Origin of the sequence: Rhizobium sp. RU35A (genome assembly GCF_900156005.1) — a bacterium.
Lineage (GTDB): Bacteria > Pseudomonadota > Alphaproteobacteria > Rhizobiales > Rhizobiaceae > Neorhizobium > Neorhizobium straminoryzae.
On record NZ_FTMR01000007.1, the window covers coordinates 221,944 to 336,012 of the forward strand.

Genomic DNA, 114,069 nt, shown 5'->3' on the forward strand with positions numbered 1-114,069 from the left:
ATGGATGGGCGCACCATCCTCGACCTCACTGAGGGGCTTCAGCTTCGTCGCGTCCGTGTCATGGGCGCCAACCGCATCGAACTGTCAGGTTTCACCGACACGATGCGCGAGCGGCTCACCACCTGTGGTCTGTTCCACGAGATCATCTCCTGGAAGCTCAGAATGTTCGTGCCGACCGATGCCGCCGGTTCGGCTGTACTGGAGCGCGTGCTGGGCCGCTATCCGATCCAACGCATCGGCGAACGTGAGGCAGCATGATGACGCGGCTCGACGCTTCCGATCTGGCGACCCGTCTCGGCCGGGAGGCCGAGGCGGTGTGCCGCCACTATCTCGACGCCGGCCGTCGTCAGGGCAACTACTGGCAGGTCGGTGATGCACGCAACACGCCGGGCCGCTCGATGTTCGTGCGGCTCAAGGAGACGATGAAGGGACCGGCCGGCAAATGGACCGATGCCGCCACCGGTGAACATGGCGACCTGCTCGACGTGATCCGGGAGAGTTGCGGCCTCATTGACTTCGCCGATGTCGTCGCCGAGGCGCGTTCCTTTCTCAGCATGCCGCGTCCCGAATCCGCACCTGAGAAAAAGCAACCAAGCACGCCAGCCCCGTCAGGCACGGCCGAGGCGGCAAGGCGATTGTTCGCCATATCGAAACCGATCAGCAGCACACCCGTGGAAACGTATTTCCGCACACGCGGCATTACGGCTTTGCACGGAACCGGAAACCTGCGCTTCCATCCACGCTGCTATTATCGGCCCGACGACGATGGGCCGACCGAGATCTGGCCCGCCATGATCGCAACCGTCACGGATCTGTCCGGTCGGATCACCGGAGTACATCGGACTTGGCTCACGCCAGATGGCTCCGGCAAAGCCCCGATAGACACACCGCGCAAGGCAATGGGAGACCTGCTCGGTCACGCGGTACGCTTCGGCATTGCTGGCGATGTCATGGCTGCGGGCGAAGGCATCGAGACCGTCCTGTCGGCACGGCAGGCGATACCGACCATGGCGATGGCAGCGGCGCTCTCATCGGCACATCTCGCAGCCATCCTGTTCCCAGACACGCTGCGACGGCTCTATATCCTTCGCGACAACGATCCGGCAGGCGACGGGGCGCGGGACAGCCTGATCGAACGGGCCAATGCGGCCGGGATCGAGGCGATCACCCTGTCTCCGAGGCTCAAGGACTTCAACGACGATCTCCGGCAGTTCGGCGTGGAGGCGCTTCGGGCACAGATCCGGGTGCAACTCGCCCCGCAGGACGTGGCCCGCTTCTTGGGCGCGGCGGCATAGCCGGCAGGGAAACGTGTGGCGGGGTTCATCGCCATGCTCTCGGATGCCCCAACCATCGGAAGAGGACCGCGCCTCGGCCTTCGAGAGGGCGATCGGCCCATAGACGAGCCGGGCAGGCAATGGCGACGACCGGCTATTTTCCACCGCCCCGCGGGGGCTTTGCATCGCGAAGCAAAATAGCCGGTCTCTGCCATCCTCCGCTTTGCTCCGGCCCGGTCGCGTTGCCCGCGTCCGGGTGCAGGCCCGTCCCGCCCATGGGCTTCGTCGCCATGAAGGCCGCGACGGTCGCGGTCCACACCGATGGAGCATCCCATGTCCGAGCACGACGACTTTGAGCCCCACCACGAGTCCTCGCCCACCGACCATCTCCTCCAGGAACTTCAGCTCTACGGCCATCGCCCATTCACGGACGAACCGGACCCCAGGCCGCTACCCGAAGGCAGCCGCGTCGCCGGTGCCATCGCCGACATTTTCGACGCACTGATCTCGACCCTGGAAGACACCCGCCTCGAACCCGACCTCGACGATCTCCTCTGGTCGACCGTCAATCTCTTCCACCGTGCTACAGACAGGATCGAACGCGAACTGGACGATAACGAGCAGTCGCAGCGCCGCCTTCAGCGCGAACAGGACGGCAGCGAGGTGAAGTCGGTTGAGCTGGAACGCCTCACCGCCGAGGGCCAGACGCTGCTCGAACGCCGTGACGCCTTCGAACTGATGCGCGACCAGGCCGCCGACCATTTCGAGCGCCAGACCGGATCAAGCTGGAGGCCTCGCACCGGATCGATGGTCAACCATCGCAATCTGACCGCCGCGATGATCGACAGCCGTGATTTCTTGGCCGCCAAGCGCCGCGCCGAGACCGAAGTGCTCATGCCTGCGGGGCCGAAGATCGCCTTCACCGGCGGCGACACCGCCGACCACAAGCTGATCTGGGCCAAGCTCGACCAAGTTCACGCCAAACACCCAGACATGGTGCTGATGCACGGCGGCTCACCTAAAGGTGCCGAGAAGATCGCCGCCCGCTGGGCAGACCATCGAAACGTCCCGCAGGTCGCCTTCAAGCCCGATTGGGTGAAGCACGCTAGGGCCGCCCCGTTCAAGCGCAATGACCAGATGCTCTCCGTCATGCCGATCGGCGTTATCGTCTTCCCGGGCACCGGTATTCAGGACAATTTCGCCAACAAGGCCCGCAAGCTGGGCATCCCGGTTTATCGATTTGGCGGGAGCGGCGCGTGAGCGCCGCTGGAACGTCTACACCCGCTTTGGCTTGGGCTGATGCAGCCTGCGGCGAACATTTGGTTTCAGTGCGTTGCCGACATCCTTGTTTACGAGGTCGAGATCAAACCACTCGGGATCGAAGTGCCCACCACACCAACGCTTGATGTCGGCGTGTTCGGGGTCTTCAATATCGCCCATCACCTCGAGAAAGTGCTCATATCCCGAGGTTCCGCCGACGTCTTCAGGCGGTCTAGCAAAGGCACCGTCCTCGCAGATGGCCTTTTTGGGAAATACATCAAGCCAGAGCCGTTCCTCCAGTTCAACCGTATGTCGCCAGTTGTCGCCGAAGTCATATGTGTAGGTAAAAGTGCTTCCAGATCGCGAAAAATCCTTAAGTTGAACATCCCGTTCATTGAAAACGCGCGGATCATCTGGACCCGCCCCATCTTCCAGAAGGACAACATCACCAAAGCGCAATCCGCCGATATGAAATTCGTGAAGATGGTAGTTCCACCAATTGAACGCGGCCTGAATTCCAAGGTGGAGGTGTTCGAGATTCCAGTGTGCAGGTATGACCAGACGCCGCCAGATGGCTGGCTGGATACCATCAATCGATACACGAAGGCGAACGGCGTTAGGCGCTGAGAACATAGCCAGGACGATGCCGAAGCCAAGGCCACGCGTCAAGGCACAGTAAACGAACGCAGCAAGTCAATCCATCACCGAACGCAATTGATCCCGACGAGTATTCGAATGGGAACCACCCCGCTTTATTTGCGCTTATCCTTGATCCACCCAATGGCCTGACGCCATCAACCCGTAAAGGGTCGGACTACGCATGCGCGTGCCGCCGCTTGCGGCTTCGCCTTCATCGGTGATTGCGGCCCTTGGCCGGTCACTTCGGGCGCCTGTCAGCGGGGGATGGTCCTCCGCTTCAAACAGGAGCCGGATCAATGTCCTCCACCGACGCTTACGCCTTCGCTCTCAGCCTCGCCTCAACCCTGATGGTGGCCATCATCATCTTCCGCGCCGGCGACGGCACGCTCTCGGTTACGCCGGCCGCCGAATTCGACGGCGACGAGGCCTCGATCCTGCGCGAAATCGATCCCTTCGCCCCTTAGTGGGGCGAACACCTCGCCTCAAATGGCGGAAACCGGCGGTTTCCACTCCTCTTTTCATCGTCGATTTGCTATACTTTGGCTGCGCCGTGGTGGTGGTGGAGGCGCAACCGTCAGAGTTCATCTCCCGGAGACACCACCATGATCTTTCTCGGCATTCTCGCATCCATCGCTGCCATTGGCTTCCTGTGCTGGTTGCTGTTCACGCTCGCGGTCTTCGCGTTACCGATATTCGCTGGGGTTTCGATCGGAACCTGGGCCTATGGCACTGGCGCCGGATGGCCAGGCGCAATCCTCATCGGCCTTGTCGGCGCGGCACTGACCCTTGGTATCGGCCAATTTCTGCTGATCGTTGTGCGCCCTCTCTGGATCAGGCTCCTGGTCGCGGCTGCCTTTGTGCTTCCGGCGGCAATCGCGGGCTTTCACGCTACGCACGGTATCGTCAAGCATACGATGCCGTCGGAAACCTGGCAGATCATCTTTTCTGTCATCGGCGCGGTCGCCGTGGGGATCACCGCGTTTCTAAGGGTAGCGGGTATGGCGGCAACCCTGCCATCGAGCGGGAGCATGGCGCGGGCGTAGTCTTTGTGATCAACGCAGTTCGACAGCCAAGCGAGGCCTTCCGTTTTCTTGTGCCTCAAAGGTAGCGTGGATCGGCGTTGGCAACGGTCGTCGAGCAAGCCAGTTGAACACAGCCACCCCTGCCGCTCGAGAGAAATGCCTCTGACTGAGCCCGCCGACCATACGGCAATGCGGCTGGTTATCGGTCGAAATCTGTCAGGATCATGCAAGACGAAGGTCAGGTCTCAGGCAATTGATCTCGATGTTACTGCCTATGCCGGCTCATGAGGAACCAAGGCAGCCATTTATCTCCGTTCGGACGCGTTGAGAACCGCCACCTGCACGGCCTCTCCAATGGGCTGATCTGGCCGAAGGACGGCTTCGCCTCGACCGCCTAAGCCGCAATGGCGCGACGCAATTTTCTTCCCCTGGGTTTCACCCATTCCTCGCGAGCCAAGAAAACCGCTCTGTCGCCATCCTCCGCTTTGCTCCGGTCGCCATCATCGAATGATTTGGCGATGCGGCGTCGATCGCCTCCGGCCTCCCGATCACCATCGAGGCCGCTACGGTGGCGGGCTCGAATACGAAAAACGGAGATTTCAAAATGGCTACCATCGGCACCTTCAAGAAAACCGGCTCGAACGAGTTCACCGGCGAGATCGTCACTCTGAGCGTTCAGGCCAAGGGCGTCCGCATCGTCCCCGACCTGCGCGCCAACGGCGAAAACGCCCCCAGCCACCGCGTCATGGTCGGCCGGGCAGAAATCGGAGCCGCCTGGTCGAAGCGCTCCAACGACGACCGGCCCTATCTCGGCCTCAAGCTCGACGATCCGAGCTTCAACGCCCCCATCTACGCCAACCTCTTCGACGACGAAGACGGCGAGACCTACTCGCTGATCTGGTCCCGCCCCAATGGACGCCGCGGCGACTGACCCCGGCGCAAAGGCCCCGGCCCTCCGGCCGGGGTCTTACCTCTGACAACCGAATCAGTTGCTGGCCAATTCCGGTTAGCGCCGCGATCTTCAACGGTTTTTACTCGCACCGCGCGCCAAGAGCGACTAATATAGTCGTAGTTCTGGCATATGCGTTGCTGCCGGTGGGAGGTGATCATGCATGATCACCGCCCGACAATCACGGGCCGCACGCGCGTTGCTGGGATGGACGCAGGAGACGCTCGCTGACAAGGCCCGAGTATCATTGACCGCGCTCAAGCGCCTCGAATCCGAAAGTGGCCTCGAGGTGTATGAAACCACGCGCGATCAGGTTCGCAGGGCACTGGAGGCGGCCGGCATTGTGCTCCTGCTGACCGACAAGGGCGAAGGCGTGCTTCTGCATCATGAACAGTCCCGGCAAAGATAACCGTCTTCTGATCGCCGAGAACAACATGCCTGCCTTCCCCGTTCTTCATAATGCCCGGGTCATGGACTCGGTGCATAGAGTTAACGGCGTGGAAATCATCTGCTACGGTGTCAGGTAATGGCGCAATCAACCTTACATTTTCAGGACGAGCCACCGGCGGGGGCGTCGCTCACGGCCTATGACCAGGAGCATATGACGCTCTACCTGCGCCTCCTGGATGCCGAGCGCGACGGCGCTGACTGGCGCGATGTCATGAAAGTTCTGTTTGACCTTGATCCAGAGGCCGATCCGGAACGATGTCGCCGCATTCATGCCGCTCATCTCGCCCGTGCCCAATGGATGAGCGAACATGGCTATCGCGAACTGATCGGCAGAAACCCGCCCGCTTAACGCGGTGATGCTTCTACGGCATCAGGCGATGCCGACTCTTTGTCTTCCGCCCGACAACTCATCCGGGAATCTTAAGCCTCCCTCAATTCGGCACCATTGATGGAGGGTTCTGATGCTGCCAGATGCGTCTCGCTGGCGATCCGCCGCGAACTATGAACACGTCGACACCCTGAGCGCCTCCGACCTTGCCTGGGAATGGCTGCGCCGCAACGAAAGCTACGACAGAGACTATGAAGCCCTGAACGACCCCGGCGGGGACCGCGAACAGCTGACGGAGAAAATCCGCCAGCACTGGGGGTTGCGATTTCGCCGTCGATCCCGCCCTCGACCTGCCTGACGCCCCCGTCTTCTGGCTTCCGCAAGCCGATACCAGCGTGGTTCTGTTGTCATCACCGCCGCCGGTGCTGCAAGACATGCCCACGCAAGACAGTCCTTTGCCGATCGCCTTGTCGGCCGACCAGCAAGGCATTGACGGCTTTCACGCGCTATTGCCTCTGCTGGACGATCAAAGGCTGCAAGTGTTCAGCCTGGACGCCGCACCCCTTGCCGCGATCATTCCCCTGACGCTGGAAGGCTTCGACCGGCTCGCAGCCGTCTATCGCCTCCTCGCTCACCTTCATGGCCGGTCCGTGCCGCCCGACGCACGCCTGACGCGACAACAACGCGCCCGGGCGCGGCGCATGCTACAGGCCATCGATGGATTGCGCTCCGGCGCCACCCAGAAGGAGATCGCCCAGAGCCTCTTCCGCATCAAACGATTGGGCCGCAGCGAATGGCAAGTGTCCCCGATCCGCCATTCGGTGATGTCGCTCCTCCGCGACGCCCGCACCATGATCTCCGGCGGCTATCGCAAACTCCTTCGCCACCGTCGCAAACCCTGAAACTCTTCTACTGACGCGGTGTGGGAAATTCGTCCCCCACAAATTCCTCCTCCATCCAACCTGCTTCCCTTCGCCATCGTGGCCTGCATTCGCCGTCTGTTCCCGACGGTTCCAACGCACACCACGAAAGGCCGATCCATGCGACCCGATCTCGCCGTTTTGCCGCCGCGCTTTCTGCGCACCAAGGAAGCCGCCGAATTCCTCAGCCTATCTGCCCGGACCCTTGAAAAGCACCGCACCTATGGCACCGGCCCGGCCTACAAGAAGCTCGGAGGCCGCGTCGTCTACGCCGTGGACGACCTGCAAGCCTGGGCCGAGCGTGGCGCGGTGACGTCGACAACCGATCCGCGGGGTCAGGTTCTTCCCGCCAAGCGCCATGGCTTTCCGTCGGGCGGCCAGCCAAGCCACCTCGCGCGCTGACCCGGCGTCCCTATCCCATGTCGGCGCGGCATCGAACCCTTTCGGAACGTGGGCAGCTCGATCTCTTTCGGGCACTCCCTGGAGATTTCGCGCCCAGAGATGCGCAGGATCTCATGGCCTATCCCTTCTTTTCCCTGTCCAAATCGCATCGTGTGACGCCCATCGACTTTGTCGCGGGCGCCGTCTCGATCCGCGTCGAGGCCGTGCCGGACCATGGCATGGCGACCATCTGGGATGCCGACATCCTGATCTGGGCAGCAAGCCAGATCGTCGAGGCCCGTGATTCCGGCTTGCGCACCTCACGCCTCATGGCAGCCACACCCTACGAAATTCTCACCTTCATCGGCCGCGGCACGTCGCTTCGCGACTATCAGCGCCTCAAGGCAGCGCTGGACCGGCTGCAATCGACGACGGTGAGTACCTCCATCCGTCAGGCGGCGGAAGGCCGCCGCCATCGCTTCTCCTGGATCAACGAATGGAAGGAGCGTACGGATCGGACCGGTCGCCCGGACGGCATCGAGATGATCGTCCCCGACTGGTTCTATCAGGCCGTCCTCGACAACGCCCTCATCCTGACCATTGACCGGGCCTATTTCGATTTGACCGGCGGGCTTGACCGCTGGCTCTACCGCCTTGTTCGCAAACATGGCGGACGGCAGCGTAACGGATGGCGGTTCGACTTCCGTCACCTGCATCAGAAATCGGGTGCGCTATCGCCGTTCAAGCGCTTTGCCTTCGAACTGCGCGACATCGTGCGCCGGCAGCCCTTGCCGGGCTACACGCTGTTTCTTGAGGTCGAGGTCGGCGGGCGTATGCTGCTCGCATTCGAGCGTGATCCCGCCTGTGGACAAGCTGTGGATAGCCTCGTGCCATCGGGAACCCTCGGACACGTGCCATCAGGAACCGGCCCCTCGTGCTATCAGGAACCCAAACAGGGTCTAAACTACGGACATAAAAGCGGAAATCGCCCCCTTAACTTAGAATCTAACTCAGGTTCTAACTTCTTGATGCGCGCGCGCGATGGGGAAAACCCATCTGACGGTGCCTTTGACGCCCAGGAAAGCGCCGGAAAACCGATAACCAAGAGCCGCTCTCCGGATTGTTCGGGAGGCGTGTCATGATCGTGGCCCTCCTTAATCAAAAAGGTGGCGTCGGCAAGACGACGCTGGCGCTGCATCTGGCAGGCGAATGGGCGCTGCAGGGGCAGCGTGTCACCCTCATCGACGCTGATCCGCAGGGCTCAGCGCTGGACTGGTCGCAGCAACGCGAGCACGAGCGCCGGCCTCGGCTCTTCGGCGTGATCGGACTAGCCCGCGATACGCTCTACCGTGAAGCGCCGGAACTCGCCCACAGCGCCGACCATGTCGTTATCGACGGTCCGCCCCGTGTCGCGGGCTTGATGCGCTCGGCCCTTCTGGCTGCGGACCTGATTTTGATCCCCGTGCAGCCGTCACCACTCGACGGCTGGGCCTCCGCCGAAATGCTCGCCCTTCTCAAAGAAGCCCGCATCTATCGTCCGGACCTTGCCGCCCGTTTCGTCCTCAATCGCTGTGCGGCGCGCACCATACTCGCCCGTGAAACGGCTGACGGTCTTGCCGATCATGACCCGCCTGTGCTCGGCGCAACCATCGGCCAGCGCATCGTCTTCGCCGCCGCCGCCCAATCCGGGCAACTGGTGCAGGAACTCGATCCCGATGGGCCAGCCGCGCGCGAAATTGCCCGGCTCGCCGACGACATCACGAGCCTTGCTGCCGGGAGGGATCGTCATGGCTGAGCGCCCATCCCGTCGCGGCTTTGCCGCCAGGCCCGCCGATCCGGAGAGTTGGATCAAGGCCCCTGATGCGCCAGCGCGTGGCACTGACACCGCCTTCAACACCGCACGTCTGACCATCGACGTTACACCGGACATGCGCGGGCGCATCAAGATCGCTGCTTTCCGCCGCGGCATGACCGTTGCCGACATGTTGCGCGATCTGCTCGCGCGGGAGTTTCCAGCCGATGTCGGAGAGCCGTCATGAGCGTGATGACCCGTAGGCAACAGCTTCGTCAGGATTCGCCTGCGGCAGCACAGGCTGGCGAACTCACCGAGGTCGAACTGGTGTGGATCGAGAAGCAGACCGAACACTGGATACGCTTCGGCCATGAAACATCCGAACGCCTGATCGATCGCCGCCGACGCTGCGTCATCTTCGCGCCGGAGAGAGTCTTCGCGCTCGTCCGCTGGGCAGCAAACCGCTTCGGAACGGTCAGTTCGCATCTCTACGTCGTGCGCACGGTGCGACCAGGACAAGGCTTCCAGACCGTTCCCTCCGTGACACCCGGCGGCGACATCCTGCTGCACGTGGCGAGCTGGCCGAAGGTCGAACGGGTTCTGGGCCACATCGACGCCATTGAGGCCTTGCGGATCGACCCGTGCGCTGTTGCGCCCGATCACTGGCGTCATCTCCACAATCGCCTTGCCACTGGCGAACCGCCACGCCCCTACACGCTGGCGCGTCACCGGGCATGGCTCAAGCGGCAGGAGGTCAGCCAATGAAGCGCGTCCTTTATCTTCTCGCTGCGGCTGCGGCCCTTGCAGCGATCGGTGTCACCACCTTCTACGCTATGCCGATGAGACTGCTCTGGAACGCCACCGCCAGTACGCCGATCGGCTTCTATTCCGTTGGCCCGGCGGGCAAGCTCCAGGCCGGTAATCTGGTGGTCGTCAGACCGGACGAGGCGCTCGAAGATTTCATGGTCGCGCGCGGCTATATCGGTCGTGGCGTTCCCCTCCTGAAGCACATCGCGGCCCTGTCCGGGCAACAGGTCTGCCGGATCGGCCACGACATCATGATTGATGGACGTTTCGCCGCCGCCGCGCTCGACCGTGACAGTCGCGGCCGTGAATTGCCGGTTTGGCAGGGCTGCCAGCACATCGCTCCGAACGTGATTTTTCTGCTCAATCCCGCTGCCCGCGACAGCCTCGACAGCCGTTATTTCGGCCCGCTGCCGGTCAAGGATGTGATCGGCAAGGCGTACCCGCTCTACACCGACCCTACCGGAACGGGCCGCTTCATCTGGCGCGCAACAGCGCCTTGAGCGTCCGCGTTGCCGTCTTCTTCCAACATTCACAGGAGGTTTCCATGACACATATCGGACAGTTTACGCGCAACCCTTCTGGCTTTTCCGGCCACATCCGCACGCTCATGCTGAGCGCCGAACTGGTGCTTGTCGCCATTCCCCAGTCCGACACGGAAGGCGCGCCGGACTACCGTGTCCACCTCGACACCGAGGACGGCCCGGAGGCTGGAGCCGGGTGGAGGCGTACCGGCGAACGCGCGGGCGAATTCATCGCCTTGGCTCTCGATGACCCGCTGCTGCCGCAACCGATCCGCGCCAATCTCTTCCGCGACGATGACGCCGGTCACGCCTGGTCGCTGCATTGGAACCGCCCGCAAAAGCGCGAAGGTCGGGACTAACGCTATGCGTATGCTCCCTCTTCTCCTTTCCGGCCTCGTTCTTCTGAGCCCGCTGTCAGGTGTTGCGTTTGCCGAACCGCCAACGCGGATCACGCCGTCCCCCGGCGGTTCATATGCCGATCACATTGCCGAGGCCGCTACCCGGTTTGAGCTTCCCGCGCGCTGGATACGCGCCGTGATGACGGCGGAAAGCGCGGGCGATCCACACGCGATCTCGCCAAAGGGCGCAATCGGCCTGATGCAGATCATGCCCGCGACTTGGAAAGACTTGCGCGCGCGGCACCGATTGGGCGCCGATCCTTACGATCCGCATGACAACATTATCGCAGGCACAGCCTATATCCGGGAACTGTTCGACCGTTACGGCTCGCCCGGCTGGATCGCCGCCTATAATGCTGGCCCCGGACGCTATGAAGCCTCTCTCAAGGGCCGAACGCTGCCCAGCGAAACCCGCGCCTATGTCGCTCTCGTGGCGCAGTCGCTTGATGCCGATGGACCATCGGACAGCATGTTGGTGGCTCCGTCGAATGCCGTCACCTGGACACAGGCACCGCTGTTTATCGCGCAGAACGCCCCCCACCAGACCGCCATTCCCGTACCGGAAAAGCGCCCGTCTTGGCAGGCTCAGGCGACAGCGGATGTGCGCGATGTCTCCGCCATCGAGCCGCAGTCTGATGGCCTGTTTGTCGCCCGCGCCAGTTCAGGAAGCACACCATGAGCGCGCGGGTTCCTGAGCGCACGATAGCGGACGCCGGCGTAGAGAAGCGTGCGCAGAGGTCGAGACCTGGCAACACGACCGAAGGATGGCGAGATAAAAGGCCGCGAGGTGCGGGCTTGGTCGGTCGTTTGTTTTCAATGGGTTACGCATCACGTTTGCGAGGTGCGATGAAGTATAGCACCTCGCAGAACTGCCATTCCTTGCGCAAATTCAATGCCTTGCCGCGATGTGCTGGAGTTTCGCGATGAGTGGCGACGAGGACTTTCGTATCCGTCCTGGCCGCGTGCGCAGTTCCGGCACACAAGCCACACGGCCCTTCATCGCTCAGGCCCTGGCAGCGGCCCAGAAGGCTGGCGGCCATGTGTCCCGCTCTGGCCGCATCAGCGCCGGCACCCGCTCCACTTTTGGCCGGGGCCGAACGGCGAGCGTGCGCGCCAATCACCTTCTGACCGGCCGTTCCCGCGTCGTTGTCATCAAGACCCGCGTAGTCCGCCACAGCGCCCGCGCAACACCGCTCACCACCCACCTTAATTATCTGCGCCGCGATGGTGTGACCCTTGCCGCGACTGAAGGGAGCAAAAGCGAAAGTTACGATAAGGCGTATCTCTTCGGTCCGGGCGAGACGGAGGTGGATGGACAAGCCTTTGCCGAGCGGGCGGACGGCGACCGTCATCATTTCCGTTTCATCGTCTCGCCGGAGGATGCGGCGGACATGGCTGACCTGCGATCCTTCACCCGCGACCTGATGGGCCAGATGGAAAAGGATCTCGGCACCAAGCTCGACTGGGCGGCCGTCGATCACTGGAACACCGACAATCCGCATGTGCATGTCATCCTGCGCGGTCGCGCCGACGATGGCCAGGACCTTGTTATCGCCCGAGACTACATCAAAGACGGCATGCGCGCCCGCGCCGCCGACCTCGTCACCCAGGAGCTGGGGCCGCGCACAGATCTCGACATCCGCCGCAGCCTGACCGCGCAGATCGACGCTGAGCATTGGACCCAACTCGATCGACAGCTGGCCCGCGATCGCAACGCCCATGGCATCATCGATATGGCACCCGTCACCGCTGAGCGGCCCGACGAGTTTCACGCCCAGAAAGTCGGCCGGCTGCGCAAGCTCGAAACCCTCGGCCTCGCCCATGCGGTTGGCGCGGGACAATGGATCATTGACGACAAGGCAGAAGCCACCTTGCGAGCGCTTGGCGAGCGCGGCGACATCATCAAGCGCATGCACCGGGCGCTAACCGATCGCGGCATCGAACGCGGATCAGCGAGCTTCGTCCTCGCCGGTGAAAGTCTCGATGACGCGATTGTCGGGCGACTTGTCGCCCGCGGCCTCGATGACGAGCTGAAGGGCACTGCCTATGCCGTGGTCGATGGTGTGGACGGACGCACACACCACATCAGGCTTTCCAACCTCGACGCTGCTGGCGACAGCACGCCCGGTTCAATCGTCGAGCTGCGCAAATTCGACGACGCCAACGGCCTGCGTCGTGCGGCACTCGCGGTGCGATCGGATTACGACATTGACCGGCAGATCACCGCGTCCGGCGCGACCTGGCTCGATCGTCAGAACATCGCCCGTGATCCGCATGCGCTCTCCGACGGCGGCTTCGGCGCGGAGGTGCGTCAGGCCCTACAGGCCCGCGCCGATCATCTTGTCGCACAAAGCCTTGCCGAGCGTCGCGGCAGCCAGGTGATGTTTTCGCGAGGTCTAATCGAAACCCTGCGAAGCCAAGAACTGAAACAGGTGGGGCACGCGATCGCAGCAGAGACCGGTCGGCCGTTCAAAACTTCGGGAACCGGCGACTATGTGACCGGCGATTATCGCCGCCGGCTCACGCTCGCCTCCGGCCGCTTCGCCATGATCGATGACGGTCTCGGCTTCCAGCTCGTGCCCTGGACGCCCTCACTCGAAAAACATCTCGACCGCCATGTCTCCGGTATCACCCGCGCCGATGGCGGTATCGACTGGAGCTTTGCCCGCAAGCGCGGGGTTGGCCTTTGACCTTCTGACGAAAGACGAAACCCATGTCCGCGACCAAAATTCTCTGGGGCCAGATCCTCACCGTTCTTTCGATTGTCTTCCTTTGCGTTTGGGGCGCAACCGAATGGGTAGCTTGGCGGCTGGCCTTCCAACCGGAACTGGGCGAGCCCTGGTTCCGCCTATTCGGCTTTCCCTTTTACCTGCCGCCTGCCTTCTTCTGGTGGTGGTACGCCTATGACGCCTATGCACCGCCGATCTTTGTCGAAGGCGCTTACATCGCGGCGTCCGGCGGCCTGATCGCGGCAGCCGTGGCCATCGGCATGTCGGTGTGGCGGGCGCGTGAGGCCAAGAAGGTCGAGACCTATGGTTCCGCCCGATGGGCCGAAGCCGATGAGGTGAAGGCCGCAGGTCTTCTGGGGCAAGATGGCGTCGTGCTCGGCCGCTATGACGCGCATTATCTGCGCCACGACGGCCCCGAACACATCCTATGTTTTGCCCCAACCCGATCCGGCAAGGGTGTCGGTCTTGTCATCCCCTCGCTGCTGACCTGGCCCGGCTCGGCCATCGTCCATGACATCAAGGGGGAAAACTGGCAGCTCACGGCTGGCTTCCGCGCCCGCCATGGTCGGGTCCTGCTCTTCGATCCGACCAACGCCAAATCGTCCGCCTACAATCCGTTGCTCGAGGTGCGCCGTGGGGAATGGGAGGTGCGCGACGTCCAGAACATCGCCGACATCCTCGTCGACCCCGAAGGCTCCCTTGAAAAGCGCAACCATTGGGAAAAGACCAGCCACGCCTTGCTGGTCGGGGCCATCCTGCATGTCCTTTATGCCGAGCCTGACAAGACGCTGGCGGGTGTCGCCGCATTTCTGTCCGATCCCCGCCGCCCGATCGAGTCGACGCTCGCCTCCATGATGAAAACCGCACATTTGGGCGAAGCAGGTCCGCACCCCGTCATTGCCAGCGCCGCGCGGGAACTCCTCAACAAGTCCGACAATGAACGCTCCGGCGTGCTCTCGACCGCCATGTCGTTTCTCGGGCTCTACCGTGACCCGGTCGTTGCTGAAGTCACCCGGCGATGCGACTGGAGGATCATGGATCTGGTCGCCACAAAACATCCGGCAACTCTCTATCTCGTCGTCCCTCCGTCCGACATCGCCCGCACCAAGCCGCTGATCCGTCTGATCCTCAACCAGGTCGGGCGCCGTTTGACCGAGGACTTGCAGGCCAAGGCCGGACGGCACCGCCTTCTCCTAATGCTCGACGAGTTTCCGGCGCTTGGGCGCCTGGATTTTTTCGAGAGCGCACTGGCCTTCATGGCAGGCTACGGCCTCAAGAGCTTCCTGATTGCCCAGTCGTTGAACCAAATCGAAAAAGCCTATGGCGCAAACAATTCGATCCTCGACAACTGCCATGTCCGCGTCAGTTTCGCCACCAATGACGAGCGGACCGCCAAGCGCGTTTCGGATGCACTCGGCACCGCCACCGAAATGAAGGCGATGAAGAACTATGCCGGGCATCGGCTCTCGCCCTGGCTTGGACATTTAATGGTCTCGCGCTCCGAGACGGCGCGCCCCCTTCTGACCCCCGGCGAAATCATGCAACTGCCGCCGACCGACGAAATCGTCATGGCGGCGGGCCTCGCGCCGATCCGCGCGAAAAAGGCCCGCTATTACGAAGATGCACGATTCAAGGAACGTCTTCTGCCCCCGCCGAAGCTTGCGGCTTCAGACGTAGGACAGCCCGACGACTGGACCGGCTTACCGGTGCCTGCGAAGCGGGACGCTTCCGCGTCTCTCCCCGCTGGTGGCGATCAGGATGACGAAGATCCGACCGAATCCGAGCGGCGGCATCAGCCGGAACTCAACCGTGTCGCACCGATCGAGAAGAAAACCCCAATCGACAATGAATTCGAGATCGACCTGCCGGACGAAACGGACGAAGACGCCGTCCGCAATAGCCGCCTGTCCCGTGTCATGCAGGGTGTGGCACGTCAGGTCTCGCTCGATCCCGACGACGGCATGGACCTGTGAGGCACAAATGACGAAGTCACCCCGCAAACAACGCCTTTCCGTCTATCTCGAACCCGCGGTCATGAAACGTCTCGTCGAGCATGCCGCACGCCGCGATCAGTCGAGGTCACTCATTGCCGAAGCCGCGATCGAATCCTTTCTGTCGCCAGATGCGGCCGAGCGGCAGGAAGCAGCCTTCACTAAGCGAATCGATCAGATCGACCGTCGCATGGCGCGCCTCGAACGCGATGTCGGGATCTCGGTCGAAACCCTGGCGGTTTTCGTTCGCTTTTGGCTGTCGACAACCCCGGCCCTTCCGGAACCCGCCGCGCAGGCCGCCCGAGCGAAGACCGGCGAGCGCTACGAGGCGTTTGTTACGGCGCTTGGACGGCGGCTGGCCAAGGGGCCACAGCTCCGGCAGGAGATCGCTGAGGATGTGGATGGGTGAGGTTGCTCGGCCAAACATAATCGACTTAACGGCCCATTGTGATTGCGGTCACAGCCACTTTGCAACCAGTCACAAAACATGGCTGTTTGCGCCGTCAAAACGACCATTGCGGGAGGCCTCGTCTCAAACCGAAAGTGCACGTTGATAGCGCTTGGGGCACGGTCCGTGTTTAGTGCGAACGGTCGCGGCTCGCTTTCTGATGGAATGCACGACTACGAAATTGTAAAAAGTAGACTCTTTGAAACTTTGCTAACGGTGGCACCATGGTTCAAGGCCGGATTGAGAAACTACGATTCATCGCCGAAGAGATGCAGATCGCCTTTTATCTAGCGACGAACCTCACCGATCCGTTTTTTGCGCGTACCATCGCGCGGCATATCCTGGTCAGGGCCGAGAATTTAATCGCGCATGCGCGGGGTCTTCGTCGTCCACTTCGCGACGCAGGCTTTGACACAAACGCGTTCCACACGGCCAAGGAGGCCTATGCCACCGAATTTGAAGAATATTTCAAAGTCGCGCGGCACAAGATTGGTGCCCATGTACAAGACTTCGATTTCGGCAAACGCATCGAGCTCTGGAACGATATCGAGATCGTTAAGCTCAGCTATTTTGTCGACGGCGCGCGGGAAATCTATGAGGGTCTCGGGGCGCTGACGGTGCCCGGTTACGTTCCGTATGCCGTACCGGCTGAGCTTTCTGATCCGAAGATCGTAGAGATCCTTCACCAAGTCCAGCGCTCGCTGGATGCCCGCACCTGGGTCGAAATGGGGACGGACTCGCTTGCGATGGCGCGCGGCAACACTTCCGCCGTCCTTAACACGACACCTGTTCATGCTCGTGCCGGTCAATTGGCCCTGATCCGCCGCTGGATCGCGCTACAGCTGGAACTTCACGGCAAACTCGCCGCGTATCCCGCGATCGCGCGCCTTTTCAAAGAACGCATCGTTACGGACATCGTCAGCTTCTGCGACTGCCTCGTCACGCGCCCGGTCGCAGCCGACGCCTTGCAGGCGATGGACGGGCTGAACAAACTTGTGCAGGCAGAAAACCAGTCATCAGCAGCGATTGATGATTTTGTCGCCGCATCGCATTTTGAAACCGATCTCGCAGCCACCCGCAGGGTTCGCGACAAGATCGGAGCTCATCTTGAAATCGATGAGGCGGAAACGCTTCCCATGCTTCTCGCCGACCTCAACGCCTTCGACCTCGACAAGGCGCTCGCGTTTTACGCTCGGGTCGCCGCTGCCTTCAACAAACAGTGCTTTGCCGTTCTTTTCCTGCGTATGTATGCTGCCGACGGCGCCCGGCTCTACGGCGTGACCATGGGTCATTCGGCAGTGAAACCCTTTGCGGGAGCCGCCGAGCCACCCCCCGCTGCTCCGCCCGAGCTACCACTCATCAACGACGAGCAGGAATACGCCAAGAATCTGAGGCGCTGGCTCGACGGCGATGAAAACCAGAAGGGAACTGCACGCGATTTTTTCTGGAAAGCGTTCATGGGCTCCGACGGCATCGAAGACATCAAGGAGACGGAGCACTTCGGCAGCGGCGCACGCTATCACACACACCAGTTCCGTAAGGCGCATCAATTCCTTCTCGACACCTTGAATGATGGCCTGTCCGATTTCGACTTTAAGGGTGTTCTCGATCTTGTTATGTCATGCCGAGGCGGCGCGCCCTATCCATTGTCAGAGGTGCTCGTCCGCTACGCGCCACACGCAACCGTCTTTCAGCAATACCTGATCTGCCACGTCCTCGGCGAAATCGGCAGCGAACCGCACGAGAGCGTCTTCGCCTTCTTCGACGCGCAAGCCCACTCGCCAACTTGGGCGGTTCGCTTGGAAGCGGTGATGGCTCGCTATAAATCCTTCATTAAGAACGAAGGGGTCTTTCGTACCAACCACAAAGGCCAGACAAAGGTCGAGCACGATGCGCTTGTCGCATCCATGACCCAAGCCATGTCAACGGACGAGCGGCTTATTTGCCTTCTCGGCTTTGCCAGCGTTCACACCGGGCCTCTCGCGGGTGTGTTCACTATCCCGTTTAGCAGTAACTATACGGCCCTCCAGGCCGAGCTTGAGATGCTCCTCCTGCCGCTTTTGAACGACGACGACGGCAACTCCAAGGCGGCCATGCTCAAACAACTCATTCAGACTCACGACTACGTGGGGGTTAGCGTTCATATCGCGATCAATCTCAATGGCGGCGAAAGCCACCCGCTCTACGCAGCTTTGGTCGATGCTTGCTGCCGAGGAACCATTATTGCGGCCTCCAACAATCAAGCGAGCCGTCATCTCGCCATGAGCTATGTTATGAATAAGGATCATCGCTTCGCTTTCGAGATCGCGGGGCCGCTTGCCGACCGCAACCCCGATTGGATCGATGCGCAAATCCTTGTCGCCCAAATTCTCGGTGAAATAGTTGGAGCGGAAGCTGAGGCGCGCAAGCGTGTGAGCAGCATCCGAAGCGCTTACAAGCTGTCAACGATGCAGGAGGCTGCGCTTGCGGCGGTGGAGACAGAAGTTCAGAACCGTGGGACACGTCAAGAGGAATAGTTTCGATCGCGTAGGACGACCAGCCTTGAAATACTGGCGGCCCCGACAGTTGCTGGGAAACTGACATCGCCGATGTCAGCAATAGGTCAGGGCGAGCCATGCTCGAATGCCCGCCTTTTTTGCAATGTTGTCGGTTGGCGGACAGACCGCAGTCGGCCCCATTTCAGCCATTCGCTCTTTCGCCGTCAAAACTTCAAAACGCAGCTATTCGTCAAACGAACGGTTTTTGATCTCTATCCGTCAAAGGCATACTTGTTCAGGAACTGTCGTTCCCAAAGAAACGCCCGATCAACAGCGCTGAGTTCGGCCTCATCGCAAATCTCGTTCCACGTTGCCCGGGTACCGTCAACTTGGGCGCCTATGATAGCGCGTGCGTCGTCGTCATGGAGCAAGAAGGCGGACGCCGCAGCGCGGCAGGTTTCCAAGCGGCTACGCCGATCGTCCTCCCCGATCAGCATAGCCTGATTTGCTTCGCGGCCGGTGCGCTGCTGGGGGCAGATGTCGTAGGCGGGAGTCAGCGAGAGTGACGCGCCATCCCAGAAGGCCGCGTGGTTGCGGGCATGGTCGTCGGTGTTGCCCGAAAGCACGTTGAATACCATGCGCCCGAACAGTTCCCGCAACGTTTCCTTCGGATCGGTAAAACGGGCGCGGATGATGTCGGCAAGATCGCGATAGCTGGCATAGCGCGCCTGCATTTCGGACAGGCCGAACATGGTCAGCGCCGAGACCATCGCACGCCGCGTCCATCCCTTTTCCGTGCGCGTGCGATCGAAGCGCTTGACCAGAAGCACGTCCTTGCCGTTGGCCTTGACCAGCCTAACGGGGGCGACGTTGAGCCCAGCGGCCACATCAGCCAAGCGCATCGCCACATATTCCGCCTTGACGATGGCATAGGTGTCATTCGTCGCCGAGAATTTGGCGATGAACTTGTCCTCGCCATCGGTGATCAACGCCTTTGGCCGGGCACCGCCGATGGAACTGCCATGAAACAAAGCCTTGTCGAGCGCTCGCGGAATAGGCTCACCCCGATCGACGCGCTCGGCCGCTTCCAGCAACTCCTCAAGCGTTGCATTTTCAGCTTCGCGTGGCTCATAGCGATCCGGCGACGCCTGAAAATCCAGAGCGCCGATGCGGTCGGAGCCAGAATTCAGCATGTAGGTCAGTTCATCGAATTCGACCGCTTGTGCGTCAACACCCTTCAGACCCGTCAGCCGATTTATGATGACCCTTCGCCCCCAGGCATCGGGCGATCCGTCGCGCAAGGCGCTGGCCATGTCGAGCGGTGCCTGCGGGACAAGCGCGCCGCGCTGCAACGGCAATTCCGGCAGATAGATCGGGATGGCGTCGGGACGTTCCAGATAGGACCGGCCGTAGTTGAAGACGTGAAGGTCGCCGTCGCGGGCAAGACGGCCGGCGACGACAGGCTCCGTGCTTGTGGGCAACCAGATCCACACATAGGCCTCACGCGGCAACGCTCTTGAACTCTGCCGATCGCCTGTCTTGCGCTCAGAAGTCATCCTTCACCTCCGTGCGCGGGCGGCGGATTGACTGAGGTAGTAGCGCCAGCTTGTCCTCGACGCGGGCAATCTGGGTGGCAAGGGCCGATGGCTCACTGACAAACAACGGCACGCCAACCAGATGAGCTGCCTCGAACACCAGTCCGATTTCCGCCTTGGCGCTTCCCTTCTCGATCATCTGTAACGTGCTGCGGGCAATCCCGATGCGTTCCGCAAGATCGGCTTCCGACATCTTGCGCTGTTTACGGGCAAGCTTGATCTGCCCGCCCATGAGGACGAGCGCCTCCTGCGTTGCACGCGAATAGGTTCTAATGGTCGAAGCCATCAATTTTGCCTCTTATGCCGGTCATGAATTAGTTTCATGCCTGATATAAAAGGCACATAACACATAATCTTCGAATTTTCAATGAATGACCGCTATGGACGTCACAAAATGCCTTTATGAAGTTTATATCGGGCACATTTATCTACGTACGGCCTTCGCAAGGCTCTCGATAGCGATGACAATATAGATGAAGGCGACCATAGCCCACCCTTGACGAGGCGCCTTCCGAAGACAAGGGGTAAGCAGGCCCGCCGTTCTCCTGTATTTGCACGCCACATCCCTACGACGACGAAAATCTGTTGAGCCCGCCCAAAATCTGGCTCTCTTAATCATCCCCGTGCCGAAAGCGTTTGTTCGCTCCCGGCAGAAATGGGGATCGGATGGCTGCTTCACATCACAATTCGGAAGGCCTCGCACGCAGCGCGCGGATGCTGCGCACGGCGCTTGGCTCGGCCATTGCCCGGTTTCTGGAAGACGCTTCCGTTGTTGAGGTCATGCTGAACCCCGATGGGCGTATCTGGATCGATCGGCTCTCTAACGGACTATCTGATACGGGGGAACACCTGTCGCCCGCCGATGGAGAGCGCATTGTGCGCCTGGTCGCGCACCATGTCGGCGCCGAGGTTCATTCCGGTGCCCCGCGCGTTTCGGCCGAACTGCCCGAGACAGGCGAACGGTTCGAGGGATTGTTGCCGCCCGTTGTCGCAGCCCCTGCCTTCGCCATCCGCAAGCCCGCCGTCGCTGTGTTCACGCTCGAAGACTACGTCGCGGCCGGGATTATGTCGGCGGCACAGGCAGAGACGCTACGCGAAGGCGTGACCTCTCGCGCCAACATCCTCGTCGCCGGTGGCACCTCGACCGGCAAGACGACACTGACCAACGCTCTGCTGGCGGAAGTCGCCAAGACCTCCGATCGCGTGGTCATCATCGAAGATACGCGCGAGCTGCAATGCGCCGCGCCGAACCTCGTCGCCATGCGAACCAAGGATGGCGTCGCCTCGCTCTCCGATCTCGTCCGCTCGTCGCTTCGCCTGCGTCCCGACCGTATCCCGGTCGGTGAAGTGCGCGGCGCGGAGGCGCTGGACCTGTTGAAGGCTTGGGGCACTGGCCATCCCGGCGGCGTCGGCACGATTCACGCCGGATCAGCTATCGGCGCACTGCGACGGATGGAACAACTCATTCAGGAAGCGGTCGTCACTGTCCCCCGCGCGCTGATCGCCGAGACGATTGATCTCGTCGCCGTGCTGTCCGGCCGCGGTTCAGCGCGCCGCCTCACCGAACTCGCGCGTGTCGAAGGCCTCGGCCCTGACGGTGATTACTGCATCGCGCCCGCCACAATTCACCCCCGGCCAGAAGAAGGAGCCTCCCAATGAAGCCTGCTGTTCAGCCCTCCCATCCCTTGGGCCAGCGCCTTACGCGCAACCGCCTCACCATGGCCGTGTCGGTCGCTGCACTCTCTGTGGTGATGGCCGCGCCCGCTTATGCCTCTGGCTCATCCATGCCGTGGGAGCAACCGCTGCAACAAATCCTGCAATCGATCGAAGGCCCGGTCGCCAAGATCATCGCCGTCATCATCATTATCACCACGGGCCTGACGCTGGCCTTCGGCGACACGTCAGGCGGCTTCCGTCGTCTCATTCAGATCGTGTTCGGCCTGTCGATCGCTTTCGCGGCATCGAGTTTCTTCCTGTCATTCTTCTCGTTTGGCGGTGGAGCGCTGGTCTGATGATGCCAGCAGGTGACGAGGTTCCGGGCTTCACAGTGCCGGTCCACCGTGCGCTCAGCGAGCCGATCCTGCTCGGCGGCGCGCCACGCGCCATCGCGATTCTGAACGGCACACTGGCCGGTGCAGTGGGCCTCGGACTGCGCCTCTGGCTGATCGGCATCCTCATCTGGGCGATCGGTCATTTCGCAGCGGTCTGGGCGGCCAAGCGCGACCCGCTTTTCGTCGAGGTCGGACGCCGTCATCTGCGCATCCCGGCACATCTCACTGTTTGAGGGCGCACGCCGATGATGAACCTCGCCGAATACCGCAACAAAAACACCCGGCTCGCTGACTTCCTGCCCTGGGTGGCGCTGGTCGGTTCCGGCATCGTGCTCAACAAGGACGGCAGCTTCCAGCGCACCGCCCGGTTTCGCGGTCCCGATCTGGATTCGGCCGTACCCGCTGAACTCGTCGCCATCGCTGGCCGCCTCAACAACGCCTTCCGCCGTCTCGGCTCGGGTTGGGCGATCTTCGTCGAGGCGCAGCGCCATCCATCGAACAGCTATCCCGACAGCCGCTTTCCTGACCCTGCATCGGCGTTGGTCGATGCAGAGCGCAAGGCTGGGTTCGAGGAAGCCGGTGCGCATTTCGAGTCCAGCTACTTCCTAACCTTCACCTATCTGGCTCCAGCCGAAGACGCTGCGCGTGCCGAGACCTGGCTCTACGAGGGCCGCGAGAAGACCGGCATCGATCCGCACGAGATAATGACCGGGTTCGCCGATCGTACCGACCGGTTGCTGCGCCTGATCGAAGCCTTCATGCCGGAATGCTGCTGGCTCGATGACAGCGAGACGCTGACCTATCTGCACGGCTGCGTTTCCACGAACCGGCACCGCGTCCGCGTCCCCGAGACGCCGATCTATCTCGACGCGCTACTCGCCGATCAGCCGCTCACCGGCGGGCTGGAGCCGCGCCTGGGATCAGCGCATTTGCGTGTCCTCACCATCACTGGCTTTCCAACTGCGACGACACCGGGCCTGCTGGACGAGTTGAACCGGCTTGCCTTTCCCTATCGCTGGTCCACACGCGCCATCCTGCTCGACAAGACCGATGCGGTGAAACTGCTGACCAAAATCCGTCGCCAATGGTTCGCCAAGCGCAAGTCGATTGCCGCCATCCTCAAGGAGGTGATGACCAACGAACAATCCGTGCTAGTCGATACCGATGCCTCGAACAAGGCGGCGGATGCTGATCTCGCGCTTCAAGAACTCGGCGCTGATTACGCCGGTATCGCCTATGTCACCGCGACCGTGACGGTTTGGGACAATGATCCCCGTATTGCCGATGAGAAGTTGCGGCTGGTCGAAAAGGTCATCCAAAGCCGCGACTTCACTGCGATGGCGGAGACCATCAACGCGGTGGATGCCTGGCTGGGGAGCCTGCCGGGGCATGTCTACGCCAATGTGCGGCAGCCGCCTATCTCCACACTCAATCTCGCCCACATGATCCCGCTCTCGGCGGTGTGGGCGGGGCCGGAACGGGACGAGCATTTTGCAGCGCCCCCATTGCTGTTCGGCAAGACCGAAGGCTCAACCCCGTTCCGGTTTTCCCTTCACGTCGGCGATGTCGGCCATACGCTGATCGTCGGCCCGACCGGCGCCGGCAAGTCCGTCCTGCTGGCGCTGATGGCCTTGCAGTTCCGGCGTTACCAGCGGTCACAAGTCTTCGCCTTCGATTTCGGCGGCTCGATCCGCGCGGCGGCGCTCGCCATGCGCGGTGACTGGCATGATCTCGGCGGCGGCCTGACCGATGGATCGGATACCTCTGTCAGCCTTCAGCCGCTCGCCCGAGTGGATGATGCCGCCGAACGCGCCTGGGCTGCTGACTGGATCGCCGCGATCCTCGCCCGAGAGAGCGTCGCCATCACCCCGGAAGTGAAGGAGCATCTCTGGACGGCACTGACATCGCTCAGCACCGCGCCGGTTGAAGAACGCACCATCACCGGCCTGTGCGTCCTCCTCCAGTCCAACGACCTCAAGCAGGCGCTCCGCCCCTACTGCATCGGCGGTGCCTGGGGCCGGCTGCTCGACGCCGAACAAGAACATCTGGGTACCGCAACGGTTCAGGTCTTCGAGACCGAGGGGCTGATCGGCACGGACGCCGCACCCGCCGTTCTGGCCTATCTGTTTCACCGCATCGAGGACCGGCTCGACGGATCGCCGACGCTGATCATCGTCGATGAAGGATGGCTCGCGCTCGACGACGACGGTTTCGCCGGCCAGCTTCGCGAATGGCTGAAGACTCTCAGGAAGAAGAACGCCAGCGTGATCTTCGCCACACAGTCTCTGTCCGACATCGACCGTTCGGCGATTGCGCCCGCTATCATCGAGAGCTGCCAGACCCGGCTTCTGCTGCCGAACGAGCGCGCGATCGAGCCACAGATCACCGCCATCTATCGCCGCTTCGGCCTCAACGACCGCCAGATCGAGATCCTCGCCCGCGCCATGCCAAAGCGTGATTATTACTGCCAGTCCCGCCGAGGCAACCGCCTGTTCGAGCTGGGTCTGTCGGAGGTGGCGCTGGCGCTCTGCGCCGCATCGTCGAAAACCGATCAAACCGCCATCACCGCGATTGTCGCCGAGCATGGCGCGGACGGTTTCCTCGACGCCTGGCTGCGCCATCGCGGCGTCGATTGGGCCGCCGACCTCATCCCCAACCTCACCAACCTGGAGACACTGCCATGACGCTTCGTCATTTCTCTGGCCACACCCGCGCGGTGATGATCGCCGCCACTCTTGCCATCCCGATCTCGGTGTCGCCATTGCTGACGACAACGGCGTCCGCGCAATGGATCGTCTACGATCCGACCAATTATGCGCAGAACCTGCTTTCCGCCACGCGCGCCCTCCAGCAGATCAACAATCAGATCACCTCGCTCCAGAACGAGGCACAGATGCTGATCAATCAGGCACGCAATCTGGCAAGCCTGCCATACTCGTCTCTGCAACAACTCCAGCAGTCGGTGAGCCGCACCCAGCAGCTTCTTAGCCAGGCCCAGAACATTGCTTACAATGTGCAAGCGATCGATCAGGCCTTCCAGACCCAATACGCCAATGTCTCCATGTCGGCCTCCGATGCGCAACTCGTTTCAGATGCCAAGACCCGTTGGCAGAACACGGTTGGCGGCCTTCAGGACGCCATGCGCGTACAGGCCACTGTCGTCGGCAATATCGACACCAACCGCACCGAGATGTCATCTCTCGTCGGCGCCAGTCAGTCCGCCACTGGCGCTTTGCAAGCGACCCAGGCCGGAAACCAGCTCCTCGCCCTTCAAGCCCAGCAACTAAGCGATCTCACGGCGGTCGTTGCCGCCAATGGGCGGGCTCAGGCTTTGCAATCGGCCGAACAGGCAGCCGCTGCCGAACAGGGCCGCGAACAACGCCGCCGCTTCCTGACGCCGGGTTCGGGCTATCAGGCTGGCAGCGCCCAGATGTTCTACGGCAATTGAGGGTGACACCATGGACGGCAAGACCCTCGCGCGTCTCGCGGCCGTGATTTTCGTGGCCGTCGCCATTGTCGCGACAGCGATCGAGATGAACCGTCGTGACGTATCTCAAGATGCCTCCGCGACCTTTCCACTCTCCACCCCAAGGCCGGATCCGCTCGATGCGGAACTTGCCCGGTGCAGCGGGAGTGGCGAAGCCGGAAGCCGCGATCCTGCTTGCCTGAAGGCATGGGCGGAGAACCGACGCCGCTTCCTCGGCCAGCCCGCCTCGGCAGCCTCAAGCCCGCAGCCATCATCTCCTGAGAATGGAGCGCGCTGAACATGGGCAATACCGGCGTCATCGATCATTTTCTCGAAGTCTTCACCCGCTATATCGACGGCGGTTTCGGACTGCTCCGGCCCGAGGTGGCCTTCATCGCCACTACCTTGATCGTGATCGACGTCACGCTAGCAGCCCTGTTCTGGTCGTGGGGCGCCGACGAGGACATCATTGCCCGCCTCGTCAAGAAGACGCTCTTCGTCGGCGTCTTCGCCTATATTATCGGCAATTGGAACAACCTTGCCCGTATCGTCTTCGAAAGCTTCGCCGGTCTCGGCCTGAAGGCCTCCGGCACCGGCTTTACCGTGAGCGATCTTCTGCGCCCCGGCAAGGTGGCGCAGACCGGCCTCGATGCGGGCCGCCCCCTCCTCGATTCCATCTCGAACCTGATGGGCTATTGGGCCTTCTTCGAGAATTTCATCCAGATCGCCTGCATGTTGTTCGCCTGGGCGCTGGTGCTGCTCGCCTTCTTCGTCCTCGCCATCCAGCTCTTCGTCACCCTGATCGAGTTCAAACTGACGACGCTTGCCGGGTTCGTGTTGATCCCCTTCGGCCTCTTCGGAAAATCAGCCTTCATGGCCGAGCGCGTCCTCGGCAATGTCATTTCTTCCGGCATCAAGGTGTTGGTGCTGGCCGTCATCATCGGCATCGGCTCGACGCTGTTTTCCGAGTTCACGGCCGGTTTCGGCGGCGCGACGCCGACCATCGACGAAGCCATGGCCATCGTTCTTGCGGCGCTGTCGCTGCTCGGTCTTGGTATTTTCGGTCCCGGTATCGCCAGCGGCCTCGTGTCGGGCGGGCCGCAGCTTGGCGCAGGCGCCGCGATCGGTACCGGTCTCGCCGCCGGCGGCATGGTTGCAGCAGGTGCGGCAACGGTCGGCGCCGTCGCTTCTGGCGGTGCATCTCTCCTTGGCGGGGCTGCGGCTGCCGCCCGTGGCGGCGCAGCTCTGGCCGGTGGCGCGTCAACCGCCTACAGCCTCGGTGCCGCCGGAGAGACCGGCGCTTCCGCTGTTGCCTCCGGTCTTGGCAATGTCGCCTCGACGGGAGCCAAGGCTGCCGCTTCGCCCCTGAAGAAAGCCACTGGCCGCGCGTCCGATAGCCTGAAATCCAGCTACCAGTCAGGCGCTCGCGCCGCCTTCGAGGCCAGCAGCGGGTCATCGACGGCGGGCACCGTGGGCGGCAATGCCCCGGAAGCCGCGTCAGGCTCCTCCTCTCCATCCGAAAGCCCACCCGCCTGGGCGAAGCGCATGAAACGCTCCCAGACCATGACGCACGGCGTTCAGGCGGCCGCGCACGCCGTCAAATCCGGCGATGCCCACGGCGGCGGCTCGTCCGTCAATCTCTCCGAAGGCAACTGACCATGTTCAAGCGACCCTCCACCCATTACGGCAAATCCCCCGAGCCAGAAACGCCCTATCAGCGTGCGGCCCAGGTCTGGGACGATCGCATCGGCTCTGCCCGCGTTCAGGCAAAGAACTGGCGGCTGATGGCCTTCGGTTCGCTTGCCTTGTCAGCGGGATTGTCAGGCGCGCTGGTTTGGCAGTCGATGAATGGTTCGGTCGTGCCCTGGGTGGTGCAGGTCGACAAACTCGGGCAGGCGCAAGCCATTGCACCTGCGACCGCCGACTATCAGCCCAACGACGCTCAGATTGCCTTCTACCTTGCCCGTTTCATCGAACAGGTCAGGAGCATTCCTGCCGATCCGATCATCGTGCGGCAGAATTGGCTGCGCGCCTATGATTTCACGACGCAGGGCGGCGCGCTGGCGCTCAACGACTATGCGCGCGCCAATGATCCCTTCGCCAAGGTCGGCAGGCAACAAATCGCGATTGAAGTATCATCGGTCATCCGCGCCTCGCCGTCGAGCTTCCGCGTCGCCTGGATAGAGCGCCGCTATCAGGATGGGTCATTGGCCGCGACCGAGCGCTGGTCCGCCATCCTTACCGTCGCCGTTCAGCCGCCGCGCGATGCCGACACGCTCAGGAAAAACCCTCTCGGGATCTACATCAACGCCATCAACTGGTCGAAGGAGCTTGGATCATGATCCGGCCGTCTCATCTGACCGCCGGACATCTGGCGGCGCGTAGCAACGCACTTCCGCCTTTCCGTAAATCCGGCTTACCGCTTCTGCTGCTTTACGCGTCCGCGCTTGCCGGATGCGCAACACCGCAAAAGCCCCCGGAAATTTCCTATGACGATGCCGCGCCCGCCGTCCTGGCGGCCGATCCGCCAAAGCCGGTTCAGGTGGTCGAGCTGCCGAAGGTCCTGCCACTGCCGGGCCAGTTGAAGCCGGTCGGCAAGGATGGCAAGCCCGCACCTGAACTGGCGGACCCGGCCGCCCGGGTGAGCGAAGCCAACGCCGCTGCCCGGATGCAGCCGGTCAGGAACGGCTTCATCAACTCGATGCAGGTCTATCCATTCGTCGACGGTGCGCTCTATCAGGTCTATACCTCGCCGGGACAAATTACCGATATCAGCCTGCAACCCGGCGAACAGCTTGTCGGCTCCGGCCCGGTCGCCGCCGGTGACACGGTGCGCTGGATCATCGGCGATACAGAAAGCGGCTCAGGCGCCACCAAACAGATCCATATCCTTGTCAAGCCGACGCGACCGGAACTCACGACGAACCTGGTCATCAATACTGACCGGCGCACCTATCACATGGAACTGCGTTCGACCGAGAAGACCTATATGGCCTCGGTCTCCTGGCAGTATCCACAAGATCAGCTCATCGCATTGCGCCGACAGAACCAACAGGCCGAGGCGGCCCAGCCGGTTGCCAGTGGCGTCGATCTGACCCGCGTCAATTTCCGCTACGACGTGACCGGAGACCGCGCGCCCTGGCGGCCCCTGCGTGCCTTTGATGACGGGCGGCAGGTGTTCATCGAATTTCCGCGTGGCATCGGTCAGGGGGAAATGCCGCCGCTGTTCGTGGTCGGCCCCGAAGGCGACACCTCCGAACTGGTGAACTACCGCGTGCGCGGCAATTACATGATCGTCGACCGGCTGTTTGCCGCCGCCGAATTGCGCTTTGGCGCAGGCAAGGACCAGAAACGTGTCCGCATCTCCCGGACCGACGGGAGGCCTGCATCGTGAGCACCGACATCGATCCCGAAAAGGAGGAAAGCCGGAAGCCCGATGCGGCCGAGGACGAGACCCGGTCGCTGACAGGCGAGCCGGTGCCGTCCATGCGTCTTCGCCCTGATCCGCCACGTGTCACGCGGCTTTCACGCAAGGTCCTGGCCGGTCTGGGGCTCGCCGCTGGGCTCGGCGTTGGCGGTGCCCTGATCTATGCCCTTCAGACCAGGAATGGCGGCAATCAGGGGCAGGAACTCTATTCGACCGACACTCGCACCACGCCGGATGGCCTGGCAGGACTGCCCAAGGACTATAGCGGTGTACCAAAGCTCGGTCCCCCGCTTCCCGGTGATCTTGGGCGACCGATCCTGAACGCTCAGAACGGGGGGCAGACGTTCGCGACACCCGGTGTTGTCGCCAATCCGCCATCCGGCCCAAATCCGGAAGAGCAGCGTCGCGCACAGGAATTGGAAGCGGCTCGCACCGCCCGGCTCTTTGCCCCGTCCGAGACGCGGTCCTCAAACACGAATACGGCAAATCCGGCACAGACAGCGGCAGCGACGATGCCACAAACGCCCGATCTGGCCAGTTTAGGCCTGGCTCCGCAGCCCTCAACGCCGTCGGCACAGGATCGCCAGCTTGCCTTCCTCAACCAGACGCCAGACAAACGCACGGTTTCGACTGATCGCATCGCCGCCCCGGCATCGCCGAACATCCTTCAGGCCGGGGCGGTGATTGCCGCCGCGCTCATCACCGGCATCCGCTCCGATCTTCCCGGTCAGATCACCGCCCAGGTGACGGAGAATGTCTATGACAGCCCGACCGGCAAGATCCTGCTCATCCCGCAGGGCACCCGCGTGATTGGCCAATACGACAATGGCGTTGGCTTCGGCCAGCGCCGCGTGCTGCTCGTCTGGAACCGGCTGATCTTCCCCAATGGTCGCTCGATTGTTCTGGAGCGCCAGCCGGGCGCCGATGCCGAAGGCTATGCAGGCCTAGAGGATGGTGTCGATTACCATTGGGCTGAGTTGTTCAAGGCTGCGGCTCTTTCGACTTTGCTCAGCGTTGGTGCGCAGGCCGGTTCGTCCGGCAACGATAGCGACATCATCCAGGCTCTGCGCCAAGGCGCGTCACAGAGCATCAACCAGACCGGCCAACAGGTCGTAAGCCGCCAGCTCAACATCGCGCCGACGCTGACCATTCGGCCGGGCTTCCCGGTCCGTGTAATCGTAACCCGAGATCTTGTTCTCGAACCCTATGGAGGTTGACATGGCGAAATTGAAACTCTCGGTGATCGTCGATGACAAGCCCGTCAAGGTCACGCTGGAACTGCCGGCCGACCTGCACCGCGATCTCGTTGCCTATGCCGACATCCTCGCCCGCGAGGCAGGTCAGTCGCCCGCCGATCCCGTCCGCCTGATCGTACCTATGCTGGAGCGGTTCATCGCCACGGACCGAGGCTTTGCCAAGGCAAAGAAATCCCTGTCCCACACTACGCTGTCGATGTGACAGACGAAACGTTTTGGGTCTCCAAAGCGGCCGCGATGTCCAGAAACCGCTGTAAGGCCGGATTGTCGTTCTGTTCCGACCAGACCATGCTGTAGGGCAAGGTCTCGTTACCTATGGGGCGGAAGACGACGCCCGGAACCTGCGTTGCCGTGATGCCCTCGCTTGCCAGGGTCAGTCCCTGGCCCAACGCGACCAGAGACAGGAGGTTATGCCGACCGACACTGTGCGGCAAGATTTCCGGCTGGCGCCCCAGCCCGGCAAGCCTCTGGACCAGGTAGTTGTAAATCTCCTGTCCCGGAGCGGCGTCACTGACGATGAAGCGCTCGCCGATCACGTCGCCCCAATCCAATTGCTCGGTTTCGGCAAGAACGTGCTGGTCCGGCATGGCCACGAAAACCTGCTCTGACCAGAGATGGCGGCATTCACAGCCTTCCCATTCGAGAGTTCCCGTCAGAAATGCCACATCAAGCTGCCGCTGGCGGATCGCTGCGACATGCTCTGCCTGATCGCCATCGGCAAACGACATCTGAATGGTCGCGTACTTTTCGGAGAATTTCTGGATGAGGTCGGCAAGAAAGCTGGAACCCAATGACGACAGAATGCCGATCCGCAACTCGCCATCGCCCACCCTCCCGATAGCGGCAACTTCCGTTCGCGCAAGACCAATCTCGGACAGCGCCTTTCGTCCCCGGTCGACGAACTGCTTACCCGCGAGGGTCAGGGTGACACCAGAGTGTGAGCGGACAAATAAAGCCGTTCCAAGCCGAATTTCCAAATCACGCACACGTCGGCTGATCGCGGACTCCTGCACTCCAAGCGCTGCCGCCGCCCGACGAAAACTACCGTGTTCGGAAGCGGCGACAACGTAACTGATGTGGCGAAGTTCGATACTCGATCCCAGCACGCACACTCCTTCAGAACCGTGCCGCAGCGAAGATGCTGCGGTTTAGTGCGAGGAAGTCAGCACAGCTTTACGGCGAGTGTTCGGCAAAAACTTGGTCGTAGGCTACCTCAGCTATGTCGGATGGATATTCTTGTTTGTTTGGTTGATCGACGTCACGGCGTCCTTCGCCTGCTGTCGGCGTGCTCGTCCTTTCATTCAATCAACTTCTGAATGAAACCCAAGGTATTTGCATTTTCGATTAGTGTTCGCACCTTCGCTCGCTCAAGTCCGGCTGGAATCTCAGCATCAATCTCCAGACGGAGTTTGACGTCGCTTCCAGGAAGGGTCGTCAACTGTTCGACGATCGCCTCGACTATCTGATGTATGTCCCTTGCCGGTCGTTCCGATGAAATCATCACCGTACCCAAGAAGCGGGTTGGCTTTTTTTCAATTGGTTGCGCCGTGACGCTGTCACCTGAAATCGCAACGGACGGCGCAGCAGCGGGACCACCCGCCGTCACAGTTTGCTCCGCCGCGTCGGAGGACGACGGCACAGGACGGTGCGCTTCCGCAACCTCTGGCTTAATGATGACGCTGTCGCTATCGATCACAACAATCGCGTTGCTTGCACGCTCAATGGACAGCCCCAGATACGAATCTGACTTGTCATCGTACCGTTCAGCATAAGCAAATGGGCCAGGCAACATGCCGCCAATGGCCGCTTGTACAGCTTTGATCAGGACATCCTGCCCTTTGAGGCGCGGCAGGTAGATATAGCGGTTCAGATACTCGCGCAGATCTTTGAGAGACAAACGGGGCTTGTCGTTCCAGATATATTTCTGGAGGTCTCTGTCGAGGCGCGAAGGTCCTAGCTCGACCAGCAGTCCCTCCTCCGCCACCAGCTTCTTGCTGGCACGGGCGAGCAGACCGTCCTGCGCCGGTATTTTACCAGACTGCCACTCCCAATCGGCATGCGCGCTCTCCTGGGCCGGATAATGCAGGTAGCACCAGGCTTCTTTTAGGCGCGTCTTCATCGTTTCGTTCGCTTCAGCCAACTTGGCCTTGGCAAGTGCGCTGTCGCTCTGCGTGAGATTTAGGCGTTCGGTATCGCGGACGATTTCACCCCATGCCAACGACGCACGCACGGCGTCTTTCAGATGATCGAGCTGTCGGCTTTCCGCTGCAATGAAAACCAGAGTGTTGCGGTAGACACGTGGTGTGCTGCCGCGTTGCAGCAGAATGGTTTTGGCCTCCCCGAGGGCCTCCGAACCCTCACGTCCATTATGTGGATACTTTACGCCAAGTACCACGGCCCGCACCCCGCCCGCTTCGTCGGGAACTTCCGCCGACGATGCGGGTGCCACCTGCACGGCGTCGAAATGCCCTCGATCCGCGAGACCATTCACATATTTTCCGAGTTCGGCATCGATCGTGACGTCAACCAAAGCCGCCTCGATCTGCGCGGCCTTATCGGCAGCGATGCGATTCAGGCTAGCCGACATGGAGTACCAGTAGCGGCCAAGATCAGAGTGCATGAACTTGGCTTGATTGGTCAGCCGCCGCAATGCGTCGCCGAAGATCGCCGGCCGCTCCCCTGGCTGAACCACACCGAGATTGATCTGCTTGTCGTCAAGGCCGGTGTTCTGCTGCTGCGCTGTTGGGGCAGTGCCCATGAAGATTGCACGGGCAACGCGACGTGTTGCCGAATATCGATTGAGATTGGGGGCGGATTGATCCACCCTGTAAGGTGTCGATGTTGTACCATCAACGTCGCCAGCGATGATCGCCTGCCAGCTCACGTCGAGATAGTGGAGCAGTTCAGGCTCCACGCGTGGCGAACTCACCGCCACACTGCCGGGCATGATCATGACCGACGGGTCGCCGTTCATCCAAAGCTCGTGAATAGCCTGCGCCATAAGGCGGAGGACACCGCGCGTTCTCTGGAATTTTTCGAGTGATCCCCATGTGGTGTAGAGCTGGTCGAACAGTTCCGGGTGAATCGGATAGGCCTTTTCCAACTTCCGACGGTAATCTTCATCAGCACACCCTTGCGGGAAATCGTTCGCGTTCTCCCGATAGAGCTTGGCGAATTGCTTGAGCGTGTTGTCCCGATGATGGAACTTGTCGCCGGGGATGTCCTTGAACAGACGACGCCGGACGATCTCATAGCTTTCTTCCTGGCTGGCAGGACGCCACGAAGATTCCACGCGGCTGAACGTTTGCTTGAGACGTGCGAGCGCTTCTTGACCACCCTCACCGCCCACTTCGATCTGCGAGGCCGGCAGGGAGGCGACTAGCAACGTGCCGGGGCTGGCCTTGACCGCCTCGGTCAGAGACTGGACGAAGGACAGGTTGGCATCGAACGACCCGGACGGCAGCCCCTCGACCTTGTAAATTTGACGCAAGTAGGCGACCCATTCGTCGATCAAGATCAGACACGGTGCGCATTTCTTGAAGAGTGCCTCGAGCAGGTTGGAGCCTGGTGCGATACCGTTGGCATCGTTCTCGGCGACCAAATCAAATGCTTCAGCTCCACCGAGCTGCCAGGCCAATTCACCCCATGTCGTCCGGATTTTCCGACCGCCATCCGCGTTGAGAACGTCCTGCGGCCCGCGCGAGGTGCCTACGAGCACAGCGCGGTTGATCCCGTCCGGTACATTGAGGCCCTGCTTTTCGAGCAATTGGTCGAGTCCTGAGAGGTCCTGCACCGGCGTCGGTCCCGCCATGTGATAGAGCGCCAGCATCGAGTGCGTCTTACCGCCCCCGAAATTGGTTTGCAGCTCGACGACTGGATCCCCACCCGCACCGGATAGCCGCTTCGCCGCCCCGACCAACAGCGCGCTCAGCCCTTCCGTAAGGTAAGTTCGACTGAAAAATTGCCGCGGATCGCGATATTCCGGCGGGGCACTTCCCGAATGAACCTTGGCAAGGTCGGCAGCGAATTCTGCCTGCTGGAACTCACCTGTAGCTACATCCTGGTGTGGCTCGACGACCTCTCGCCACGGCAGCAACCCCGCCACCGTCTCGACCGAGATTTCAAGACGCTGCGTCTTCCGGCGCTCCTCGTTGCGCTGAAGTTCAGTGAACTTCGTCCGGAGGATTGTGTCGCGCATCTTGCCGAGTTGTTCGGCCGTCTCGCCAGCGCTGATAGCTTCCATCAGCCGGCGCATGGTATCGAGAGCCCGCTCCGCATCGTCATAGGTGAAGGTCTCGTTGTGCGAGAGCTTGTTGCGGACATCGCTCAATTCGTTGACCAGCGACCTTTCCGCGCGGCCGAGGACCGCCTTGAACGCCTCGGTCCAGAAACGATCCATCGCATTGAAGAGCGCAGCCTGGTCCCAGCCTACAGCTCCGGTGTTGTTCGGTCGCAGGCTGGGCAGCTTCTCCAGAACCTGAACCTGCCAATGGCCCGGAAGAGATGTTTCCAGCCGCTTTTCAACGAAGGGAATCAACGCCGCAGGCAGCAGCTCCATACCCTCAAACACATGTTGGCGTGTGCTTTTTGCCATGTTCCGTTTCCCCCTTAAATATCCAGCCGAATCTGACGATCGCCGCTTGTGTCATGGATAGCCGCAGCAGCCTTCGTCAGCTCGGTCCAGTCAGCGATCAGAGCGTTGTAGGCCGTGGCCTCTTTCGCATCCTTTCGCTTGTTGGCGCTGATGTCGTAGAGGCAGTAAGCAAGGTCCTTCACGGCCTCCGCTTGGGCGATGATTCTCTTCATCAGGATGGCGGTGTCGTGGGAGATGCCGTCCTTCTCGTGCAGCCTGACCAGATGCTGGAGGCACTCCCACACCGTCAGGTGTCGGTCCTCTTCAGGGTTCCAATCCTCGTCGAGTTCGTCACGGGTGAGAATGCGGACCTTTCCGGCAGCGCTTTCAATGATACCAGCGTGCTTGACGCTATCGACAGAGATTCCCCGTGCGCGCGCCAAACTATCGGCCGTGCCATATTCGCCTTTCGCCATCCCATGCTGTTCGAACCAGGTGATGGCAAAGCGGGTGTCCGCATCGAACTCGCCTTGGATGCCGCCAAGGTATTCGTCGAGCTCGCGGTTGATCAGTTGCAGTGCGGCCTTCACGGTCATCGGGCTGTCGTCGGATTCCAGCACCGCCTTGTAGCGCGAGAACACGCCCATGCCAGGGCCGATGGCCGATTGCGGCATGTCGGCCGGGGCGATGTTGGCGGCCTGAAGCTCGGCGATGGCCGGGGGCAGTTCGCGTTTCAGGGCACGGATGAACTCGGCCCGGGTGATGACCTCGGCCGAGGCTTCCTTCTTGCGGCAGACGAGGACGACCGAGTTGGCGAGGGCGTTGGTGCCGGAGGCAACCATGCGGTTCGCCATCTCTGTGCGCATAGGCCAAGTGCCGACAACCGCATAACCAGCCTCAACGACCGCCTGAAGGAAGGTTGCCCAGCCGGTTGAGCTCACCCCCTCTTGCGCAACCTCACTTTGCTTGAAGGCATAGTAGATCGTGGCAGGAGCCAAATCAGATGACTGTTCAGCCATGTTCTTGATGGCCCGCCCCATACCGTCCAAAAAGAAGGCTTCGGCGGATTCTCGGCCTCCATGCCTGAATGCAGTGGCTACAAGTTCCTCAGCCTTTGGTGTTGCCAAAACACTGAATAGTTCGGGAAAGAACGGCTTGAGGGAGACCCTCATCCAGCAAAAGAAAAAGTCCGACAAATCAGCGTAGCCGATATTGTCGTAGTACGGAGGATCAGTTGAAATAACTGAAAGCTCAGGAATATCAACTGATTGGGCATCAAACTGAACTTCGCGTCCGCAATTACTCGGAACAAAGCGCTCGACAACCTTGTATACCCATTCAACATTCGCAAGGAAGTTGCCTGTCGCATCAGAAAATGGATTGCCCTCTGCAAAATCCCAAGTCATCGGCAATGCTTGACGAGCAAACGTGTTTCTAAGCGCCTCCATTTTGGGGGAAGAGTCCCACGAGCAAATCGTGGAACCGCGATCAGCAGACCGATTGATGGCAAACGCCAAATAGACGCAAATAGCGTCGGCATAGGCGGAAGCACTATGACCATCAGCGGCCAAAGACACTGAGTCATTATTCCAACCCGAAGCAACCGCGTCGGCGACCACCTTCTCCTTCACTTCAGGAAGAACACCGGTCAGCGTCTTCAATGAGATAACCTGCCTGTCGGTGAACAGCTTCCCCCAATTCTCAAGGCCGAATGCGTGACATGTGCCACCTGTCAACCGTGCGGGTGTTGCACCTTGCAGATTGGTCTCCCGAAAATCCTTGGCTGACTCCTGAAAACCCTCAACCTGCGCCGCAAATATCTGTGCGGCATCTGGGGCGACATACTGTCGGCCATTCTTTCCCTCGGCAACCACGGCAATCAGCACTTCGCCCATCTCCCCAGCCTGAGCTTTTTCCCGCACATAGTCGGCGGTGATGGCCCCGCCTGACATTATGCATTGAAAGTTTGCGCGCGCTGACTTTGTGCCTTCTTTTGCTTTTGCCAGCTCTGCTTTCGTGCCTGCGCGTCGAACACGATAGTTGATCGTCTTCTCAACTCGATCAACAATAGGTTCGATCCAAGCCTCCCTGCCAGGTTTCGAACCGAGTAGAAAACTTGACGCAATAGGCACATGCACATCGGCAAAGGCCGGGTCCGGGCTCGGCACGGTTCTCGACCAAACCCATGCGATCACAGTTGCCTTGCCACCCCCGAACTCCTTCGGCAGGTCAACCTTCGGGTAAAGGTGCCCAATGCGCTCCCAAGCCTTCTCGCGCATCCATTCGCCGTAGTATTTCACATCCTCGGCCAGCCCTTCGGCGTTGCGGTAGAACGACCGCTCCTTGATGCCGGGGTGGATGGGGGGCATGTCCTTGAACTTCGGCGGGATCTCGATCATCGCCTTGCCGATCATCACCGCCACCGGGTTCAGGTCGGACCCATAGGCGGGCAAGCCGAGACGCTGCGCCTCCAGTGGGATCGACCCGCCGCCCGAGAACGGGTCATAGACTGGCGGTAGAACGCCGCCGCAAGAGCGCCGGATTTCCGCCCGCGCGCGTTCCAGCACCTCCTCGTTGGTCGAGTTCTCCCACTTCACCAGATCTTCGATGATGGCAAACAGCCGCTTGCGCTCGGCTTCCTGCGCTTCATGCGTGGGGAATTTCTCGAGATCACTCGACGGATCGTCAACAAGCTGGGCGAACAGAACAGCACGACAAGCTGCCAGCGGCCGCCGCGCCCACCACAGATGCAGCGTCGATGGATGCCCGTGCCGGATCGACTTCTCGCGAGCGGAGGCGGCGTTGATCGCTTCGAGCGGGATCGCGACTTCAATGAGTTTCTTTTTATAGGTCGTCACAATTCCACCTCTATCCATTCAAAATTTGGGACGCCACGGCCTGCAAGACTATGACGTAATTCACCGAGCAGCGACCCATCAGAGAAAATACTTCCAGTGAATGCGCCGCCCTCCAGATCGAACGTCGCATCCTGCGTCTGCTGAGGACTGAATTCCATAAGTCTCGCAGATGTCTTCGTCGAATCGACGCCAACCAAACACTCGAATACGTTCAGATCCAACCCAATTACTTCGATCCGGAAACCGTCCCGAGGTATTTTGAAGAGAAGATAAGGCAGATCGTGAAAATCCTCCCAAAACTCGCGGCTTGAGAGATCTGGGGATTTCGGCAAAATGGACGTGATGCGGACCACGAATTCACGACCACCGAGTGAGATAACCGGGACGGTCTGACGTCTACGGTCGACGGAGTAGGCGCCGGTTCTCAGTCGGTTCGCTTCCTCATTAAAACCCATAGCGGCGAGCCAAGCAGCATAGTTTGCTCGGCGCACAGCGTCCGCAGGAAACTCAACGGGATTTTCCGGTGTCTCCGGCTCTGGGTCGACAAATGCGATCATCGATTTTTCGTCAGAGCCATCATTGCTTTCGCGCAAAAACGTACCTATCGCGAAGCTCTTCTTCGGTTGCGGAGAAATATGTTTATCCCAACCGTCAAGTTGCTTTAGGCCTTCGTTTAGCGCTCCCTTGATATTCGGCTTACTGTCGGAACCTGCAAATCCACCTTTAGATTCGGCGAGAATCCACTCTTTTTGGGTGTTTTCGGCGATGAAATCGGGAGCCTTCTCTTTCCCTGCCGGCCAAGCCTTGTTTTGGGTCGCCGCTCGCTGCTTCCATTCGGTCTCAAAGCGACCGACATAGGCGTACCCCTTCTCTTCCAGAAGAAGAATGGCCATGCCCTGCCCAATACGCCCGGCCAATCCTGAACTGCTGAAATCAGCATAGTAACTTGCCATGCCGTCATGCAGCGAAAATCCGACCTTGCCCCAATCGAAAAGATGGCCATTTTCAAGCAGGAAGCCTGTTGCACCTGCCCAAAGCTGGGGTGTCGAGGGCCACCGCAAGCAGTCTGCTTTCTTGATGGCATGTGCTAACCGCCATGCGCTGAAGCTGACAACCCCGCAGGAATCTGGAAATGGCCGAACGTGGGCGCGTGGCGTCTGAACCTTTGCCTTATCAAGCTCATGTACTGGTAGACTGCTATTCGCAGTGAACGCCTTGGCAATATTGACAGGCAAGGAAAACCACGGCGTCAGAACTGACAAGGGATGCATCATCATAGAGGCAGCTCCGACCGTTCCAGCAAGCGCCTCAAATCGAACTGAATCGCCGTTTCCATGAACGACGGCTCCCGATCCACAAGCGGGCCGCGCACATAGCGCGGCGCATGAGCAAAACCGCTATTGACCGATACAACTGCCAGGATGAACTTATCTGGTTCGTGCAGGGAGGTGATAATCTCCTGCCGCGTAACCATCACGCTGTCGGCACCGTCGATGCGTCCCTTCACCTCAATAAAGCGCAAATGCCCCGACTTTGGATCGTGGGAGACGATGTCGTACCCAATCTTCTGTGCGGAGACATCGACCGGGTCATTCCCCAAGTCCCGCTCTGCCGCCATGACCGCTGACATTGCCGCAAGTTCGATCGCCCTGCGCGCGACCGGATCTTCTGCGAAATGATTGGAAATACTAGGTGCTTGACGCGCCTCCAGCAGTCCGCGCGGAATAACGACCATGCCGCCCCGCACGCGCGGCGGCTGCGATGAAATGAACCGCTCCCGCTCAAGCTGGTCCATACGGCGTTTCTGGCGCTCAGCCAGATCCTCGGCCCGGCGCTGGGCGTTCTGCCAATTCACGCGCGTCTTCTTGCCGGCACGCTCCTCTTCTTTCAACTCGAAGGCGCGCGAGTCCCAGTAATTGATCTCCTTCTTGAGGCGGGCGCGCACCTCATGCTCGACCTTCTCAATCTCGGGAAGACGTCGCGCCTTGACCTCGGCGACATGGCCTTGGGCCAGCTCAACCGTCGCAAACCGGATCGCGGCCTTTTCCAGATCCGTGGTCAGCCAGCTCTCGTCAAGAAGGTCGCGCACGCTGGCGACCTCCTCCGGTTTGGCAGGGCGCAGATTCAAATGCGGCGCGATGCCAGCGTTGACCGTGTTGCCAGCCTTGTCGATGGCCGCGAACTGAAGCCGCTGTGAAATCACATGCGGCTTGCCGACACTGGTGACACGGCCGTCCTGAACGGTGTGCTCCAACAGGAAAATCGCCGACAGCGTGTCGCCCGCATCGGTGTCGTCCACCAGGATCGCACCCTGCCGCATGATCTGCTCATACTGCTCGCGGATAAGGCTGATCACGGCTTCGAGCAGCGGATGGCCTGGGCAGACGAATGCCGCGACCGGCTGCTGGTTGATCTTGTCTTTCTCGAAGCAGATCCGCTCATACTGCGTCTGAAGCGGCGCGCCGGTTCCGATCTGGCGGTCCCGCTCACGGATACGCACTGGGACATGAGTGACCTCCCAGCGCCCTTCTTCACGGCGCTTGATCCGGCCGCCCAGATGCTGGAACGCCTCGACGAAGAAGCTCTGGATGTGATGCGGCTGCAGGCGCAACGCTTCGGCGCGCTCCATTTCAAGGCGCAGTTCCTCGACCTTGGCCTCCGGCATCGTGTCATTGGTCAGGGCGCGGCGGCGTAGAAGCTCAAGCAGGTTCGCCTGGTCGACGGCACCATCGACCTGCTGGAACAGGCGGGCCTTGACCTCTTCCCGCTCGCCATACTGGATCGCCTCGAACAGCAGATCCTTTAGCGCCACGCCGTCGAACAATTCGCCGAGCACGTCATAGACTCGACCGCCTAGCGCCTCGCGCGCGGCTTCCAGCTTTTCGAGCAGTCGGGCGTAAACCTCGCCCTCGCGCGTGTCGGCCGCGACGAGATTCCACAGATGGCAAACCTCGGTCTGGCCAATGCGGTGGATACGACCGAACCGCTGCTCGATCTTGTTCGGGTTCCACGGCAGATCGTAATTGACCATCAGGTGGCCGCGCTGAAGGTTCACGCCTTCACCGGCCGCGTCGTTGGCGATCAGGACCAGCATGTCCTTGTCCTGCATGAAGCGCTCTACGACCTTACGCCGCTCTTCGCGCGACACGCCGCCGTGGATCACCTCGACCGCCTCGGGATTGCCGAGCCGCGCCCGAACCTTGTCGAGCAGATAGTGCAGCGTGTCCTTCGGCTCGGTGAAGATGATCAACTTGCGACGGTTGCCAGCAGCGTCGACCATGAGATCGTCATCGAGGATACGGTTGAGCTGGCTCCACTTCGTATCCACGCCGGAACGCAGAACGCCGAGCGCCATAGTCTCCAAGCCCTTCAGGGTCTCGACTTCCAGGGCAAGTTGCTCGACCGTCTCGGCCGTCGTCGCGCCCGTCGAGATCAAGTCCTCAAGCTCGTCGATCTCCTCCTGGCCGTATTCCTCGATGTTGCCGAGCATGTCGGCATTGATTGTCGGCTCGCTCGTACCTGCCCGGCGGCCCTTGGCGGCAAGGCGGGCTTCGCCCAGTTCGTTTTCTAGCCGCTCACGGCGACGTTTAAGGGACTGGTAGATGGCCGCCGGTGACGAAGCGAGCCGGCGCTGGAGGATCTGCAAGGCGAAGCCGACATTGTTGCGCTTCTTCCCGTCGCCCTCCGCGAAGCGCTGCACGCGGTTCATCTCCGTGCGCACATATTCCGTGACGGCGGTGTAGAGCGCCGCCTCCCCCTCCGAGAGCTGATATTTGACCGTGCGCGCCCGCCGCTCGGGGAAGAGCGGCCGACCGTCGAACTTGAGCAGTTCCTCCTTGGTCAGCCGCCGCATCATGTCTTCGGTGTCGGCGTAGTGGACACCATCGCGGAACCGGCCCTCGAACCGATCGCCGTCGAGCAGCGCCATGAAGAGCTGGAAATCCTCTTCCTTGCCATTGTGCGGTGTGGCCGACATCAACAGCAGATGCCGGCAGACCTGGCCGAGCTTCTGGCCGACCTGATAGCGGCGGGTGTATTTCACCTCTCCGCCAAAATAGGTGGCCGACATGCGATGGGCTTCGTCGCAGATGATGAGGTCCCATTCGCGCGCGCTCATGAGCTTCTCCTGAAGCTCCTCGTTGCGCGCCAGCACATCGAGACGGACGATCAGCCGGTCCCGGTCGCTAAACGGATTGCCTGATCGCGAATTCTCGATCATGTCGCGGGAAAGGATGTCGAACTCCAGATTGAATTTCTGGCCGAGTTCGTCCTGCCATTGTTCGACCAGGCTGCCGGGCGCGACCACGAGGCAGCGCTCCAGGTCGCTACGGGCGATCAGTTCCTTCATCAGCAGCCCGGCCATAATCGTCTTGCCGGCGCCGGGATCGTCGGCGAGCAGGAAGCGCAGCGGCTGTCGCGGCAGCATCTCGCCATAGACCGCCGAAATCTGGTGCGGCAGCGGATCGACCAGACTCGTATGGATCGCCAGATAGGGATCGAAGTAGTGCGCCAGTTTGATGCGGTTGGCCTCCGTCACCAAGCGCAACAAAGCGCCATCAGCGTCGAACGACCACGGGCGTCCATTCTGTTCGACATCGAGCCGATGCTCATCGTCGCGGTAGAGGACCGACTCCGCCACCGCGCCATTGTGATCGCGATAGACGACGCTGACCGCCTGATCGCCGATCCAGTCCACCGAAATGACATGCACAGCCTGAGCCGAGGCCACGCCCCGCACCGATGCGCCGTTCTTTATGTCTTCAAGCCGCGCAGCCATCAGTTGCCCTCACTCAACCCATTCATAGCTGAAGCTCCGCTTTTTCAAGCGCCGCTTCGGTCTCTTTGCGATTAATGGTCACAATATGCTGGGTATGAGCACTCTGTTTTGTGGCGTCCCCAAGCAGACCCAACCGCTTCAATACGTAGAAAAGCATCGCATAGCGAACTGAAAGCACCCCGTGACCGTGGTCGAGACCATAATCCTTGGCGACGACTTTTTGCTGACTTGGCGTAAGCGCAGGATGTGGTCCGATGATCACATCGAAATAATTATTCCAAAGCCAATCCTGCTCTCCGCCTTCGCCGGGCTCTCCCTTAACACCAACCTCCAATATGCGAGGAAGGAGAAAATCTTTGAAACGATGCTCAAGATGACAGTAAGCGCGAACGTGCCAACGGAAACCATCAAAACCAAAAGCGTGAGGCGTGATACGACGCCAAATCGGCTCCGGGCGCACCTTATTCATCGACTGGTAAAAGACTTCAACTGAAGCGCCTTCGCGTACGGCCTCAAGCACCCCCCTGAGAACGCCGATATCTACATCGCGCTTCGGCGTCAGAGCGACATCCGCTTTCGGAAGCGCAGCGATCCAAGAATCATGCGCAGGGACCATTCCCTCAGTTACGGCACGGAGCTGCGACAAATACATATGAGGATCTGGATCAAGGAAGCGCAGCACGAATTTCTCTGCGGCAACATAGCGTTTGGCGCGCGTGTCATATTCCATGTTTCCAGGGGCACGCTCCTGGTAGGCGGTCAGGTCCTTTGAAGCCTGAGGAACCGACACGCCAAAAAAATTCGTAATGTCAGCGCGATTTATCGATCCCTCCCAGAACAGGCGGAACTCGATAAACTCTAGCCTTTGCTCGACACCCCAGCGCAAGAACGCCTCCAACATTAGAATACTAAATATACGGATGTTGACATTTAATGCGTATAGTTCATATACGCATGATAGATTTAAGTCAACGGACGATGGATGGTCAGATGCCTCCCCGTAAGCGAAGCGCAGATTCAACTCAGGATGACCTCTTTGACCCGGAGGTCGACCTACTACTCCCGCCTCGCCTCGCAGTAGACGGTAAGGTCCTGGGCAGCACCGTGCGTCAGTTGATCGTTCCAGCCCAGCGCGTTCGCTGCAAATTACGTCGCTTCGTTATCCGCCGCGTCACAGGCTATGAGACCATCCTGACCTCTGGACAGACGCTGAAAATTATAAGCGCGAAAACGGCAACACCACTTGAGGCTGACCTTATTCTTCTTGTGGCTGACGCCATAGAAGCCAAACAAATAGCCGAAGCCCTGGAGCTTGGCGAAGGTCGCTGGATAAACGCTCGGCCGGCCAACGTAGCCACGATGGATCGCAACACGCGGGTAAATCTACTGTCTGCGGTCTCAGCCTCTTGGACTGACGCGATATATCTGCGCGAAGGACGCGCCGATGAGCCGGTGCGTCCAGGTTTGCGACGCCCTCAGATCGGAGCGCTTCACGCAGCGCTGGCACACAGAACACGATCGACCGCACCCGCAACCATTGTCATGCCGACGGGGACAGGCAAGACCGAAACGATGCTCGCTCTAAATGCCCACGAGAAGTTTGAGCGATTGTTGGTAGTGGTTCCGACCGACGCCTTACGCGAACAAATAGCATCCAAGTTCGAAACCTTCGGCGTCTTGAGACAACAGCAATGCCTGGCCGATAAGGCTTCTTATCCGGTTGTCATGCGCCTATCGCATATCCCGACAAGTGCAGCGGAGGTCGACCAAATTTTCGACAGCGCAAATGTCATTGTCACCACAATGCAGATTGCCGGCCGCGCGGATGCGCCCGTTCAGGAGCAAATGGCCGAACGTGCTTCAGCGCTCTTCATTGACGAGGCGCACCATATCGGTGCTCCGACGTGGGCTCGGTTTCGTGGCCTCTTCGTTGATCGAGATCCACCGCTCCCTATCGTTCAATTCACAGCCACCCCCTTCCGAGAGGATGGAAGACGCGTAGACGGGGAGTTCATCTACACCTACCCCCTCAAGAAGGCTCAATCAGAAGGATATTTCAAGCCCATTCGTTTTGAAGCCGTGTTTGGCCTCGACCAAGCTGATGCCGATCTGGCAATTGCCGAAAAGCTTGGTGAAGTCCTCCAGGGCGATCTGGACGCTGGCCTCAACCATCTTGCCATGGCGCGCTGCCAGACTATCGAGCGCGCTAAAGATCTTCACCGGATCTACAGCGCAATGTTCCCTGAATTCAACCCCGTCATCGTTCACAGCCAACAGTCTATCCGTGAACGCCGTGCAAACCTGGCCGCATTGAGGCGCTTCGAGAGCCGGGTCATCGTCTGCGTCGATATGCTCGGCGAAGGTTTCGATCTTCCGGAATTGAAAATCGCGGCGCTTCATGATCCGCACAAAAGCATTGCCGTTACCATCCAGTTCGTTGGCCGTTTCACGCGGCAAGATCCGCGCCTGGGCGATGCCACTGTTATCGCCAATACTGGCGTGGACGACATCGACCGTTCGTTAGCCAAGCTCTATGCGGAGGACGCCGACTGGAACGCTCTGGTCGAGGCCCTTAGCACGGCAAAGATCGACCGACAGGTTCGCCGCTCAGAAATGTTCAAAGGCTTCGTCGGAGATCTGAACGATATCCCGCTTCAGACGCTGGAACCAAAAATGAACGCGGTGGTCTATCGAACGTCGTGCGAGGCCTGGGAGCCACTGCGCGCTGAGGACCTGTATAATCCAGGCATCTATCTCGGCATGAAGGTCAACCCACACCAGCGCGTCGCCATTTTCGTCACTCGATCGGAAGAACAAGCAGGATGGACCACTGCGCAGCATGCCATCAATGTCTTCTGGGACCTGCATATGGTCCACTGGGATCCAGACCGACAGCTTCTCTATATCAGCAGTTCAGCTAAAGGCCCCTACGACCGGCTCGCTAAAGTCATCTGTGGCGAAACAGCGCGTCGCGTCGAAGGAGAGGAAGTCTTCCGCTGCCTGCACGGATTCAACCGACTTATTCTCCGCAATCTCGGCCTAACCCACCATCAGGGACGCGGTGTTCGTTACTCAATGTACATGGGCGTTGATGTAGCGGACGGGCTTGATAGCGCAAAGTCGCAATCCCGCATCAAAAATAATGTCTTTGCCACCGGCTTCCTCGACGGCGTGCCGGCTTCACGCGGCTGCTCGGCAAAGGGCAAGTTCTGGTCTATCTCACCTGTTCGCGATCTAACCGACTGGGTTGAGTGGTGTGCTGATATCGGTCGGGCAGTAAACGATCCGGGGATCACCACTGATGGCGTTTTCAAAAGTGCCATGCGGCCTTGGCAAATCAACGAGAGGCCCGCAGTACCGCCGGTTGCGATCCATTGGCCAGAGTCACTGCTGACACAGATCGAGGATCGCGTCGAAATTACCTTCGGTGATCGGCCCGTCCCATTCGCCGAATGCGATATCGAATTGCTTGACCATGAACGGACAGGGCCACTGCGTTTCTCGGTCCACAGCAATTTTGATGCTGCTGAGTTTGAGATCGTTTTTGCGGAAGGCGGTGCCCGCTATCTGCAACGATCCGGACCGAAGGCGACAATTAAGATTGGCGGCAAAGTGAAAACGCTGTCGGAATCTTTTGGTGAAGACTCCCCGCAAATTGATTTCGGAGACGGATCTCTCCTTATCTACAGCCATCTGTATGCCTTACCAGACGGTATTGAGGTGGAACCGTATTCTCGAGATCGAGTGGAAACTTGGGACTGGTCGGGGACCAATATTCGAACAGAATCACAGGGACCAGAAAAGCGCTCAGATTCCGTCCAGCGACGGGTTATCGAGACATTGATCGCGGATGGAAACGTCTATGATCTTATTTTCGACGATGACGGAGCTGGTGAAATCGCGGACGTAGTTGCCGTTCGTGTGACGGAAGGCCTTGTGCAAGTAACCCTCCACCACTGCAAATACTCCAGCGTGGACACACCAGGTGCGCGCGTGAAAGACCTCTATGAGGTCTGTGGCCAGGCCCAAAAATCAGCACGTTGGCGTGATCGCCCTTATAGGATGTTCACGCACATGCTGAAGCGCGAAAAGTTGCGTCTTGAAAAAGGCAGCACCTCGCGTTTCGAGCACGGAACTGCCGCGTTCCTCAAAAAACTGAAGGCAAGCTGGCAGGACTATCGATATGAATTCGATGTCAAAATTATTCAGCCCGGCTTGTCGCGGGCGGCGATCACGGAGGAAGGCCTGCATCTGCTCGCCGGCGTGGAGACCTATCTCCTGGAGACCCGTGCGATGAAGCTCCGAATCATAGGTAGTGAATAGCCGTATTGTAGAATGTCTTCTGGCCTACCCCGCCTTTTTGCATTCCAGCCTATCCGAATTCCCTACGCCCCCAAATTGATACTTCCCTGACTGTGCAGGCGTGTTCATGTTCTGCCGTGGTGGAGCGTGCGCGATAGAGGCTTAGCCAACGTGCGCGGATCTCTGATTGGCCAATGCCTTAAGAGATGCCTCTCGAGCTCTACGATGTCTAATCATCAACGGCAGGACTTCTGCCAAAGGAGGACGTATGTCACAAACCACATTCCTGACGCCGGAAGAAGTAGCGGAACGCTATCGCGGCAGCATTTCAGTGGGCACCCTGCGAAATTGGCGCTCGATGAAGATCGGGCCGTCGTTCGTAAAGATCGGCAAAGCTGTCCTCTACCACATCGACGAGCTTGACGCCTGGGACGAGCGGAACCGTGTCCAATGCCGCAATTCAAAGCGAATTGAGTACGAGACCGCAGATTATCATGCTTGATCGTTTTACACGCAAACGACGGGCGTGCCGGCCTGCGCTCTCGACACGCCCGCCGCCTGGTTAACCGGGGCACATTGTCCCTCATGCGGCCAGACCATATGACGTCCGGCCTGGTGGGCTTCATGCGGGTTCGCCGCCATTCCCACCGCCATGCTTGATCCGCCCCGCAGTGCGGCGTCTCCCATGGTCCCCGCGCTTTTCGGGTCCGGGTCCCCATTCTATGTTTAGGCTACCGACGGCTCAGCAATGGAACCGAGCGTGTCGATCTCGGCAATCTTCTGAAATTCCGTGAGATAGTCTTGCTGATGGACCGCCATCCAGCGAACAACACGATTGTTCGCCAGAAGTTTAGCGATGTATCCACGCGCGACTGTCAGATGCAGATTGTCGATGCCGTAGGTTTCCTCGACCGACTTTACTTGAGTCTGGAGTGCCGCCAACTCCCGCTCCATGCGGGCGATCTGTTGACCCGACGGCGTAGGTTTGCCTCCACCTTTTCCTTTCTTGGTCGAAGCAAGCTGGTTTTCGGACGTGGCAGCGCGCAGAGCACGAGCGAACATCACGGTAAAATTGTTCTGACCTATCATCAGATCAGCGGCTTCAATCTGCCTCACAGATGTCATCTGTCGTAAGATGTCGAATACCTTCATCGAGCAAGGCGTGTCCTTCAGCATCTCAGCCGCTTCGGGGCTGATCCCTTCAAGTAGCCGGAAACGCCGCAACACCGACTCGACCTGGAGGTTCAGAGCGGCGGCTATGTCAGCCGACGAGACACCCCGATCCATCGCGCGCGCGATCATGCGATGTTCCTGGATTGGAGGGATGCGGTTGACGCGCTTGTTATAGGTGTAAGTGTCGTCATCTGCGGTGAGCAGGCACTCGACTTCGGTGATGCCGAGTTCTTTCAGTACCTCCAACCTTAAGTGACCATCGAGAAGAAACCAGGTCCCTGGATTCTTTTCGTCGGCCATGACGACCGGCGCTTCGATCAGACCGATCGCCTTGATCGAACTCAAGACTTGTGAATAGGAGCGGCTCTCCCGGGCGCCGGACGGCAATGTCTTCAGTGGCACGATGGCGGCGACGGGAACCGTTACGAAGTCACGATCGAAGGCGAAACGTATGCGCCCATCCTCCCGGTCCGTTGCCTCTTCAGTCATGATCTCCTCCAGACACCCGGACTGTAAGCGCACGAGGCATCGTCGCCAGTCCTTCGGCCCTCAGCAAATTTATAAATCCGTCCTTGGAGATCAAATCCTTGAGCGCCTCAACGACGAACAGCAGCCGCGTCTGGGTGAAGTCCGACTTTTTGACGAGGAGACGCTGCTTTTCCGCCTCACGCTGATAAACTTGCATAAGATCAGCGGCCGTCATACGGCGAACGCCTGTCCCCTTTCGACCCAATCGTCCGGCAGGCAATCCTCCCTTGCGCTGGCTTCGCATCCGAATCTCGAGCAGACGACGGACGGCTGCGAGCTTCTTGCCTCTGAGCTTGCCGGTCTCGTAGGCGTCGAGAAGCAGGTCCTGCGCCTCTTCCGTCTCAGCCTTGGAAATCTCCATTGCCAGGGTGATGGGGATCAGCCCGGTTTCCACCGCGGATACTAATCGTTCCTCCCCCCGCTCAAGGAGCGATGCGATCATGTTTACCCAGGAGGCTCCGACGCCGATCTTCTCGGCTATCGCGGCATCGCTGAACCCACGAGAACGCAATGCACCGATCTCCTTCATCAGATCGATGGGGCGCGGCGTGCGCCGAGCGATGTTTTCGACCAGGCTCATTACGAGGCATTCGCTTTCGCTGGCTTCGATTACCACGGCTGGAATCTCTGTCTGTCCCAACATCTGGAACGCTTCCAGCCGACCTTCTCCGCAAACCAGATCGTATCTCGGCCCGCCCGCGCCATCGCGCCGACTCACAGTGATCGGTCGCTTAAGACCGATGGCTTCAATGTTGTTCACGATCTCCCGATGCTGGCGTTTGTTGCGCGCACGAGGGTTCAGAACGGTAATGCGAGAAATTGGGATCATTTCGATCCGACTGGGGCGAGCAGCGGGCATCAGGCAGCCTCCTCAAGTGCAACGGGCATGGCGATGTCATAAAGAAGGTCGAGGCCATCGAAGCGATAGGCATCGAGCCCAAGTGCATTCTCCTCTCCCAGCCGCAGCTTCTCGGAGAGCATGTCGATGCGCGGGAACAGGTAGTAGTCAAGCGGCTCGCGATTGGCGTTGTCCATCCGCACAACGATCGTGATGTCGGGCGCGAGGGATGTATCGAAGCGCAGGTTCCACCGAAGGAGCCCGGTGGGCGTTTCCATGCAACGGGCGATCACGACGGAGAGGCTGAACTCGCCATTTACGACGACCCTATCGGTCTGAAGATCCTGCAAGGCATCGCTGCCCGACGTCCGAAACCCGTCAAGCACCTGACGCAAAACCTCGGGATGAAGTTTGCGCAGTTCGCGGTTTACTTCAATATAGCGATAATCGCGATCCGGCGTGAAACCCACGAGACCATACGCCCGGAGCAAGCTGCCAAATCGGGAGCTATAGGCACTGCTGGACGGCATCCCGTCACATTCGTCGATAACGATCCCCGAAAGCAAACCCCGTTGATGATACAGCTTTCTCAGGGACTGCAACATCTCCTCATCACTGAGGCGAAAGGAGCGCGCGCTGATCATGGTTCTTGCCGCTTCGAATAACTCGCGCTCGACGACGGCTGCAAACGCATCCTGCGCACGGATCCACATTTCGGGATCGTTCTGGACGCGCTTTTTCTTCAGCTTGAAGGATTGGCGGTTCCAAACATTGTCGCCCACATATTTTTCATTGATCAAAACCTGGTGGACGGTTCCTCTGGTCCAAGGACGCCCGAGGTCTGTGGGAATGCCACGCCTATTGAGATCGGCTGCAATCTGGCTTTCGCTGTATCCCTGATGAACAAACGAGCGGTAGATTTCACGAACCAGATTGACTTCCTCGGCAGGGCCCAGCGTTAGGATCACCCGATCGGTCTGGATGCTTTTGTGCTCGCCCCGTTCGAGGAAGCCCTTGGTGACACCGTGCTCATCGATGAGTGTTCGACGTAAGCCAAAGCCCGCTGGCCCGCCCTGCCGATACCCCTTCTCGATCAGGCGACCTTGGCCTGCAAACACCTTGGTTGATAGTTCACGGCTGTATTCGCCGGCCATCGCCCGCTTCACGCCTTTTACAATGGTCGAAATCGGGCTACCGTCGTTGTCGAATTGCTCGGCGCAGTACTCCACGGCGATACCGGCGCGTCGGCAGAGATATTCGTAGTACGCGCTTTCGTCCGCATCCTGGAATCTTCCCCAGCGGCTAACGTCATAGACGAGCACCAAGGTGAATTCGACGCTCCCGGATCTGACGTCCTCGATTAACTGTTGAAGCGCGTCGCGCCCCTCGATCTTGAGACCGCTCTTCCCGGCATCGGCATAGGTCTTGACGATCTCGATCCCGCGAGACTGGGCATATTGTTTGATCGCGTCGGATTGGTTTTCCGTAGAATATTTCTGATGATCCGTCGACATGCGGACGTATTCGGCAGCGCAAAGGGGGCGTTCCGGCTGCCCCGGCCGATTATCGTCGTAAAGTCTCCGGTTCATCTTACCACGCACTCCTGGACATAACCGCGGCAGTTAAGACGTCTGAAGCCGCAGTTTGTGGCAAGCCTCTGCCGCCTCTCCGCATGGACACCATTCTAGCTGCGGAGAAAACGGAAGATGTTGCCGAAAAAGGGCAGGAAATTACCCCTATGGAAAGGCGTCCTCGGTGGGCGTGAAATCTATGCGCGGACCATCGCTGAGCTTCTGCGCAAAGAGCATGGCGATAGCCATCGCGCGATTAAACAGCTTATGCGCCAAACAGATGCAAGCGAAAGGACCGTCAAGCACTGGCTTGCGGGGCAGCACGGGCCAGACACCGTATATTTCTTACGGCTGGTGGTTTCCTCGCCCGTGATCAGAGCCTTCTTTTTAGGACTGATCGAGAGTCCATTGGCGACGCCACTGACGGAAGCGGTTGATCGCATTTCGCTCGCGCGAGCTCGCGAGGCCTATGCTTCCGGTGAAATCGCCGGTGGCGACGCAGCAGCGCAGGGGCTGAAAACTGACCCTAATCATGTCCGCAAAAGTGACCCTAAAAATGTCCCCGATCACTTCGCCTTCAATAAGCGGCAACGTTGGTTTTTGAACCGAATCACAGAAGGACGTTGCAATGCGAAGGAGATAGCCACAGCATGGACCGTGAGCCTCAAGACAGCGCGTCGTGATATCGCGGCGCTTAAAGAGGCCGGTCTTATAAACTATGTTGGCTCGCGACGGAAAGGACGATATCGTAGGAACAGGGAATAACGAGGATATTTCACTCGGGGATTGTGCGCTGCCCCCCGACGAATCAATGTCCCCAGAATCCGAAAACAAGACAGGTGTAGAGTGGTGTCGTGCTTGAACGGGATTGGCTAGATGCAACCATGATCAATTGTGTCGATCACGATAGCGCATCAAATGCCGCTCCCAAATCCCGGCACCACCTGAAAAGAAAAATACATAAATTCCTTTAATATCAAAAAGATAGTAAATGGCGTCGGATGATGCACAACCACCCGTCCGGCGATCCGACTCCGTCGCGCGCCGATATCGACATGACGAAGACGATCATCGACACGGCCAAGCCTCTCGGGATTACCGTGCATGACCACATCATCATCGGCAAGGACGGGCATGTGAGCTTCCGGGGCCTGCGGCTGATCTGACGACAGTCGGCCCGCCTTTTGTGCAGCGCATCGGTCAGTCCATGCGGGGCTTTTGTCTGATTCCGGCATTTTTGCGGGAACGTCGCAGACCGATGAGAAATTGGTCAGAAATCGACGTTATGATTTGACCGACATCATTTGTTGCGGTGCAATAGGCATCTCATCCCAAGACGAGGCACATCCATGCATCATTACGATCTCATCGTCATCGGCAGCGGGCCGGCCGGCCGGCGCGCGGCCATCCAGGCCGCCAAGCTGGAGAAGAAGGTTCTCGTCGTGGAACAGGGTCGCCGTGTCGGCGGCGTTTCGGTGCACACCGGCACCATTCCCTCCAAGACGCTGCGCGAGACCGCTCTGAATCTCACCGGCTGGCGCGAGCGCGGTTTTTACGGCCGCTCGTACCGCGTCAAGCAGGATATCAGCGCCGACGACCTGCGCCGCCGCCTCCTGATCACGCTCGATCACGAGGTGGAGGTGCTGGAGCATCAGTTTGCCCGCAACCGGGTGCAGTTGATGCGCGGCCGCGCGAAATTCGTCGATCCCAACACGCTGGAAATCGAAAAGAGCGATGGGGAGATCCTGCGCACCACCGCCGCCTCCATCCTGCTTGCAGTAGGCACCCGCCCCTATCGCCCGGGCCACATTCCCTTCGATGGCGAAGCCGTGATCGACAGCGACGAACTGCTGGAGATCAGGAAGGTGCCGCGCTCGCTGATCGTTGTCGGCGCCGGCGTCATCGGCATTGAATATGCCACGATCTTCAGCGCGCTCGACACGCAGGTAACGGTGGTCGAGCCGCGCGACACCATGCTCGATTTCATCGACAAGGAGATCGTCGAGGATTTCGCCTACCAGCTGCGTGACCGCAACATGAAGCTGATCTTCGGCCAGACGGTGGAGACCGTCGTGCGCGAGGAAAACGGCGGCAAGTGCCGCGTGACACTGAAGAGCGGCCGATCACTGCAAGCGGAAATGGTGCTGTTTGCCGCCGGCCGTGTCGGCGCAACCGATACGCTGAACCTTCCTGCCGCCGGCCTTGAAGCCGACAGCCGCGGCCGCCTGAAGGTCGACCCCGAAACCTTCCAGACCGCCGTGCCGCATATCTATGCCGCAGGCGACGTCGTCGGCTTTCCGAGCCTTGCCTCCACCTCGATGGAACAGGGCCGCATTGCCGCCCGCCATGCGGTCGGCGCTCCCGCCAGCGAGCCGCCGCAATATTTCCCCTATGGCATTTATGCCGTCCCGGAGATTTCCACCTGCGGCCTCAGCGAGGAAGAGGTCATCCAGCGCGGCATTCCCTACGAGACCGGCATCGCGCATTTCCGCGAAACCTCGCGTGGCCATATCATGGGCCTCGATACCGGCCTGCTGAAGATGATCTTCTCGCTGAAGACGCGCCGTCTGCTCGGCGTCCATATCGTCGGCGAAGGCGCGACCGAACTGGTGCATATCGGCCAGGCGGTGCTGAACCTGAAGGGCACGGTCGAATATTTCGTGGAAAACACCTTCAACTATCCGACGCTGGCCGAAGCCTACAAGATCGCCGGCCTCGACGCCTGGAACCGCATGGGCGAAGGACCGAAGGAAGCGCCGGTGGCAACAGCCCAGTCTCTCGATCCGGTAAACGCAGCCGGGTCTACGGCTGCCGACCACCCCACCATGCCGCGCAAGGCTGCGGTGAAATAATGCGCGCGCGAAGGGACCGGATGCGCAGCCTCCTGCGTCCCTTCGCCATCTCGCTCGTCGCGATCCTCTCTCTCGCCCTCCTGCCCTTGGCTGGCGTCGTGATCAGCACAGTAATCGCCGACGTTGCCGGCTGTCCGCTGAACGAAGGCGGCGGCTATCCCTGCATCATCTTCGGCAGCGACATCGGAGGGCTTCTGTCCTTTCTCTTCGTCGCGGGCTGGCTGATGCTGGTCAGCATCCCGGTGGGCAGCATCGCCTTCGGCGTCCGGGTCGTGGCGCTGGTCGTCACCGTTGTCAGGCATCACCTCAAACACCGCGCATGAAAAAGGCCGCTCGATGAACGAGCGACCTGATGAGATGCCCATATGAAAATGGCCCCTTTCGGGGCCATTTTCACCGCGATTAACGCGAGTAGAATTCGACGACGAGGTTCGGTTCCATGATGACCGGGTACGGAACGTCGGACAGCGACGGTACGCGGGCAAAGGTGGCAACCATCTTGTTGTGGTCGACTTCGATGTAATCCGGAACGTCACGCTCGGCGAGCTGGACCGATTCGAGAACCGTCACCAGCTGCTTGGACTTCTGGCGCACTTCGATCACGTCGCCAGCCTTGCAGCGATACGAACCGATGTTGACGCGAACGCCGTTGACGGTGACATGGCCGTGGTTGACGAACTGGCGGGCAGCCCAGACGGTCGGAACGAACTTGGCGCGGTAGACGATGGCGTCCAGGCGCGACTCGAGCAGGCCGATCAGGTTTTCGCCGGTATCGCCCTTGCGGCGGTTGGCTTCGTCATAGATGGCGCGGAACTGCTTCTCGCGGATATCGCCGTAGTAGCCCTTCAGCTTCTGCTTGGCGCGCAGCTGCACGCCGAAGTCGGAGAGCTTGCCCTTGCGGCGCTGGCCGTGCTGGCCCGGGCCGTATTCGCGGCGGTTGACCGGGGACTTCGGACGGCCCCAGATGTTTTCGCCCATGCGGCGATCGATTTTGTACTTGGACGACGCGCGCTTGCTCATCGTATTTCCTTCTCAAACAAACAACGACCGGGCTGTTTCCAGACCGGACCCGAGGAAACACGCCCTCCTAAGAGCCCGAACCTTGCGGCGGCTCTGACAGGTTTCTCACGGAGCGTCCGGAGACAACCACGGGACATGTCAAATGAAACACCGGGCGTTTCCACCCGGCGTTGGCGCGGTCTTTAGGGGGAAGTCATGGAATTGTCAACATCGCCCGCGACGCGGCCGTGGATCAAGGCCGCGTTAACCACGATGCCGCGCCGCGATGTCACCTTGCATTTTTTTGATGCTGCGCTCTTGAAGGCGAAATTGTGGCTTCCCATCTGCCGTGTCAGCACCGGGCCCCTCTGACGTGTATCGCCGGATCGACCGTGATGTCGGTGCTTTTTCAGTCAACCTTGATCCGGCTTCGAAAGAGCCGTCATGGACTTCCTTTTCATAGACCTCCTCGGCAAGCCCGTCTGGATGTGGCTGACCTTTGTCGTCGTCGTTCTCGTTCTCCTCGCGCTTGATCTCGGTGTCCTGCACAAGGACAGCCGCGAGATCGGCATCAAGGAGAGTTTTGCCCTTTCCGCGTTCTATATTGCGCTCGGCCTCGCCTTTGGCGGCTGGATCTGGTTCCAGAGCGGCGAACAGGCCGGCCTTGAATATCTGACCGGCTTCGTGGTCGAGAAGAGCCTTGCGATGGACAACATCTTTGTCATCGCCATGATCTTCACCTACTTCTCCATTCCGCGCGCCTACCAGCACCGCGTCCTGCTCTGGGGCATCCTCGGCGTCATCGTGCTGCGCGGCGTGATGATTGCCGCCGGTGCCGCGATCGTCGAAAACTACAACTGGGTTCTCTATCTCTTCGCGGCCTTCCTGATCGTCACCGGCATCAAGATGCTGCTGACGGCCGACAAGGAATATGACGTCGCCTCCAACCCCGTGTTGAAATTCCTGCGGCGCAAGTTGCCGGTAACCGATGGCCTGCGCGGCGAAAAGTTCATGGTGCGGGAAGCCGACGACAAGACCGGCAGACTGAAGACCTTCATCACGCCGCTCTTCCTGGCGCTGGTGATGGTGGAACTCGCCGACGTCATCTTCGCCGTCGATTCGATCCCGGCCATCTTCGCGATCACCACCGATCCCTATATCGTCTACACCTCCAACATCTTCGCGATCCTTGGCCTGCGTGCCCTCTATTTCGCGCTGTCGGCCCTCATCCACCGCTTCGCCTACCTGAAATACGCGCTCTCCGTCGTGCTGATCTTCATCGGTTCGAAGATCTTCCTCGCCGACATGCTGGGCCTTGCCAAGATCCCGCCGGTGGTCTCGCTCTCGGTCACGCTCGGCATCCTCGCCGCCGGCATCCTCGGCTCGCTCTGGGCCACCCGCAACGGCAGCGCGACGCTGACCAAGTCTGCCGATTAACCGGGCTCTCTGAAGCTGCCCTGCCGCGCCGGTCCGACCGGCGCGGTTTTCGCATCCGCCATTTCCGCCTTGCGTCCGGCACGCTACAGTCGGGCCATCACGTCAGCCAGAATCGGATGCCCGCTCATGTCTCTTCCCACCGACACCGTTCTCGATCGCTTCCTGCGCTATGTGGTGATCGACACCCAGTCCGATCCCGCCTCCTCGACCCAGCCCTCGACGGAAAAGCAGAAGAACCTCGGACGCGTGCTCGAGCAGGAACTGAAGGCGCTGGGCCTTGCCGATGCGCATCTCGACGAACACGGCAATGTCTATGCGACCGTTCCCGCAACGAGCGACAAGGCGGTTCCGGCCATCTGCTTCTGCGCGCACATGGATACGGCACCGGATTTTTCCGGCACCGGCGTGAAGCCGCAACTGGTCCGGAACTATCAGGGCGGCGACATCCACCTCACCGGCGACACCAGCCGGGTCATCCGTGTCGCAGAGCATCCGGAACTCGCAAACCAGATCGGCCATGACATCGTCACCACCGACGGCACGACCCTGCTCGGCGCAGACGACAAGGCCGGCGTCGCCGAGATCATGACGGCGGCGCAGTTCCTCCTCCACCATCCGGAGATCCCGCACGGACCGGTGAAAATCCTGTTCACCACCGACGAGGAGATCGGCCGCGGCGCCGACAAGGTGGATCTTGAAAAGCTTGGCGCTGCCTTCGGCTACACGCTGGATGGCTCGACCATCGGCGAGATCGAGAACGAGAATTTTTCGGCGGACGGCGTGACGATCACCATCAAGGGCGTCGCCATCCATCCCGGCACCGCCAAGGACAAGATGGAAAATGCCATCAAGATCGCCGCCGAGATCGTTGCCCGTCTGCCGAAGGACCAGGCGCCGGAGACGACCGAAGGGCGGCAGGGCTTCATCCACCCGGTCGGCATCAGCGGTGCGATGGAGGGCGCAAAGATCAGCTTCATCATCCGCGACTTCGAGGAACAGGGGCTGACCGACAAGGAAGACCTCTTGAAGACGATCACCGAACAGGTGCTTTCGGCCTATCCGGGCTCGACCTTCACCTTCACGGTCAAAGAGCAGTATCGCAACATGAAGACCGTGCTCGACCGTCACCCGGAAGTGACGGAAAACCTGCTGCAGGCCACCCGCCGCATCGGCCTTTCCCCGAAGATCACGCCCATTCGCGGCGGAACGGATGGCGCCCGCCTCTCCTTCATGGGCCTGCCCTGCCCCAATATCTTCACCGGCGGCCATGCCTATCACTCGCCGCTGGAATGGGTGAGCGTTCAGGACATGGAAACGGCGGTCAAAACCATCGTCGAACTGGTGAAGGTGTGGGAAGAGCGGGCGGCTTGAGCGGTTTAAGCCGTCAATCGCCGTTACGATACAGAGGTCGCTGTCTGCCACGATAGGCTTATCGCGGCGTGGGCCCTCACACCGCCTCGCTCGGCGACCCTCCCCCCGGTGGGGAGAGGAGAACAACAGGCGCCGCGCGCCCTTCTCCCCGCGGGGAAAAGGTAACCGAAGGGTGGATGAGGCGACGCCGCGAGGGAAACAGTCTCACTCCGCCGCGAACCGGTCCACACGCGCCGGTTCATCATCGGTCGCATCCGGCGCGCCCGGTGCCGTCTGCACGTCGAGATCCGGGAAGGCGACGATGCGCTTGCCGGAAAAGTCGGAATGCACGACGATCAGGTTCTGCTCCTCGAAATAGCCGAGAAGACGGCGGGCACGGCGTGCAGAATGCGTGCCATAGGCCTTGGCGATGCGCATGTCGGAAGGGCAGGGCTCGCCCGTCAGCGCCGCCTTGGCCATCAGCAGGAACACGCCCTGGAGATCGTCCGAGACGCGGGCGGAAAGCTCCAGCGCCGTCTGCCAACCGGGGGTCGCGGCCGTTTCCTCGTCTACTCCGGCGCGTGAGATCGCCAGCCGGCGGCGGAATTCCGCCATCGACATCGGCGGTCCGGGCAGGCGGCGCATGCGGGCGCGCACGAGAAAATCCTGGTACAGCACCGAATCGGTGCGATAGGCGGCCTGCGGATCGTCGATGATCTCGGACAGCACGGCCGCCAGCCGCTCCTCCCGCTCTTCCGGCGAAAGCTCCGGCTGGGAGGGGCGGCTCGGTTCCTGCGGCGTAGTGCTGATGGAGGGCGTCGAGCGGGACAATTCGGCAAGGATATCCGTCGTCGGCCGCGGTGCCGGCGGCGCGCGGCGCATGATCGGCCGCGTGAACTCTTCCGGGTCCGGCGTGAAGATCAGGTCTTCCACATCCTGCGGCGCATCCGGCAGCGGCATCAGCTTCGGCGAGGAGGAGCGTGCCGAGGTTTCCACCGTACCGATGACGATCGGCAGCGGCCGGCGCGACAAGGCCGGGCCAAGCGCCACGAAATTGCCGCGCTTCAGATCGCGGAACATTTCCGCCTGCCGGCGGTCCATGCCGAGCAGATCGGCGGCGCGCGCCATGTCGATATCGAGGAAGGTGCGGCCCATCAGGAAGTTGGAGGCTTCGGCCGCCACGTTCTTGGCAAGCTTTGCCAGGCGCTGCGTGGCGATCACGCCCGCCAGACCGCGCTTTCGACCGCGGCACATCAGGTTGGTCATCGCGCCGAGCGACAGCTTGCGCGCATCTTCCGACACATCGCCGCCGACCGAGGGCGCAAACATCTGCGCCTCATCCACCACCACCAGCACCGGATACCAGTACTCGCGGTCGGCATCGAAAAGGCCGTTGAGGAAGGTGCCGGCGGCCCGCATCTGCTCCTCGAGGTCGAGGCCTTCGAGCGTCAGCACGCAGGAGACGCGATGCTGGCGGATGCGGGTGGCAATGCCGATCAGTTCGGCTTCCGTGCGCTCGCCATCGACGACGACATGGCCGTACTTGTCGGCGAGCGTGACGAAATCGCCTTCCGGATCGATGATCACCTGCTGCACCCAGGGCGCCGACTGCTCCAGCAGACGCCGCAGCAGGTGCGACTTGCCGGACCCGGAATTGCCCTGCACCAGCAGACGGGTGGCCAGAAGCTCCTCGATATCGAGCTTGGCCGGCTGCCCGCCGGACACAGTTCCCATATCGATGCCTACCTGCACGGCCTTCAACCTCTCATGCACATGATATGTCGAGGGGGGCTTTTCCCCGCTCATCCGGCAGTGCTCTACCAGATCCCCGGCGATTCTGCGCGCCCCAATGGAGCGTGATCAACAGACAATCAGCCGGCAGCCCGACGATAGCCGGCCGCCAGCAGGCCGGCGCCGATCATCAGAGAGCCACCGGTGCGGTTGACGATGCGCCGGATCCCGGGCTTGCGCACGGTCTCGCGCGCCATCGAGGCGAGCAGGCCATAGAGCGCGGCATTCAGCGTGGCAAGCACCAGGAAGGTGACCTCGAGGATCACCATCTGCGGCGGCAGAGGATGCGTCAGGTCGAAGAACTGCGGCAGGAAGGCCACGAAAAAGACGATGCTCTTCGGATTGAGGGCCGTCACCACATAGGTGTGCAGGAAGATTTTCGAGGCTGGCTCCGCACCCGCGTGCTCTTCGGCATCCGCCGCTGCGGCGTCGCCGACCGGGGCCCGCCACAGCTTGATGCCGAGATAGACGAGATAGGCAGCGCCGATCCATTTGAGCACGGTGAAGGCCGAGGCCGAGGCTGCCAGAAGGGCGCCAAGGCCGAGCATCGAAGCGGTCATGGCGGTGAAATCGCCAAGCGCCACGCCAGCCACCGTCGCAGCCGCAACCTTGCGCCCATGCGACAGCGCATAGGAGATGACCAGCAGGATCGTCGGCCCCGGAATGGCCAGCATGACGGCAGAGGCTGCGACGAAGGCAAGCCAGTTTTCAATCGGCATGGACAGTTCCCTCTCGACTATGACGGGAAGCAAGCCACGAACGGAAACGCTTGGCAAGCGCCGCGTGACATGCGCACATCGCCGCCTGCCCGCCTCGCAGGGCGACCAAGATACAATCCAGGGAGCCATCGTGGCGCGTTCGGACCGTATTCTGCTTCTCCTTCAAACGCTGCGGCAATACCGTCGTCCCGTCCGCGGCGAACAACTGGCCGAAGACCTGTCGGTTTCGCTGCGCACGCTCTACCGCGACATCGCGACGCTGAGGGCACAGGGTGCCGATATCCGCGGCGAACCCGGCATGGGCTATCAGCTGAAATCCGGCTTCCTGCTGCCGACCATGATGTTTTCGGAAGAGGAGCTGGAGGCACTGATTCTCGGCACGCGTTGGGTCGCCGCGCGGGGCGATGGCGATCTGGCGCAGGCTGCCCGCGCCGCCGTGGCGCGCATTTCCGCCGTGCTGCCCGCGCCGCTTCGCGACCAGATCGAGGAAAACCAGTTGCTGATCGGGCCTGCGGAACAGGCGGAAGGCCCGACGGGCGACCTGAAGCGGCTGCGGGAGGCTATCCGCCGCGAGCAGACGCTGCAATTCTCCTATCTGGATCTTTCCGGCCAAAAGTCCGCACGCCGCGTCTGGCCCTTCGCGCTCGGTTACTTCGATCAGGTGCGCGTGCTGGTCGCCTGGTGCGAGACCCGGAAAGATTTCCGCCATTTCCGCGCCGACCGGATCAGCGATCTCCTTGAGACGGGCGAGCGCTATCCGAGACGCAAGGCCGCACTTCTGTCGGAATGGCGCGCCCGGCAGCAGGCCGGCGCCTCAAACGCGGCTGCTGACAGTTCTTGACAGTGGAACGGCGTAGATCTGTGGGCCTCAACACACGGAGGCACACATCATGAAACCCGCCAACTTCATTCTTCTGCATGTCGACAGCGTTGCCGCAAGCAGCGTCTTTTATCAGGTTCTGCTGGACATCAAGCCCGTCGAGGCCTCACCGACCTTTGCGATGTTCGTACTGGCGGGTGGTTTCAAAATCGGCTTGTGGGATCGGCGCGGCGTCGAGCCGGGAACGTCAGGGGCAACGGGGGCAAGCGAGATCGTCTTCTCCTGCGACAGCGATGCCGAGGTGGACGCCCTGCATGCGCTCTGGATCGGCCGGCAGGCCCACATCCTGCAGCCTCCGACCACCATGGATTTCGGCCGCACCTTCACCGCCACCGATCCGGATGGTCACCGGCTGCGTGTCTATCACGTCGCCGACCAGCCGGTCTGAACCTGCCAGCGGTAGCGGATGTCCGGCTCCCTCTCTTCATTTCCGCGCCCGTCGGTTTGCTCGACCGCAACGAAACCACGCGTCTCGTAGAACCGGCGTGCACGGTCATTGACCTGGAAGGTCCAGAGATCGAGCGTCACCTGCCCTTTCCTGGCCCGCGCCAGAAGCGCCGAGCCGATACCCTCCCCCTGCCGGCCGGGCAAAATATAGAGTTGCTCGATCCAGCCCGGCCGAACGGCGATGACGCCGAGCAGATGCCGGCCCTCCGTGGCGCCCCAGATGGTGCAGGTTTCGAAAAGATGCTCACGCCAGTAGACGCGATCTTCCGCCGGCGTGTGCAGATCGGCAAGCGAGGGTAAAGCGGCGTTGAACGCCGCACGATGCACGGCGGCGGCCTCGGTCATGTCATCGGCATCGAGGCGTCTTATGTCAAAAGACGGCATGGTCTTTCCTGTCTGTTGTCGAACGCGAAAAACCTCCCGCCCCGAAGGGCGGAAGGTATCTCTGCTGCATGACGGACGGGACACGATCGTGCCCGGCCGGACAATCGCCTCCTTACGGAGGCGCGCGGGTCACAGCCGGAACCCCAGCCAGAAGACCATCGGCTGCCTGATCATCCGATACTCGTTCGTCACTTCGTTTTCGGGAACGCCGATATCGAGCAGCATCCGGTCAGAGAAGTGCTTGAGGTCGTTGGCCTTGCGCCGTTCGCGCAGGACCGCGGCAGCCAGGGCCGCCGCGACGCGCCAGAAACCGTGTTCACGATGCAGATCGCCGACAGTGTCGGCAACCAAAGGCTGTACTTTGGACATGAGTCTTCATTCCCGCTGCGTCTCGGCAACGGGTCCTTTTGCGGGTTGGAAAACGCACGGCAAAACAGGTCAGGCCACGAGGGCTTGGACACGGGTTCGCGCGGCGTCAGAGAGGTTGAGGTCTAGGTGCCAAATAGCTGGGAAATCAGGCGAAATGCGCCTGAGTACGATGACCGCCAAATGTGCCGGACAGAGCCTGCGCACGGGTCATCATATATCCGCCGGTGAGGCACATGAGAGAGTGAATATAATCCATGACGTGCCTCCTTTCCGTGAAGAATTGCGGACGCGAAGAACCTGACACAGGCTCATTCCATCCACAAGTCCTGCAATCTGCATTTGCAGGAAATGGGCTTCCTTGTTGCCAATGCGCCACAGTGACGCAGGCGCTATGCCTGTTGTCTCACGATACGCGAAGACCAAAGCCCTGCATCAGGCGACGCGTCGGAAAATCCGGCGCATGGGAGGTGAAAACGGCGAAGTCGGCGTGGACGCCGTGGCTGTCTGCATCCGCTGGCGGCACCAGCCGGCGGGCCTGCCTTGCGATCGCTTCCGCCGGATCCAGCCAGTCCACCGGCCAGGGCGCCAGCCTGCGGAACAGGTTCGCCATGAAGGGGTAATGCGTGCAGGCCAGCACCACGATGTCGGTACGCCGGCCCTCCCGCTCCACGAAGCACGGGTCGATTTCCGCACGAACCGCCGCATCGTCCAGGCTCTCGCCGCGAATATAGGCTTCCGCCATGCGCGCCAGATTTTCCGAGCCGACCAACCGAACATGGCATTGCGAGGCAAAAGACTGGATAAGGTCGCGGGTATAGGCGCGCTTGACGGTGCCGGGCGTGGCCAGCACCGAAACGAGGCCGGACCGGGTGCGCTCCGCTGCCGGCTTGATGGCCGGCACCGTTCCGACAAAGGTCATGTCCGGAAAGGCGGCCCGCAGATCAGCACCGACCAGCGTGAAGGCGGTGTTGCAGGCAATGATGCAAAGCTCCGGATCGTAGCGGTCGAGAAGATCTGCGAACAGCGCGAGAATGCGGGCCTTCAGCCCCTCCTCCTCCCAGCCGCCATAGGGAAAGCCGGCATCATCGGCCACATAGATGAAGCCGCGCTCCGGCATCAGCACGCGGGCCTCGCGCAGAACGGTCAGGCCACCGATGCCGGAATCAAAGACGAGAACCGGTTTCAGCTCATGCGTCGCCTTTGTCGCCACCCTCATTGCCCCCGTCATGCCCCGCCTCGTCCGTCTTCGGCTTCCGTCCCTTCGGCCAGCGGCGCTGGAAGCCGTCGAGCGAGGAGATCACGCCGCGCAGGACGCTGATTTCCGGCTCCGTGAAGCCCGGCCGGGACAAGACGGCGCGCAGATTGTCGATCATCTTCGGCACTTTTGTGGGCGGATGGAAATAATGGCGCGAATCGAGCGCCTCCTCGATCTGCTCGAAGAAGCCGAACAGCTGCTCCTTGGTCGCCGGCCGCTGGTCCACCGCCTGGAAGGGGGTCGCGGCGATATCGTCCATGCCGCTTTTCATCCACTCATAGGACATCAGCAGAACGGCCTGGGCGATGTTGAGCGAGGCAAAGGCCGGGTTGACAGGAAAGGTAACGATCTCGTCGGCCAGCGCCACCTCCTCATTGGTCAGCCCCCAGCGTTCGCGGCCGAACAGGATGCCGGTTCGCTCCCCGGCATTGAAGCGCTGGCGCAGCGTCGCGGCTGCCGTCACCGGCGCGCGCACCTCCTTGAAGCCGTCGCGCTGGCGTGCCGTCGTGGCATAGACGAAGTTGAGATCGGCGACCGCCTCTTCCAGCGTGTCGAAGACCCGTGTCGCCTCGATGACATGGTCCGCCTTGGCGGCGGCGGCCTGTGCCTTCTCGCTCGGCCAACCGTCCCGCGGGTTGACGAGGCGCAGCTCCGACAGGCCGAAATTCGCCATGGCGCGGGCTACCATGCCGATGTTTTCGCCCAGTTGCGGTTCGACGAGGATGATTGCCGGACCTTCCGTCAAGAGTTCGCGCTCGCTGTTCGTGCCTGCCATGGTGATCCCGTCCGATGCTTGGTCGCGCGGGAGATATCGCTCCGTGCTTTTCCGCGCAAGCCCGGCCTCAGGTCACGCGACGCGGCGGCGTCAGGCGGCCGAGCAGAATGCCGATCATGTCCAGCCCCTGCCGGGCACCAAGATGATAGGTCGGCAGGTGATCGAGGGTCTGGCGACGAACCTTCGAAGCCCGGTAGAACGGCTCGCCGGAAAGAGCACGGGCGGCCGACATCTTTTCCAGCAGGGCGCTGACCGCCTCGACGTCCTCTGCCGGCATGGCATGCGCCGGCAGGGCCTGACCACGGGCGAACATGCGCGCCCAGTAGGTACAGCCGAGGAAGATGGCGAGCGTCTGGCGTACATGGCCGGGCTTGGTGACAATCGACCAGGACGTGCCGATCGGTCGAGCGGCCTGGGCAAGATCGCGATAGGCGAGATCGAGCTGGCGGGAGCGTTCCATCAGATCATTGCCGGAGGCGCCAGCGCGGGCCGATTCGAGAAGCTGGCCCAACTGGTCGTACCAGCGGCCGATCGCTCCCTCCAGCGTCTCGCGCGTGCGGGCAGGAAACACGACGAAGGCGACGGCCGTGCCGGCCACGGCGCCAATCAGCGTCTCCTCGACACGCAGCAGCAGAAGCTCGGTCGTCAGCGAGCCGATCAGTCCATAGATCACGCAGATGACGATGGAGACGAAGAAGGTCATCACCGCATAGGAGGCCTGCAGGGCATAGAAGGCGCAGAAAATGCCAAGCCCGGCCACCGCGACGCTTGCCACCATATCGCCCTTGATCAGTGAGGCCAGACAGAGGCCGGCGGCAATGCCGAGCACGGTGCCGATGGAGCGCTGCAGGGCGCGAATGGCGGTATCGCCCCGCGACTTGGTATTGGTGAAGACGAGAAAGGCCGTCAGCACCGCCCAGAACCAGCGTTCGCGCGACAGCATCAGGCCGAACACCATGGCGATGCCGGAGGCCACCGTGATCTGCAGGGCGGCGCGTACCAGCGGGTTCTTCAGCGAAAAGTCCGGCCGTGCACCGGAGCGATCCGGCGTATGGGGCGCCAGCATTCGGAACTGGTCGTGCATACCCTCGGCAATCACGCCGGCAAAGCGGGTGCGGATGCGATGCAGAAGCGTGAACGCATTGATCGTTTCGCGCAGGTGCTTGTCGGGCGTCTCGTCGCGCAGTTCGCTCCAGTGGCTGACCGCCTCGTCCTTGCCCTCCAGCACCGCATGCACAAGACCGAAGGGAGCGGTGTTGTAGACGCTGAGCACGACGGCACTTTCGGTCGCCAGATGCAGGTCGAAGATGGCGGTGGCGATCTCCATCACGCCGGCATCGCTTTCGTCCAGCATGCCATCGGCATTGCGTGGCAGAAGCCCCTCCGCCATCAGCGAGACTTCCTTCAGTCGTTCCTGGAGCTGTACCAGTTCCGCGCGGTCCTCATCCGTCGTCACATGCTCGCGGGCAAGAAGCGCCAGACGGACGAGGATATCGTTGGCGCGGCCCTGCATCGCAATCAGCGCCTGCAGCAGGTCCCGGCCGCGATTGTCCGGCAGCAGGAAGCTGCGCACACCATGCGACACCAGCGCCGCCACAACAAGCGCAAAGGCTGCTCCCGGCAACTGGTCATAGGTGGGGTTCAGATAGGTGCTGATGAAATAGGACGTGAAGGCAAACATGCCGATGGCAAAGCCGCGCGGTCCATAGACTCTGGCCAGGCTTGCAAACAGCACGATCAGCAGGAAAGTGATATCGGAGAGATAGCGGTGCTGCTCCAGCGCAATCGCGCTCGACATGCTGGCCAGCGCTGCGAGGGCGCCGAGCGCGCGGGTCAGCAACTGGCCACGTGGCGTGGCATCGCGCACGGCAACACCGCCCTCGATCGAGAGAATGATCGCCAGACCAAAGGCAATCGGCGGCAACGCCATCCCATTGAGATGCACCAGCACCAGAACACCGACGGACAGAGCAATCGACAGCGTGACGCGCGCACCCATGCGGGCCCGCGACAGGGCGGGGTCTACCGAGTGAATCCAGTCGATGAGCTTGGGTTTGGATGCCATTCCGGGAGCGCCTTGGTCACGTCTGCAGCTTCACGAGGGACGGCCTCGCGGTGCGGCGAAACCGTTTGGCGCTGTCACTCGCCCTTGGCAAGATCCTGCATTTCCGAAAACACCGAATCCCGCTCCCCCTCGCTGACACGGTGGATATCATCGATCACGAAACGCCCGCCTTCGGTGATGACATCGAAATCCACCTCATTGACGGAATCCTTGATGTCGGCCTGATCGATGCAGGTCCACAGCTTGAAGGTGACCTTGACGGATGTCACCGCGCCGTTCGGCTGGCCAGGTGCAATGGTGATGTTCTGCAGCGGGCAGCCATCCTGAGAATCCGTCACCACGTCGTAGCCGAAGGGATCGCCGGGCTGGTTGTTTTCGGTCTCGTAGGCCGGGTGTTTGGCGGCCTCCTTATAGGCTGTCTGAAAGCGCTTGCTGAACAGCTTTGCCAGTGGCTCCGGATCGAAGATGAACTTCCAGCCCGCGTCCACGCTTTCCCAGTTGGCCTTGGTCATGTCCATCACCTGACGCACCGGATCAGTGGCATCGGCGGCGCTGGCAAACGTGGCAAAGGAGGCAAAAAGTAAGGCGAGCGGCACGGTCCGCATGGCGGCAATAATCCCTGTCTGGAAACGTTGCGGGAGATTATCCCCCTCAATCGATTTGGCAATGGCAATTGTTCTGGCAGTGCTTTGCGTTCCGGCTCTGCGGTGCTATAGCGCACGAGACTTCTGTCCACCTAAGCCGGGGCGGCAAGCCCCGTTCATTGAAGAGGCTGATACATGAACAAGATCAAGGTTGCCAACCCGGTCGTCGATCTCGACGGCGACGAGATGACCCGCATCATCTGGCAGTTCATCAAGGAAAAGCTGATCCTGCCCTATCTTGATCTTCAGATCGAATATTACGACCTCTCGGTGGAAAACCGCGATGCCACCAATGACCAGGTGACTGTCGACGCCGCCCACGCCATCAAGAAGCACGGCGTCGGCATCAAGTGCGCAACGATCACCCCGGACGAAGCCCGCGTCAAGGAATTCAACCTCAAGGAAATGTGGAAGAGCCCGAACGGCACGATCCGCAACATCCTCGGCGGCGTGATCTTCCGCGAGCCGATCATCTGCAAGAATGTGCCGCGTCTGGTTCCGGGCTGGACCAAGCCGATCGTTGTCGGCCGTCACGCCTTCGGCGACCAGTACAAGGCAACCGATTTCAAGTTCCCCGGCAAGGGCAAGCTGACGATCAAGTTCGTCGGTGAAGACGGCGAAGTGATCGAGAAGGAAGTCTACAACGCACCGGGGGCCGGCGTGGCGCTTGCCATGTACAACCTCGACGAATCCATCCGCGAATTCGCCCGCGCGTCGATGATGTACGGCCTGATGCGCAAGTGGCCGGTCTACCTGTCGACGAAGAACACCATCCTCAAGGCCTATGACGGCCGCTTCAAGGACATCTTCGAAGAAGTCTACCAGACCGAATTCAAGGCAAAGTTCGACGAGATCGGCATCGTCTACGAACACCGTCTGATCGACGATATGGTCGCGTCCGCCCTCAAGTGGTCCGGCGGCTACGTCTGGGCCTGCAAGAATTACGACGGCGACGTCCAGTCCGACACGGTTGCTCAAGGGTTCGGCTCGCTCGGCCTGATGACCTCGGTTCTTCTGTCGCCCGATGGCCGCACGGTGGAAGCCGAAGCCGCCCACGGCACCGTGACGCGCCACTATCGCCAGCACCAGAAGGGTCAGGAAACCTCGACCAACTCGATCGCCTCGATCTTCGCCTGGACACGTGGCCTTGCCCATCGTGCCAAGCTCGACGACAATGCCGAACTCGCAAAATTTGCGACGACGCTCGAAAAGGTCTGCATCGATACCGTCGAAGCCGGCTTCATGACCAAGGATCTGGCGCTCCTCATCGGTCCGGATCAGCCGTGGCTCTCCACCACCGCCTTCCTCGACAAGGTGGACGAGAACCTGCGCGCCGCCATGGCCGCCTGATCTCACCGATCCCGAGACAGACGAACCCGGTCGCCTCGCGGCCGGGTTTTTCTTTGTCCACACGGGCTTGTCATCCGGCCGTCATCGCGGCACAATAAGAACATAAGAAGAACAAATACTGGAGGAGCCTCATGTCACCGTTGACACTTTATACCCACCCCATGTCGCGCGGCCGCATTGCCCGCTGGATGCTGGAGGAAGTCGGCCAGCCCTATGATGTACGTCTCTTGGCCTACGGGCCGGACATGAAAAGCGCGGACTATCGGGCGATCAATCCGATGGGCAAGGTCCCGGCCCTTCGCCACGGGGACCTCGTGGTGACCGAATGCGCCGGCATTATCGCCTATCTGGCGGACACGTTCCATGACGCGGGCCTCCATCCGCAGACGGATGCAGAACGGGCTGCCTACTATCGCTGGATGTTCTTCGCCGCCGGACCGCTGGAAACCGCGGTCAGCAACCGCGCGCTCGGCTTCGTGGTGCCGGAAGAAAAGCAGCGCATGGTCGGCTACGGCTCCTATGATCTTGTTCTCGACACGCTGGAACAGGCGCTGTCCGCCACCACCTATATCGCTGGCGAGCGCTTCACCGGCGCGGACGTCTATCTCGGCGCGCATCTGATGTGGGGCATGCAGTTCGGCAGCATCGAGAAACGCCCTGCATTCGAGGCCTATGTTGCGCGCATTGAATCACGCCCGGCGCATAAGCGTGCCACGGACCTTGATGACGCGCTTGCGGCCAACTTCGCCTCCGCCGCACAAAGCTGACACACTGGCATGCCTCAGAAAGACAGGAAAACCTCCATGAAGTTCGGCTATACCATCGCCTATGTTCCCGACGTGGCCAAATCGCTCGCCTTTTTCGGCGATGCCTTCGGTTTTTCCACCCGCTTCCTGCACGACAGCGGCACCTATGGCGAACTGGAGAGCGGCGAAACCACGCTGGCCTTTGCGGCAGAGGCGCTGGCCGAGATCAATTTTCCAGGCGGTCATGTCTCCGCCCACGCATCTGCGCAGCCGCTCGGCATGGAAATCGCGCTCGTGACCGAGGATGTCGCCGCCGCGCATGCCCGGGCCATCGCCTGCGGGGCGCGTGAACTGTCGCCACCCGCGGAAAGGCCGTGGGGACAGGTGGTTTCCTACCTTCGCTGCCCGGACGGTTTGCTGGTTGAACTCTGCACGCCGATGGCCGGTTGACGCCGGCAGAAACACGCTTAGTCAGGCAGGCGCCTTTGATATTGGACCAGCGGGCGGCTCATGATATTGAGCCGCCCATGACAAAGATTTCCTCCACACCCGTTCACGTCATCGGCGGCGGCCTTGCCGGCTCCGAAGCCGCCTGGCAGCTGGCCGAGGCCGGCATCCCCGTCATCCTGCATGAAATGCGCGGTGTCCGCGGCACGGATGCGCACAAGACCGACGGCCTTGCCGAGTTGGTCTGTTCCAATTCCTTCCGTTCCGACGATGCCACCGCCAATGCGGTCGGCGTCATCCATGCGGAAATGCGCCTTGCCGGCTCGCTGATCATGGCCTGCGCCGACCGCCACCAGGTGCCGGCCGGCGGGGCGCTCGCCGTCGATCGCGACGGCTTTTCCGACGCCGTCACACAGGCGCTGTCGCAGCATCCCCGCATCACCGTGGTGCGTGAGGAAGTGCAGGGTCTGCCGCCGAAGGAGTGGGGCCTTTCGATTGTCGCGACCGGCCCGCTGACCTCCGCCTCGCTTGCGTCCGCGATCCAGGCGGAAACCGGCGAGGATGCGCTCGCCTTCTTCGATGCGATCGCGCCGATCGTTCACCGCGAGTCGATCGACATGTCGATCTGCTGGTACCAGTCGCGCTATGACAAGGTCGGCCCCGGCGGCACGGGCAAGGATTACATCAACTGCCCGCTCGACAAGGACCAGTACGACGCCTTCGTCGATGCCCTGATTGCCGGGGACACCGTCGGCTTCAAGGAATGGGAAGGCACGCCCTATTTCGATGGCTGCCTGCCGATCGAGGTGATGGCGGAGCGCGGCCGCGAGACGCTGCGCCACGGGCCCATGAAGCCGATGGGCCTCACCAATGCCCATAACCCGACCGTCAAGGCCTATGCCGTCGTCCAGCTTCGGCAGGACAATGCGCTTGGCACGCTCTACAACATGGTCGGTTTCCAGACGAAGCTGAAATATGGCGCGCAGGCGGAGATCTTCCGGATGATTCCCGGCCTGCAGAATGCCGAATTCGCAAGGCTCGGCGGCCTGCATCGCAACACCTACATCCATTCTCCGACGCTGCTCGACCAGAGCCTGACGCTGAAATCGCGCCCCGGCCTGCGCTTTGCCGGCCAGATCACCGGCTGCGAGGGCTATGTGGAAAGTGCAGCGATCGGACTGCTGGCCGGTCGCTTCGCGGCTGCCGAGGCGAGAGGCGAGGCCCCCAGCCTGCCGCCGGCCACCACGGCACTCGGCGCGCTCCTCAACCATATCACCGGCGGCCATCTGGTCTCGGACGACGAGCCCGGCAAGCGCTCCTTCCAGCCGATGAACGTCAATTTCGGCCTGTTTCCGGAGCTGGAGCCCGGCTCCATCGTTAAGCCGGAGGGCGTCAAACGCTTCCGCGGCAAGGACAAGACAGTGATGAAGCGCCAGCTTCTGGCCCGCCGCGCGTTGACCGACTGCGCGACGTGGCTGGGCGTCCCGGCGCCCGTGTTTGCGGAGGCCTCAGAGGCTGCCGCCTTGACCGCGGACGCCGTCTAACTGGATCGGCTCGCGGGTTACATAGTTGCCGAGCAACCAGAGCGACACCTCGGCCGCCTCCGCGGCGGTCGAGAACACGAAGCTGCCGCTCTGCGTGGGGGCATCGAGAAAGTCGATCGTGAGGCCGCGCCCGTTCGACATCGGCGTCACGCGCGAACGGTCAGGCTGGATCAGATGGCAGGCATAGTGCGAGCCGCCATTGCGCATGATACCGGCCTTGTTGTCGTAGAGGCGCACGAAGATGGTGTTGCCATCCTCGGTCTCATGCAGGCTGCGGATCGCTTCCGTCGGATAGGCACGCCCGAATTCGAGAATGGCGAGTCCCGGATCATGTCGATCCAGTTCCTCGCGCTCCCGCGCCATGGATGTGGTGTAATAGGCGGTCAGAATGACCAGTCCGAAAATGATTGCCCAGACGACCAGACTCACACCGAATTCTCCCCTGCAGACGGCACCGCTCACCGCCCCTGCCCTGTAGCGGCCGAGGCTTGCCCGAACGTGACCGCCAGACGGAACCGGGCTCCGCAAGCTGGCCGGCAGGACAGTGGAGGCGTGCCATCAGTTGAGGACGGACGTATTGCCGGCCCCGGCCACCTGCAGGCATCAAAAACGCTTCAGCGCCATCATTTTGAGCATGGAGAGCTGGCGACGCCATTGCGGCGACTGCAGCTTGCCGTCCAGCGCATCCTGCGGGCGCCGTGCGGCCTGCTTCAGAACAGGCGCGGCAATCGCGACCGGCAGGAAGGCCGGAACCAGTACGGAAGGCATGCCTGACCTGGCCGCCTTACCCAGGTGCTCCAGCCCAAGCGCGGCAAGCGCACCCACTGCATGTGCGACATTCTCCTTGCGGGCGTCATCCAGGAAACCGTCACGGTCGAGGCCGGTTGCGGACAGGATATCCTGCGGCACATAGACCTGGCCACGGCGGCGGTGCTGCGGCATCAGCAGAAGAAGGCCGGCAACGGCCTGCGCGACGCCGGCATGACCGGCTGTTTCCGCCTGCTGCATGGCGGCAGGGGCATCGAGCACCAGACCGGCCAGTTGAATCAGGGCGGAGGCGATTTCACCCGCATATCCCTCCAGCGCATTGCGGTCCGGCATCGGATCGTCATAAAGATCGAAGATGCGGGCCTCGATCATGTCGGTCAGGCTCTGGCGCGGCAGGCGATGACGCTCCACCGTCTCCATCAGCGCAACAGCCAGCGGATTGCCGCCTGTATCGCCGCTCGCCTGGCCGGAAAGGAGATCGCGCCACCATTGCAGCCGGATCTCGCCAGCCAGCGGCTGCTGCACCACGTCGCGAATCCGGGCGATTTCGGCATTGAAAGCGTAAAGTGCCGCAAGCGCTCCCCGCTTGTCCTCCGGAGACAGGAGGCAGGCCAGATAGCGGTCGCGGTCCGTCTCGCGCAGCGTCGAGAGGCAGATGTCCCAATGGTCGCCGGCAGCAGCCGTCACGGCCTTCCCTCCGCGCAAATTCGGTTCAGACGGCGATGAGCGCCGCAGCCACGGGCCGCGATTCGCCAAGCATGATGTTGTACGTGCGGATGGCCGCCCCGGTTCCCATCGAGTCCGAGGAAATTCCGCGCGCCCGGAACGCCGCCTTCAGCGGTGCCGGCAACGGGCGCAGATCGCGGCCCGTGCCCACAAGCAGAAACTCGACGCCCTCAGCGTACAACACGCGCGAAAATGCATCCACCGTCAGCGGATCGCCCTCAGCCATCTCCCAGGCATAGATGCCCACGGGCAGGCAGATCAGAGAGCCGCGATGCGACATGTCCGCGAAACGAAAGCCGCCATTGCCATAGGCATCGATCGGCGCGCGTCCGGGGAAATGCGCATCGGGACCGGGCAGTTCCACCATCGATCAGACCTTCGCACCGCTGACGTCGGAGGCCTTCTTGGCCCCCTTGGCGGCGGATGCATCCCCGCTTTCGGGGCGCATGTTGAAGGCGATCAGGATCGGCGCGGCGATGTAGATCGAGGAGAATGTCGCAACGACGACGCCCGCGATCATGGCGAAGGTGAAGGACTGGATCACCTCGCCGCCGAACAGATAGAGCGCGATGAGGGCGAGCAGTGTCGTCACCATGGTCAGGATCGTGCGCGACATGGTTTCGTTGATCGACATGTCGATCAGGTCGGCAAGCGGCATCTTCTTGAACTTGCGCATGTTTTCGCGCAAGCGGTCATAGACGACAACCGTATCGTTCAGCGAGTAGCCGACCACGGTCAAGATCGCCGCGATGCTGGTCAGGTTGAACTCGATGCCGGAGACCACGAAGATGCCGAGCGTCAGGATCACGTCATGGATCGTCGCGAGGATTGCACCGACGGCAAACTGCCATTCGAAGCGGAACCAGATATAGACAAGGATGCCGATGAGCGCGCCGAGAACACCGATCGTGGCGGTCTGGCTGAGTTCGCCAGAGACGGCCGGACCGACCACTTCCACGCGACGGAACTCGTAATCCTTCTCCAGCGCGTCACGCACCTTGGCAAGTGCTGTCTGTTCCGCCGTCTCGCCACCGCCCTGGGCCGCGATACGCACGAGAACGCTGTTGGCCTCGCCGAAATTCTGTGCCTGCACCTCGCCAAGGCCGAGACCATCGAGACGGCTGCGCAGATCGGCGAGGTTGGCATCGCCCTCTTTGGCGCGCAGTTCGATGACCGAGCCGCCCTTGAAGTCGACGCCGAGGTTCATGCCGCCGACACCGAAACCGACGATGGAACCGAGAACGAGGATACCGGAAATCGTGAAGGTCCAGCGGCGGATGCCCATGAACTTCACGCCGTTGAAGTCGAAGATTCCGGTGCGGATGCCCTTCGGCAGATGCTTGGGACGGCGCAGCTTGATCCACTCGGCAAACAGCCAGTTGGTCAGGGTATAGGCCGTGAAGATCGTGGTGGCGATACCGATCGCATGGGTGACGGCAAAGCCGCGCACAGGGCCGGTGCCGAGATAGAAGAGAACGACGGCAGCAATCAGCGCCGTCACGTTCGCATCGACGATGGTGCCGAAGGCGCGGTTGAAACCGAGATCAATCGACTGGATCAGCGAGCGTCCGCTCTTGGCCTCTTCGCGGATGCGCTCATAGATCAGAACGTTGGAGTCAACGGCCATACCGATGGTGAGAACGATGCCGGCAATACCCGGAAGCGTCAGCGTCGATCCGAGCACGGTCAGGATCGCGATGGTCATCAGGATGTTGACCGTGAGCGCGATGATCGCCAGCACGCCGAAGAAGCCGTAGAACACCAGCATGAAGACGATGACGAGCAGCGATGCGACGATGCCGGCAATCACGCCGGCACGGATCGAGTCCGCACCGAGGCTCGGGCCGACAGTACGCTCTTCCACCACCGTCAGCGTGGCCGGCAGCGCGCCGGCGCGCAGCAGCACCGCAAGGTCGTTGGCGCTCTGGACCGTGAAGTTGCCGGAAATCTGACCCGAACCACCGACGATCGGTTCGCGGATGACCGGCGCGGAAATGACCTTGTCATCGAGCACGATCGCAAACGGACGGCCGACATTCTGCTGGGTCGCCTGCGCAAAACGCTGGGCGCCGCGGGAATCGAAGCGGAAGGTGACGACAGGCTCGTTGGTCTGCTGATTGAAGCTTGCCTGCGCATCGACCAGGTTCTCACCCGAGATCAGGGCCTGCTTCTCCACGAGATAGGGCGTGGTCGGATCGGAGGCACCATAGAGGACCTGCGAAGCGGCCGGCGGGCGGCCATTGACCGCCTCCTGCGGCGACATGCTGGTATCCACCATGTGGAAGGTCAGCTTGGCCGTCTTGTTGAGGAGGTTCTTCAGACGCTGCGGATCGTTAAGGCCCGGCACCTGAACGGCAATGCGGTCATTGCCCTGGCGGGTAATCAGCGGCTCGGTATTGCCGAGTTCATCAACGCGCCGACGCACGACCTCGGTCGACTGGCTGAGCGCCGAGGACATGCGGTAATTGATCCCCTCATCGGTCAGCGTCAGACGCAGGAGACCTGTTTCCGGCTCATCGAGGCTCGCTTCGCGCAGCGTGGTGCCCATGACCGTGCCAGTGCTGATCGGCTGTACCAGTTCGTTCAGCGCCTTGCGGGCGGCATCGACCTGGGCGGGATCGGTGATGCGAACCTGGATCTGCTGGCCGTTGCCAGTGAGGCCGGTATAGCGGACTCCCGCTTCGCGCAGACGCGTGCGAATATCGCCGATGGTGGTCTCGACACGCTCCTTGACGATCTCGGAGCGATCGATCTTGAGCATCATGTACGAGCCGCCCTGCAGGTCGAGACCGAGCGTCATCTTGTGATGCGGCAGGAAGGACGGATAGTTCTTCAGCTGCGCATCACTCAGCGCATTGGGCAATGCGATGATGATGCTGCCCAGCATGGAAAGCCAGATCAGGAACGTCTTCCAGCGCGGAAAATAGAGCATAGCGGTCTCGAATCGATGGGTGCGGGGCCAGCCGCTCTCGAGCGACTGGCCGAAAGGGATCAGGCGTTTTCGGTCTTGACCGGCTCACCCTTGACGCGGACTTCCGCGATGTAGGTGCGAATGGCGCGGATCTTCACGCCTTCGGCGATTTCCACTTCCAGTTCGTTGTCGTCGATGACCTTGGTGACCTTGCCGGAAATGCCGCCGCCCAGAACAACCTGGTCGCCGCGGCGGATGTTCGACAGGGTTTCCTGGCGCTTCTTCATCTGCTGGCGCTGCGGGCGGATCAGGAAGAAGTACCACACCACCATCAGCGGCGCGAAAAGGAAAAGCATTTCAAGGCCGGAGCCGAACGGAGAGGCGCCGGCGGCACCACCAGTGCTGGCCTGGGCGAATGCTTCAGTAATGAACATCGAGAACTCCCGGATAGACGGATACGGAGGCACCCCCCGCTTCAAGCCGCCGGAATATAGTCGCGATCGGGGTGAATGCAACAGAAACGGCGGCGGGGGCGTACCGAATTCAGGCCTCTTACCCTTTCAGCCTGGAAAACACCATGCTACCCGCAGCGAAAAGGCAGGAAACGGGCTTTTGCCGCGCCAAGGAGGAGATGATGTCCATGGAAGCAACCGCAGAACTGCTGATGGAAGTTCGCCGGCTGGCCGATGCGCTGGAGAGACTTGCGGGCCCGGCGCCGGCCGTGAACGACTGGAACGCCGCCGATTGCTTCGTCTGGGCACCCGCAAACCGCTATCTGCAACCGGTTGCACGGCCGAACCGGGTTGCGCTGCGGCTCATTCGTGGCGTGGATCATGTGCGTGACATCCTGCACGAAAACACGCTTCGCTTTGCCGAGGGCTTCGAAGCCAACAACGTCCTGCTGTGGGGCGCGCGTGGCATGGGCAAGTCATCGCTGGTGAAGGCTGTTCATGCCGATGTGAAGGCTTCTAGCGGCGCCAGCCTGAAACTGGTCGAGGTGCACCGCGAGGATATTTCCACTCTGCCCGCGCTGCTTGATCTTCTGAAAGCGTCCGGCCACCGGGTCATCGTCTTTTGTGACGACCTCTCCTTCGACCATGACGATACCGCCTACAAGTCGCTGAAGGCGGCGCTCGATGGCGGGATCGAAGGCCGGCCGGACAACGTGCTGTTCTACGCCACCTCCAACCGTCGCCACCTGCTGCCGCGCCATATGCTCGAAAACGAGCAATCGACGGCGATCAACCCGTCGGAAGCCGTCGAGGAGAAGGTGTCACTCTCCGACCGCTTCGGCCTGTGGCTTGGTTTCCACAAGTGCAATCAGGATGATTATCTGGCGATGATCGACGGCTATGCCGACCATTTCGCTCTCGATCTCGACCGCGCACAACTGCATCATGAAGCGCTGGAATGGGCAACGACGCGCGGCGGCCGCTCCGGACGCGTCGCCTGGCAATATATCCAGGATCTGGCGGGACGCCTGCGCAAACCCCTGCCCCGCAGTTGAGCAGCGCGCCGTGGCAAGACAGGCCCAGCAGTAGCCATCGCCACAACGACGAAAGCCCGGACGATGCCGGGCTTTCTCGCATTCCCCATACGCACTACTATTCGAGGAACGTCATCGGGTTGACCGGGGTCGCATCCTTGCGCACTTCGAAATGCACCTGCGGACGCTTGGCGTCGCCGCTCATGCCGGACAGCGCCAGCGTCTGGCCACGCTGTACCTTCTGACCGCGCGAGACGCTGATCGAGGCGGCATGACCGTAAACCGTCACCTTGCCATCGTCGTGGCGCACCAGAACCGTGTTGCCGAGCTGCTTCAGGCCATTGCCGGCATAGATGACGACGCCGTTTTCAGCAGCCTTGATCGGCGTGCCCTCGGGAACGGAAATGTCGATGCCGTCATTGCGGTTGCCGTCAACATTGGCGCCGAAGGCGGCGATAACGGCGCCCGTGGCAGGCCAGCGATACTTGCTGATGCCCGTCGATGAGGGAGCCGGCGTGCTGACATCGGATTTGCTTTCCACATCCGAGAGGCTCGCCGTCTGCGTGGTGGCGGGCTTTTCGGTCGCCTTGGCGGGTGTCTGTTCCGAGGATGCGGCAACGGCCGGCTGCGCCTTCGCACCGGCTGCGGTGGCATGCGGCACCGAGGCTGTCTGAACGGCTTCGCCATGGGCACCTGCCACCTTCAGCGTCTGGCCAACCCGCAACTGGCCGTCAGCCAGGCTGTTATCGGCTTTCAGACGATCGATCGGCGTATTGGTGGCGCGGGCAATCTTGCTCAGCGTATCGCCGGGCTTGACGACATAGGAGCCCCCCTTCGGCGGAACGGGCTCACCACCGGAGGGCGGTGTCAACTTGCCGGCCGAATCGGCCTGCGCCTTGTCCCGCGCGGCAGCGGCACCCGGCAGCACGGCGACCTTGTCGCCCTGCGGACGCAGCGGTGCGGGCGCATCGCCGCCATTGGCGAGATCGCCGGAGGCTGCAGCGGCCTTGGCCGCATTGGAACGGGCCGCATAGATCGGGATGATCACATTCTGACCGGGCGTCAGCACCCCGCCATTGGCCTTCAGGATTTCCTTTTCCGGCACACCATAGCGCTGGGACAGGATCTTGGCATTTTCGCCCGGCCGCAGGTTGACGCGCGGCGCATTGGTCGTCGACCAGCCGGGACCAGTGGCGCCGGTTGCTGCACCATCATCGTTCGCCGCGGCCATCCGGCGTGCGGCAACCGGCGAGGGAGAAGACGTGGCCGGCATCGGCTGCGCCATCGCTTCCTGACGGGCAGGCGCTTCACCGAGCGGCGGAAGACTGGACTGACTGACGGCACCCGCCGGAGGCGCAAGCGCTGCCCGCTGGATGGGCGCGGCCGAACTGCGGGCCGGCGACACGCTGGCCGGCGCATAGCCACCCTGAGCCTGCTGCGGATAAGGCTGGCCGTAGCCGCCGCCACCCTGCGAATAGCCTTGAGAATCGCCGCCGACATCGCCGCTCGGAACCGGGGCTGTTCCGTAGGCGCCGGATCCCTGCCTCTGCGGGATCGAGGCTGTCGTCATATTATCGCTTCCGGGAAAGAGACCGGAGAAGCGAGTGGCGTCGGAACTGCATCCCGTTGCTGCACTCGCCAGAAAAGCCGCCACCGCCATCCGGGTGACCGACCTTCTCATCATTGACGAACTCTTCAAACGCATGACTCGACCCAACTGACACGACCTATTTCGTGATCCATTAAAGACCGTTAGTCTTACCGTTGGGTTAAGGCGCTGCCGCGCGCTTCATTTTTTTGGCAAATTGCTAACCATGACTCGTGATCAGCATCAGCGGCACGCTCACAGATGAACCGCGATGTGCGACACAAGCGGCAGATAGGGCGCCGGAAACAGATCCTCGCGCTCGAATCGGCTGCCAACCTTGGTCAGCCGAATCATCATGCAGCGATCCTCGCCCGTCATCAGCGGCGCAATCATCGAGCCGCCATGCACGAGTTGTTCGGCATAGAATCGCGGAATGGCGTCGAAGGCGGCGGTCACCAGAATGCGGTCGAAGGTCCCCTCCCCCTGCAGACCGTTGCTGCCATCGGCCTGACGGATGATGACATTGCGCATGCCGAGCGCTTCAAGGCGTCCCTGCGCGGCCTTGACCAGGGTGCGAAAACGCTCCAGCGACAGCACCCGCTCGGCGATGCGGCCCATCACGGCGGCGGTAAAGCCGCTGCCCGTGCCGATGTCGAGCACCCGGTGGCCTGGTTTCACATGCAACTGCGCAAGAAGACGCGCGGCGAGATCCGCCCCTTCCATGAACGATCCACATTCGATGGGAATGGTTCGGCTTGAATAGGCATCCGTGACGAATTGCGGGGGCACAAACTGGCTGCGCGGCGTCTGTTCGATCGCCGTCAGGAGGTCGAGATCGGTAACGCCCTGGGCCCGCAAACGAAGCACCAGGGCAGCAAACCCTTCCTTCTCGATCATGCCTGATTTCAAGCACCTGCTCCCAAGGCCTGTCCGACGGCCGCCAGCATGGCGTGATCCGTCAGGTCGAGCTTCAACGGGGTCACGGAAATCCGGTTGTCGCGCAGGGCGTGGATATCGGTGCCGGGCGCAAACTGTCCGGTACGATTGCCGAAACGCAGCCAGAAATACGGATTGCCGCGCCCATCCTGCCGCTCATCGACCACGATGCCAAAATCCGTCTTGCCCTGCGCCGTCACTGTCACCCCTGTCACCGCATCGACGGTGCAGGGCGGGAAGTTGAGGTTCAGGAAGGTGCCCGCGGGCAGCTCGAGCGCGATCAGCTTGCGGATCAGATCCGGTGCATGCACCTCTACCGTTGCCCAGGGCAGGCTGCGCTTGCCTTCCTCGTACTGCACGGCCTGGCTCAGCGCCAGCGAACGGATACCCTGGATGGTGCCCTCGATGGCGCCTGCAATCGTACCGGAATAGGTCACGTCGTCGGCAATGTTGGAGCCTGCATTGATGCCCGACAGGATAAGGTCGGGCTTGCGATCCAGCACATGGCGGATGCCCATGATCACGCAGTCGGTCGGCGTGCCGCGCACCGCAAAATGCCGGTGGCCGACCTCGCGCAGGCGCAAGGGTTCCGACAGCGTCAGCGAATGGGCAAGACCGCTCTGATCGGTTTCCGGCGCAACGATCCACACATCGTCGGAGAGGGTGCGGGCGATGCGTTCGAGCACCGCCAGCCCCTCGGCATGAATGCCATCATCGTTGGTGAGCAGGATCCGCATTGTTCCCTCACGCGCTCCGTTCGATCTTCGTCAGACCTCCCATATAGGGCAGAAGCGCATCGGGGATGGTCACGGAACCGTCCTCGTTCAGATAATTTTCGAGAACGGCGATCAGGCAGCGACCGACGGCGGTGCCGGACCCGTTCAGCGTATGCACGAAACGCGGCGCCTTCTCGTCCTTGACGCGGTAGCGCGCATTCATGCGCCGTGCCTGGAAATCGCCGCAGACCGAACAGGACGAGATTTCGCGGTAGGTATTCTGCCCCGGCAGCCAGACCTCGAGGTCATAGGTCTTGCGCGCGCCGAATCCCATGTCGCCGGTGCAGAGCGTCATGGTGCGGAAATGCAGGCCGAGGCGCTTCAGCACCTCTTCCGCACAGGCCGTCATGCGTTCGTGTTCAGCAACCGAGCTTTCCGCGTCCGTGATGGAGACGAGCTCACACTTCCAGAACTGGTGCTGGCGCAGCATGCCGCGCGTATCGCGACCGGCGGAACCGGCTTCCGAGCGGAAGGACGGCGTCAGTGCGGTGAAGCGCAGGGGCAGTTGCTCCTGCTCCAGGATCTCCTGGGAGACGAGATTGGTCAGCGTCACTTCCGCCGTCGGGATCAGCCAACGGCCGTCGGTGGTGCGGAACAGGTCTTCGGCGAACTTCGGAAGCTGCCCGGTGCCATACATGGCCTCGTCACGCACCATCAGCGGCGAGGATACTTCCGTATAGCCGTGTTCGGTGGTGTGCAGGTCGATCATGAACTGGCCAAGGGCGCGTTCCAGCTTTGCAAGCTGGCCCGTCAGCACCGTGAAGCGCGAGCCGGACAGCTTTGCCGCCCGGTCGAAATCCATCATGCCGAGCGCTTCGCCGATGTCGAAATGCTCCTTGGCTGGGTGGTTCCAGCGCGGCTTCTCACCGACAACGCGGGCGACAACATTGTCATGTTCGTCCTTGCCGACCGGCACGTCATCGAGCGGAATGTTCGGGATACGCGACAGAACGTCGTCCAGCGCGGCGATCGCCTCACGCTCCTTCTGTTCGAGGACCGGCATCTCGTCCTTGAGGCTCGCCACCTCGGCCTTCAGCTTTTCAGCAAGCTCCTGGTTCTTCTGCGCCATGGCGGCGCCGATCTCCTTGGAGGCGGCATTGCGGCGGGACTGCATGTCCTGAAGTGTCTGGATGACGGAGCGGCGCGTTTCATCCAGTGCAATGATGGCGTCGGCCTGCGGTTCTGCACCGCGCTTCTTCAGCGCCTCGTCGAGGGCCGCGGGGTTCTCACGTATCCACTTGATATCGAGCATCGTCGTTCCAGATCGCCTGCGGTTGAGGCCGAGAGGATGAGCCCGGCCGAAAAATCTTGCTCCGGCCGAGATATCCCGTTCTGCCGGAACGGATGCTACGCCTCGTCGGACGTGCTGACGGAGGATGAACTGGCGTCCTGGACGGCCGCAGTTTCACTCGCGCGCTTCTTTTCCACGAGTCGAGCGGCGTAGATGGAGACCTCGTAGAGAAGGATCGTCGGCAGTGCAAGACCGATCTGGGACATCGGATCCGGAGGGGTCAGCACGGCGGCCACGACGAAAGCCAGCACGATGGCGAACTTGCGCTTCTCCACCAGCCAGGTGCTGGTGAGCAGCCCGACGCGCGCAAGAAGCGTCGTCACGACGGGCAACTGGAACACCAGTCCAAAGGACATGACCAGTGTCATGATCAGCGACAGGTATTCCGACACCTTGGGCATCAGGGAGATCGCCACCTCGCCTTCACCGGGCTTCTGCTGCATGGCGAGGAAGAACCACATCACCATCGGCGTGAAGAAGAAATAGACCAGAGCAGCCCCGAGCAGGAACAGCACGGGAGACGCAATCAGGAACGGCAGGAAGGCGGCACGCTCGTTCTTGTAGAGACCGGGCGCCACGAACTTGTAGAGCTGCGAGGCGATGATCGGGAAGGCGATGACCAGAGCGCCGAACATCGCCACCTTCACCTGCGTGAAGAAGAATTCCTGCGGTGCGGTGTAGATCAGTTCGGACTTCGCCACATCCAGACCGGCCCAGACGACGGCCCATTTGTAAGGAATGACCAGCAGATTGAAGAGCTGCTTGGCGAAGAAGAAGCACACCAGGAAGGCCACGAAGAACGCGGCCAGCGACCAGATGAGCCGCGTGCGCAGTTCCATCAGATGCTCGATGAGCGGCTGAGGCTTGTCGTCGATATCGCCGGTCATGCATTATCCTTGGGCGTGGCTGGCTTCTTGCGCGGACGCGGTGCGGGCTTGGCCGCATGAGCGGTTTCCGCAACCGGCGCGGTCGAAGCGGTTTCGGTCACGGCAGGCTTGGCAGTCCGCGCGCGACGGACCGCAGACTTTACTGCCGGCACCGGCTCGGCCACGACAGCGACCTCCACCTTCGGCTTGCGCGGGGCGCGCGGCTTCTTCACCGGTGCGGCAGATATCGGTTCCGATTGTGCAGGCGAAGAGGATGCCGCAGGTGCTGCAGGCGCCGCAGCTGCCGCAGTGATTGAAGACGGCGCAGAAGCAGCCCCCGATGACACGGAAGCGACAGAGGCGGTCGGCGTCGAAGCCTGCGCCGCGGCCGGCTGCGCAGGCGCAGGCGGCGCTGCAGCATGCACCGGAGCAACAGCCGGTGGCGTCTCCGGCAGCGAGAGCCCGGAGGTTGGCAACAGCGATTCGATTCCGGCAGCATTCTCTCCTGCCGCCTGCCCATCCGTCGCTTCGGCGGATGGCAGCGTCGTCGCCTTCTGGAGATCGTTGCGGATCTCGTTGCCCATCTCGCGCAGCGGATTGATCGCCTCGCGCAGCGCATTGGCCGGGTGGAAGCGCTGGGCGTCCGAAATCGTCTGGCGCAGATCGTCCATGTCGGCCTCGCGCAGGGCCTGGTCGAACTGCGTGCGGAAGTCACCCGCCATTTTTCGCAGATTGGCCGTCATTTTGCCGAAGGCACGCAACATCGGCGGCAGATCCTTCGGCCCGACGACAACGATCAAGACGACCGCGATGACTAAGAGTTCGGTCCAGCCGATGTCCAGCATGTATGACGCTCCTCGGGAGACGCGCCCCCACCGGGGCGCGGCACCGGATGCTTACTTGGTTTCTTCCGGCTTGTGGTCCACGGTCTTCGCCGTTGTCGCGGGCGGCGTCTCGTCCTCGTCAGCCATGCCCTTCTTGAAGCTCTTGATACCCTTGGCGACATCGCCCATCAGGTCTGGAATCTTGCCGCGCCCGAAGAAGATGAGCACGATGACCAGAACGATCAGCCAGTGCCAGATGCTAAAAGAACCCATGACTCCACTCCATGATTGCGCGTTCTTGCCGATGTAAGACGTTTAGTCCACTTTTTCAAACACCAAAATATCGCCGTCCGAAACCTTTATGGTCACGTCTGTGAGACCATCCGGCAGCTGGTCGGCGCGAATGCGGGCCCTGAGCGGCTCATCCAGCCCGTCCACGGCAAGCGTGAGCAGTTCCACGACACCCAGGAAGCGGCGGGTCAGGATGCGGGCGCGGATGGTACCGGCCGATTCCGAGACCATGACCTGCGAGATGCGAACCGCCACATCCACAACCGTACCGTCAGCCAGACCGGACGCATCGCCCCGCCCGAGCGGCGTTGCCACAGCGCCGTGGCGTACCCTGCCCTGCAGACGGTTGATCTCGGAGAAGAAGCCCGCGGCAAACAGCGATTGCGGACGGCGATAGAGATCCTGCGAACGGCCGAGCTGCACCAGACGGCCGTGGTTCAGAAGCGCGATCCGATCGCCCATGCGCATGGCCTCCTCCGCGTCATGCGTCACGACGATGGCCGTTGCGCGCGACTGGCGCAGCACATCCAGGGTGTCAGCGCGGATCGTATCCTTAAGGCGCGAGTCGAGGCCGCTGAACGGCTCGTCCATCAGCAGAACGCCGGGGCGCGGGGCAAGCGCACGGGCAAGCGCCACACGCTGCTGTTCCCCGCCCGAAAGCGCATGCGGAAATTTGTCGGCATAATGCGAGAGCCCTACCCGCTCCAGCGCCACCATGGCCTCGGCATGGGCAGCCTTCGCCGGCATCGCGGTGAGGCCGAAGCGGACATTGTCCAGGACGCTCAGATGCGGAAACAGCGCATAATCCTGGAACATCAGCCCGACGCCACGCTTTTCCGGCGGCACGAACAGATCGGGTCCGGCAACCACCCGACCGTCGATCAGCACGCGGCCAGAAGTCTGGGCCTCGATGCCGGCGGCAATCCGCAGCAGGGTCGTCTTGCCGGAACCGGACGGGCCGAGCAGGCACAGCACCTCGCCCGGACGCGCCTCCAGCGAAATGTCGCGGATCGTTTCCTTGCCGTGATAGCTGTGGCGGATGTTCTCGAAGGCGAGGCTGGCCGCAAATGTCACGCCGGCGGGGCGGCGCGGGGATGTCGGCAGCCCTTCGGGCGCGATGTCGTTCATGAGCTTCTGGCCTTCGTCATGCCATGCTGGGAAAGATGCCGTTCTCTAAAGATGAACGTGCTATTCCTCTTCTCCACCACCGGGAGTCAAGAGGCCAAGCTCCTCAAGATCCAGCTGGGTGATCGGATCTTCCTCTTCGGACAACTCATCCGCCGACATTGGCACGGGAATGCGGAAGTCCGGCGGGATGCGGCCGGACAACAGTCCCGCTCCCTTCAATTCCTCCAGCCCCGGCAGGTCGCGGATTTCTTCGAGGCCGAAATGATCGAGAAAGCGGGGTGTCGTGCCGAGCGTGACCGGACGGCCGGGCGTGCGACGACGGCCGCGAAAGCGCACCCAGCCAGCCTCCATCAGCACGTCCAGCGTGCCGCGCGAGGTCTGGACGCCGCGGATCTCCTCGATCTCGGCGCGCGTCACCGGCTGGTGGTAGGCGATGATTGCCAGCACCTCCAGCGCCGCTCTTGACAGCTTCCTGCTCTCGGTCTCGTCACGGCGGATGACGAAGGAGAGATCCGCAGCGGTGCGGAAAGCCCAGCGATCCTCGACGCGGACCAGATTGACACCCCGCCCGGCATACAGCTGTACCAGCCGCGCCATCACGGTCCGCACATCCGTTCCGCGTGGCAGGCGCTCCAGCAGGAAGGCTTCGGACACCGGCTCCGCGGAGGCGAACACCAAAGCCTCGGCGATGCGCTCCGCCTCAAGATCCAGCGCCGTCCGCACAGGCTCCCGCTCCTCGGCGGGTGCATCCTCCTGCTCTTCGAAAACCTGCACGCCCCTCTCCTATTCGCCGGTCGCGCCGCCGGGGCGTCCCGGACCGCGACGCATGTAGATCGGCTGGAAGACCCCATCCTGCCGGATTTCCAGCTTGCCTTCCCGCACCAGTTCGAGCGAGGCGGCAAAGGCGCTCGCGGTTGCCGTTACCCGGTCACCCGGCGGCATGTAGTCGAGAAGATAGTGCTGCAGCGCCGTCCAGTCGCTGATCTCGCCCAGCATGGTGGTCAGCAGCTCGCGTGCCTCCACCAGCGACCACACCTTGCGCCGCTCGATGGTGACCTGTGTCACCGCCTGCCTCTGCCGCAGATTGGCATAGGCATGCAGGAGATCGTAGAGATTGGCCTCGAAGCTTGCGCCGTTGCGTTCTGGAATGTGCTCCGGCGCCCCGCGGGCAAACACGTCGCGGCCGAGCCGGTTGCGGTTGATCAGCCGCGTCGCTGCTTCGCGCATCGCTTCCAGGCGTTTCAGGCGGAAGGCCAGCGTCGCGGCCATTTCCTCGCCCGTCGGCCCGTCATCCTGCCGTGCCTGCTGCGGAATCAGCAGCTTGGATTTCAGATAGGCGAGCCAGGCCGCCATCACCAGATAATCGGCGGCAAGTTCGATGCGCACGCGGCGCGCGCTTTCGACGAACAGCAGATATTGTTCAGCCAGCGCCAGCACCGAAATACGCGCCAGATCCACCTTCTGCGTGCGGGCCAGATGCAGAAGAAGATCGAGCGGGCCTTCGAAGCCACCGACATCGATGACGAGCGCCGGCTCCGTCGAGCCGCGCGCATCGCTGTCCTGCCAGAGCCTGTCCATTGGAGTGGCAGACTGTGATATGTCACCGGCCATGTTCCGCCCCACCTTCGCCGACCGCACCGTCCGGGCACCGTCAGCACTTGCCGCCCGCGCGGCTCAGACTCCGCCGATCAGAGCCCGGAATTCGGCGCGCGCCGCGTCTTCGCTGGTGGCGTCGGGCGTCGGAAACGCCGCTTCCACGGCCTTTGCCCGCTCCAGCGATCTGCCCGACAGCACCGGTACCCGTTCCACCACAGCCTTCATTTCGTCCATCAGCCCGTTGCAATGCAAGACAATATCGCAGCCGCCTGCCAGAATGTCGGCCGCGCGCTCGCCGATCGTGCCCTTCAGCGCATTCATCGAGCTGTCGTCGGAGAGCAGCAGCCCATCGAAGCCGATATGGCCTCGAATGATCTCACTGATAACGATCGGCGAAGTGGTGGCAGGCCGCTCTGCATCGATCGCGGTGAAGAGAATATGCGCGCTCATGCCCATCAACTCGCTGCGGAGGGCACGGAAGGGCGCGAAATCCTGTGCCTCCAGCTCGACGCGGCTGGCGTGGACCACCGGCAGGTCGTGATGCGAATCGGCCATGGCGCGGCCGTGGCCGGGCATGTGCTTCATGACCGGCAGCATGCCGCCGGCCTTCAACCCTTCCGCTGCCGCCGTCCCGAGTGCGGTCACCATGGCAGGATCGCTGCCGTAGGAGCGGTTGCCGATTGCCTGCGTGGCGCCCTCGATCAGAACATCCAGCACCGGCAGGCAATCGATAGTGATGCCGAGTCTTGTCAGGTCGAAGGCATGCAGACGCGACATCAGCCAGGCAGCGCGAAGGCCGGCGCCGCGATCGGCAGCGTAAATCTCGCCGAGACGCGCGGCTGGCGGATAGGCCTCCACATGCGGCGGGCGAATGCGCTGCACGCGGCCGCCCTCCTGATCGATCAGCACCGGGGCATCCGGCCGGCCAACGCTGTCGCGAAGGTCCGCCACGAGATCGCGGATCTGCTGCGGCTCCCCGCAATTGCGGGCAAACAGGATGAAACCCCAGGGCCGCTCGTCGCGATAAAACGCCTTTTCATCGGCGCTCAGCGTCTGGCCGGCGCAGCCGAGGATCATGGCTTTGGACTGGGTGTTGGCTTGGCTCATGGCTCTATTGTTCCCCTCGACGGCTGACGGATGGCTGAGACCCTTCATCATCCGCGCATTCTTGCTCAAGAAAAACGGGGCACCAGGGCCCCGTTTCGATATCGTTCTCGCAGCTTCCCTCTGACGCCGCTGCGGCCATCAGCGGGCAATCAGGCAGGTCCCACCGGCTGCGCGATAGCTTTCGCAGAGCGCCGCCGCCTCGTCGCGCGACGCACCGGCGGCCACACGAACACGGAAGAAGGTGCCCTTGCCCGGCACGTCGGCGCGCGCGATGTCATGCGCACGCCCACCCAGCAGGCTCGCATATTTGGAAGACAGATTGCGGTAGGACTTCTGCGCATCCGCTTCGCTCGGCAGCGATGCGATCTGGATGTAGTAGCCGCCACCAGGCACTCCCGCCGAGGCAGCAGCGGGCGTTGCAGCCGGCTGTGCGACGGCAGCCTGCGCCTGCGGTGCAGCAGCCTGACGTGCGGCGGCCTGATCGTTGACGGAGGCCACCACATTGACCGGCTGCACGGAAGGACGAGCCGTCGGAACCGGCATTCCGGGCTGCGGCACGCCTGCCGGAGCCTGAGCAGCTGCCGGTGCCTGAGCCGTTCCGGTCAACGTGGTCGTCTTGGCAACGTCAACACCCGCCATGTCGGTTGCAGCACCGGGCTGCGGCTGCGCGATAGCCGGCACAGATGCGGACGTTGTCGGATCGGTCGAATGCGATGCGGCTGCCGTCTTTGCTGCAGCAGGCTGAGCGGGAACGTCGGTCACCTGCTCGACGAGCGTGCCGTCCGGGCGTACGATCATGGTCTTCACGCGGCGCGGCATGACGGCCAGCTGGTCGCCATTGGCACCAGCCTGCTCACCGGGCTTGCCGTGCTGCTGCGGCAGAAGGCGCGGATCCTGCGTATCGGCCGTCGCCGTGGCGGCGGGCGCGGCATCGGCAGCCTCTTCCTCGCCCTGCAGCGGGAGATTGTCGGGCATCAGGGTCTTCTGCACGACATCCATCGGCTGCTCTTCGGACGAGATCAGAGAAGACTGCTTGGGATCGTGCATGGCACCGCTGGCAACGCGGTCATAGACGGCCTTGTCCTGGTTCGGCACGGTTTTGCCGCCCGGATTTTCCGGCGCGACCTTCACCGCATCGGTATCCGCGGCGATGATGACGGGCGCACCGTCGCCCCCGAGCTTACGGGTATCGCTCGCAAACCAGGCATAGCCGGACACGCCGACGATCACCAGAAGGCCGGCAGCCGACGCCGGCAGAAGCCAGCGCGGCGTGCGGCGGCGGGCGTCTGCAGGATAGACGTCGTAAGGCTCGTCATCCTCGTCGTCCTCCGATGCCGCCGGCTGGATGGACTGGGCCATCGCCCGGCGGAAATCCTCTTCGAGGGCGCGCTCGAAGTCCTCGAACTCGCGGCCGGACAATTCCTGCTTCGGTGCTGGAGCCACGGCCGCAGCCGGCTGGCTCGTGGTCGTGGTCGTGGTCGTGGTCGTGGCAACGGTTGCCGTCGCCCGCGAGCGCGGCGCTTCATGGCTCTTCGGACGCGCGGGCTGATCGATAAGCGTCGCCAGCTCCGAATCGAGATGCAGATCGAAATCCGAATGGGCAGGCGCCTGCTGCTCCGGCTCGTGCGGCGTCAGATCCGGCACATCGAGTTCCGGAACAGTCTCGATCACGTCGTCGGTTTCGGCAAACAGCGCCGGATCGAAGGGATCAGCGCCAGCGGGTACATCTTCCACCTCTGCACCCGCCGCCTTGCGGGGCTCGGGCTCGGCAACGGTCGCAGCCGAGCGGGAGTTCATCAGGAACGCCGGAATGGCAGGACCGAGCGTTGACACCTCGGGCGCTGGACGCGGCGCGGGCGCCGCAACCACACGAGCAGCGGATGCGCTGACCGAGCCGGTGGCGACAGACGGAGCGTGAACCGCAGGCGCGGGACGGGCATCGACCGGCGCAACCGGTTCATCTACGCGCGGCGCCACGGGGCGCGCGTCGAGCGGGGTTGCAACGGCTGCAACACGATCTGCTGCCGGCTGGGCCGCGGCCGTCGCGGACGCGCGGTCGTCAAAAGGCAGAATGTCGGAGAAATCGAGATCAAGGTCGAGATCGTCGAGACTCAATTCGAAATCGGCATCATGCATCAGGTCGGCCGAAACCTCCTCGCGCACCGGCTGGGCGGCACCTGCCGCAGGACGCGGAGGAGCGCGGAGATCACGCTCGATCTCGACCGGTGCCTCGTCCCGGGGCGAAAAGCGTGCAGCGACAGCCGGAAGATCCGGCATCTCGATCTCGTCCAGCTCAAGTTCGGGTTCGGGTTCGGCAGCCGTAACACGGCTTTCCGCCGCGGCCGGAAGATAGGTATCCTCCATCGGCATGCGTGCCGGGGAGCGCGCCGGCACCGGCTCGGGACGCGCCGTCAGGGGGTCCGCGTCCGCGAAGGGGTCGGCAGCAAGGGGGGTGTCGCGCACGGCCGTTGCCACCGGTTCGCGCACCGGCTCGGCGGCACGCACGAAATTGGTCAGCGGCATGCGAAAGCCCGGCTCATAGGCCTTGGCCGGCGGGCGGGTATGGGTCTTGCGACCGGCCAGCGCCGGGGAGACGGGCGCAAGCGACGTTTCCAGTTCCGAGATCAGGTCCAGCTCGAAATCCGGCTCCATCGCGGGTGCCGGTGCCACGGCGATGGGGCGCGCAGACGATTGCTCGGGCTCGACAAGGGCAGGTGCCGGCGCAGAGCGCTGCGTCAAAGCCGCATCGTCGCGACCGAAACCGAAGGCAGCGTAGGCATCAGGCGCATCGAACGACGGCACATCGACAGACGACACAGGCGACGCATCGACATCCCGTCGGGCAGCAGGCTCGGGAGCGCGGTCAGCACGGATCAGATCATCAACACGGGCAACGTCGTGATGTGCCGCAAAACCGGTCGCGAACGGGTCAGGTTCGGCAAAGGGATCGGCGGGGTGCGGCACACGGCGATCATCAACGCGCCGCATCTCATGCAGCGGCACGGCCGGCTCGACAGGCCCTTTGGGCTCGAAGGCCGGCTCCGGCGTCAGCGAAAAATCGCCGACGGGATCGAGCCTTGGCGAATCGTAGCTTTCGAACTCCCGCAGAAGTTCGTCTTCGAGATTGAAGGCCGGCTCACGACGCGACGAGCCACGCGGCTCCGGCCGCTCGTCATACCCAGCGATGCGGGCAAGCTCCGCCAGCGGATCGTCATCGGCAAAAAAGTCCGGTCCGCTCATACGGCCAGGTGCAACGCTGTTGTCTGCCATTCCCTCGTCCACTCACCTAACGCTAACAAAAGCACCTGCCAGCGCTTTGTGGGAAAATGGTGGCGATGTTATCGCATCTCGTCGGGTGCAGCCGTGCCGGTGATGGCAAGCCCCGATTTCAAGACGGACGCGACGGCGCGCACCAACCCAAGTCTGGCAATGGTGGATTTTCGGTCGTTATCCTTAACAAACCGTAACTCCGGATTGTCCTTGCCCTTATTCCAATGCGCATGGAAGGAGCTTGCCAGATCATAAAGGTAAAATGCAAGCCGATGCGGCTCCTGAGACTGGGCGGAAGCCTCGATCAGGCGGGGATATTCGGCCAGCTTGGCAATCAGCTGCATTTCCGCCGGATCCGTGATCTCGGAAGCGGCCTCGGCGAAGTCGACCGATTCGAGGTCGAGATCGGGAAAAGCGTCCCGCGCCTGCCGGAACACGGACATGCAGCGGGCATGCGCATACTGCACGTAGAACACCGGATTGTCCTTGGACTGCTCGGTCACCTTGGCGAAGTCGAAATCCAGCGGCTCGGAATTCTTCCGGTAGAGCATCATGAAGCGCACGGGATCGCGACCGACCTCGTCCACCACCTCGCGTAGCGTGACGAAATCGCCGGAGCGCTTCGACATCTTCACCGGCTCGCCATTGCGGAACAGCTTGACGAGTTGGCAAAGCAGAACCGTGAGCTTGGCCGAACCGCCGGAGACGGCGCGCGCCACAGCTTCCAGCCGCTTTACATAGCCGCCATGGTCGGCGCCGAGCACATAGATCATCTCGTCATAGCCGCGCTCGAACTTGTCCTTGAAATAGGCAACGTCGGCGGCGAAATAGGTGTAGCTGCCATCCGACTTGATCAGCGGACGGTCGATATCGTCACCCACTTCGGTGGAGCGGAACAGGGTCTGCTCGCGATCCTCCCAGTCTTCCGGCAGCTGGCCCTTCGGCGGCGGCAGCGTGCCGCGATAGACATGGCCCTTGAAGGTGAGATCGTTGATCGCCTGGCGGATGCGCGCTGCGCCATCGGCATGCAGTGTCCGCTCGGAATAGAACACGTCGTGATGCACGTTCAACGCGTCGAGATCCTCGCGGATCATCGCCATCATCGCCTCGATCGCCCGCTCCTTGACGAGCGGCATCCAGTCTTCCGGCGGCATGTTGTGCAGCCGCGTGCCAAATTCCTTCGCAAGCGCCTGACCGACCGGTACCAGATAGTCGCCGGGATAGAGACCGGCCGGAATTTCGCCGACCTCCTCGCCCAGCGCTTCGCGGTACCGCAGGAAGCAGGAACGCGCGAGAACGTCGATCTGCGAGCCGGCATCGTTGATGTAATATTCCTTGGTGACCTCATAGCCGGCAAAGCCCATGAGGTTGGCGAGTGCATCGCCTACCACTGCTCCGCGGCAATGGCCGACATGCATCGGACCGGTCGGATTGGCCGACACGAATTCGACATTCACCTTCTTGCCGGCGCCGGTGACGGAGCGGCCGTAATCGGTACCGGCGCGAATCATCGCAGCCAGCAGGCGCTGCCAGTAGCCGGTCGACAGGCGCAGGTTGATGAAGCCAGGACCGGCAACGGTCACCTCCACCACGTCGGCATCTTCCTTCAGCTTCGCGGCAATCACGTCGGCCAGCGCGCGCGGATTGGTGCCGAGCGGCTTGGCGAGCACCATGGCGGCATTTGTCGCGACGTCGCCATGGCTGGGGTCGCGCGGCGATTCGACCGTGAGGCGGCTGAAATCGACGCTGTCGCGCTTCTCCCGGATGATGTCGAGGCCTTCCAGAGCGGTTTTGATCCGGACTTCGAAATCGGCGAAAAGGTTCATGGGCTGCATCCGCGCAATGGGCAGCCCTCCATCGGGCCACCTCAAACTTGTCTTGCCGGGTGCCTAGCCCAAATCGGGGGTATGGTCAAACATCCGGCGGTGAGCCTTGACCGCATAGGTGTCCGTCATGCCGGCCAGATAGTCGCCAACGTGGCGCGCACGCGCGGCCTCGCCAAGGCCCGCAATGTGGCTGACCCAGTAATGGCTCTGCATTTGCGACGGGTCGGCCATATAGGCTGCGAACAGATCCGTGACGATCTGCGCCGCGCCGGCGCGGATGCGCATGATCTCCGGATGGCGGTAGATGCGGGAGAAGAGCAGCTTCTTGATCTGCCTGTCCGTCTCGGCCATTTCGTCGGAGAAGGTGGCAATGGCGCGGTCAGCGGCGCGGATATCGCCAGCACTTTCCGGCCGCAGCGCATCAAGCCGTGCCTGCGCCACGCCGATCACGTCCTCGACCATGTGGGTGATCTGCCGACGCATGATCTCGTTTGCGAAACGTGCCGGCTCAAGGACCGGATATTTTGCCCGAACCTCCGCCATCATGCCGGAGAGGAAGGGAACGTCCTCCAGCATCTCGAAGGTGAGGTAGCCGGAGCGCAGGCCATCATCGATGTCGTGGGTGTTGTAGGCGATATCGTCGGCGATCGCCGCCACCTGAGCCTCCAGACTCGCGAAGCTCGCAAGCTCCAGGTCGTTGATCTCGCAGTAGTCGAGGATCGGCTGCGGCACCGGGCCGCGCGTGCCGACGCCGTTGGCGTCCATCAGCGGGCCATTGTGCTTCACCAACCCTTCCAGGCTCTCCCAGGTGAGGTTGATGCCGTCGAACTCCGCATAGCGGCGCTCCAGCTTGGTGACGATGCGCAGCGACTGCGCATTGTGGTCGAAGCCACCATAGGGCGCCAGGCACTCGTGCAGCGCATCCTCGCCGGTATGGCCGAAAGGCGTATGGCCGAAATCGTGGACCAATGCCACACCCTCCGCCAGATCCTCGTCGATCTTCAGCGCGCGGGCGAGCGCCCGGGCGATCTGCGCCACCTCGATGGTATGGGTGAGCCGCGTGCGGTAGTGATCGCCATCGACGCCGATGAAAACCTGTGTCTTGTGCTTCAGACGGCGAAAGGCCGTGGTGTGAACGATGCGGTCGCGATCGCGCTGGAATTCGGAGCGGGTCAGGCTCGAACCTTCCGGCACGAGACGACCGCGCGACGACCAGGGATCGGCCGCATAGGGCGCCCTTTCGCCGGAGCCGAATCCGAGTGTGCGTGTGTCGATGCTCATGCTCATCCCTGCCCTGCCTTCAAGCCTGCCTGCCCGGTGCCGACCCCATTGACGCCCGTTCGAACCCTTCATACCTATAGAGCAGGATTGGCGCAAAGCCGATGACAGCAATCTCCGGGCCTTGAACCCGGCAGAAAGGCAAAGCAATGACCGAAAATTCCGTAACCCTGTCCGAATCGGCCGCAAAGCGGATCGCCGAGATCGTCGGCGCGGACGCTGGCAAGCAGGCCCTGCGCGTCTCCGTGGAAGGCGGCGGCTGTTCGGGCTTTTCCTACAAGTTCGATCTCGCCGACGCCCCGGCCGAGGACGATCTGGTGATTTCAAAAGGCGAGGCCAAGGTGCTGATCGACAGCCTGTCGCTCGTCTACATGGCCGGCTCGGAGATCGACTTCGTCGACAATCTGCTCGGCCAGTCCTTCCAGATCAAGAACCCCAATGCGGTTGCAAGCTGCGGCTGCGGCACGAGCTTCTCCATCTGAGGAGAACGGCTTTTGCCGCTTCCCATGGACGTCCCATGCGGTAAAAGGAACCGACACGAGGATCCTTAGCCCATGAAGATCGCCACCTGGAACATAAACGGCGTCAAGGCGCGCATCGACAATCTCCGCCAGTGGCTGAGCGACAGCGCGCCCGACATCGTGTGCCTGCAGGAAATCAAGTCGGTGGACGAGGGCTTTCCGCGTCTGGATATCGAGGCGCTCGGCTATCATGTCGAAACCCACGGGCAGAAGGGTTTCAACGGCGTTGCCATTCTTTCCAAGTTGAAGCCCGACGAGGTTCTGCGCGGGCTTCCCGGCGACGAGAGCGACGAGCAGGCGCGCTATATCGAAGCGGTGTTTTCGGTTCCTTCCGGCGTGCTGCGGATCGCCTCCATCTATCTGCCGAATGGCAATCCGTCCGATGACCCGGTGAAATACCCCTACAAGCTTTCCTGGATGGAACGGCTGCGGCGCCATGCTGAGGCTCGCCTCCTGCTGGAGGAGCCACTCATTCTGGCCGGCGATTACAACGTGATTCCGGAACCGCACGACTGCTTCGATCCGCGCGCCTGGGAAACCGATGCATTGTTCCTGCCGCAGGCGCGTGCCGCCTTTAGGCGCCTCGAAGATCTCGGCCTGACCGACGCCGTCCGGGCGACGACGGACCAGACGAAACTTTATACCTTCTGGGATTACCAGGCCGGCGCCTGGCAGAAGAACAACGGCATTCGCATCGATCATCTGCTGCTGTCGCCGGAAGCTGCGGACCGGCTGACCTCCACGGCGATCGAAAAACATGTGCGGGCCTGGGAAAAGCCGTCGGATCATGTGCCCGTCATCGGTCACTTCACCTTCGATGCCTGATACCGCCTGACCCGAAATTTACGAACCGGCCACACAACGCAACCGCACTGCAGCAGCGTCGGTGGATGATGTAGCGATCAGCCGCCGTCGTCCCCGCCCTGGGCAAACTGCTGGGAGAGTGCAATGGCGCTACGGCGGTCCCGCTCGGTGGACAGCGAGAAGGCATCCTCCTGCAGGTCCTCCATCCAGGGACAATCGCTCTTGTTGCAGCGGTCGAGCGCGGCCGTCATGAAGGCAAGCCCGCGCACTGTCTGACCTTCCTGGAACAGGAGATTGCCGAACACGGCCATGGCACCGGGATGACCGCTCTTGCGGGCCTGGTTCAGCCACTTCTTCGCCTGTTGCACATTCGGCGCACCGCCCTCGCCGGCCATGATCATCTTGGCGAGCTGGAACTGCGCTTCCGGCACCCCGAAGGTGGAGGCGGCCTGGAAATAGAGCTGGCGGGCCTGCGACAGATCGATCTTCACCGGCGTGCCGGGAATGCCGTGGCGGTAGTAATTGGCGAGAGCCAGCAGCGCGTTGACGAAGAAACCGGTGTCCTCGGAGCCCGGCTCGACCCCCTGGCTGGCAATCTCGTTGTAGATCTTGAACGCTTCGAAATCGTTCTGCGTCACGCCGTCGCCATCGGCATACATGTTGGCAAGCGCCCAGCGCGACCCGGTATGGCCCTTTTCCGCCGCATATTTATAGGCCTCGACGGCATCCGCCTTCTGGCCATTCTTGTAGGCCTTGAAACCGAACTTGAAGAGATCGAAGGGGCCCGATTCCTTGGTGACGCCGGATTTGATGTCGAAGGCAAAGGCCTGCTGGCTGCCCCCTGTCACCAGGGTCAGTCCGACGGCCAGAAGGCTGAGGGAGCGCAGGAGAGGCAGCGGCATGTTCAGACTTCCTTAACCATGCCGATGTTTAGGTGTGGGACAGTGGGCATTGCGCTTTCGATATCAGCCGGATCGCGACGGACAACACTCTCAACTGGGGTCATGCACCTACTCCGCACACGTGATCAATGACGCCGGTACAGGCGGGACCGGTTTGCATGGAAAGCAATCGGCCAGGCCGCTTGCGATGTGCGAAGGATAGAAGGCCTTTTCGGCAATACTACGACCCGAATCCGTGCGGGAATGCGGCAAATGCGTGTATCCGGTGACGGAAGTATCCGTCCGGTGCATCCGTGCCATTTCACTGAAGAATTCGCCCATAATACTCCGATTTGCGCCCCCGCCCCCGCAGGTCCGCCCGTCTTTCGGACCCTATGGCTGCGCCTGCTTTGTGGCGGGAAATAGACAGAGGGTCGCGGGACAAGACTGCGGACAACTGTGGCAGGAACATGTTGCCAAATCGTCACAAAAGACGAACCGACCAGGGGTTGTCCAGACGTGAAAAAGGCCCGGCCACCGGCCGGACCTTAACGCATCCCGATGAACGATCAGAAGCGGACCTTGAGCGAGGTCGACACGGCCGCGACGAGATCATCCTTGAAGCTGTAGGAGACATCGCCGCCATAGCTGACGCCATCCAGCGTGACCGACCCGGACGAGCCCCCGGTCAGAATGCCGATGGCCCCGGACAGGCGGATCTCCACATTCTTGCTTGGCTGATAGCCAACGCCTGCGCCCAGAAGCCAGGTATCGGTCTGCGTTCCGAAGCCCTGGGATGTACCGCGATCCCAGGTGACGCTGACGGCCCCGCTCCACTGTTCGTTGAACTTGTGGCCGATCCCGCCCGTGATGGTCCAGCCGTCGCGATAACCCAGTTCCAGCGAGGTCACCGCATTCGACAGCGAACACGAACTCGTGCCGACAGCACAGAATGGAATCTTCTGCAACTGGCTCCAGTCTGTCCACTTCACGGACCCGAAGGCGAGCCAATCCGGCGCAATGCCGCTCTGCAGCTTGAGCTCAAGGCTATCGGGCGTCTTCTGAGATCCATAAACGGGAATCACCGCGCCATTGACCTGACTCAGATTGACGGTGCCGGTGATGTTGTCGAGATTGACCTCGCTGTTGTAGACGAGGCTTGCCCGGAGCGCATATTCCGGGATTTCGTAGGCAACGCCTGTCCGCCAGCCCCAGCCATTCCCTTCCAGATCCAGCCGGCCGATGCCGTTCCCGAGAACACCGGAGAAACCTGCGGGAGCCACCAGCCGCTCCTTGAAGCCGGAAACTTCCTGATAGAAGGCACCGCCGATCAGACGCAACTGGCCCGGACCGACATCGAAACGATAGGAGCAGGTCGCGGCATAGTTGTCGCTCTCTATCTTCGTTTCGGTGTTGTTGTTCGCACCGACCCAGTTGCGGCCCGGCTTGGCATGCGCACCCCAGGGCTGGGAATAATCGAACATGCAATCCACAGAATCGCCGATGGCACCCTTGATGCCGATCCGCGGCGCCCAGTAGCCTTCCGTATCATCGGCAGTTGTCGAACCGCCGCCGATGCCGTTCGAGCCCGTTCCGTCCAGAGGATTGTTGTCTCTGGCATTCTTCAGCTTGCGCTGGGGGGCTACATAGGTCGTGGTCGACTCGATCGCCACCGTCGACGGATCGAACAGGAGATCGATATTGTAGCCCCCGCGCTCCAGACCTCCGGCCTGCGCACCGCTGTGCAGTGTCACCAGCGTGGCAGCCGCCAGGATGCCCTTGAAAACGATTTTTCTTGTCATGTTCCTCCCACTCCCATGCCAAACTGACTCGAAGCCTAAATATTTGGGATTAAAAGACAACTTTCGTTCAGCATGCCGCACCGCAGCACTCCCCCATACAGATTTACGTAAGTTTCTGATCCACGTACTGGATACACCGAGTCGCACGTATTTTTTTCTAAGATGCCCGCATCATACAGGACTTGATAGAATCCCGTTCTCGGTTTCAAGCCATCTGTTGCCGAAGCGCTACAACTGCCGCAATCCAACGGCACCAGGCTCTCGCGCAACCTTTTCGCAGCTTTCAAACGCCGGCGGCCCCGCCAGCAAGGCCAGCGGGGCCGCAAATCAGATCCACGCGGGGCAGGCTGGCTCAGCCGGCCTCATTGATCCGCTGAAGTGCTGTTGCCAGGCTGGCGCGCTGCACCTCGAGCTCTGCCAGACGCTCCCGCTCGGCCGCCACCACCTCGGGATCGGCATTGGCGACGAACTTCTCGTTGCCGAGCTTCTTGCGGCCGCGGTCGATATCGGCGTCCACCTTGCCGAGCGCCTTTTCGATGCGGGCACGTTCGGCGCCGAGATCGATCAGGCTGCCAAGCGGCAGGCAGGCGGTCGCCTCGCCGATGACAACCTGGGCAGCGCCGCGCGGCGCGGTCTCGGCCAGTTCGATGGTTTCAACGCGTGCCAGCCGCTTGATCGCCGCATCATGGCGCTGCAGGCGGCCTTCGGTCAGCGCCGTGGCACCGACCACGATCAGCGGCGCCTTGGCGGACGGCGGCACGTTCATTTCCGAGCGTGCAGAGCGCAGGCCGGAAACGAGATCGACCAGCCAGTTGATCTCGGCGGCGGCCGCCTCGTCGTCAAAGCCTGCGGCCGGCCAGTCCGCGTGGCAAAGCAGCGTATCGCGGCTTGCGGTGTGCGCCCACAGCTCTTCCGTCATGAATGGCATGAAGGGATGCAGCAGCTTGTAGGTCTCTTCCAGAACATAGGCGACGCAGGCCTGGGCTTCCGCCTTGGCCACCTCGTCCTCACCGGAGAAGATCGGCTTCAAGAGTTCCAGATACCAGTCGCAGACCTGATTCCAGACGAAACGATAGAGGCTGGCGGCCGCATCGTTGAAGCGCTGGCTCTGGATGGCGCCAGTGACATCGGCAATCGTGGCCGACAGTTCGGTCAGGATCCAGCGGTTGACGGTCTGCGTCGTGGCTTCCGGCACAAAATTCGGGTCGCGCTTCACGCCATTCATTTCGGCAAAGCGGGTGGCGTTCCACAGCTTGGTGCCGAAATTGCGATAGCCGGCAATGCGGGCGGGGTCGAGCTTCACGTCGCGCCCCTGTGCCGCCATGATGGCAAGCGTGAAGCGCAGCGCGTCAGCGCCGTATTCATCGATGAGTTCCAGCGGATCGATGACGTTGCCCTTGGACTTCGACATCTTCTGACCGTTCTTGTCGCGCACCAGCGCATGCACATAGACGGTGCTGAAGGGCTCGACGGGATTGCCGTCCTCGTCCTTCATGAAGTGCAGGCCCATCATCATCATGCGGGCCACCCAGAAGAAGATGATGTCGAAACCGGTAACCAGAACATTGGTCGGGTAGTAGCGGGCGAGTTCCGGCGTCTTGTCCGGCCAGCCAAGCGTCGAGAAGGGCCAGAGCGCGGACGAGAACCAGGTATCGAGCACGTCCTCGTCGCGGGTCAGGATGGCGCCGGGCTCGAAGTTTTCGAGCTTCTCCTGCACCCAGGCCTTCCACGGACCTTCATGCGCCAGATAATGCTGGATGGCGGCGTCGAGCGCCTCTTCCTCGGTCTTTTCGACAAACACCTGACCATCCGGACCGTACCAGGCCGGGATCTGGTGCCCCCACCACAGCTGGCGGGAAATGCACCAGGGCTGGATGTTTTCCATCCACTCGAAATAGGTCTTGTCCCAGTTCTTCGGCACGAAGTTCGTGCGGCCCTCGCGGACAGACGCCATGGCAGGCTCGGCGAGCGTCTTGGCATCGACGAACCACTGGTCGGTCAGCATCGGCTCGATGACCACGTTGGAGCGGTCGCCGAACGGCTGCATGATCTTCTTGTTCTCGACGTAGGGAACGTCGTTGCCTTCCGCATCCTTGACGGTGACGGCAAGGCCTTCGGCATTGATCGCCGCGACGATGCGCTTGCGCGCCTCGTAACGGTCGAGCCCGCGATACTCTTCCGGAACGAGGTTGATCGCATCGACCTCGGCTTCGGACGGAAGCTCGCCGGAGCGGGTGATCTCGAGCGCCAGTTCCGCGCAGCGGGCATAGGGCTCACCGTCCTCGCGCAGCTGCGCCTGCGTATCCATCAGGCGATAGAGCGGAATGTTGTTGCGGCGGGCAACCTGATGGTCGTTGAAGTCATGCGCGCCGGTGATCTTCACCGCGCCGGAACCGAAGGTCGGGTCAGGATATTCGTCGGTGATGATCGGGATCAGGCGCCGATGTTCCTTCGGGCCGACCGGGATTTCGCAGAGCTTGCCGACGATCGGCGCATAGCGCTCGTCCGACGGATGCACGGCAACAGCCCCGTCACCGAGCATCGTCTCGGGGCGCGTCGTCGCAATCGAGATGTAATTGCGCTCTTCCTGGAAGGTGATGTTGCCCTCGGCGTCCTTCTCCACATAGGTGTAGGTCTCGCCACCCGCCAGCGGATACTTGAAGTGCCACATGTGACCGTCGACTTCGCGGTTCTCCACCTCGATGTCGGAGATCGCGGTTTCGAAATGCGGGTCCCAGTTGACGAGGCGCTTGCCGCGATAGATCAGGCCCTGCTTGTAGAGCGTGACGAACACTTCGAGAACCGCCTTGGAAAGGCCCTCGTCCATGGTGAAGCGTTCGCGCGACCAGTCGCAGGAGGCGCCGAGCCGCTTCAGCTGGTTGAAGATCAGACCTCCGGATTCGGCCTTCCATTCCCAGACCTTGTCGATGAAGGCGTCGCGGCCCAGTTCACGCCGCCCCGGCTGCTGGCTTTCCATCAGCTTGCGCTCGACCACCATCTGGGTCGCGATGCCCGCATGGTCCATGCCCGGCTGCCACAGCACGTCCTTGCCACGCATGCGCTCGAAGCGGATCATGATATCCTGCAGCGTGTTGTTCAGCGCATGGCCCATGTGCAGCGAGCCGGTCACGTTCGGCGGCGGGATCACGATGGTGAAGGTCTCGGCGCCGGGCCTGGCATTCGCGCCGGCGCGGAAGGCATCGGCCTCATCCCAGGCGGCTGCGATTTTCGGTTCGACGGCGGCGGAATCGTAGGTTTTTTCGAGCATTTTCCGACCAGAATTTCGAGTTCGCTTTGCTTGGCTGTAAATAGGACTGCCCAGGACGAGTCAATAAAAAAGGCCGCTCCGGAAAGCGGCCCCTCGGCGTGGCGGCAGATCCGGCTCAGCGGCGCGGGCCGCGCGCCACCCGTTCGATTTCCTCGCGCACCAGCCGCTCCACCAGCGTTGGCAGATTGTCGTCCAGCCAGTCGCGCAGCATCGGCTGCAGCATCTCGCGCGCCATGTCTTCCACCGACTGCCGCTCAATGCCGTTGAAGATGTCGGCCAGTTCGTTGAACGAGCGGGCAATGCGCTGGCCGGCCTCATCGGAGAGAAGCGACACCTGCTCCTCGATCCGCACCGGCAGCGACTCGGCGGACACGATCCGCTCTTCCACAACCGGGGTAACCACGGACTCTGCAGGACGACGTTCGGCAAATTCGGGCGCCGGCACATCGCGCGCCATCTCGCGACGGAGAGGCTCCTGTTCGGCGCGCATCGGTTCGGCGGCGCGCAGCACTGGCTGGGGCCGGCTTTCGGTCACGGGTGCCGGTGCCGCCTGAGGCGCCGGTGCGGCAGCCGACGGCTGTGGGCCAGGCGCGGCGCGTTGTGCGACGGGCTCCGGAACGCGGCCGGCGGCGGCGCGCACGCGGGCCGCGACATCGGCGAGCGACAGCGTGCGCTCAGGCGCCCGCTCGGCCGGCATGCCGGCTTCCTCGGCAAAACGCTGGCGCATGGCCGGATCGATCGTCGGACGCAGCGGCAGGCTTTCGGCGGAGGACGGCACGAAGCTGCCACCGGGATCGTTGGCAGCCACCTGTGCGACGAAGGGCGCCTCCAGTTCGGTATCCAGTTCGATCTCGTCGTCCTCGAAATCGCGCGTCGGATCCTCTACAGTGCGGTTGCGGGCGCCGGTCACGGCCTGCCCCTCGCTCACCGGATCATTGCTTTCGATGATCCTGCGGATGGAAGCCAGGATTTCTTCCATGGAAGGTTCGCGCGCTGCACTGGACTGAGCCATCTGGATCCCCGTTCATGACTGGTTGACAGCTTTGAAATGCATGATCTCGCACGAGATCGGGCTGTCGAATCAATCACAAGTCTACGCGATGGGCGGGGAATTTCACAATTGCCGCAGATGAGGCGGCCGGCTGGATGCACAGCTTTCTCGTCAGGCCCGCATTATCCGGGCCTGACGGCAATTTTCGTGTTCTCAGAACACGAATTCCTTGGCCTTGCGGAAGCCCGGCAGCGGCTTGACGGAGGTATTGAAGAAGGCGGCTTCCGAAAGCACGCCGTTTTCCTTGCGGTAGACACGGGCGGTGGAGGCATTGCCATAGCCGACCACCGTCACCAGACGGCCGCCATCGCGAAGCTGGCCAAACAGGGTCTGGCCGACCTCTTCCACGGAACCATTGATGAAGATGAGGTCATAGGGCGCTTCGGCGGCATAGCCGGCTTCCATCGGACCCGTCACGACAGCAACATTGTCGCAGCCGAGCGCAGCAAGCGTTTCCGTTGCCTTTGCGGCAAGGCCAGCATCGCTTTCAACCGCGACCACCGCACTCGCAATCTGGGACAGCAGCGCCGTGGCATAGCCCGTGCCGCAACCCACTTCCAGCACAACGTCATCCTTCGTCACGGCAGCAAGCTGCAACAGCTTGGCAAGCGGCGAGGCTTCCATCACGTAGCGGCCGGGGGCAACCTCGATATCCTCATCGATATAAGCCAGTGCCTTTGCCTTTTCCGGCACAAAGGCTTCCCGCGGAACCGTGAGGAAGGCCCGCAGCACGGAATGGGAGGTGACATCGGTGGTGCGCACCTGGTTGTCGACCATTTTGATGCGTGCTGCTTCGTAATCCATCATTGCTGTTCGCCTCATGAAAGCGTCTGTCTGGGCTCCGTATTACTGGCGGCTTGGTCCGCTTTCAAGACCGCTTTCTCCGGCACCCGCAAAAACCGCCCTGCTGCGCTGAAAAACAGGGAACAAAGCCGCGCGGCACGGGTTGGCCGATGAGGAAAGACACGCAAGGGAGACAGTTCCATGCCGACCACGCTGCCAGATCGCAATCCCGCAGACACACCGCGCGGCCCCACCCCGGCTCCCGGCGTGCCCGACCGCACGCAGGAAAAACCGCCCCTGACGCCCGCTCAGGATCCCGGCGACAGCAGGAACCCGAACGATCCCACCCTGAAGCCGGCCCTGATGCCGATCGGCGACCCCGCCGGCATGGCCTGACCGGCAGGGGAGATTCAGCGAAGAAAGCCGCCCGTCATCCGGCGCAGGCGGCTTCTTTGGCGTTCATGAATGAAAGCCCGGCTCCTGACCGCAACGGGATGGGACCTGGCCTCGTCAAGGCCGACACGACCGCAGGACGCGACGCCGGCCCAAGGCTGACGTTGCGCCACTCATCCACAGCCCCACGAAGACGACCGGAAAAATCACGCCTCGCTTTCGAATAAGGGCTTGCACAGTTTCAAGATCCGTTCTAAATGCCCGCCACCACACGCTTTTAATACCCGGTTGGCCTCGTGGCGGAGTGGTGACGCAGAGGACTGCAAATCCTTGTACCCCGGTTCAATTCCGGGCGAGGCCTCCAACCTTCAGAACGAAATCTTCGAATTGTGCGGCAACATGGCGCGTCGGTTTACCCGAGCCGTGGCCAGTAGCGGTCTTCGGCGAAATCGGCTGGTATCGGCGTTTGTGCCGACAATGTCTCCGCAACAAAATCCACCTGCATCTTGAAGTGCCGGATCGCGTCCGGCATCAGCTTGCCGGTGCCAAGCGAGCGCACGCGGTGCCCGTGATAGCCGATCAGGCGAAGACGCCGTGCCGCCTCACGGTGAACATCGGCGGCGGTCGGCGCAAGTGGGTCCTGCCTCTCAATGCCATTATCTTCCCTGCTCCATACAAGCCGAAGCCCCATGGTCGTCACCTCGAGTGTTTATAAGGATATGCTTTCTTAAGCCTCGAAGCTTGCCGCAGGCTGGGGAACGGTCAACGTCATTTGCCGATGGCCAAGCAAGCCAAACGGGCGTAGACTTCGGATTGTCGTCAACGTCGAGGAGCGTTGATAGGCACCCGGTCATTTCGGTTTGGAGGAACCGTCATGCAGTATCTTCACCAGGTTGTGGCATTGAATCCCTATATTGTGGGCGCGCTTGTTCTGGTTCTGGCCTGCGGCGCCTATGACAAGTGGCTCAATCATCATTAGGCCCAGCTCTTCTGAGGGGCGCGGAATGCTGGTATGGATGAGGCCCGCCACATCCATATGGGAGCCAAACGCCTTGCATCAGAGCCTGACCTTCGATGATACGTCCAAATCGCTGAGCCAGACGCTTCGAGACCTGATCTCCGAGATCAAGGGGCATACCGTGACCCTGCGCGAACTGATGGATGCCGTGGGAGAGCAGGGCCTGCTGCTGATCTGCGCGCTGGCCTCCCTGCCCTTCCTGCTGCCGGTCTCGATCCCTGGCGTCAGCACGGTGTTCGGTGCCGCGATCATTCTGGTCAGTATCGCAATTGCCCTGAACCGCCTGCCCTGGCTGCCCTCGCGCATTCTCGACCGCAAGCTGGAAACGGCCAGGCTGGTGCCGACGCTGGAAAAGGGCGCCAGCCTCGTGTCACGCCTCGATCGTTACCTGAAGCCGCGGTTTTCTGCGCTCACCACCGGCTGGGCAATCAACCGGGCCAATGCTCTGGCGATTTCCCTGGGTGGCGTGCTTCTGATGTTTCCGCTCGGGCTCATTCCGTTCTCGAACACGCTGCCGGGCATCGCCATCCTGCTGCTGGCCACCGGAATGATGCAGCGCGATGGAATTGTGGTCCTCGGCGGCTATCTCTTTCTGGTCATCACGACGGTCTACTTTGCGGCCCTTGGCTTCATGGCCTTTGCTGCAGGCCAGGGACTGGCCGGCATCTGGGCCTGATCCCGCGCTTGATCGCGCCTTTTCAGGGATTGGAAAGGCGCGTCAGCCCTTTCCGGTCCGGCGCCTTGCCCACCAGACCGACAGACGCCGCCGTCGTCTGCGAACGAATGCCAGATCCTGCGACAGCACGATGAGGCCGAGCGGAATCATCCAGAAGCCGAGCACGGGAAGGAAACCAAGGCAGCCGCCGCCCACGAGGCCTGCGCCCAGCACGATGCGCCCCGCCCGTGATTGCGGCATCGGCGTTTCGAAGCGTCCGATCCGCAAACGGCCGGTCTGCGGATGAATTCCGAACTTTCGTTGTTTCGTCCTGTCTTTCAAGCCATTCACCCTGTTCGGCAAGCCGCCTGCCGCAGCGGTCACATGGGCAACGCGTGTGGATAAAACAAGCCTGCGAATTTTTTTTGAAAAAAGCGCTTGGCAAATCGAACGGGCATGAGTATTACCCCGCTCACACCGCGGCGACGCGATGTTCCCTGGTAGCTCAGCGGTAGAGCATTCGACTGTTAATCGACAGGTCGCCGGTTCGAATCCGGCCCGGGGAGCCAGTTTCTGAAAGGCCTGCGCATTGATTTGCGCGGGCCTTTTGCTTTTCAGGTCAATGCCTTGAGCCCACATCCTCACGCGTCGCCGGAGGCATCGCGCCATACCTGTTCCGGGCTCGAAACGTGGATAACATCGACGCTGCCGAACGCACCCGACATCCCGGGCGTGCGTCATGATCAGAAGGCGCATCCAATGCTGCAGGACTTGCGGTCCTGCACCGAAGGCGGGCTGCTGCACCCGAATTTACCGTAAAGACGACACCCGCGCGCGCATCCACCGCAAAGAGGATGCAGGACTGGCCATCCGGCTTGGGGCATCCTTCCGCCATCGCCTTTCCTCGCCATACCGGTCCCGAAAAGCATGCCTGCTCCCAGCTCCCGTTCATTCACGACCAGCCACGGAAATATCGGGGGTTGCGCGCATCAATCGATCTCCCGCCCGCCATGCGCGAGAAAAAACGGTGACGAGATTCACCCTTCGCCCTTATCTTAGCAAATAATAATTAATTATAAACATTGTTAACAATTGGCAAAAATATTGAATGTATTAGCCCAAAAACATCCAATTTTCTTATAGTTGAGCCATAATCATCGGCCGGCCTTGAACGCAAATCCGGTGCGGGATAGTCCCTAGAACACGCTCTGCGACATAGAGAACGCGGCTCGATGTTTTCCTATTTCTCCACACTGGCGTGAAATGGCGCGTGATCATCATGATGCTTGACTCGAACTTGCGTAAAAATCATGCATCATTGGCTGGAATTTCCATTTCGAGCCTGACTGTTGTTTGCGCCATCATCGAAGAAGGAAGTGTGACGCGGGCCGCAAAAAGACTGAATCTGTCGCAACCGGCAGCAAGCCAGGCTCTGAAACATCTGCGGATCGTCTTCAAGGACCCCCTGGTCAAGCGGCGCAATGGCAATCTGATCCCGACAGAAAGAGCCATCGCGATCCATGCGATTGCCAGTCGTGTTCTGAAAGAAATCGCCACTCTCACCATCTCGCCGGAGAGTTTCGAACCGCAGACGTTAAGCGAATCCTTCGTCATTGGCGTTCAGAACGGCGTTGCGCCAGGCCTTGTGCAGACCGCAATCAGCGAACTCAACCGCCTTGCGCCCGCGTCGCGGGTCACGGTGCAGCACCTGGAACCGGACTTCGATTTTACCCGCGCCCTCTCCACCAACATGATGGATGTCGCGATCGGGGAGTGGACGGCCGCGTCCCCGCATTTGCGCACCATGCTGGTGTTCGAGGACGACATGGTGTGCATGATGGACGCCAACAATCCTCTGGGGGACCATCCGCTTTCGCAGTCGGACTACCAGGAAGCGCGCCACCTCATCGTTTCGGAGCGGAAGTCTCTCGTGCGCGATGCCGATGAGTGCCCGCAGCAGGCCACCAATCCGGTCACCGACCGCAATGTCATGACGGACAACCATTTCTACGCGCCGTTCATGCTGCAGAACAGCGATCTCGTTCTCACCGCAGCCCGTCGCTTCGCGCGCTATTTCGCGGAGATCCTGCCGCTGAAGATTACGGAATGTCCTGTTCGCAATCCGCGTGTCAGGGTCTACCAGATCTGGCACCACCGTAACGAACACACGCTGAGCCAGCGCTGGCTGCGCAACGTGATCGCAGGCGCCGTCTGATTCTGCCTCACCCACGCCCCTGTCCGCCCCCACATTCATGATCACCCACTCATATTCCTGTTGACCTGATTCTCAATCGGCATTAGAACATAACAGGAACAAACGCGGAGGTGCTTATGACAAGTGCAGAGCAGGCCGTACAGAATGCGTTGAAGGCCGTTGCGGCATCGCGGGCCTATCGGGAGCGCGTGGCCGAGGAACGCAAGACGTTCCAAAGGATCGAAATTGCCAGTCGCAAGCCGCTTTACGTGCCCAAAGGCATCCAGATGAAGCTCAAGTTCGATTGATCCTGACAGCAGGGGGCAGGCTGCGATGCGGGCCGCCACCGACGCATGGCCGTCGCCGCCAACATCCGTCAGCAGTTGCTTACGAAAGCAGGCATCATCGCAAGAGAAGGGATCAAACGCCGGAACAAGATCGACCTCTTCCGGTTTCATCAGCAGGCATTCGGATGTGCCTGCAAGAAACAACAGGAGGAAATCCCATGTTCTTGAAACTCGTTGCCGTTTCCGCGCTATCGCTCGGTCTTGCCAGCGGCGCCATGGCACAGGCGTCTTCGAACGGATCCGGCTCTTCCGGCGGAACCGGCGGCTCCGCCACGCAGGGCGGCGCGCCTTCCGGAACGTCGGGTGCCGGGAGCGGCGGTCAGGGGGGCTCGGGCGGCGTCGGTTCCGCCACCACCAACGGCACGACGGGCAGCGGATCCAACGGTTCTGCGCAGTCGCCCGGCACCGGTCGCACGATGAGCGGCAAATGCAGCGATGTCACGCCGAACCAGAACGCCCGCAGCACGACCGAATCGGCCGCAGCACCAAAGACCTGCTGATCAGGTATCTGTCTTTCATATGCGGCAGGGCTGGTTGCTTGACCGGCCCTTTCGTTGTCCAGACAGGACCGTGGCAAGCCGGCTGTCCCGGCGAAGGGAGAGATGGTTTTGTTCGCGAATGTGTGGAAGCGGAACGGTATTCCTTGCTCGTTGGCGGACAACGTAGGAAAAGCAGGTCAATCAGTGTTTGTAAGATAGGGCTGCTCCATGACCATTCATCCGTCCGTCCTCAGCGCGATCGGCAACACGCCCCTGATCCGCCTCAAGGGCGCGTCAGACCGCACGGGCTGCGAAATCCTCGGCAAGGCCGAGTTCCTGAACCCCGGCCAGTCGGTGAAGGATCGCGCAGCACTCTTCATCATCCGCGATGCGGAAAAGAAGGGCCTGCTGCGTCCGGGCGGGGTGATCGTGGAAGGCACCGCCGGCAATACCGGCATCGGCCTGACGCTGGTCGCCAAGGCGCTCGGCTATCGCACGGTCATCGTCATTCCGGAAACCCAGAGCCAGGAAAAGAAGGATGCGCTGAAACTGCTCGGCGCCGAGCTGGTGGAAGTGCCGGCCGTTCCCTACAAGAACCCGAACAACTACGTGAAGCTCTCCGGGCGCCTCGCCGAGGAACTGGCCAAGTCCGAGCCGAACGGTGCGATCTGGGCCAACCAGTTCGACAATATCGCCAATCGCGAGGCGCATATCGAAACAACCGCTCCGGAAATCTGGGAGCAGACGGGTGGCAAGGTGGACGGCTTCATCTGCGCCGTCGGCTCCGGCGGAACGCTGGCCGGCACGGGGCTTGGCCTGAAGGCGAGGAACTCCGCGATCAAGATCGGCCTTGCCGATCCGGAGGGCGCCGCTCTCTACGACTATTATGCGCATGGCGAACTGAAATCCGAGGGTTCCTCCATCACAGAGGGCATCGGTCAGGGCCGCATCACCGCCAACCTCGAAGGTTTCACCCCGGATTTCGCCTATCGCATCACGGATGCCGAAGCTCTGCCGCTGGTCTTTGATCTCGTCGAGAACGAGGGGCTGTGCCTCGGCGGCTCATCCGGCATCAACATTGCCGGTGCCATCCGCCTGGCGGAGGATCTCGGGCCCGGCCACACCATCGTGACGATCCTGTGCGACTACGGCAATCGCTACCAGTCAAAACTGTTCAATCCGGATTTCCTCAAATCCAAGGGCTTGCCCGTTCCCGGCTGGCTGGTGCACAAACGCAGCATCGACATTCCCTTCCAGACAGCCTGAGTAAGTCCATGCCCACGAAAGCCCTCTACCGCGACGACTTCTATCTCTCCACGGCAGAAGCGACGGTGACGGGGGTTCGCGCGGATGGCGCCATCGAGCTGGACCAGACCTGTTTCTATGCCACCTCCGGCGGCCAGCCGGGGGATACCGGCTTTCTGGAGCGGGCGGATGGCAGCCGCATTACGCTTGGCCAGACCCGCCACGGCGAGACGAAGGACGTGATCCTGCATGTCCCGCTGGAAGGCGAACAGCTTCCGGAGATCGGCGAAAAACTCGTGCTGCATGTGGACTGGCCGCGCCGCTACCGGCTGATGCGCATGCACACCGCCTGCCATCTCCTGTCGGTCGTATGCCCCTTCCCGATCACCGGTGCCGCCGTCGGCGAGGAGGAATCGCGCGTCGATTTCGACATGACCGACATCATTGACAAGGACGAGGTGACGGCGAAGCTGATGCAGCTCGTGTCGGAAAACCATCCGGTTTTCCTGAACTGGATCACCGACGAGGAACTCCTCGCAAATCCCGATATCGTCAAATCCAAGAACGTGCGCCCGCCTATCGGCCTCGGTCGCGTCAGCCTGGTCTGCATCGGGGAAAACTCCAGCGTTGACAGCCAGCCATGCGGCGGCACACATGTTTCCGAGACCCAGGAGGTCGGCGCGATTCACATCGCGAAGATCGAAAAGAAGGGCAAGGAAAACCGCCGCTTCCGCATCCGCTTCGGCACGCCCGCCGACGAGGCCTGAGCGGCGGCCATTTCAAGCGCGCTGAGGAGTAAATCATGGGCAAGAGCCGTTTTGTCGTTTCGGCAGATTGGGTGGAAAGCCAGCTGGGCCAGCCGGGCTTCCGCGTCGTGGATGCCTCCTGGTATCTGCCGGCGCACAAGCGCAATGGCGCCGCCGAATATGCGGAAGGCCATATTCCGGGCGCGGTCTTCTTCGATCAGGATGCGATTGCCGACCACGCCACCGGCCTGCCGCATTCCCTGCCCTCGCCGGATTTCTTTGCCGAGACAATGGGCAAGCTCGGAATCAGCGAGCGTGACGTGACAGTCGTCTATGACGGCCCGGGCTTCTTTTCCGCGCCGCGTGTCTGGTGGATGCTGCGCGCCATGGGCGCCGAAAAGGTGTACGTGCTGGACGGCGGCCTCGACGGCTGGAAGCGCGACGGACGGCCGCTCGAAACCGACCTGCCGGAGCCGGAACCGGCCGTCTTCACACCGAAATTCCGCGGTCGCCGCGTCACCACCTTCGAGGAGATGCGCGGCATCGTCGACAACGGCACGGCACAGGTGGTCGATGCCCGCGGCGGCGGACGCTTTACCGGCGAGGAGGCAGAACCCCGCGCCGGCATGCGCTCCGGCCATATGCCGGGCGCCCGCAGCCTGCCGGCCGCCAGCCTTTCGGAAGGCGGGCACCTCAAGGATCTCGACACGTTGAAGGCGATGATGGACGAGGCCGGCATCGATCTGTCGCGCCCCGTCGTCACCAGCTGCGGCTCCGGCGTCACCGCCGCCGTCGTGACGCTGGCGCTCGAATCGCTCGGGCACACCAACAATTCGCTCTATGACGGCTCCTGGTCGGAATGGGGCAGCCGCGCCGACACGCCCGTCGTCACCGGCCCGGCCGAGACGCTCGATCCGCCGGCGCATGGGCCGATCAAGGCACATGTGACGCAGCTGGAAATGACGGCACCGCCGCGCCAGAGCCTGCCGATGCCGGTCAATCTCCACACCGCGATCATCGTGGCAAAGGACATTCCTCTTCACTATTACCGCTATCTCTATCGTCAGGTCGGCAAGCGCTGGCACTGGTACAAGCGGCTGCGCATGCCCGATGACGAGCTGGAGGCGATCCTGCGCAACGAGCAGGTGTCGGTCACCGTTCTCTATGTCAACGGCGCACCGGCCGGCTTCTTCGAGCTGAACAAGCTCAGCGACGAGGTGGTGGAGCTTTCCTATTTCGGGCTGTTTGAGTCTGCACTCGGCCTTGGCATCGGCAAGTGGTTCCTGTTGCAGGCTCTCTATTCGGCCTGGCAGATGAACCCGAAGAAAGTGATCGTTTCGACCAACACGCTGGATCATCCACGCGCGCTGCCACTCTACCAGATGATGGGCTTTGCTCCCGTCGGCACCAGCGAAGCCTGGGTCGAGCCGATGTCGGATGCGGAATTGCTGGCGCTCGCCAAGCGCGACTGAGCCTTCCGGTGAGGGGCAGGGATGGCCTTCGTGGCGTCCCTGCCCTTGTCCGCCTTCAGTGCATCAACGTCTCGTCGGTGAGATCCGGAACATCGGCGAGACGCACGAAGGTTACGCCGCGCCGCTTCAGGGCGAGGATGCCCTTTGCAACGCCCTCGCCGGCCGCATGGGTCGGCTGGTTGATATGGGCGAGCACAACATCGCCGTCCCTGGCGCCGGCAATATGCTTTTCAGACATGGCAGCGCCCAGCAGCGAGCCGCCGTCGCCGTTCACGGAATAGCCGGCAATGCGAAAGCCCATGCCACGAATTTGCGTCATGGCCGAGACATCGTATTTCGCCGTTGCGCCACGGAACCAGCGCGGGGCGGGAAGGCTTGCCGCCAGCATGGCGCCGGCGCCTCCCGCCACCTCCCGTTCCACCGCCTGCGGCGAGCCGGCCGCCGCGATGCCATAGATCTGCATCGGCTGATCCACCGCCGGCACATGGTTTTCGCCGTGGTTTTCCAGCTCGAACTGCTCCGGATGCGCCTTGAACACCGCGAGCGTCTGCGGGTTGCGGCGCAGCCAGCGGGCCGTGACGAAAATGGTGGCCGGGATCTTTTCCGAGACGAGGACGGAAAGGATGCGCTGATCCACCTCGCCCATGCAGGCATCGAAGGTCAGCGCCACGCGCACCTCGCCGGGGATCTTGCTTTTCGGCAGACGCAGGGTCGGCTCGAGCAGTTTTGCTGCACGTATCGCCGGCGCTTGCGCCGGCACCTTCGGCAGCGGAGAAACCTGAGCCGGCACAGCAGCGGAATCGAGCGCAAACACCGGAGTGGCAACCGCAGCGGTCAACAGGAGAGAAGCCAGGGAGGAAAGAAAACGCGTCATGGGAAGGCACCGATTATCTGGCGCTCCATAGCGGAGGCGCGCCGCAAAGACCATCCACCTTTTGGTGAGAACCTGAGATGGGGGGATGATCGGCATGTTGCGCAGGAATCGGGTGGAAGCGGGGTACGCCGCCCCGCAGGATGGCCGGCATTGCACAAGAGGAATAGCGACATGCACACCATCCGCTTCACCGCCATGCCGAGTGATATCGCAGCAGGTTTTCGCGAGGGCAGACCGGACGCCTATGGCAATCCGCCGGAACGCGCGATCTCGCCCGGGGGCGGCATGCCCTGCCGCCATTGCCTTGGCTTCATCGAGGCCGGCGAAGCGATGCTCGTTCTGGCCTATCGCCCCTTCCCCAAACTGCAGCCCTATGCGGAGACCGGACCGATCTTCCTGCATGCAAAGGCCTGCCGCCGCTACGAGGCCGTCGAGGTTCTGCCGCCGATGCTGGAGAGCCCGGATTACATCGTGCGCGGCTATGATGACAACGACCGTATAGTCTATGGTACCGGAGCCGTGACACCAACCCAGGCAATTGCCACCCGCGCGGCAACCCTCCTCGAACGCGACGACATTGCCTATGTGCATGTCCGCTCGGCCCGCAACAATTGCTACCAGTGCCGGATCGACCGGGCCTGAGACGGCCCGGTCGCATGGGGCGGAGGGAAGCGGTCAGTCGCGGGCCGGATCCGCGTCCAGATCCTCGGCGATCTGCAACAGCAGCTTCACCATCTCGCCCGCGCGGCGTTCATCCTTGCCGAGACGGCGGGCGATGACCTCGCGCAGATTGAGCAGGGCGGCGTCGACGCTGCGCGGCAGATCCGGGCCCTGCTCCTCGTGGCGTCCGCGGCCGCCTTCGCGACGCTGGCGAATGCGCTCGGCCACCATCGACAGTCGCTCCAGAATGGCGCCGGCCGGTCCGCGATTGCTGTCGAGATGCGCCCGCCCTTCCTCGGTGATGGAATAGCGCTTCTTGTTGCCATCCGTTTCCGCGGAAATGTAACCCGCCTCCTCCAGATAGGTCAGCGTCGGATAGATGACGCCGGGGCTCGGCGCATAGAAGCCATAGGTCAGTTCCTCGACATGGCGGATGATCTCGTAGCCATGGCGCGGCTCCTTCTCGATCAGCGCCAGCACCAGCAGCCGGAGGTCGCCCTGAAGGAGAAAGCGGCCGATCCGGTTGTCGCCGCCATCGTCCCCGCCATCTCCAAAACCGCGGCCGCGGCCGCCCCGGCCGAAGCCTCGGCCAAAGCCTCGGCCAAAGCCCTCGCCACGCATGGCAAACAGCCCTTCCAGGTCCATCCGCATCCGGTGGCCGCGACCGGCACCCTCGTCACATTTACGTCCAAACATCGTCAATCCTCTCGATTGTTTTTCGATATATCTAAGATAATCCGGATCTCTCCCTTTGCAAGACAAGATATATCGAAAACCGATCTTTTTTCGTTTCAAGGGATACAGACGCCGAGACAGCCTGCAAATGCTGCGATCCGTCCGGCACGGGATCATAAGAAGATATATCGAAGATTGTCACAAGACCCGCCGGCGCCAGTAGTCCCGCCCCTGACGCAAAGAGGACACGCCCCGCAGGGTTCCGTCCGATGCACTGTCATTTTCCTGATGCTTTGCCGTGACATTTGGCCTTACAGTTCCGTCGCCAACGACTGAGGGAGAGCTCCATGTCATTTTCGTTCACCCAACCCGCACTCACGCGCCGCTCGCTGCTCGGCGGCATTGCCGCGGGTTCCGCCCTCGTGATGCTGCATCCCTTCGCAGCTCGTGCCGCCGCCAATCAGGCGCATCTGCGCATCATGGAGACGACCGACATCCATGTGAACATCATGCCCTATGACTACTACGCCGATAAGCCGAACGACACGATGGGCCTGTCGCGCACGGCAAGCTTCATCGATCAGGTGCGCGCCGAAGCCACCAATTCCATGCTGATCGACAACGGCGACCTTTTGCAGGGCAACCCGATGGGCGATTACATGGCCTACGAGAAGGGCA

At 61.7% G+C, this 114,069-nt stretch carries 108 protein-coding genes, 2 tRNA genes and 1 pseudogene (2 of these 111 cut by a window edge); 62 read left to right on the forward strand and 49 right to left on the reverse strand.

Annotated features, from left to right (window positions below; all coding sequences use genetic code 11):
• From F3H95_RS17120 to F3H95_RS17130, 3 genes are all read left to right on the forward strand, one after another.
• A protein-coding gene (locus F3H95_RS17120) for a bifunctional class I SAM-dependent methyltransferase/DEAD/DEAH box helicase (RefSeq protein WP_149746869.1) crosses the window boundary here: on the forward strand, positions 1-258 show its end. Its footprint begins 4,089 nt before the window's first position; only the last 258 of its 4,347 coding nucleotides appear in the window; its start codon lies off the left edge, out of view; the stop codon is at positions 256-258.
• Entirely contained in the window at positions 258-1,295 is a 1,038-nt protein-coding gene (locus F3H95_RS17125) for a toprim domain-containing protein (protein WP_188134415.1), read from the forward strand. Before F3H95_RS17120 ends, F3H95_RS17125 begins: the two co-directional genes overlap by 1 nt.
• 312 nt (positions 1,296-1,607) lie before the next feature.
• Positions 1,608-2,534, forward strand: a complete 927-nt coding sequence (locus F3H95_RS17130) for a DUF2493 domain-containing protein (protein WP_149746871.1) — start codon at positions 1,608-1,610, stop codon at positions 2,532-2,534.
• Positions 2,535-2,549: 15 nt separating this feature from the next.
• On the opposite strand, the gene F3H95_RS17135 is transcribed toward F3H95_RS17130, so the two are convergent.
• A complete protein-coding gene (locus F3H95_RS17135) occupies positions 2,550-3,167 on the reverse strand; it encodes a plasmid pRiA4b ORF-3 family protein (protein WP_149746959.1) in 618 nt (205 codons plus the stop codon).
• A gap of 302 nt (positions 3,168-3,469) precedes the next feature.
• Between F3H95_RS17135 and F3H95_RS27190 the strand changes: the two genes are divergently transcribed.
• The 19 genes from F3H95_RS27190 to F3H95_RS17230 all read left to right on the forward strand — a co-directional run bounded on the left by F3H95_RS27190 (position 3,470) and on the right by F3H95_RS17230 (position 18,425).
• On the forward strand, positions 3,470-3,637 hold the full coding sequence (locus F3H95_RS27190) for a hypothetical protein (RefSeq protein ID WP_174156977.1): 168 nt from the start codon (positions 3,470-3,472) through the stop codon (positions 3,635-3,637).
• A gap of 138 nt (positions 3,638-3,775) precedes the next feature.
• A complete protein-coding gene (locus F3H95_RS17140) occupies positions 3,776-4,216 on the forward strand; it encodes a DUF4175 domain-containing protein (RefSeq protein ID WP_149746872.1) in 441 nt (146 codons plus the stop codon).
• 583 nt (positions 4,217-4,799) lie between these two features.
• On the forward strand, positions 4,800-5,126 hold the full coding sequence (locus F3H95_RS17150) for a DUF736 domain-containing protein (RefSeq protein WP_112796495.1): 327 nt from the start codon (positions 4,800-4,802) through the stop codon (positions 5,124-5,126).
• Positions 5,127-5,307: 181 nt separating this feature from the next.
• Positions 5,308-5,553 (forward strand): helix-turn-helix transcriptional regulator, encoded by a 246-nt coding sequence (locus F3H95_RS17155; protein ID WP_113372415.1) that lies wholly within the window; start codon positions 5,308-5,310, stop codon positions 5,551-5,553.
• A gap of 117 nt (positions 5,554-5,670) precedes the next feature.
• The gene (locus tag F3H95_RS17160; RefSeq protein ID WP_149746873.1) at positions 5,671-5,943 is read left to right on the forward strand and encodes a DUF2285 domain-containing protein; all 273 of its coding nucleotides are present in this window, start codon (positions 5,671-5,673) and stop codon (positions 5,941-5,943) included.
• 112 nt (positions 5,944-6,055) lie between these two features.
• Positions 6,056-6,280, forward strand: a complete 225-nt coding sequence (locus F3H95_RS17165; RefSeq protein WP_113372417.1) for a DUF6499 domain-containing protein — start codon at positions 6,056-6,058, stop codon at positions 6,278-6,280.
• Positions 6,281-6,317: 37 nt separating this feature from the next.
• Positions 6,318-6,824 (forward strand): DUF2285 domain-containing protein, encoded by a 507-nt coding sequence (locus tag F3H95_RS17170; protein ID WP_244618048.1) that lies wholly within the window; start codon positions 6,318-6,320, stop codon positions 6,822-6,824.
• 138 nt (positions 6,825-6,962) lie between these two features.
• Positions 6,963-7,244 (forward strand): helix-turn-helix domain-containing protein, encoded by a 282-nt coding sequence (locus F3H95_RS17175; RefSeq protein ID WP_149746874.1) that lies wholly within the window; start codon positions 6,963-6,965, stop codon positions 7,242-7,244.
• Between the two features lie 17 nt (positions 7,245-7,261).
• On the forward strand, positions 7,262-8,365 hold the full coding sequence (locus F3H95_RS17180) for a replication initiator protein A (protein ID WP_149746875.1): 1,104 nt from the start codon (positions 7,262-7,264) through the stop codon (positions 8,363-8,365).
• The gene (gene parA / locus F3H95_RS17185; RefSeq protein WP_149746876.1) at positions 8,362-9,018 is read left to right on the forward strand and encodes a ParA family partition ATPase; all 657 of its coding nucleotides are present in this window, start codon (positions 8,362-8,364) and stop codon (positions 9,016-9,018) included. Before F3H95_RS17180 ends, parA begins: the two co-directional genes overlap by 4 nt.
• Positions 9,011-9,262 carry a hypothetical protein gene (locus F3H95_RS17190; protein ID WP_149746877.1) on the forward strand — a complete coding sequence of 84 codons (252 nt, stop codon included), beginning with the start codon at positions 9,011-9,013 and terminating at the stop codon, positions 9,260-9,262. The genes parA and F3H95_RS17190 overlap by 8 nt, the downstream gene beginning before the upstream one ends.
• A 5-nt stretch (positions 9,263-9,267) precedes the next feature.
• Positions 9,268-9,780, forward strand: a complete 513-nt coding sequence (locus F3H95_RS17195; RefSeq protein WP_188134416.1) for a DUF2840 domain-containing protein — start codon at positions 9,268-9,270, stop codon at positions 9,778-9,780.
• The gene (locus tag F3H95_RS17200; protein ID WP_149746879.1) at positions 9,777-10,322 is read left to right on the forward strand and encodes a S26 family signal peptidase; all 546 of its coding nucleotides are present in this window, start codon (positions 9,777-9,779) and stop codon (positions 10,320-10,322) included. The genes F3H95_RS17195 and F3H95_RS17200 overlap by 4 nt, the downstream gene beginning before the upstream one ends.
• Before the next feature lie 44 nt (positions 10,323-10,366).
• A complete protein-coding gene (locus F3H95_RS17205) occupies positions 10,367-10,702 on the forward strand; it encodes a DUF736 domain-containing protein (protein ID WP_149746880.1) in 336 nt (111 codons plus the stop codon).
• A 4-nt stretch (positions 10,703-10,706) separates the two neighbouring features.
• Complete coding sequence (locus F3H95_RS17210; RefSeq protein WP_244618049.1) at positions 10,707-11,420, forward strand: lytic transglycosylase domain-containing protein; 714 nt, start codon at positions 10,707-10,709, stop codon at positions 11,418-11,420.
• Between the two features lie 244 nt (positions 11,421-11,664).
• Positions 11,665-13,431 (forward strand): VirD2 family relaxase/mobilization nuclease, encoded by a 1,767-nt coding sequence (locus F3H95_RS17215; RefSeq protein WP_149746881.1) that lies wholly within the window; start codon positions 11,665-11,667, stop codon positions 13,429-13,431.
• A 23-nt stretch (positions 13,432-13,454) separates the two neighbouring features.
• The gene (locus F3H95_RS17220) at positions 13,455-15,443 is read left to right on the forward strand and encodes a conjugal transfer protein TraG (protein WP_149746882.1); all 1,989 of its coding nucleotides are present in this window, start codon (positions 13,455-13,457) and stop codon (positions 15,441-15,443) included.
• A gap of 7 nt (positions 15,444-15,450) precedes the next feature.
• Positions 15,451-15,870 carry a ribbon-helix-helix protein, CopG family gene (locus tag F3H95_RS17225; protein ID WP_149746883.1) on the forward strand — a complete coding sequence of 140 codons (420 nt, stop codon included), beginning with the start codon at positions 15,451-15,453 and terminating at the stop codon, positions 15,868-15,870.
• Between the two features lie 263 nt (positions 15,871-16,133).
• Positions 16,134-18,425 (forward strand): hypothetical protein, encoded by a 2,292-nt coding sequence (locus tag F3H95_RS17230; protein ID WP_149746884.1) that lies wholly within the window; start codon positions 16,134-16,136, stop codon positions 18,423-18,425.
• Between the two features lie 233 nt (positions 18,426-18,658).
• On the opposite strand, the gene F3H95_RS17235 is transcribed toward F3H95_RS17230, so the two are convergent.
• Both F3H95_RS17235 and F3H95_RS17240 read right to left on the reverse strand, forming a co-directional pair.
• Complete coding sequence (locus F3H95_RS17235) at positions 18,659-19,942, reverse strand: type II toxin-antitoxin system HipA family toxin (protein WP_149746885.1); 1,284 nt, start codon at positions 19,940-19,942, stop codon at positions 18,659-18,661.
• Positions 19,932-20,267: a helix-turn-helix transcriptional regulator gene (locus tag F3H95_RS17240; protein WP_149746886.1), complete on the reverse strand. Its 336-nt coding sequence runs from the start codon at positions 20,265-20,267 to the stop codon at positions 19,932-19,934. Before F3H95_RS17240 ends, F3H95_RS17235 begins: the two co-directional genes overlap by 11 nt.
• A 380-nt stretch (positions 20,268-20,647) precedes the next feature.
• On the opposite strand from F3H95_RS17240, the gene trbB reads away from it, so the two are divergent.
• From trbB to F3H95_RS17295, 11 genes are read left to right on the forward strand one after another with little or no spacing between them, the layout of a single operon-like run.
• Positions 20,648-21,640 (forward strand): P-type conjugative transfer ATPase TrbB, encoded by a 993-nt coding sequence (gene trbB, locus F3H95_RS17245; RefSeq protein ID WP_149746887.1) that lies wholly within the window; start codon positions 20,648-20,650, stop codon positions 21,638-21,640.
• 59 nt (positions 21,641-21,699) lie between these two features.
• Positions 21,700-21,993, forward strand: a complete 294-nt coding sequence (locus F3H95_RS17250) for a TrbC/VirB2 family protein (RefSeq protein WP_244618050.1) — start codon at positions 21,700-21,702, stop codon at positions 21,991-21,993.
• Entirely contained in the window at positions 21,993-22,265 is a 273-nt protein-coding gene (locus F3H95_RS17255; protein WP_149746889.1) for a VirB3 family type IV secretion system protein, read from the forward strand. Before F3H95_RS17250 ends, F3H95_RS17255 begins: the two co-directional genes overlap by 1 nt.
• A 12-nt stretch (positions 22,266-22,277) precedes the next feature.
• Positions 22,278-24,716, forward strand: coding sequence for a conjugal transfer protein TrbE (gene trbE / locus F3H95_RS17260; protein ID WP_149746890.1), 2,439 nt, complete (start codon positions 22,278-22,280; stop codon positions 24,714-24,716).
• The gene (trbJ, locus tag F3H95_RS17265) at positions 24,713-25,480 is read left to right on the forward strand and encodes a P-type conjugative transfer protein TrbJ (protein WP_149746891.1); all 768 of its coding nucleotides are present in this window, start codon (positions 24,713-24,715) and stop codon (positions 25,478-25,480) included. Before trbE ends, trbJ begins: the two co-directional genes overlap by 4 nt.
• Positions 25,481-25,490: 10 nt before the next feature.
• Positions 25,491-25,796: a putative entry exclusion protein TrbK-alt gene (gene trbK-alt / locus F3H95_RS17270; RefSeq protein WP_149746892.1), complete on the forward strand. Its 306-nt coding sequence runs from the start codon at positions 25,491-25,493 to the stop codon at positions 25,794-25,796.
• A 2-nt stretch (positions 25,797-25,798) separates the two neighbouring features.
• Positions 25,799-27,154, forward strand: coding sequence for a P-type conjugative transfer protein TrbL (gene trbL / locus F3H95_RS17275; protein WP_149746893.1), 1,356 nt, complete (start codon positions 25,799-25,801; stop codon positions 27,152-27,154).
• A gap of 2 nt (positions 27,155-27,156) precedes the next feature.
• Positions 27,157-27,840 carry a conjugal transfer protein TrbF gene (trbF, locus tag F3H95_RS17280; protein WP_149746894.1) on the forward strand — a complete coding sequence of 228 codons (684 nt, stop codon included), beginning with the start codon at positions 27,157-27,159 and terminating at the stop codon, positions 27,838-27,840.
• Positions 27,837-28,892, forward strand: a complete 1,056-nt coding sequence (gene trbG, locus F3H95_RS17285) for a P-type conjugative transfer protein TrbG (protein WP_149746895.1) — start codon at positions 27,837-27,839, stop codon at positions 28,890-28,892. The genes trbF and trbG overlap by 4 nt, the downstream gene beginning before the upstream one ends.
• Entirely contained in the window at positions 28,889-30,142 is a 1,254-nt protein-coding gene (locus tag F3H95_RS17290) for a TrbI/VirB10 family protein (RefSeq protein ID WP_149746896.1), read from the forward strand. Before trbG ends, F3H95_RS17290 begins: the two co-directional genes overlap by 4 nt.
• 1 nt (position 30,143) lies before the next feature.
• Complete coding sequence (locus tag F3H95_RS17295; RefSeq protein WP_149746897.1) at positions 30,144-30,383, forward strand: DUF2274 domain-containing protein; 240 nt, start codon at positions 30,144-30,146, stop codon at positions 30,381-30,383.
• Here F3H95_RS17295 and F3H95_RS17300 read toward each other — a convergent pair.
• The 6 genes from F3H95_RS17300 to F3H95_RS17325 all read right to left on the reverse strand — a co-directional run bounded on the left by F3H95_RS17300 (position 30,367) and on the right by F3H95_RS17325 (position 43,275).
• A complete protein-coding gene (locus F3H95_RS17300; RefSeq protein ID WP_244618051.1) occupies positions 30,367-31,287 on the reverse strand; it encodes a LysR family transcriptional regulator in 921 nt (306 codons plus the stop codon). The genes F3H95_RS17295 and F3H95_RS17300 overlap by 17 nt on opposite strands.
• 191 nt (positions 31,288-31,478) lie before the next feature.
• The gene (locus F3H95_RS17305; RefSeq protein ID WP_149746898.1) at positions 31,479-34,775 is read right to left on the reverse strand and encodes a DUF499 domain-containing protein; all 3,297 of its coding nucleotides are present in this window, start codon (positions 34,773-34,775) and stop codon (positions 31,479-31,481) included.
• Positions 34,776-34,789: 14 nt separating this feature from the next.
• Positions 34,790-37,612, reverse strand: coding sequence for a DUF1156 domain-containing protein (locus F3H95_RS17310; protein WP_244618052.1), 2,823 nt, complete (start codon positions 37,610-37,612; stop codon positions 34,790-34,792).
• On the reverse strand, positions 37,609-38,889 hold the full coding sequence (locus F3H95_RS17315) for a hypothetical protein (protein ID WP_149746900.1): 1,281 nt from the start codon (positions 38,887-38,889) through the stop codon (positions 37,609-37,611). Before F3H95_RS17315 ends, F3H95_RS17310 begins: the two co-directional genes overlap by 4 nt.
• Complete coding sequence (locus F3H95_RS17320; RefSeq protein WP_149746901.1) at positions 38,886-42,389, reverse strand: helicase-related protein; 3,504 nt, start codon at positions 42,387-42,389, stop codon at positions 38,886-38,888. The genes F3H95_RS17315 and F3H95_RS17320 overlap by 4 nt, the downstream gene beginning before the upstream one ends.
• A gap of 22 nt (positions 42,390-42,411) precedes the next feature.
• A complete protein-coding gene (locus F3H95_RS17325) occupies positions 42,412-43,275 on the reverse strand; it encodes a WYL domain-containing protein (RefSeq protein ID WP_244618053.1) in 864 nt (287 codons plus the stop codon).
• A 218-nt stretch (positions 43,276-43,493) separates the two neighbouring features.
• Between F3H95_RS17325 and F3H95_RS17330 the strand changes: the two genes are divergently transcribed.
• Together F3H95_RS17330 and F3H95_RS17335 are read left to right on the forward strand one after the other, a co-directional pair.
• The gene (locus F3H95_RS17330; RefSeq protein ID WP_244618054.1) at positions 43,494-46,712 is read left to right on the forward strand and encodes a DEAD/DEAH box helicase family protein; all 3,219 of its coding nucleotides are present in this window, start codon (positions 43,494-43,496) and stop codon (positions 46,710-46,712) included.
• Positions 46,713-46,959: 247 nt separating this feature from the next.
• Positions 46,960-47,193, forward strand: a complete 234-nt coding sequence (locus F3H95_RS17335; RefSeq protein ID WP_149746903.1) for a helix-turn-helix domain-containing protein — start codon at positions 46,960-46,962, stop codon at positions 47,191-47,193.
• A gap of 224 nt (positions 47,194-47,417) precedes the next feature.
• Here the strand turns inward: F3H95_RS17335 and F3H95_RS17340 are convergent, their stop codons facing one another.
• From F3H95_RS17340 to F3H95_RS17350, 3 genes are read right to left on the reverse strand one after another with little or no spacing between them, the layout of a single operon-like run.
• Positions 47,418-48,353: a plasmid partitioning protein RepB C-terminal domain-containing protein gene (locus F3H95_RS17340; protein ID WP_149746904.1), complete on the reverse strand. Its 936-nt coding sequence runs from the start codon at positions 48,351-48,353 to the stop codon at positions 47,418-47,420.
• The gene (locus F3H95_RS17345; protein WP_149746905.1) at positions 48,346-49,251 is read right to left on the reverse strand and encodes a plasmid partitioning protein RepB C-terminal domain-containing protein; all 906 of its coding nucleotides are present in this window, start codon (positions 49,249-49,251) and stop codon (positions 48,346-48,348) included. The genes F3H95_RS17340 and F3H95_RS17345 overlap by 8 nt, the downstream gene beginning before the upstream one ends.
• Positions 49,251-50,744, reverse strand: a complete 1,494-nt coding sequence (locus F3H95_RS17350) for a recombinase family protein (RefSeq protein ID WP_149746964.1) — start codon at positions 50,742-50,744, stop codon at positions 49,251-49,253. The genes F3H95_RS17345 and F3H95_RS17350 overlap by 1 nt, the downstream gene beginning before the upstream one ends.
• A gap of 192 nt (positions 50,745-50,936) precedes the next feature.
• Between F3H95_RS17350 and F3H95_RS17355 the strand changes: the two genes are divergently transcribed.
• The 4 genes and pseudogenes from F3H95_RS17355 (at position 50,937) to F3H95_RS17370 (ending at position 53,976) form a co-directional block, all read left to right on the forward strand.
• Positions 50,937-51,566, forward strand: coding sequence for an HTH domain-containing protein (locus F3H95_RS17355; RefSeq protein WP_149746906.1), 630 nt, complete (start codon positions 50,937-50,939; stop codon positions 51,564-51,566).
• Between the two features lie 236 nt (positions 51,567-51,802).
• Positions 51,803-51,967, forward strand: a pseudogene (locus F3H95_RS17360) (JAB domain-containing protein); the annotation flags it as partial.
• Positions 51,968-52,150: 183 nt separating this feature from the next.
• The gene (sthA, locus tag F3H95_RS17365; RefSeq protein WP_142881054.1) at positions 52,151-53,653 is read left to right on the forward strand and encodes a Si-specific NAD(P)(+) transhydrogenase; all 1,503 of its coding nucleotides are present in this window, start codon (positions 52,151-52,153) and stop codon (positions 53,651-53,653) included.
• Positions 53,654-53,673: 20 nt separating this feature from the next.
• On the forward strand, positions 53,674-53,976 hold the full coding sequence (locus F3H95_RS17370; protein ID WP_149746907.1) for a hypothetical protein: 303 nt from the start codon (positions 53,674-53,676) through the stop codon (positions 53,974-53,976).
• A 79-nt stretch (positions 53,977-54,055) separates the two neighbouring features.
• Here the strand turns inward: F3H95_RS17370 and rpsD are convergent, their stop codons facing one another.
• On the reverse strand, positions 54,056-54,673 hold the full coding sequence (gene rpsD, locus F3H95_RS17375; protein WP_142881056.1) for a 30S ribosomal protein S4: 618 nt from the start codon (positions 54,671-54,673) through the stop codon (positions 54,056-54,058).
• Positions 54,674-55,096: 423 nt separating this feature from the next.
• On the opposite strand from rpsD, the gene F3H95_RS17380 reads away from it, so the two are divergent.
• Both F3H95_RS17380 and pepT read left to right on the forward strand, forming a co-directional pair.
• A complete protein-coding gene (locus F3H95_RS17380; protein WP_142881057.1) occupies positions 55,097-56,089 on the forward strand; it encodes a TerC family protein in 993 nt (330 codons plus the stop codon).
• A gap of 126 nt (positions 56,090-56,215) precedes the next feature.
• The gene (gene pepT, locus F3H95_RS17385; protein WP_149746908.1) at positions 56,216-57,460 is read left to right on the forward strand and encodes a peptidase T; all 1,245 of its coding nucleotides are present in this window, start codon (positions 56,216-56,218) and stop codon (positions 57,458-57,460) included.
• 204 nt (positions 57,461-57,664) lie between these two features.
• Here pepT and F3H95_RS17390 read toward each other — a convergent pair whose 3' ends face one another.
• Both F3H95_RS17390 and F3H95_RS17395 read right to left on the reverse strand, forming a co-directional pair.
• Positions 57,665-59,191, reverse strand: coding sequence for an ATP-binding protein (locus F3H95_RS17390; protein ID WP_188134407.1), 1,527 nt, complete (start codon positions 59,189-59,191; stop codon positions 57,665-57,667).
• A gap of 119 nt (positions 59,192-59,310) precedes the next feature.
• Entirely contained in the window at positions 59,311-59,949 is a 639-nt protein-coding gene (locus tag F3H95_RS17395; RefSeq protein WP_149746910.1) for a LysE family translocator, read from the reverse strand.
• A 130-nt stretch (positions 59,950-60,079) separates the two neighbouring features.
• On the opposite strand from F3H95_RS17395, the gene F3H95_RS17400 reads away from it, so the two are divergent.
• Entirely contained in the window at positions 60,080-60,790 is a 711-nt protein-coding gene (locus tag F3H95_RS17400; protein WP_149746911.1) for a YafY family protein, read from the forward strand.
• Between the two features lie 49 nt (positions 60,791-60,839).
• Positions 60,840-61,217, forward strand: coding sequence for a VOC family protein (locus F3H95_RS17405; protein ID WP_142881061.1), 378 nt, complete (start codon positions 60,840-60,842; stop codon positions 61,215-61,217).
• Here the strand turns inward: F3H95_RS17405 and F3H95_RS17410 are convergent.
• From F3H95_RS17410 to F3H95_RS17435, 6 genes are all read right to left on the reverse strand, one after another.
• Positions 61,193-61,660: a GNAT family N-acetyltransferase gene (locus F3H95_RS17410; RefSeq protein ID WP_149746912.1), complete on the reverse strand. Its 468-nt coding sequence runs from the start codon at positions 61,658-61,660 to the stop codon at positions 61,193-61,195. The genes F3H95_RS17405 and F3H95_RS17410 overlap by 25 nt on opposite strands.
• Before the next feature lie 129 nt (positions 61,661-61,789).
• Complete coding sequence (locus tag F3H95_RS17415) at positions 61,790-62,029, reverse strand: DUF1127 domain-containing protein (RefSeq protein ID WP_149746913.1); 240 nt, start codon at positions 62,027-62,029, stop codon at positions 61,790-61,792.
• A 403-nt stretch (positions 62,030-62,432) separates the two neighbouring features.
• Positions 62,433-63,245 carry a glutamate racemase gene (gene murI, locus F3H95_RS17420; RefSeq protein WP_149746965.1) on the reverse strand — a complete coding sequence of 271 codons (813 nt, stop codon included), beginning with the start codon at positions 63,243-63,245 and terminating at the stop codon, positions 62,433-62,435.
• Positions 63,217-64,059, reverse strand: a complete 843-nt coding sequence (locus tag F3H95_RS17425; protein WP_149746914.1) for an RNA methyltransferase — start codon at positions 64,057-64,059, stop codon at positions 63,217-63,219. Before F3H95_RS17425 ends, murI begins: the two co-directional genes overlap by 29 nt.
• Positions 64,060-64,126: 67 nt before the next feature.
• Positions 64,127-66,124 (reverse strand): FUSC family protein, encoded by a 1,998-nt coding sequence (locus F3H95_RS17430; protein WP_149746915.1) that lies wholly within the window; start codon positions 66,122-66,124, stop codon positions 64,127-64,129.
• Positions 66,125-66,198: 74 nt separating this feature from the next.
• Complete coding sequence (locus F3H95_RS17435) at positions 66,199-66,729, reverse strand: hypothetical protein (RefSeq protein ID WP_142881066.1); 531 nt, start codon at positions 66,727-66,729, stop codon at positions 66,199-66,201.
• Between the two features lie 174 nt (positions 66,730-66,903).
• Here F3H95_RS17435 and F3H95_RS17440 point away from each other — a divergent pair, with 174 nt between their 5' ends.
• The 4 genes from F3H95_RS17440 (at position 66,904) to trmFO (ending at position 70,855) form a co-directional block, all read left to right on the forward strand.
• The gene (locus F3H95_RS17440) at positions 66,904-68,118 is read left to right on the forward strand and encodes an NADP-dependent isocitrate dehydrogenase (protein WP_142881067.1); all 1,215 of its coding nucleotides are present in this window, start codon (positions 66,904-66,906) and stop codon (positions 68,116-68,118) included.
• A 131-nt stretch (positions 68,119-68,249) separates the two neighbouring features.
• Positions 68,250-68,885, forward strand: a complete 636-nt coding sequence (locus tag F3H95_RS17445) for a glutathione S-transferase family protein (protein ID WP_149746916.1) — start codon at positions 68,250-68,252, stop codon at positions 68,883-68,885.
• A 36-nt stretch (positions 68,886-68,921) separates the two neighbouring features.
• On the forward strand, positions 68,922-69,314 hold the full coding sequence (locus F3H95_RS17450) for a VOC family protein (RefSeq protein ID WP_149746917.1): 393 nt from the start codon (positions 68,922-68,924) through the stop codon (positions 69,312-69,314).
• Positions 69,315-69,391: 77 nt separating this feature from the next.
• Positions 69,392-70,855: a methylenetetrahydrofolate--tRNA-(uracil(54)-C(5))-methyltransferase (FADH(2)-oxidizing) TrmFO gene (gene trmFO, locus F3H95_RS17455; RefSeq protein WP_149746918.1), complete on the forward strand. Its 1,464-nt coding sequence runs from the start codon at positions 69,392-69,394 to the stop codon at positions 70,853-70,855.
• On the opposite strand, the gene F3H95_RS17460 is transcribed toward trmFO, so the two are convergent.
• The 5 genes from F3H95_RS17460 to yajC all read right to left on the reverse strand — a co-directional run bounded on the left by F3H95_RS17460 (position 70,820) and on the right by yajC (position 75,694).
• On the reverse strand, positions 70,820-71,284 hold the full coding sequence (locus F3H95_RS17460) for a hypothetical protein (protein WP_149746919.1): 465 nt from the start codon (positions 71,282-71,284) through the stop codon (positions 70,820-70,822). The two genes, trmFO and F3H95_RS17460, sit on opposite strands and share 36 nt — an antisense overlap.
• Before the next feature lie 174 nt (positions 71,285-71,458).
• Positions 71,459-72,310 (reverse strand): phytoene/squalene synthase family protein, encoded by an 852-nt coding sequence (locus tag F3H95_RS17465; RefSeq protein ID WP_149746920.1) that lies wholly within the window; start codon positions 72,308-72,310, stop codon positions 71,459-71,461.
• Between the two features lie 25 nt (positions 72,311-72,335).
• Positions 72,336-72,716 (reverse strand): Mth938-like domain-containing protein, encoded by a 381-nt coding sequence (locus F3H95_RS17470; protein WP_149746921.1) that lies wholly within the window; start codon positions 72,714-72,716, stop codon positions 72,336-72,338.
• 3 nt (positions 72,717-72,719) lie between these two features.
• Positions 72,720-75,281 carry a protein translocase subunit SecDF gene (gene secDF / locus F3H95_RS17475; RefSeq protein WP_149746922.1) on the reverse strand — a complete coding sequence of 854 codons (2,562 nt, stop codon included), beginning with the start codon at positions 75,279-75,281 and terminating at the stop codon, positions 72,720-72,722.
• A gap of 59 nt (positions 75,282-75,340) precedes the next feature.
• Positions 75,341-75,694, reverse strand: a complete 354-nt coding sequence (yajC, locus tag F3H95_RS17480) for a preprotein translocase subunit YajC (RefSeq protein WP_142881075.1) — start codon at positions 75,692-75,694, stop codon at positions 75,341-75,343.
• Positions 75,695-75,894: 200 nt separating this feature from the next.
• Between yajC and F3H95_RS17485 the strand changes: the two genes are divergently transcribed.
• Positions 75,895-76,767 (forward strand): ATP-binding protein, encoded by an 873-nt coding sequence (locus F3H95_RS17485; protein ID WP_149746923.1) that lies wholly within the window; start codon positions 75,895-75,897, stop codon positions 76,765-76,767.
• A 97-nt stretch (positions 76,768-76,864) separates the two neighbouring features.
• Here F3H95_RS17485 and F3H95_RS17490 read toward each other — a convergent pair whose 3' ends face one another.
• From F3H95_RS17490 to F3H95_RS17555, 14 genes are all read right to left on the reverse strand, one after another.
• Complete coding sequence (locus F3H95_RS17490; protein WP_149746966.1) at positions 76,865-78,406, reverse strand: peptidoglycan DD-metalloendopeptidase family protein; 1,542 nt, start codon at positions 78,404-78,406, stop codon at positions 76,865-76,867.
• A 183-nt stretch (positions 78,407-78,589) separates the two neighbouring features.
• Positions 78,590-79,243, reverse strand: a complete 654-nt coding sequence (locus tag F3H95_RS17495) for a protein-L-isoaspartate(D-aspartate) O-methyltransferase (RefSeq protein WP_142881077.1) — start codon at positions 79,241-79,243, stop codon at positions 78,590-78,592.
• On the reverse strand, positions 79,240-80,007 hold the full coding sequence (gene surE / locus F3H95_RS17500; RefSeq protein WP_149746924.1) for a 5'/3'-nucleotidase SurE: 768 nt from the start codon (positions 80,005-80,007) through the stop codon (positions 79,240-79,242). The genes F3H95_RS17495 and surE overlap by 4 nt, the downstream gene beginning before the upstream one ends.
• A gap of 7 nt (positions 80,008-80,014) precedes the next feature.
• Entirely contained in the window at positions 80,015-81,298 is a 1,284-nt protein-coding gene (gene serS, locus F3H95_RS17505; protein ID WP_149746925.1) for a serine--tRNA ligase, read from the reverse strand.
• 95 nt (positions 81,299-81,393) lie between these two features.
• The gene (gene tatC / locus F3H95_RS17510) at positions 81,394-82,224 is read right to left on the reverse strand and encodes a twin-arginine translocase subunit TatC (protein WP_142881080.1); all 831 of its coding nucleotides are present in this window, start codon (positions 82,222-82,224) and stop codon (positions 81,394-81,396) included.
• Positions 82,221-83,048 (reverse strand): Sec-independent protein translocase protein TatB, encoded by an 828-nt coding sequence (gene tatB / locus F3H95_RS17515; RefSeq protein ID WP_149746926.1) that lies wholly within the window; start codon positions 83,046-83,048, stop codon positions 82,221-82,223. The genes tatC and tatB overlap by 4 nt, the downstream gene beginning before the upstream one ends.
• A gap of 51 nt (positions 83,049-83,099) precedes the next feature.
• Positions 83,100-83,300 carry a twin-arginine translocase TatA/TatE family subunit gene (locus F3H95_RS17520; protein ID WP_142881082.1) on the reverse strand — a complete coding sequence of 67 codons (201 nt, stop codon included), beginning with the start codon at positions 83,298-83,300 and terminating at the stop codon, positions 83,100-83,102.
• A 42-nt stretch (positions 83,301-83,342) separates the two neighbouring features.
• Positions 83,343-84,446 carry an ABC transporter ATP-binding protein gene (locus F3H95_RS17525; protein ID WP_149746927.1) on the reverse strand — a complete coding sequence of 368 codons (1,104 nt, stop codon included), beginning with the start codon at positions 84,444-84,446 and terminating at the stop codon, positions 83,343-83,345.
• A gap of 60 nt (positions 84,447-84,506) precedes the next feature.
• Complete coding sequence (scpB, locus tag F3H95_RS17530) at positions 84,507-85,169, reverse strand: SMC-Scp complex subunit ScpB (protein ID WP_244618057.1); 663 nt, start codon at positions 85,167-85,169, stop codon at positions 84,507-84,509.
• Positions 85,170-85,229: 60 nt separating this feature from the next.
• A complete protein-coding gene (locus F3H95_RS17535; protein ID WP_142881085.1) occupies positions 85,230-86,057 on the reverse strand; it encodes a ScpA family protein in 828 nt (275 codons plus the stop codon).
• Between the two features lie 63 nt (positions 86,058-86,120).
• Complete coding sequence (gene nagZ, locus F3H95_RS17540) at positions 86,121-87,119, reverse strand: beta-N-acetylhexosaminidase (protein WP_142881091.1); 999 nt, start codon at positions 87,117-87,119, stop codon at positions 86,121-86,123.
• A gap of 168 nt (positions 87,120-87,287) precedes the next feature.
• Positions 87,288-90,419, reverse strand: coding sequence for an SPOR domain-containing protein (locus F3H95_RS17545; protein ID WP_149746928.1), 3,132 nt, complete (start codon positions 90,417-90,419; stop codon positions 87,288-87,290).
• Between the two features lie 68 nt (positions 90,420-90,487).
• Entirely contained in the window at positions 90,488-92,245 is a 1,758-nt protein-coding gene (gene argS, locus F3H95_RS17550) for an arginine--tRNA ligase (protein ID WP_143125658.1), read from the reverse strand.
• A 63-nt stretch (positions 92,246-92,308) separates the two neighbouring features.
• Positions 92,309-93,526: a deoxyguanosinetriphosphate triphosphohydrolase gene (locus F3H95_RS17555; RefSeq protein WP_143125657.1), complete on the reverse strand. Its 1,218-nt coding sequence runs from the start codon at positions 93,524-93,526 to the stop codon at positions 92,309-92,311.
• A 146-nt stretch (positions 93,527-93,672) separates the two neighbouring features.
• Between F3H95_RS17555 and erpA the strand changes: the two genes are divergently transcribed.
• Both erpA and xth read left to right on the forward strand, forming a co-directional pair.
• Positions 93,673-94,005: an iron-sulfur cluster insertion protein ErpA gene (gene erpA / locus F3H95_RS17560; RefSeq protein ID WP_143125656.1), complete on the forward strand. Its 333-nt coding sequence runs from the start codon at positions 93,673-93,675 to the stop codon at positions 94,003-94,005.
• 72 nt (positions 94,006-94,077) lie between these two features.
• Positions 94,078-94,869 (forward strand): exodeoxyribonuclease III, encoded by a 792-nt coding sequence (gene xth / locus F3H95_RS17565; protein WP_149746929.1) that lies wholly within the window; start codon positions 94,078-94,080, stop codon positions 94,867-94,869.
• A gap of 77 nt (positions 94,870-94,946) precedes the next feature.
• Here the strand turns inward: xth and exoR are convergent, their stop codons facing one another.
• The 5 genes from exoR to F3H95_RS17590 all read right to left on the reverse strand — a co-directional run bounded on the left by exoR (position 94,947) and on the right by F3H95_RS17590 (position 102,657).
• Positions 94,947-95,750, reverse strand: a complete 804-nt coding sequence (gene exoR / locus F3H95_RS17570) for an exopolysaccharide production regulator ExoR (RefSeq protein ID WP_149746930.1) — start codon at positions 95,748-95,750, stop codon at positions 94,947-94,949.
• Positions 95,751-96,298: 548 nt separating this feature from the next.
• Positions 96,299-97,531 (reverse strand): OmpP1/FadL family transporter, encoded by a 1,233-nt coding sequence (locus F3H95_RS17575; RefSeq protein WP_149746931.1) that lies wholly within the window; start codon positions 97,529-97,531, stop codon positions 96,299-96,301.
• 352 nt (positions 97,532-97,883) lie between these two features.
• A complete protein-coding gene (locus F3H95_RS17580) occupies positions 97,884-100,799 on the reverse strand; it encodes a valine--tRNA ligase (RefSeq protein WP_149746932.1) in 2,916 nt (971 codons plus the stop codon).
• Positions 100,800-100,914: 115 nt separating this feature from the next.
• Positions 100,915-101,811: a DUF2497 domain-containing protein gene (locus F3H95_RS17585; RefSeq protein WP_149746933.1), complete on the reverse strand. Its 897-nt coding sequence runs from the start codon at positions 101,809-101,811 to the stop codon at positions 100,915-100,917.
• A gap of 192 nt (positions 101,812-102,003) precedes the next feature.
• Positions 102,004-102,657, reverse strand: coding sequence for a protein-L-isoaspartate O-methyltransferase (locus F3H95_RS17590; RefSeq protein WP_143125651.1), 654 nt, complete (start codon positions 102,655-102,657; stop codon positions 102,004-102,006).
• A gap of 189 nt (positions 102,658-102,846) precedes the next feature.
• Here F3H95_RS17590 and F3H95_RS17595 point away from each other — a divergent pair, with 189 nt between their 5' ends.
• Complete coding sequence (locus F3H95_RS17595; protein ID WP_143125650.1) at positions 102,847-103,029, forward strand: hypothetical protein; 183 nt, start codon at positions 102,847-102,849, stop codon at positions 103,027-103,029.
• Between the two features lie 287 nt (positions 103,030-103,316).
• Positions 103,317-103,390: transfer RNA gene (locus tag F3H95_RS17600), tRNA-Cys, on the forward strand.
• Between the two features lie 48 nt (positions 103,391-103,438).
• On the opposite strand, the gene F3H95_RS17605 is transcribed toward F3H95_RS17600, so the two are convergent.
• A complete protein-coding gene (locus tag F3H95_RS17605; protein ID WP_244618055.1) occupies positions 103,439-103,717 on the reverse strand; it encodes a hypothetical protein in 279 nt (92 codons plus the stop codon).
• Positions 103,718-104,042: 325 nt separating this feature from the next.
• On the opposite strand from F3H95_RS17605, the gene F3H95_RS17610 reads away from it, so the two are divergent.
• On the forward strand, positions 104,043-104,720 hold the full coding sequence (locus tag F3H95_RS17610; protein WP_143125642.1) for an exopolysaccharide biosynthesis protein: 678 nt from the start codon (positions 104,043-104,045) through the stop codon (positions 104,718-104,720).
• Positions 104,721-104,762: 42 nt separating this feature from the next.
• Here F3H95_RS17610 and F3H95_RS17615 read toward each other — a convergent pair whose 3' ends face one another.
• Positions 104,763-104,960 (reverse strand): hypothetical protein, encoded by a 198-nt coding sequence (locus F3H95_RS17615; protein WP_143125641.1) that lies wholly within the window; start codon positions 104,958-104,960, stop codon positions 104,763-104,765.
• 233 nt (positions 104,961-105,193) lie between these two features.
• Here F3H95_RS17615 and F3H95_RS17620 point away from each other — a divergent pair.
• From F3H95_RS17620 to sseA, 7 genes are all read left to right on the forward strand, one after another.
• Positions 105,194-105,268, forward strand: a tRNA-Asn gene (locus F3H95_RS17620).
• A gap of 710 nt (positions 105,269-105,978) precedes the next feature.
• Positions 105,979-106,914, forward strand: a complete 936-nt coding sequence (locus F3H95_RS17625; RefSeq protein ID WP_244618058.1) for a LysR family transcriptional regulator — start codon at positions 105,979-105,981, stop codon at positions 106,912-106,914.
• Between the two features lie 116 nt (positions 106,915-107,030).
• Positions 107,031-107,201 carry a hypothetical protein gene (locus F3H95_RS27195; RefSeq protein ID WP_188134409.1) on the forward strand — a complete coding sequence of 57 codons (171 nt, stop codon included), beginning with the start codon at positions 107,031-107,033 and terminating at the stop codon, positions 107,199-107,201.
• A 197-nt stretch (positions 107,202-107,398) separates the two neighbouring features.
• Complete coding sequence (locus F3H95_RS17630; RefSeq protein WP_149746935.1) at positions 107,399-107,740, forward strand: oxidoreductase; 342 nt, start codon at positions 107,399-107,401, stop codon at positions 107,738-107,740.
• A 207-nt stretch (positions 107,741-107,947) separates the two neighbouring features.
• Positions 107,948-108,985, forward strand: coding sequence for a cysteine synthase A (locus F3H95_RS17635; RefSeq protein ID WP_149746936.1), 1,038 nt, complete (start codon positions 107,948-107,950; stop codon positions 108,983-108,985).
• An 8-nt stretch (positions 108,986-108,993) separates the two neighbouring features.
• Complete coding sequence (locus tag F3H95_RS17640; protein WP_143125637.1) at positions 108,994-109,731, forward strand: alanyl-tRNA editing protein; 738 nt, start codon at positions 108,994-108,996, stop codon at positions 109,729-109,731.
• A gap of 35 nt (positions 109,732-109,766) precedes the next feature.
• Positions 109,767-111,182, forward strand: coding sequence for a 3-mercaptopyruvate sulfurtransferase (gene sseA / locus F3H95_RS17645; RefSeq protein ID WP_149746937.1), 1,416 nt, complete (start codon positions 109,767-109,769; stop codon positions 111,180-111,182).
• Between the two features lie 55 nt (positions 111,183-111,237).
• On the opposite strand, the gene F3H95_RS17650 is transcribed toward sseA, so the two are convergent.
• Positions 111,238-112,056, reverse strand: coding sequence for a polysaccharide deacetylase family protein (locus tag F3H95_RS17650; protein WP_149746938.1), 819 nt, complete (start codon positions 112,054-112,056; stop codon positions 111,238-111,240).
• Positions 112,057-112,227: 171 nt separating this feature from the next.
• Between F3H95_RS17650 and F3H95_RS17655 the strand changes: the two genes are divergently transcribed.
• Entirely contained in the window at positions 112,228-112,698 is a 471-nt protein-coding gene (locus F3H95_RS17655) for a DUF1203 domain-containing protein (protein WP_149746939.1), read from the forward strand.
• Positions 112,699-112,731: 33 nt separating this feature from the next.
• Here the strand turns inward: F3H95_RS17655 and F3H95_RS17660 are convergent, their stop codons facing one another.
• Entirely contained in the window at positions 112,732-113,412 is a 681-nt protein-coding gene (locus F3H95_RS17660; protein ID WP_188134410.1) for a PadR family transcriptional regulator, read from the reverse strand.
• Between the two features lie 326 nt (positions 113,413-113,738).
• On the opposite strand from F3H95_RS17660, the gene F3H95_RS17665 reads away from it, so the two are divergent.
• A protein-coding gene (locus F3H95_RS17665) for a bifunctional 2',3'-cyclic-nucleotide 2'-phosphodiesterase/3'-nucleotidase (RefSeq protein WP_149746940.1) crosses the window boundary here: on the forward strand, positions 113,739-114,069 show its 5' portion. It continues 1,658 nt past the right edge of the window; the window shows 331 of its 1,989 coding nt (coding positions 1-331); it begins with the start codon at positions 113,739-113,741; its stop codon lies off the right edge, out of view.

Coding starts and splice junctions, on each gene's coding strand:
- F3H95_RS27195 (WP_188134409.1), top strand. CDS start 107,031: ATGACAAGTGCAGAGCAGGCCGTACAGAATGCGTTGAAGGCCGTTGCG.
- F3H95_RS17165 (WP_113372417.1), top strand. CDS start 6,056: ATGCTGCCAGATGCGTCTCGCTGGCGATCCGCCGCGAACTATGAACAC.
- murI (WP_149746965.1), bottom strand. CDS start 63,245: ATGAGGGTGGCGACAAAGGCGACGCATGAGCTGAAACCGGTTCTCGTC.
- trbB (WP_149746887.1), top strand. CDS start 20,648: ATGGCTGCTTCACATCACAATTCGGAAGGCCTCGCACGCAGCGCGCGG.
- tatC (WP_142881080.1), bottom strand. CDS start 82,224: ATGACCGGCGATATCGACGACAAGCCTCAGCCGCTCATCGAGCATCTG.
- F3H95_RS17415 (WP_149746913.1), bottom strand. CDS start 62,029: ATGTCCAAAGTACAGCCTTTGGTTGCCGACACTGTCGGCGATCTGCAT.
- F3H95_RS17140 (WP_149746872.1), top strand. CDS start 3,776: ATGATCTTTCTCGGCATTCTCGCATCCATCGCTGCCATTGGCTTCCTG.
- F3H95_RS17125 (WP_188134415.1), top strand. CDS start 258: ATGACGCGGCTCGACGCTTCCGATCTGGCGACCCGTCTCGGCCGGGAG.
- pepT (WP_149746908.1), top strand. CDS start 56,216: ATGTCTCTTCCCACCGACACCGTTCTCGATCGCTTCCTGCGCTATGTG.
- F3H95_RS17610 (WP_143125642.1), top strand. CDS start 104,043: ATGAGGCCCGCCACATCCATATGGGAGCCAAACGCCTTGCATCAGAGC.
- F3H95_RS17640 (WP_143125637.1), top strand. CDS start 108,994: ATGCCCACGAAAGCCCTCTACCGCGACGACTTCTATCTCTCCACGGCA.
- F3H95_RS17240 (WP_149746886.1), bottom strand. CDS start 20,267: ATGGCTTCGACCATTAGAACCTATTCGCGTGCAACGCAGGAGGCGCTC.
- F3H95_RS17575 (WP_149746931.1), bottom strand. CDS start 97,531: ATGACAAGAAAAATCGTTTTCAAGGGCATCCTGGCGGCTGCCACGCTG.
- surE (WP_149746924.1), bottom strand. CDS start 80,007: ATGCGGATCCTGCTCACCAACGATGATGGCATTCATGCCGAGGGGCTG.
- F3H95_RS17225 (WP_149746883.1), top strand. CDS start 15,451: ATGACGAAGTCACCCCGCAAACAACGCCTTTCCGTCTATCTCGAACCC.
- F3H95_RS17520 (WP_142881082.1), bottom strand. CDS start 83,300: ATGGGTTCTTTTAGCATCTGGCACTGGCTGATCGTTCTGGTCATCGTG.
- F3H95_RS17155 (WP_113372415.1), top strand. CDS start 5,308: ATGATCACCGCCCGACAATCACGGGCCGCACGCGCGTTGCTGGGATGG.
- trbG (WP_149746895.1), top strand. CDS start 27,837: ATGATCCGGCCGTCTCATCTGACCGCCGGACATCTGGCGGCGCGTAGC.
- F3H95_RS17630 (WP_149746935.1), top strand. CDS start 107,399: ATGTTCTTGAAACTCGTTGCCGTTTCCGCGCTATCGCTCGGTCTTGCC.
- nagZ (WP_142881091.1), bottom strand. CDS start 87,119: ATGATCCTCGGCTGCGCCGGCCAGACGCTGAGCGCCGATGAAAAGGCG.
- F3H95_RS17160 (WP_149746873.1), top strand. CDS start 5,671: ATGGCGCAATCAACCTTACATTTTCAGGACGAGCCACCGGCGGGGGCG.
- F3H95_RS17585 (WP_149746933.1), bottom strand. CDS start 101,811: ATGGCTCAGTCCAGTGCAGCGCGCGAACCTTCCATGGAAGAAATCCTG.
- argS (WP_143125658.1), bottom strand. CDS start 92,245: ATGAACCTTTTCGCCGATTTCGAAGTCCGGATCAAAACCGCTCTGGAA.
- F3H95_RS17470 (WP_149746921.1), bottom strand. CDS start 72,716: ATGGTGGAACTGCCCGGTCCCGATGCGCATTTCCCCGGACGCGCGCCG.
- F3H95_RS17255 (WP_149746889.1), top strand. CDS start 21,993: ATGATGCCAGCAGGTGACGAGGTTCCGGGCTTCACAGTGCCGGTCCAC.
- F3H95_RS17200 (WP_149746879.1), top strand. CDS start 9,777: ATGAAGCGCGTCCTTTATCTTCTCGCTGCGGCTGCGGCCCTTGCAGCG.
- F3H95_RS17545 (WP_149746928.1), bottom strand. CDS start 90,419: ATGGCAGACAACAGCGTTGCACCTGGCCGTATGAGCGGACCGGACTTT.
- F3H95_RS17195 (WP_188134416.1), top strand. CDS start 9,268: ATGACCCGTAGGCAACAGCTTCGTCAGGATTCGCCTGCGGCAGCACAG.
- F3H95_RS17295 (WP_149746897.1), top strand. CDS start 30,144: ATGGCGAAATTGAAACTCTCGGTGATCGTCGATGACAAGCCCGTCAAG.
- F3H95_RS17590 (WP_143125651.1), bottom strand. CDS start 102,657: ATGATGGATTACGAAGCAGCACGCATCAAAATGGTCGACAACCAGGTG.
- trbF (WP_149746894.1), top strand. CDS start 27,157: ATGTTCAAGCGACCCTCCACCCATTACGGCAAATCCCCCGAGCCAGAA.
- F3H95_RS17305 (WP_149746898.1), bottom strand. CDS start 34,775: ATGGCAAAAAGCACACGCCAACATGTGTTTGAGGGTATGGAGCTGCTG.
- trmFO (WP_149746918.1), top strand. CDS start 69,392: ATGACAAAGATTTCCTCCACACCCGTTCACGTCATCGGCGGCGGCCTT.
- F3H95_RS17150 (WP_112796495.1), top strand. CDS start 4,800: ATGGCTACCATCGGCACCTTCAAGAAAACCGGCTCGAACGAGTTCACC.
- trbJ (WP_149746891.1), top strand. CDS start 24,713: ATGACGCTTCGTCATTTCTCTGGCCACACCCGCGCGGTGATGATCGCC.
- tatB (WP_149746926.1), bottom strand. CDS start 83,048: ATGCTGGACATCGGCTGGACCGAACTCTTAGTCATCGCGGTCGTCTTG.
- F3H95_RS17430 (WP_149746915.1), bottom strand. CDS start 66,124: ATGGCATCCAAACCCAAGCTCATCGACTGGATTCACTCGGTAGACCCC.
- F3H95_RS17440 (WP_142881067.1), top strand. CDS start 66,904: ATGAACAAGATCAAGGTTGCCAACCCGGTCGTCGATCTCGACGGCGAC.
- trbK-alt (WP_149746892.1), top strand. CDS start 25,491: ATGGACGGCAAGACCCTCGCGCGTCTCGCGGCCGTGATTTTCGTGGCC.
- F3H95_RS17625 (WP_244618058.1), top strand. CDS start 105,979: ATGATGCTTGACTCGAACTTGCGTAAAAATCATGCATCATTGGCTGGA.
- F3H95_RS17660 (WP_188134410.1), bottom strand. CDS start 113,412: ATGTTTGGACGTAAATGTGACGAGGGTGCCGGTCGCGGCCACCGGATG.
- F3H95_RS17340 (WP_149746904.1), bottom strand. CDS start 48,353: ATGACTGAAGAGGCAACGGACCGGGAGGATGGGCGCATACGTTTCGCC.
- F3H95_RS17215 (WP_149746881.1), top strand. CDS start 11,665: ATGAGTGGCGACGAGGACTTTCGTATCCGTCCTGGCCGCGTGCGCAGT.
- F3H95_RS17380 (WP_142881057.1), top strand. CDS start 55,097: ATGGACTTCCTTTTCATAGACCTCCTCGGCAAGCCCGTCTGGATGTGG.
- F3H95_RS17135 (WP_149746959.1), bottom strand. CDS start 3,167: ATGTTCTCAGCGCCTAACGCCGTTCGCCTTCGTGTATCGATTGATGGT.
- erpA (WP_143125656.1), top strand. CDS start 93,673: ATGACCGAAAATTCCGTAACCCTGTCCGAATCGGCCGCAAAGCGGATC.
- F3H95_RS17355 (WP_149746906.1), top strand. CDS start 50,937: ATGTTGCCGAAAAAGGGCAGGAAATTACCCCTATGGAAAGGCGTCCTC.
- sthA (WP_142881054.1), top strand. CDS start 52,151: ATGCATCATTACGATCTCATCGTCATCGGCAGCGGGCCGGCCGGCCGG.
- F3H95_RS17605 (WP_244618055.1), bottom strand. CDS start 103,717: ATGGGGCTTCGGCTTGTATGGAGCAGGGAAGATAATGGCATTGAGAGG.
- F3H95_RS17395 (WP_149746910.1), bottom strand. CDS start 59,949: ATGCCGATTGAAAACTGGCTTGCCTTCGTCGCAGCCTCTGCCGTCATG.
- F3H95_RS17370 (WP_149746907.1), top strand. CDS start 53,674: ATGCGCAGCCTCCTGCGTCCCTTCGCCATCTCGCTCGTCGCGATCCTC.
- F3H95_RS17425 (WP_149746914.1), bottom strand. CDS start 64,059: ATGGCAGGCACGAACAGCGAGCGCGAACTCTTGACGGAAGGTCCGGCA.
- F3H95_RS17485 (WP_149746923.1), top strand. CDS start 75,895: ATGTCCATGGAAGCAACCGCAGAACTGCTGATGGAAGTTCGCCGGCTG.
- F3H95_RS17320 (WP_149746901.1), bottom strand. CDS start 42,389: ATGGCTGCGCGGCTTGAAGACATAAAGAACGGCGCATCGGTGCGGGGC.
- F3H95_RS17490 (WP_149746966.1), bottom strand. CDS start 78,406: ATGGCGGTGGCGGCTTTTCTGGCGAGTGCAGCAACGGGATGCAGTTCC.
- F3H95_RS17230 (WP_149746884.1), top strand. CDS start 16,134: ATGGTTCAAGGCCGGATTGAGAAACTACGATTCATCGCCGAAGAGATG.
- F3H95_RS17235 (WP_149746885.1), bottom strand. CDS start 19,942: ATGACTTCTGAGCGCAAGACAGGCGATCGGCAGAGTTCAAGAGCGTTG.
- F3H95_RS17535 (WP_142881085.1), bottom strand. CDS start 86,057: ATGGCCGGTGACATATCACAGTCTGCCACTCCAATGGACAGGCTCTGG.
- F3H95_RS17190 (WP_149746877.1), top strand. CDS start 9,011: ATGGCTGAGCGCCCATCCCGTCGCGGCTTTGCCGCCAGGCCCGCCGAT.
- F3H95_RS17435 (WP_142881066.1), bottom strand. CDS start 66,729: ATGCGGACCGTGCCGCTCGCCTTACTTTTTGCCTCCTTTGCCACGTTT.
- F3H95_RS17250 (WP_244618050.1), top strand. CDS start 21,700: ATGGCCGTGTCGGTCGCTGCACTCTCTGTGGTGATGGCCGCGCCCGCT.
- F3H95_RS17555 (WP_143125657.1), bottom strand. CDS start 93,526: ATGAGCATCGACACACGCACACTCGGATTCGGCTCCGGCGAAAGGGCG.
- F3H95_RS17405 (WP_142881061.1), top strand. CDS start 60,840: ATGAAACCCGCCAACTTCATTCTTCTGCATGTCGACAGCGTTGCCGCA.
- trbL (WP_149746893.1), top strand. CDS start 25,799: ATGGGCAATACCGGCGTCATCGATCATTTTCTCGAAGTCTTCACCCGC.
- F3H95_RS17180 (WP_149746875.1), top strand. CDS start 7,262: ATGTCGGCGCGGCATCGAACCCTTTCGGAACGTGGGCAGCTCGATCTC.
- F3H95_RS17525 (WP_149746927.1), bottom strand. CDS start 84,446: ATGAACGACATCGCGCCCGAAGGGCTGCCGACATCCCCGCGCCGCCCC.
- serS (WP_149746925.1), bottom strand. CDS start 81,298: ATGCTCGATATCAAGTGGATACGTGAGAACCCCGCGGCCCTCGACGAG.
- exoR (WP_149746930.1), bottom strand. CDS start 95,750: ATGCCGCTGCCTCTCCTGCGCTCCCTCAGCCTTCTGGCCGTCGGACTG.
- rpsD (WP_142881056.1), bottom strand. CDS start 54,673: ATGAGCAAGCGCGCGTCGTCCAAGTACAAAATCGATCGCCGCATGGGC.
- F3H95_RS17445 (WP_149746916.1), top strand. CDS start 68,250: ATGTCACCGTTGACACTTTATACCCACCCCATGTCGCGCGGCCGCATT.
- F3H95_RS17345 (WP_149746905.1), bottom strand. CDS start 49,251: ATGCCCGCTGCTCGCCCCAGTCGGATCGAAATGATCCCAATTTCTCGC.
- F3H95_RS17410 (WP_149746912.1), bottom strand. CDS start 61,660: ATGCCGTCTTTTGACATAAGACGCCTCGATGCCGATGACATGACCGAG.
- F3H95_RS17335 (WP_149746903.1), top strand. CDS start 46,960: ATGTCACAAACCACATTCCTGACGCCGGAAGAAGTAGCGGAACGCTAT.
- F3H95_RS17175 (WP_149746874.1), top strand. CDS start 6,963: ATGCGACCCGATCTCGCCGTTTTGCCGCCGCGCTTTCTGCGCACCAAG.
- F3H95_RS17350 (WP_149746964.1), bottom strand. CDS start 50,744: ATGTCGACGGATCATCAGAAATATTCTACGGAAAACCAATCCGACGCG.
- F3H95_RS17650 (WP_149746938.1), bottom strand. CDS start 112,056: ATGACGCGTTTTCTTTCCTCCCTGGCTTCTCTCCTGTTGACCGCTGCG.
- F3H95_RS27190 (WP_174156977.1), top strand. CDS start 3,470: ATGTCCTCCACCGACGCTTACGCCTTCGCTCTCAGCCTCGCCTCAACC.
- F3H95_RS17580 (WP_149746932.1), bottom strand. CDS start 100,799: ATGCTCGAAAAAACCTACGATTCCGCCGCCGTCGAACCGAAAATCGCA.
- F3H95_RS17655 (WP_149746939.1), top strand. CDS start 112,228: ATGCACACCATCCGCTTCACCGCCATGCCGAGTGATATCGCAGCAGGT.
- F3H95_RS17635 (WP_149746936.1), top strand. CDS start 107,948: ATGACCATTCATCCGTCCGTCCTCAGCGCGATCGGCAACACGCCCCTG.
- F3H95_RS17220 (WP_149746882.1), top strand. CDS start 13,455: ATGTCCGCGACCAAAATTCTCTGGGGCCAGATCCTCACCGTTCTTTCG.
- F3H95_RS17450 (WP_149746917.1), top strand. CDS start 68,922: ATGAAGTTCGGCTATACCATCGCCTATGTTCCCGACGTGGCCAAATCG.
- trbE (WP_149746890.1), top strand. CDS start 22,278: ATGATGAACCTCGCCGAATACCGCAACAAAAACACCCGGCTCGCTGAC.
- secDF (WP_149746922.1), bottom strand. CDS start 75,281: ATGCTCTATTTTCCGCGCTGGAAGACGTTCCTGATCTGGCTTTCCATG.
- F3H95_RS17205 (WP_149746880.1), top strand. CDS start 10,367: ATGACACATATCGGACAGTTTACGCGCAACCCTTCTGGCTTTTCCGGC.
- F3H95_RS17615 (WP_143125641.1), bottom strand. CDS start 104,960: ATGCCGCAATCACGGGCGGGGCGCATCGTGCTGGGCGCAGGCCTCGTG.
- sseA (WP_149746937.1), top strand. CDS start 109,767: ATGGGCAAGAGCCGTTTTGTCGTTTCGGCAGATTGGGTGGAAAGCCAG.
- F3H95_RS17210 (WP_244618049.1), top strand. CDS start 10,707: ATGCGTATGCTCCCTCTTCTCCTTTCCGGCCTCGTTCTTCTGAGCCCG.
- xth (WP_149746929.1), top strand. CDS start 94,078: ATGAAGATCGCCACCTGGAACATAAACGGCGTCAAGGCGCGCATCGAC.
- parA (WP_149746876.1), top strand. CDS start 8,362: ATGATCGTGGCCCTCCTTAATCAAAAAGGTGGCGTCGGCAAGACGACG.
- yajC (WP_142881075.1), bottom strand. CDS start 75,694: ATGTTCATTACTGAAGCATTCGCCCAGGCCAGCACTGGTGGTGCCGCC.
- F3H95_RS17315 (WP_149746900.1), bottom strand. CDS start 38,889: ATGATGATGCATCCCTTGTCAGTTCTGACGCCGTGGTTTTCCTTGCCT.
- F3H95_RS17130 (WP_149746871.1), top strand. CDS start 1,608: ATGTCCGAGCACGACGACTTTGAGCCCCACCACGAGTCCTCGCCCACC.